The 115343-nt window shown below is 37.2% G+C and carries 97 protein-coding genes, 1 pseudogene and 1 riboswitch (1 of these 99 running past the window's edge); of the genes and pseudogenes, 74 read left to right on the forward strand and 24 right to left on the reverse strand.

Annotated features, from left to right (window positions below; genetic code table 11):
* Positions 1–399: 399 nt before the first annotated feature.
* On the reverse strand, positions 400–819 hold the full coding sequence (locus TY13_RS17525) for a VOC family protein (RefSeq protein ID WP_042478722.1): 420 nt from the start codon (positions 817–819) through the stop codon (positions 400–402).
* 161 nt (positions 820–980) lie between these two features.
* On the opposite strand from TY13_RS17525, the pseudogene TY13_RS21385 reads away from it, so the two are divergent.
* Both TY13_RS21385 and TY13_RS21390 read left to right on the forward strand, forming a co-directional pair.
* Positions 981–1106, forward strand: a pseudogene (locus tag TY13_RS21385) (GrpB family protein); the annotation flags it as partial.
* Between the two features lie 74 nt (positions 1107–1180).
* Positions 1181–1315, forward strand: a complete 135-nt coding sequence (locus tag TY13_RS21390) for a GrpB family protein (RefSeq protein WP_407637746.1) — start codon at positions 1181–1183, stop codon at positions 1313–1315.
* Positions 1316–1351: 36 nt separating this feature from the next.
* Here TY13_RS21390 and TY13_RS17535 read toward each other — a convergent pair whose 3' ends face one another.
* Complete coding sequence (locus TY13_RS17535) at positions 1352–2284, reverse strand: LCP family glycopolymer transferase (protein WP_042478724.1); 933 nt, start codon at positions 2282–2284, stop codon at positions 1352–1354.
* A 266-nt stretch (positions 2285–2550) separates the two neighbouring features.
* Here TY13_RS17535 and TY13_RS17540 point away from each other — a divergent pair, with 266 nt between their 5' ends.
* The 14 genes from TY13_RS17540 to purD all read left to right on the forward strand — a co-directional run bounded on the left by TY13_RS17540 (position 2551) and on the right by purD (position 17013).
* Positions 2551–2961, forward strand: coding sequence for a hypothetical protein (locus TY13_RS17540; protein WP_042478727.1), 411 nt, complete (start codon positions 2551–2553; stop codon positions 2959–2961).
* A gap of 66 nt (positions 2962–3027) precedes the next feature.
* Positions 3028–3216, forward strand: coding sequence for an NETI motif-containing protein (locus tag TY13_RS17545; protein WP_042478729.1), 189 nt, complete (start codon positions 3028–3030; stop codon positions 3214–3216).
* 88 nt (positions 3217–3304) lie between these two features.
* Positions 3305–3404, forward strand: a riboswitch (purine riboswitch).
* A 138-nt stretch (positions 3405–3542) separates the two neighbouring features.
* Complete coding sequence (purE, locus tag TY13_RS17550; RefSeq protein WP_042478738.1) at positions 3543–4031, forward strand: 5-(carboxyamino)imidazole ribonucleotide mutase; 489 nt, start codon at positions 3543–3545, stop codon at positions 4029–4031.
* On the forward strand, positions 4028–5152 hold the full coding sequence (purK, locus tag TY13_RS17555) for a 5-(carboxyamino)imidazole ribonucleotide synthase (protein ID WP_042478739.1): 1125 nt from the start codon (positions 4028–4030) through the stop codon (positions 5150–5152). Before purE ends, purK begins: the two co-directional genes overlap by 4 nt.
* A 15-nt stretch (positions 5153–5167) precedes the next feature.
* Positions 5168–6463, forward strand: coding sequence for an adenylosuccinate lyase (purB, locus tag TY13_RS17560; RefSeq protein WP_042478740.1), 1296 nt, complete (start codon positions 5168–5170; stop codon positions 6461–6463).
* Between the two features lie 18 nt (positions 6464–6481).
* The gene (gene purC / locus TY13_RS17565; protein WP_042478741.1) at positions 6482–7192 is read left to right on the forward strand and encodes a phosphoribosylaminoimidazolesuccinocarboxamide synthase; all 711 of its coding nucleotides are present in this window, start codon (positions 6482–6484) and stop codon (positions 7190–7192) included.
* A 2-nt stretch (positions 7193–7194) separates the two neighbouring features.
* Positions 7195–7440, forward strand: coding sequence for a phosphoribosylformylglycinamidine synthase subunit PurS (purS, locus tag TY13_RS17570; RefSeq protein ID WP_042478742.1), 246 nt, complete (start codon positions 7195–7197; stop codon positions 7438–7440).
* Between the two features lie 3 nt (positions 7441–7443).
* Positions 7444–8127, forward strand: a complete 684-nt coding sequence (gene purQ / locus TY13_RS17575) for a phosphoribosylformylglycinamidine synthase subunit PurQ (RefSeq protein ID WP_042478743.1) — start codon at positions 7444–7446, stop codon at positions 8125–8127.
* Positions 8114–10348 carry a phosphoribosylformylglycinamidine synthase subunit PurL gene (purL, locus tag TY13_RS17580; protein WP_042478744.1) on the forward strand — a complete coding sequence of 745 codons (2235 nt, stop codon included), beginning with the start codon at positions 8114–8116 and terminating at the stop codon, positions 10346–10348. Before purQ ends, purL begins: the two co-directional genes overlap by 14 nt.
* Positions 10324–11748: an amidophosphoribosyltransferase gene (purF, locus tag TY13_RS17585; RefSeq protein WP_042478746.1), complete on the forward strand. Its 1425-nt coding sequence runs from the start codon at positions 10324–10326 to the stop codon at positions 11746–11748. The genes purL and purF overlap by 25 nt, the downstream gene beginning before the upstream one ends.
* 238 nt (positions 11749–11986) lie before the next feature.
* The gene (gene purM / locus TY13_RS17590; RefSeq protein WP_042478748.1) at positions 11987–13042 is read left to right on the forward strand and encodes a phosphoribosylformylglycinamidine cyclo-ligase; all 1056 of its coding nucleotides are present in this window, start codon (positions 11987–11989) and stop codon (positions 13040–13042) included.
* Positions 13042–13599, forward strand: coding sequence for a phosphoribosylglycinamide formyltransferase (gene purN / locus TY13_RS17595; RefSeq protein WP_042478750.1), 558 nt, complete (start codon positions 13042–13044; stop codon positions 13597–13599). Before purM ends, purN begins: the two co-directional genes overlap by 1 nt.
* A 67-nt stretch (positions 13600–13666) precedes the next feature.
* Positions 13667–15193 carry a bifunctional phosphoribosylaminoimidazolecarboxamide formyltransferase/IMP cyclohydrolase gene (purH, locus tag TY13_RS17600; RefSeq protein ID WP_042478752.1) on the forward strand — a complete coding sequence of 509 codons (1527 nt, stop codon included), beginning with the start codon at positions 13667–13669 and terminating at the stop codon, positions 15191–15193.
* A 563-nt stretch (positions 15194–15756) separates the two neighbouring features.
* The gene (gene purD, locus TY13_RS17605; RefSeq protein ID WP_042478754.1) at positions 15757–17013 is read left to right on the forward strand and encodes a phosphoribosylamine--glycine ligase; all 1257 of its coding nucleotides are present in this window, start codon (positions 15757–15759) and stop codon (positions 17011–17013) included.
* Between the two features lie 29 nt (positions 17014–17042).
* On the opposite strand, the gene TY13_RS17610 is transcribed toward purD, so the two are convergent.
* Positions 17043–17258, reverse strand: a complete 216-nt coding sequence (locus TY13_RS17610) for a YgaP family membrane protein (protein ID WP_042478756.1) — start codon at positions 17256–17258, stop codon at positions 17043–17045.
* Between the two features lie 339 nt (positions 17259–17597).
* Here TY13_RS17610 and TY13_RS17615 point away from each other — a divergent pair, with 339 nt between their 5' ends.
* The 17 genes from TY13_RS17615 to TY13_RS17695 all read left to right on the forward strand — a co-directional run bounded on the left by TY13_RS17615 (position 17598) and on the right by TY13_RS17695 (position 37198).
* Positions 17598–19325, forward strand: a complete 1728-nt coding sequence (locus TY13_RS17615; RefSeq protein WP_042478757.1) for an adenine deaminase C-terminal domain-containing protein — start codon at positions 17598–17600, stop codon at positions 19323–19325.
* A gap of 14 nt (positions 19326–19339) precedes the next feature.
* The gene (locus TY13_RS17620) at positions 19340–20398 is read left to right on the forward strand and encodes a DUF3048 domain-containing protein (RefSeq protein ID WP_042478759.1); all 1059 of its coding nucleotides are present in this window, start codon (positions 19340–19342) and stop codon (positions 20396–20398) included.
* Between the two features lie 18 nt (positions 20399–20416).
* Entirely contained in the window at positions 20417–20731 is a 315-nt protein-coding gene (locus TY13_RS17625) for a YerC/YecD family TrpR-related protein (RefSeq protein WP_042478762.1), read from the forward strand.
* Positions 20732–21139: 408 nt separating this feature from the next.
* Positions 21140–21823 (forward strand): polysaccharide deacetylase family protein, encoded by a 684-nt coding sequence (locus TY13_RS17630; RefSeq protein WP_042478764.1) that lies wholly within the window; start codon positions 21140–21142, stop codon positions 21821–21823.
* 5 nt (positions 21824–21828) lie between these two features.
* Complete coding sequence (locus tag TY13_RS17635) at positions 21829–22416, forward strand: DedA family protein (protein ID WP_081797042.1); 588 nt, start codon at positions 21829–21831, stop codon at positions 22414–22416.
* Positions 22417–22429: 13 nt separating this feature from the next.
* A complete protein-coding gene (locus tag TY13_RS17640; RefSeq protein ID WP_042478768.1) occupies positions 22430–23560 on the forward strand; it encodes an MGDG synthase family glycosyltransferase in 1131 nt (376 codons plus the stop codon).
* Between the two features lie 195 nt (positions 23561–23755).
* Positions 23756–24448 (forward strand): heptaprenylglyceryl phosphate synthase, encoded by a 693-nt coding sequence (gene pcrB / locus TY13_RS17645; protein ID WP_042478770.1) that lies wholly within the window; start codon positions 23756–23758, stop codon positions 24446–24448.
* Between the two features lie 31 nt (positions 24449–24479).
* On the forward strand, positions 24480–26726 hold the full coding sequence (gene pcrA, locus TY13_RS17650) for a DNA helicase PcrA (RefSeq protein WP_042478772.1): 2247 nt from the start codon (positions 24480–24482) through the stop codon (positions 26724–26726).
* An 11-nt stretch (positions 26727–26737) separates the two neighbouring features.
* On the forward strand, positions 26738–28735 hold the full coding sequence (gene ligA, locus TY13_RS17655) for an NAD-dependent DNA ligase LigA (protein ID WP_042478774.1): 1998 nt from the start codon (positions 26738–26740) through the stop codon (positions 28733–28735).
* Between the two features lie 16 nt (positions 28736–28751).
* A complete protein-coding gene (locus tag TY13_RS17660) occupies positions 28752–29927 on the forward strand; it encodes a CamS family sex pheromone protein (protein WP_042478776.1) in 1176 nt (391 codons plus the stop codon).
* A 296-nt stretch (positions 29928–30223) separates the two neighbouring features.
* Positions 30224–30514, forward strand: a complete 291-nt coding sequence (gatC, locus tag TY13_RS17665; RefSeq protein WP_042478778.1) for an Asp-tRNA(Asn)/Glu-tRNA(Gln) amidotransferase subunit GatC — start codon at positions 30224–30226, stop codon at positions 30512–30514.
* Between the two features lie 38 nt (positions 30515–30552).
* Positions 30553–32016 carry an Asp-tRNA(Asn)/Glu-tRNA(Gln) amidotransferase subunit GatA gene (gatA, locus tag TY13_RS17670; protein ID WP_042478780.1) on the forward strand — a complete coding sequence of 488 codons (1464 nt, stop codon included), beginning with the start codon at positions 30553–30555 and terminating at the stop codon, positions 32014–32016.
* A 1-nt stretch (position 32017) separates the two neighbouring features.
* On the forward strand, positions 32018–33445 hold the full coding sequence (gene gatB, locus TY13_RS17675; protein ID WP_042478782.1) for an Asp-tRNA(Asn)/Glu-tRNA(Gln) amidotransferase subunit GatB: 1428 nt from the start codon (positions 32018–32020) through the stop codon (positions 33443–33445).
* 293 nt (positions 33446–33738) lie between these two features.
* Positions 33739–34293: a thioredoxin family protein gene (locus tag TY13_RS17680; RefSeq protein ID WP_042478784.1), complete on the forward strand. Its 555-nt coding sequence runs from the start codon at positions 33739–33741 to the stop codon at positions 34291–34293.
* 70 nt (positions 34294–34363) lie between these two features.
* Entirely contained in the window at positions 34364–35278 is a 915-nt protein-coding gene (locus TY13_RS17685; protein ID WP_042478786.1) for a diacylglycerol kinase, read from the forward strand.
* 127 nt (positions 35279–35405) lie between these two features.
* Entirely contained in the window at positions 35406–36434 is a 1029-nt protein-coding gene (locus tag TY13_RS17690) for a hypothetical protein (protein WP_042478788.1), read from the forward strand.
* A gap of 2 nt (positions 36435–36436) precedes the next feature.
* The gene (locus TY13_RS17695; RefSeq protein WP_042478990.1) at positions 36437–37198 is read left to right on the forward strand and encodes a TPM domain-containing protein; all 762 of its coding nucleotides are present in this window, start codon (positions 36437–36439) and stop codon (positions 37196–37198) included.
* 120 nt (positions 37199–37318) lie between these two features.
* On the opposite strand, the gene TY13_RS17700 is transcribed toward TY13_RS17695, so the two are convergent.
* Genes TY13_RS17700 through TY13_RS17715 form a run of 4 tightly spaced genes read right to left on the reverse strand, consistent with a single transcriptional unit; the run spans position 37319 to position 40990 of the window.
* On the reverse strand, positions 37319–37705 hold the full coding sequence (locus TY13_RS17700; protein ID WP_042478789.1) for an STAS domain-containing protein: 387 nt from the start codon (positions 37703–37705) through the stop codon (positions 37319–37321).
* Between the two features lie 17 nt (positions 37706–37722).
* Positions 37723–39417 (reverse strand): methyl-accepting chemotaxis protein, encoded by a 1695-nt coding sequence (locus tag TY13_RS17705; RefSeq protein WP_042478791.1) that lies wholly within the window; start codon positions 39415–39417, stop codon positions 37723–37725.
* Positions 39418–39439: 22 nt separating this feature from the next.
* Complete coding sequence (locus TY13_RS17710) at positions 39440–39853, reverse strand: ATP-binding protein (RefSeq protein ID WP_042478793.1); 414 nt, start codon at positions 39851–39853, stop codon at positions 39440–39442.
* Positions 39854–39868: 15 nt separating this feature from the next.
* The gene (locus tag TY13_RS17715) at positions 39869–40990 is read right to left on the reverse strand and encodes a SpoIIE family protein phosphatase (protein ID WP_042478794.1); all 1122 of its coding nucleotides are present in this window, start codon (positions 40988–40990) and stop codon (positions 39869–39871) included.
* 196 nt (positions 40991–41186) lie between these two features.
* On the opposite strand from TY13_RS17715, the gene rlmD reads away from it, so the two are divergent.
* The 3 genes from rlmD to TY13_RS17735 all read left to right on the forward strand — a co-directional run bounded on the left by rlmD (position 41187) and on the right by TY13_RS17735 (position 44452).
* A complete protein-coding gene (gene rlmD / locus TY13_RS17720; protein WP_042478796.1) occupies positions 41187–42548 on the forward strand; it encodes a 23S rRNA (uracil(1939)-C(5))-methyltransferase RlmD in 1362 nt (453 codons plus the stop codon).
* Between the two features lie 89 nt (positions 42549–42637).
* The gene (locus tag TY13_RS17725; RefSeq protein ID WP_042478798.1) at positions 42638–43051 is read left to right on the forward strand and encodes a DUF6508 domain-containing protein; all 414 of its coding nucleotides are present in this window, start codon (positions 42638–42640) and stop codon (positions 43049–43051) included.
* Positions 43052–43444: 393 nt separating this feature from the next.
* Complete coding sequence (locus TY13_RS17735; RefSeq protein WP_042478801.1) at positions 43445–44452, forward strand: hypothetical protein; 1008 nt, start codon at positions 43445–43447, stop codon at positions 44450–44452.
* Between the two features lie 226 nt (positions 44453–44678).
* On the opposite strand, the gene TY13_RS17740 is transcribed toward TY13_RS17735, so the two are convergent.
* From TY13_RS17740 to TY13_RS17750, 3 genes are all read right to left on the reverse strand, one after another.
* Positions 44679–45698, reverse strand: a complete 1020-nt coding sequence (locus tag TY13_RS17740; RefSeq protein ID WP_042478803.1) for a serine hydrolase domain-containing protein — start codon at positions 45696–45698, stop codon at positions 44679–44681.
* Between the two features lie 83 nt (positions 45699–45781).
* On the reverse strand, positions 45782–46225 hold the full coding sequence (locus TY13_RS17745) for a MarR family winged helix-turn-helix transcriptional regulator (protein WP_042478805.1): 444 nt from the start codon (positions 46223–46225) through the stop codon (positions 45782–45784).
* A gap of 114 nt (positions 46226–46339) precedes the next feature.
* Positions 46340–46633: a MazG-like family protein gene (locus TY13_RS17750; protein ID WP_042478808.1), complete on the reverse strand. Its 294-nt coding sequence runs from the start codon at positions 46631–46633 to the stop codon at positions 46340–46342.
* 192 nt (positions 46634–46825) lie between these two features.
* On the opposite strand from TY13_RS17750, the gene TY13_RS17755 reads away from it, so the two are divergent.
* Complete coding sequence (locus tag TY13_RS17755; protein WP_042478810.1) at positions 46826–47893, forward strand: DUF4085 family protein; 1068 nt, start codon at positions 46826–46828, stop codon at positions 47891–47893.
* A 227-nt stretch (positions 47894–48120) separates the two neighbouring features.
* Here TY13_RS17755 and TY13_RS17760 read toward each other — a convergent pair whose 3' ends face one another.
* Entirely contained in the window at positions 48121–49455 is a 1335-nt protein-coding gene (locus TY13_RS17760; RefSeq protein WP_042478812.1) for an amidohydrolase family protein, read from the reverse strand.
* 168 nt (positions 49456–49623) lie between these two features.
* On the opposite strand from TY13_RS17760, the gene TY13_RS17765 reads away from it, so the two are divergent.
* The 3 genes from TY13_RS17765 (at position 49624) to TY13_RS17775 (ending at position 51736) form a co-directional block, all read left to right on the forward strand.
* Entirely contained in the window at positions 49624–49920 is a 297-nt protein-coding gene (locus TY13_RS17765) for a hypothetical protein (protein WP_042478814.1), read from the forward strand.
* Between the two features lie 571 nt (positions 49921–50491).
* On the forward strand, positions 50492–51175 hold the full coding sequence (locus TY13_RS17770) for an MOSC domain-containing protein (RefSeq protein WP_042478816.1): 684 nt from the start codon (positions 50492–50494) through the stop codon (positions 51173–51175).
* A 324-nt stretch (positions 51176–51499) separates the two neighbouring features.
* Positions 51500–51736, forward strand: a complete 237-nt coding sequence (locus tag TY13_RS17775; RefSeq protein ID WP_042478819.1) for a thioredoxin family protein — start codon at positions 51500–51502, stop codon at positions 51734–51736.
* Positions 51737–51971: 235 nt separating this feature from the next.
* On the opposite strand, the gene TY13_RS17780 is transcribed toward TY13_RS17775, so the two are convergent.
* A complete protein-coding gene (locus TY13_RS17780) occupies positions 51972–52865 on the reverse strand; it encodes a LysR family transcriptional regulator (RefSeq protein ID WP_042478821.1) in 894 nt (297 codons plus the stop codon).
* 507 nt (positions 52866–53372) lie between these two features.
* Between TY13_RS17780 and TY13_RS17785 the strand changes: the two genes are divergently transcribed.
* The 9 genes from TY13_RS17785 to TY13_RS17825 all read left to right on the forward strand — a co-directional run bounded on the left by TY13_RS17785 (position 53373) and on the right by TY13_RS17825 (position 63500).
* Positions 53373–54818, forward strand: a complete 1446-nt coding sequence (locus TY13_RS17785; RefSeq protein WP_042478822.1) for a DHA2 family efflux MFS transporter permease subunit — start codon at positions 53373–53375, stop codon at positions 54816–54818.
* Between the two features lie 141 nt (positions 54819–54959).
* Positions 54960–56069, forward strand: a complete 1110-nt coding sequence (locus TY13_RS17790; protein ID WP_042478823.1) for a serine hydrolase — start codon at positions 54960–54962, stop codon at positions 56067–56069.
* Between the two features lie 40 nt (positions 56070–56109).
* Positions 56110–56664, forward strand: coding sequence for a TVP38/TMEM64 family protein (locus TY13_RS17795; RefSeq protein ID WP_042478824.1), 555 nt, complete (start codon positions 56110–56112; stop codon positions 56662–56664).
* A gap of 314 nt (positions 56665–56978) precedes the next feature.
* On the forward strand, positions 56979–58223 hold the full coding sequence (locus tag TY13_RS17800) for an Nramp family divalent metal transporter (RefSeq protein ID WP_154661638.1): 1245 nt from the start codon (positions 56979–56981) through the stop codon (positions 58221–58223).
* Positions 58224–58239: 16 nt separating this feature from the next.
* Complete coding sequence (locus tag TY13_RS17805; RefSeq protein ID WP_042478825.1) at positions 58240–59259, forward strand: NAD-dependent epimerase/dehydratase family protein; 1020 nt, start codon at positions 58240–58242, stop codon at positions 59257–59259.
* Complete coding sequence (locus TY13_RS17810; protein ID WP_195891719.1) at positions 59260–60315, forward strand: dihydrodipicolinate synthase family protein; 1056 nt, start codon at positions 59260–59262, stop codon at positions 60313–60315. It abuts the gene before it with no gap.
* Positions 60316–60482: 167 nt separating this feature from the next.
* Positions 60483–61748 (forward strand): helix-turn-helix domain-containing protein, encoded by a 1266-nt coding sequence (locus TY13_RS17815; RefSeq protein WP_042478827.1) that lies wholly within the window; start codon positions 60483–60485, stop codon positions 61746–61748.
* Complete coding sequence (locus tag TY13_RS17820; RefSeq protein WP_042478829.1) at positions 61745–62596, forward strand: Gfo/Idh/MocA family oxidoreductase; 852 nt, start codon at positions 61745–61747, stop codon at positions 62594–62596. Before TY13_RS17815 ends, TY13_RS17820 begins: the two co-directional genes overlap by 4 nt.
* Before the next feature lie 406 nt (positions 62597–63002).
* Positions 63003–63500, forward strand: coding sequence for a YehS family protein (locus TY13_RS17825; RefSeq protein WP_042478831.1), 498 nt, complete (start codon positions 63003–63005; stop codon positions 63498–63500).
* Positions 63501–63530: 30 nt separating this feature from the next.
* Here TY13_RS17825 and TY13_RS17830 read toward each other — a convergent pair whose 3' ends face one another.
* Positions 63531–63914, reverse strand: coding sequence for a helix-turn-helix domain-containing protein (locus tag TY13_RS17830; protein WP_042478833.1), 384 nt, complete (start codon positions 63912–63914; stop codon positions 63531–63533).
* A gap of 142 nt (positions 63915–64056) precedes the next feature.
* Between TY13_RS17830 and TY13_RS17835 the strand changes: the two genes are divergently transcribed.
* From TY13_RS17835 to TY13_RS17845, 3 genes are all read left to right on the forward strand, one after another.
* The gene (locus TY13_RS17835; protein WP_042478834.1) at positions 64057–64665 is read left to right on the forward strand and encodes a restriction endonuclease subunit S domain-containing protein; all 609 of its coding nucleotides are present in this window, start codon (positions 64057–64059) and stop codon (positions 64663–64665) included.
* Between the two features lie 35 nt (positions 64666–64700).
* On the forward strand, positions 64701–65801 hold the full coding sequence (locus tag TY13_RS17840; RefSeq protein WP_195891720.1) for a GGDEF domain-containing protein: 1101 nt from the start codon (positions 64701–64703) through the stop codon (positions 65799–65801).
* A gap of 68 nt (positions 65802–65869) precedes the next feature.
* Complete coding sequence (locus TY13_RS17845; RefSeq protein WP_042478993.1) at positions 65870–67765, forward strand: PrkA family serine protein kinase; 1896 nt, start codon at positions 65870–65872, stop codon at positions 67763–67765.
* Positions 67766–67926: 161 nt separating this feature from the next.
* Here TY13_RS17845 and TY13_RS17850 read toward each other — a convergent pair whose 3' ends face one another.
* Positions 67927–68763, reverse strand: coding sequence for an alpha/beta fold hydrolase (locus TY13_RS17850; RefSeq protein WP_042478838.1), 837 nt, complete (start codon positions 68761–68763; stop codon positions 67927–67929).
* A 126-nt stretch (positions 68764–68889) separates the two neighbouring features.
* Here TY13_RS17850 and yhbH point away from each other — a divergent pair, with 126 nt between their 5' ends.
* The 3 genes from yhbH (at position 68890) to TY13_RS17865 (ending at position 71801) form a co-directional block, all read left to right on the forward strand.
* On the forward strand, positions 68890–70041 hold the full coding sequence (yhbH, locus tag TY13_RS17855) for a sporulation protein YhbH (RefSeq protein WP_042478840.1): 1152 nt from the start codon (positions 68890–68892) through the stop codon (positions 70039–70041).
* Complete coding sequence (locus TY13_RS17860) at positions 70041–71396, forward strand: SpoVR family protein (RefSeq protein ID WP_042478842.1); 1356 nt, start codon at positions 70041–70043, stop codon at positions 71394–71396. The genes yhbH and TY13_RS17860 overlap by 1 nt, the downstream gene beginning before the upstream one ends.
* Positions 71397–71498: 102 nt before the next feature.
* Positions 71499–71801, forward strand: a complete 303-nt coding sequence (locus TY13_RS17865; RefSeq protein ID WP_042478994.1) for a YunC family protein — start codon at positions 71499–71501, stop codon at positions 71799–71801.
* Between the two features lie 318 nt (positions 71802–72119).
* Here TY13_RS17865 and TY13_RS17870 read toward each other — a convergent pair whose 3' ends face one another.
* Positions 72120–73784, reverse strand: coding sequence for a ribonuclease J (locus tag TY13_RS17870; RefSeq protein ID WP_074432981.1), 1665 nt, complete (start codon positions 73782–73784; stop codon positions 72120–72122).
* Between the two features lie 150 nt (positions 73785–73934).
* Here TY13_RS17870 and TY13_RS17875 point away from each other — a divergent pair, with 150 nt between their 5' ends.
* The gene (locus TY13_RS17875; RefSeq protein ID WP_042478843.1) at positions 73935–74807 is read left to right on the forward strand and encodes a radical SAM/SPASM domain-containing protein; all 873 of its coding nucleotides are present in this window, start codon (positions 73935–73937) and stop codon (positions 74805–74807) included.
* Positions 74808–74849: 42 nt separating this feature from the next.
* Positions 74850–76601: a protoglobin domain-containing protein gene (locus TY13_RS17880; protein WP_042478845.1), complete on the forward strand. Its 1752-nt coding sequence runs from the start codon at positions 74850–74852 to the stop codon at positions 76599–76601.
* Between the two features lie 61 nt (positions 76602–76662).
* Here the strand turns inward: TY13_RS17880 and TY13_RS17885 are convergent, their stop codons facing one another.
* On the reverse strand, positions 76663–77238 hold the full coding sequence (locus TY13_RS17885; protein ID WP_042478846.1) for a metallophosphoesterase family protein: 576 nt from the start codon (positions 77236–77238) through the stop codon (positions 76663–76665).
* Positions 77239–77501: 263 nt separating this feature from the next.
* Here TY13_RS17885 and TY13_RS20465 point away from each other — a divergent pair, with 263 nt between their 5' ends.
* From TY13_RS20465 to tnpB, 3 genes are all read left to right on the forward strand, one after another.
* Entirely contained in the window at positions 77502–81863 is a 4362-nt protein-coding gene (locus TY13_RS20465; RefSeq protein WP_052344379.1) for an S-layer homology domain-containing protein, read from the forward strand.
* 124 nt (positions 81864–81987) lie between these two features.
* Positions 81988–82284, forward strand: a complete 297-nt coding sequence (locus TY13_RS17895) for a late competence development ComFB family protein (RefSeq protein WP_042478848.1) — start codon at positions 81988–81990, stop codon at positions 82282–82284.
* Positions 82285–82510: 226 nt separating this feature from the next.
* Entirely contained in the window at positions 82511–83632 is a 1122-nt protein-coding gene (gene tnpB, locus TY13_RS17900; protein ID WP_042478849.1) for an IS200/IS605 family element RNA-guided endonuclease TnpB, read from the forward strand.
* A 281-nt stretch (positions 83633–83913) separates the two neighbouring features.
* Here tnpB and TY13_RS17905 read toward each other — a convergent pair whose 3' ends face one another.
* Complete coding sequence (locus TY13_RS17905) at positions 83914–86985, reverse strand: hybrid sensor histidine kinase/response regulator (RefSeq protein WP_042478851.1); 3072 nt, start codon at positions 86983–86985, stop codon at positions 83914–83916.
* A gap of 354 nt (positions 86986–87339) precedes the next feature.
* Between TY13_RS17905 and TY13_RS17910 the strand changes: the two genes are divergently transcribed.
* Positions 87340–88497 carry a response regulator gene (locus TY13_RS17910; RefSeq protein ID WP_230199477.1) on the forward strand — a complete coding sequence of 386 codons (1158 nt, stop codon included), beginning with the start codon at positions 87340–87342 and terminating at the stop codon, positions 88495–88497.
* Between the two features lie 46 nt (positions 88498–88543).
* Here TY13_RS17910 and TY13_RS17915 read toward each other — a convergent pair whose 3' ends face one another.
* Entirely contained in the window at positions 88544–91597 is a 3054-nt protein-coding gene (locus tag TY13_RS17915) for a hybrid sensor histidine kinase/response regulator (protein ID WP_042478855.1), read from the reverse strand.
* Positions 91598–92070: 473 nt separating this feature from the next.
* Here TY13_RS17915 and TY13_RS17920 point away from each other — a divergent pair, with 473 nt between their 5' ends.
* Entirely contained in the window at positions 92071–93210 is a 1140-nt protein-coding gene (locus TY13_RS17920) for a response regulator (RefSeq protein WP_042478857.1), read from the forward strand.
* Positions 93211–93276: 66 nt separating this feature from the next.
* Here the strand turns inward: TY13_RS17920 and TY13_RS17925 are convergent, their stop codons facing one another.
* On the reverse strand, positions 93277–93621 hold the full coding sequence (locus TY13_RS17925; protein WP_042478858.1) for a hypothetical protein: 345 nt from the start codon (positions 93619–93621) through the stop codon (positions 93277–93279).
* 401 nt (positions 93622–94022) lie between these two features.
* Between TY13_RS17925 and TY13_RS17930 the strand changes: the two genes are divergently transcribed.
* From TY13_RS17930 to TY13_RS17950, 5 genes are all read left to right on the forward strand, one after another.
* Complete coding sequence (locus TY13_RS17930; RefSeq protein WP_042478860.1) at positions 94023–95243, forward strand: carboxylate--amine ligase; 1221 nt, start codon at positions 94023–94025, stop codon at positions 95241–95243.
* Positions 95244–95942: a cysteate racemase gene (gene cuyB / locus TY13_RS17935; protein WP_042478862.1), complete on the forward strand. Its 699-nt coding sequence runs from the start codon at positions 95244–95246 to the stop codon at positions 95940–95942. It abuts the gene before it with no gap.
* Positions 95943–96109: 167 nt separating this feature from the next.
* Entirely contained in the window at positions 96110–97297 is a 1188-nt protein-coding gene (locus tag TY13_RS17940; protein WP_042478864.1) for a DEAD/DEAH box helicase, read from the forward strand.
* A 14-nt stretch (positions 97298–97311) separates the two neighbouring features.
* The gene (locus TY13_RS17945; RefSeq protein ID WP_042478866.1) at positions 97312–98541 is read left to right on the forward strand and encodes an aminopeptidase; all 1230 of its coding nucleotides are present in this window, start codon (positions 97312–97314) and stop codon (positions 98539–98541) included.
* A 12-nt stretch (positions 98542–98553) separates the two neighbouring features.
* Positions 98554–99369: an SGNH/GDSL hydrolase family protein gene (locus TY13_RS17950; protein WP_042478868.1), complete on the forward strand. Its 816-nt coding sequence runs from the start codon at positions 98554–98556 to the stop codon at positions 99367–99369.
* Between the two features lie 83 nt (positions 99370–99452).
* On the opposite strand, the gene TY13_RS17955 is transcribed toward TY13_RS17950, so the two are convergent.
* Positions 99453–101087 carry a glutathione ABC transporter substrate-binding protein gene (locus TY13_RS17955; protein ID WP_042478870.1) on the reverse strand — a complete coding sequence of 545 codons (1635 nt, stop codon included), beginning with the start codon at positions 101085–101087 and terminating at the stop codon, positions 99453–99455.
* Between the two features lie 582 nt (positions 101088–101669).
* Here TY13_RS17955 and nikC point away from each other — a divergent pair.
* The 6 genes from nikC (at position 101670) to TY13_RS17985 (ending at position 110112) form a co-directional block, all read left to right on the forward strand.
* Complete coding sequence (nikC, locus tag TY13_RS17960) at positions 101670–102560, forward strand: nickel transporter permease (RefSeq protein ID WP_042478872.1); 891 nt, start codon at positions 101670–101672, stop codon at positions 102558–102560.
* 13 nt (positions 102561–102573) lie between these two features.
* A complete protein-coding gene (locus TY13_RS17965) occupies positions 102574–103539 on the forward strand; it encodes an ABC transporter permease (RefSeq protein WP_042478875.1) in 966 nt (321 codons plus the stop codon).
* A 26-nt stretch (positions 103540–103565) separates the two neighbouring features.
* The gene (locus TY13_RS17970; RefSeq protein ID WP_042478878.1) at positions 103566–104600 is read left to right on the forward strand and encodes an ABC transporter ATP-binding protein; all 1035 of its coding nucleotides are present in this window, start codon (positions 103566–103568) and stop codon (positions 104598–104600) included.
* The gene (locus tag TY13_RS17975) at positions 104572–105585 is read left to right on the forward strand and encodes an ABC transporter ATP-binding protein (RefSeq protein ID WP_042478879.1); all 1014 of its coding nucleotides are present in this window, start codon (positions 104572–104574) and stop codon (positions 105583–105585) included. The genes TY13_RS17970 and TY13_RS17975 overlap by 29 nt, the downstream gene beginning before the upstream one ends.
* A 286-nt stretch (positions 105586–105871) precedes the next feature.
* Positions 105872–107032 (forward strand): exonuclease SbcCD subunit D, encoded by a 1161-nt coding sequence (locus tag TY13_RS17980; RefSeq protein ID WP_042478881.1) that lies wholly within the window; start codon positions 105872–105874, stop codon positions 107030–107032.
* Positions 107029–110112: an AAA family ATPase gene (locus TY13_RS17985; protein ID WP_042478883.1), complete on the forward strand. Its 3084-nt coding sequence runs from the start codon at positions 107029–107031 to the stop codon at positions 110110–110112. Before TY13_RS17980 ends, TY13_RS17985 begins: the two co-directional genes overlap by 4 nt.
* A 200-nt stretch (positions 110113–110312) precedes the next feature.
* On the opposite strand, the gene TY13_RS17990 is transcribed toward TY13_RS17985, so the two are convergent.
* The 3 genes from TY13_RS17990 to TY13_RS18000 all read right to left on the reverse strand — a co-directional run bounded on the left by TY13_RS17990 (position 110313) and on the right by TY13_RS18000 (position 113972).
* The gene (locus TY13_RS17990) at positions 110313–110639 is read right to left on the reverse strand and encodes a DUF4870 domain-containing protein (protein ID WP_042478884.1); all 327 of its coding nucleotides are present in this window, start codon (positions 110637–110639) and stop codon (positions 110313–110315) included.
* Positions 110640–110816: 177 nt separating this feature from the next.
* Positions 110817–112373 carry a sensor domain-containing diguanylate cyclase gene (locus TY13_RS17995; protein WP_042478885.1) on the reverse strand — a complete coding sequence of 519 codons (1557 nt, stop codon included), beginning with the start codon at positions 112371–112373 and terminating at the stop codon, positions 110817–110819.
* 45 nt (positions 112374–112418) lie between these two features.
* Positions 112419–113972 (reverse strand): GGDEF domain-containing protein, encoded by a 1554-nt coding sequence (locus TY13_RS18000; protein WP_042478886.1) that lies wholly within the window; start codon positions 113970–113972, stop codon positions 112419–112421.
* A 147-nt stretch (positions 113973–114119) separates the two neighbouring features.
* On the opposite strand from TY13_RS18000, the gene map reads away from it, so the two are divergent.
* Positions 114120–114872 carry a type I methionyl aminopeptidase gene (map, locus tag TY13_RS18005; RefSeq protein WP_042478888.1) on the forward strand — a complete coding sequence of 251 codons (753 nt, stop codon included), beginning with the start codon at positions 114120–114122 and terminating at the stop codon, positions 114870–114872.
* A 64-nt stretch (positions 114873–114936) separates the two neighbouring features.
* Here map and TY13_RS18010 read toward each other — a convergent pair whose 3' ends face one another.
* Positions 114937–115343, reverse strand: the 3' portion of a protein-coding gene (locus TY13_RS18010; protein ID WP_052344380.1) for a hypothetical protein. Its footprint extends 307 nt past the window's final position; only the last 407 of its 714 coding nucleotides appear in the window; the start codon falls outside the window, past its right edge; its stop codon occupies positions 114937–114939.

Below are 115343 nucleotides of genomic sequence, written 5' to 3' on the forward strand. Positions count from 1 at the left end.
TCGCTATCACTTTCAAGCGAACATGACATGAAGCAGTGCAGATGAGCAATTTTTTGTATGCAAATAGGATTTTCTATGGCGTTCCTGATAGAAGTGCAAAAGTTACTGATAAAACCTCAAAACTTACTGATAGAAGTGCGAAAGTTACTGATAGAACCCTAAAACTTGCTGATAGAAAGTAAAAATCTCCTGATAGGAACATCAAGCCTATTGATTAAACATCTAGGTATGGTCACAGATTTAGAAGAGAGACTAGTACGACATAAATCAATTAATCGTTATCACAGGATGTGATAACTTCCACTCAACCCGAAAAAATCAAGATTAGAGTTAGCCCTAGTGTAATGGATATAAAAAAACTCAATAAGTATTGAGTTTTTTTTCCAATATCTCGATTGCCTAATCGGAAATTAAATATTTTTCTTTAAATATTGAACTCAATTCGCTCCAAACATCAAATTTATTTCCGTTTAAATCATAGAAAACAAAATTTCTTCCAGAGTGTCCTCTGTTTTCTATTTCCCCAACTCTAATTTGTTTTTCTATAAAATCCTTATGTATAGCTTCTAAAGCACTCAGCCCGTTGACTTCGAATGTTAATGAAAAACGTTCTTCGCCATAAATATCGTAAAAATTTGCGCTTTGATTTTCATTAGACTTTACAAGAAATATACTTTGATTAGCAAAGTTAAGTATCGCTTTATCTTCATCTTTATAACTCAATTCAGCCTCTAATTTGTTCACATACCAATCTGAAGAAAGTTCTACATTTAAAACAGGAATATAAGTTGTACCAACTCTCAATAATTTTTCCTTCACTCATTTCCCCCCTTATAAGTTTGTCATTTAGAGAATTCTGATAATATAAGTTTATCATAGGTATGAGCTAATAATGAATTAACACAATAAAACAAAAGGAGTTTCAAATGTTGAGAAAAACAGAAATTGTCCCTTGGTCAAAAGAATGGAATAAATTATATATGAAAGAAGCTGAAATACTCAAGGGTATATTTGCAGATGAAATGATAAATATCTTTCATATAGGAAGTACATCTGTCCAATCAATAGACTATGCAAAACCAATAATTGATATTTTGATTGTAGTAAGAGATATAGAGCATATCGATTTATTCAATAACAAAATGAGCACCTTTAAATATGAAGCAAGGGGGAAAATGGAATACCTGAAAGAAGATATTTTGTCAAAGGGAAGGAGAAGCGAACGCATCATGTTCATATTTTTCAAACAGGTAACCAGAATATTAACAAACATTTAAAATTTAAAAGAACCAATCTATTAAAAAATAAAACCTGAGCGATTAATATTTTGTTAATCGTTCAGGTTTTTTGGCTATTGTTCAATCTCTAAATGCAGTTGCAAATTGTTACTAATATCCATTAACTCTTGCTCGTCAAATATATAGTACCAAAGTGTATCGATGCGCTGGCCATCACCTTTTTCAAATTGGAGCTGGTCAATATTTTTGTCTAAATTAGAGTACAGCTTTTGCAATTGGTATAAATTATTCATTGGGAAGTTCATTTGGACATTATCACCTAGCACATCGAAAATATCGTTTAGCTTTAATAAAGTAGATGGGCTTGTTGCTTTTGTTGCGATAGCTTCAATTAATTGCTTTTGGCGTAACTGTCTGCCAAAATCACCTCGCGGGTCTTCGTAGCGAATACGTGTGAAGACAAGTGCCTCTTCTCCGTTTAGGGAAACCTCTCCTTTAGGGAAAGTATATTGTCTATGCGATAAATCTATGTCATTGTTAACTGTTACGTTACCTAGTACATCAATAATTTGTAAAAAGCCCTCCATATTAACGGCCACATAATAATCAATCGGGATATTTAAAATATTTTCTACTGTGGCAATTGTCATAGGTATACCGCCACGTGCATAAGCATGATTAATTTTTTCAACAGTGTTATTGCCAACGATTTCAACACGAGCATCTCGGGGGATGCTTAACATTTTTACGCTTTTTAGGTCTGGATTTACTGTTACTACAATCATTGTATCTGTTCGTCCACTATCATGCTCACGCTCATCAATTCCTAATAAAAGAACTGAGAATGGCTCAATATGCGGAAGTTTTTCAGAAACGATTTCTTCGTTGTGACCTAGATGCTCCTGTGATTGCATTTTTTCAACAGCTTTTTGGAAGGAGTAATATGTATATCCCCCGTAACTAGCTATACTGATTAATAATAAACTAATTAAAAACAATACGACCTTTTTCCAAGTTCGCATTTTAGGTTTTGTTCGCTTTTTCATATTTAATCTCCGTTTTCTTTAATGAATTCATATAGACGTCATTATTTATAATAAAGTTGCGGAAAATAACTAGCTTGTTTTAGTATAAATTAACCTAGTTTGTTTGTCACTTCCTGTTCATCTCAAGTTCATGATATGTATGGAAGTGTATAATTATATAAATAAATTTTCATGATTCAGCAATGTTTTCTGTAGCGATAGAAGAAAATTTCCTCCTGAAACGAAAATTAATATTGCTCGTCAAATAGGGAAAGGGGGCGCTAAAAGTGAAAAGGAAAATAGTAGCTAGCTGTATAATAATTTTATGTGTGATTACTGTTATTATTGGGGTTTCTTATATTCCACAAAAATTAATCAAAGTGAATTCAAAGGAAGTCGTGAAAATTGAAATCACAAATGGCCAGACAGGTGAAAAAACAGAAATTATGAATCATGAACAAATTTCGCAAATACTTTTCAATTTAGCTGATATTACAATTCAAAAAGAGCAATCTGAGAAGGACTTCAAAGGGTATCATTATTGGATAAAAATTTATACAGAAAAAGGCATAGCTCAGCAATTAACGATTCATGAGGCAGACACGATTATTTATAAGGACGTGCTCTATAAAACTAAAGGAAAGTCGATTGATAAAGCGTATATTGATCGCTTATTTACAGAAGTGACAAACATTTGACGAAATTTAATTCTCTTTCATGCTATAGTAGTGATAACAGATATAGGCTTGGAAGGATGAAGAGTATTGTCAAAAAAACAAGTTTGGTATGAGGTGCAAGATGATGAAACAATTGAGCAATGCCTAGAAAGAATGGAGCGAGATGGCTACTCAGTATGTGGAAGGAAGGAGGAGCCAGTATTCCATTTAGTAGATGGGGAACCAACGTATTTGCGCCAAAAAATTCAATTTAAAGGTATACTACGAAAAGAATAGTTCTAAAAACCGAACATTAATGTTTTCTGAAAATTTATCGTTCGCATTTTTGCATTGCTTTTATAGAAAAGGCTTGATAAAATGTGAACAGGAAAACATTTTACCCACACATATATGCTAGAGGATATGGCTTTAGTGTTTCTACCCGGTACCGTAAATTCCGGACTATGTTGGGAAGCAACTATTCAATTTTGGAATGATATAAAAAGAAAGCAAATTCTTTTATTTATTCAGTCCTTGGGTAGTTTGCTTTCTAGTACATAGAAAGCGAACTATTCAAGGATTTTTTGATTTAAAGTAAATATTTATTTAAGGAGTGCGAGATGATGAACCCAAAAATTGGCGTTATTATGGGAAGCTCTAGCGATTGGGAGACAATGAAACATGCATGCGAAATATTGGATGAGCTAAAAGTATCTTATGAAAAGCAGGTGGTGTCAGCACATCGCACACCAGATTTAATGTTTGAATATGCAGAGACAGCGCGTGGACGCGGCATTCAAGTAATTATTGCAGGTGCTGGTGGTGCAGCGCATTTACCAGGGATGGTAGCAGCAAAAACAACATTACCGGTTATCGGTGTTCCAGTGCAATCGAAGGCATTAAACGGTCTAGATTCTTTATTATCAATTGTACAAATGCCAGGTGGCGTACCTGTTGCAACAGTTGCAATTGGAAAAGCAGGTGCAACGAATGCAGGCTTACTTGCAGCACAAATTTTATCTACAACAGATGTAGAAATTGCAGAGCGTTTGGAAAAGCGTCGTGAAGCAATTAAGCAACAAGTGTTAGAAAGCACAGGTGAACTACAGTGACAAAAGTTATTTATCCAGGGCAAACAATCGGAATTATTGGCGGTGGTCAATTAGGACGTATGATGGCTTTAGCAGCAAAGGAAGCAGGCTTTAAAATTGCTGTATTGGAGCCTGCAATGGATTCACCATGCGGACAAGTTGCCGATGTTAGAATTGTAGCTGCATATGATGATGAAGCAGCATTGGAAGAGTTAGCAGAAGTTAGTGATGTTATCACATACGAATTTGAAAATATTGATTACGAAGGTTTAAAGCGATTAACACAGATTGCATATGTGCCACAAGGTGCGGAGCTTGTTCGTATTACACAAAATCGTGTGACAGAAAAGGCTGCAATTGTAGAGGCAGGCTGTCCAGTAGCGCCTTACGTTGTAGCAGAAAGCTATGTAGAGCTTGTGGCTCAAATCCATGAAGTAGGTTTCCCTTGTATCGTTAAGACTGCTCGTGGTGGCTATGATGGGAAAGGTCAGCAGCTATTAAAATCAGCAGATGATTTACCTTTAGTGGAAGAGTTGTTTAAACATTCTGTTTGCATTGCTGAAGGATTTGTACCTTTTGAAAAAGAAATATCTGTTATCGTACAACGCAATGGACAAGGTCAAACATGCTGCTTACCTGTTGGAGAAAATATTCATGTGAATCATATTTTACATGAAACAATTGTACCAGCGCGTATTGCAAAAACGACTTATGAAAAAGCGACAGAGGCTGCAACAAAAATTGCAGATTCTTTAGATTTAGTAGGTACTTTAGCTGTTGAAATGTTCGTTTTAGAGAATGGGGAACTTGTAATTAATGAATTAGCACCAAGACCACATAATTCTGGGCATTATTCAATTGAAGCATGCAATATTTCTCAATTTGGACAGCATATTAGAGCAGTATGTGGCTGGCCATTACGTCAGCCTAAATTATGGGCACCAACAGTTTCAATTAATATTTTAGGTCAACATGTAATTCCCTTAACCAATTCAATAGCAAAATACCCAGACTGGTCAGTTCATCTTTATGGAAAAGCTGAGGCAAAGGTGAACCGTAAAATGGGGCATGTTACAATAATGGCAGATGATATGGACATAATACTACAACAAATAAATCAATCTGGCATTTGGTCAGAATAAGGGGAGTAAATACAGATGATCGAACGTTACACACGACCAGAAATGGGTGCAATCTGGACAGAGCAAAATAAATATCAAGCATGGCTAGAAGTTGAAATTTTAGCATGCGAGGCATGGGCTGAAATTGGAGATATTCCACATGAGGATGTAGCAAAAATTCGCGCTAACGCTTCATTTGATGTGAACCGGATTTTGGAAATCGAAGAAGAAACACGCCATGATGTAGTAGCGTTCACACGTGCTGTATCAGAAACGCTTGGCGAAGAGCGCAAATGGGTGCATTATGGATTAACTTCAACAGATGTTGTAGATACAGCATTATCTTATTTAATCAAACAGGCAAATGATATTTTACGTAAGGATTTACACAATTTTATTGAAATTATTGCAGAAAAGGCAAAAGAGCATAAATATACAGTTATGATGGGACGAACACATGGTGTACATGCGGAGCCAACAACGTTTGGTTTAAAGCTAGCATTGTGGCATGAGGAAATGAAACGTAACTTGGAGCGTTTTGAAGCTGCTGCGAAAATTATCGAAACAGGTAAAATGAGCGGTGCGGTTGGGACGTATGCCAATATAGACCCTCGCGTAGAGCAATATGTGTGTGAAAAGTTAGGACTAGCCGCAGCGCCGATTTCAACACAAACATTACAGCGTGACCGTCATGCGCAGTATTTTTCAACACTTGCTTTAATTGCCACATCTATTGAAAAATTTGCGACAGAAATACGAGGTCTGCAAAAATCAGAGCAACGCGAAGTGGAGGAGGCGTTTGGTAAAGGGCAAAAGGGCTCGTCTGCTATGCCACATAAACGCAACCCAATCGGCTCTGAGAACATGACAGGGATGGCAAGGTTGATTCGAGGATATATGCTTACTGCCTATGAAAATGTAGCGCTTTGGCATGAGCGTGATATTTCACATTCATCTGCAGAGCGTGTCATTATTCCTGATGCAACAATCGCACTTAACTATATGTTAAATCGCTTTGGAAACATCGTTAAAAACTTAACTGTATTCCCTGAAAATATGAAGCGCAATATGGATCGTACATTCGGTTTGATTTATTCACAACGTATTTTATTAGCTTTGATTGATAAAGGCTTAGTTCGTGAAGAAGCCTATGATACAGTACAGCCACTTACAGCACGCGCATGGGATGAACAAATTGGATTCCGTTCATTAGTAGAAGCAAACGAAAAAATTATGACTTACTTATCACCAGAAGAAATTGATGATTGCTTCGATTATAACTATCACATTCAACATGTTGATATGATTTTTGAACGATTAGGCTTAAATTAATCGCAGGGGGAATCCGCAATGAATAAAGGTCAGCTATTATACGAAGGCAAGGCAAAACGTCTGTATGCTACAGAAGATACTAATATTTTATTTGTAGAGTACAAAGACAGTGCGACAGCATTTAATGGCGAGAAAAAAGAAGAAATTGCTGGTAAAGGCATTTTAAATAACCGCATAACAACGTTGATTTTTGAAAAATTGCAAGAGCATGGTATTGCATCGCATTTTATTAAACGTTTGTCAGACAATGAGCAACTTGTAAAAAAAGTAGACATTATTCCAATTGAAGTTGTTGTTCGCAATATTGCAGCGGGTAGCCTAGCGAAGCGCTTGGGCTTTGAAGAAGGCAGACCACTGACACGCCCAATTGTAGAATTTTATTATAAAGATGATGCACTGGGGGACCCGTTTATTACAACGGAGCATATCGATGTGTTAGGTATAGCGACAGCACAGCAAGTACAAGCCTTGTATGATAATGCGCTACAGGTGAATAAAGTATTGCAGCCATTGTTTGAAGAGGTAGGCGTCCAACTAATTGATTTTAAATTGGAGTTTGGGCTTGATGAAGCGGGAGAAGTGTTACTAGCAGATGAAATTTCGCCAGATACATGTCGTTTATGGGATGCCAAGACAAAACGTAAGCTTGACAAAGACGTATTCCGACGTGATTTAGGTAATTTAACAGAAGTTTATGAAATTATTTTAAAAAAACTTGGAGGCAAATAATCATGAAAAAAGTGAAAATTTACGTAACATTAAAAGAAAGCATTTTAGACCCACAAGGCTCAGCAGTACAAGGTTCTTTAAAGAAAATCGGCTACGAGGAAGTAGCAGACTTACGTATCGGTAAATACCTAGAATTAACAATCGGTGACACAACTCGTGATATCGATACAATCGTTAAAGAAATGTGCGAAAAAGTGTTAACAAACACTGTAATCGAAAACTACCGCTATGAAGTCGAGGAGGCTTAATCCATGAAATTTGCAGTGCTCGTTTTTCCAGGATCGAACTGTGATATCGATATGTATCATGCGATCAAGGATGAATTAGGTGAAGAAGTAGAATACGTTTGGCATACAGAAACATCTTTAGAAGGCTTTGATGGTGCATTAGTTCCTGGGGGCTTCTCTTACGGTGACTACTTACGCTGTGGAGCTATGGCGAACCAATCAAATATTATGAAGGCTTTAAAGGAATTTGCAGCGCAAGGTAAGCCAGTATTAGGGGTTTGTAATGGGTTCCAAATCTTAACAGAAGCAGGTCTTTTACCAGGTGCATTATTACGTAACAAAAACTTAAAATTCATGTGCCGTACAGTTCAACTTAAAGTTGAAAATAATAATACATTATTTACGAATCAGTACGAAGCTAATGAAATTATCGATATTCCAATCGCTCACGGTGAAGGAAACTACTACTGTGACGAGGAAACATTAGAATCATTAAAAGCAAACAATCAAATTGCTTTCACATATTCAGGTGACAATCCCAACGGTTCTTTAGCTGATATTGCGGGAATCATCAATGAGCAAGGAAATGTACTTGGTATGATGCCACACCCTGAGCGTGCGGCTAATGAAATCGTAGGCGGCGCAGACGGTTTAAAATTATTCAAATCAATTTTGAAGCAGTGGGGGGAACAACATGTCAACAAATAATTTCGAGCCAACAGCGGAGCAAATTAAAGAGCAACGTCTTTATGCAGACATGGGGATGACAGATGCAGAATACGATTTAGCTGTCGAAAAATTGGGAGGACGTAAGCCTAATTGGACAGAAATTGGTTTATTCTCTGTAATGTGGTCAGAGCACTGCTCTTATAAAAAATCAAAGCCCGTATTGCGTAAATTCCCAACAAAAGGTCCTCAAGTATTACAAGGTCCTGGTGAAGGTGCTGGTATCGTTGATATCGGTGATGAGCAAGCTGTTGTATTCAAAATGGAATCACATAACCACCCATCTGCTATAGAGCCTTACCAAGGAGCTGCAACAGGCGTTGGCGGTATTATTCGTGACGTATTCTCAATGGGGGCACGCCCAATCGCAATGTTAAACTCTTTACGCTTTGGTGAGTTAAAATCAGCGCGTGGTAAATATTTATTTGAAGAAGTTGTAGCTGGTATTGCAGGCTATGGTAACTGTATCGGTATCCCAACAGTTGGTGGCGAAATCCAATTCGATCCTTGTTATGAAGGTAATCCACTTGTAAACGCAATGTGTGTAGGCTTAATCGACCATAAGGATATTCAAAAAGGTGTAGCTGCTGGTGTAGGTAATACGGTAATGTACGTAGGTGCTAAAACAGGTCGTGATGGTATTCACGGTGCAACATTCTCTTCTGAGGAGCTATCAGAAGAAGCTGATGAAAAGCGTTCAGCAGTACAAGTTGGTGACCCTTTCATGGAGAAATTGCTTCTTGAAGCTTGCTTAGAGGTTGTAAAATCGGATGCATTAGTTGGTATTCAAGATATGGGTGCTGCTGGATTAACTTCATCTTCAGCAGAAATGGCTTCAAAAGCTGGTACTGGTGTTGAAATGAACTTAGACTTAGTACCACAGCGTGAAACAAATATGACAGCGTATGAAATGATGTTATCTGAATCACAAGAACGTATGTTAATCGTTGTTAAGGCAGGTCGCGAGGAAGAAATTAAAGCGATTTTTGAAAAATATGATTTAGATGCCGTAGCAGTAGGTCGTGTAACAGATGACAAAATGCTTCGCTTACTACACAAAGGTGAAGTAGTTGCTGAGGTATTGGCAGATGCTTTAGCAGAGGATGCACCTGTTTACAATATGCCAGATGCAGAGCCAGCATACTTCGCTGAATTCCAAGCGATGGAAAATGCAGAGCCTGCTGTAACTGATTATAAAGAAACATTAACAGCACTTTTAAAAGCACCAACAGTTGCTTCAAAGGAGTGGGTTTATGATCAATATGACCACCAAGTTCGTACAAATACAGTAGTAAAACCGGGTTCTGATGCAGCGGTATTACGTGTACGCGGTACTAATAAAGGCTTAGCGATGACAACAGACTGTAACTCTCGTTATATTTACCTAGACCCAGAAACAGGCGGTAAAATTGCGGTAGCAGAGGCAGCGCGTAACGTAGTATGTTCTGGTGGTGAGCCACTTGCAATTACTGACTGCTTAAACTTCGGTAACCCTGAAAAGCCAGAAATCTTCTGGCAAATTCAAAAATCTGCTGACGGTATTGCAGCAGCATGCTTAGCATTAAATGCGCCTGTAATCGGTGGTAACGTATCAATGTATAATGAGCGTTCTGGTGAAGCTGTTTATCCAACACCAACAATTGGTATGGTTGGCTTAATAAAGGATTTATCGCATGTAACAACACAAGAAGTGAAGGCAGCAGGCGATTATGTGTATTTAATCGGTGAAACACAAACAGAATTTGGTGGCTCAGAGCTTCAAAAATTAGTAGAAGGCGCGATTTCAGGAAAAGCACCAGCAATTGATTTAGAAGTGGAAGCAGCGCGTCAAGCAGCTTTATTAACGGCGATTCGCGATGGACTTGTACAATCTGCACATGACGTTTCTGAAGGTGGCGTAGCTGTAGCTTTAGCAGAAAAAACATTTGCAGCACAAGAACTTGGCGTGAACGTAACATTACAAGGTTCTGCAACAACAGCATTATTCGCTGAATCACAATCACGTTTTATCGTGACAGTGAAAGCAGAAAATGCAGCAAGCTTTGAAGCAGTAGTAGCAGATGCAAAGAAAATTGGTACAGTAACAGATGATGCGAAAATCACAATTAATGGAGAAAAAGGCACTCTTGTAGAAGGAACTGTTGAAGAATTCCGTTCTGCTTGGAAAGGAGCAATTCCATGCTTGCTGAAATCAGAGGCTTAAATGAGGAATGTGGTGTATTTGGGATTTGGGGTAACTCAAATCCCGCACACCTTAGCTATTATGGTTTACACGCTTTACAACACCGAGGGCAAGAAGGTGCTGGTATCGTTGTAACAGATGGTGAAGGGCTACGTGCAGTAAAAGGTGAAGGCTTAGTAAACGAAGTATTTAATGAAGAAAAATTAAAAAAAATCAATGGTAAAGCAGCGATTGCCCATGCACGCTACGCAACAGCAGGCGGTCATGGTATGGAAAATGTACAGCCATTATTATTCCACTCATCAACAGGTAGCTTAGCGATTGCGCATAACGGAAACTTAGTAAATGCTAATCATTTAAAGCAATACCTAGAGAGACAGGGGAGTATTTTCCACTCAAGCTCTGATACAGAGGTAGTAGCACACTTAATTAAGAAAAGTAAACTATCACCCTTCCATGCTAAAGTAAAAGAAGCTTTGAATTTATTAAAAGGGGCATATTCGTTATTAGTTATGACGAAGGAGGAAATGCTTGTAGCGCGAGATCCACATGGTTTGCGCCCATTATCTTTAGGTAAGCTTGGCGATAGCTGGGTTGTAGCTTCAGAAACATGTGCTTTTGATTTAATTGGCGCAGAATTTGTACGTTCAGTTGAGCCAGGAGAGTTATTAATTATTAATGATAAAGGTATAACATCTGATCGTTTTGTTGAGATGCAAAATCGCGCCATGTGTGCTATGGAATATGTATATTTAGCTCGTCCAGATTCAGATATTGATGGCATCAATGTTCATATGGCACGTAAACGTATGGGCAAACAATTAGCGCGTGAATGTGCTCATATTGAAGGTGATGTAGTTACTGGTGTACCAGATTCAAGTATTTCTGCAGCGATTGGCTTTGCAGAGGAAAGTGGTATTCCATATGAGCTTGGTTTAATTAAAAATCGCTATGTTGGGCGTACATTTATTCAACCAACACAAGAATTGCGTGAACGTGGTGTAAAAATGAAATTATCACCAGTTATTCAAGTTGTTAAGGGGAAACGTGTCATCATGGTAGATGACTCAATTGTTCGTGGTACTACTTCACGTCGTATTGTTCGAATGTTGAAAGAAGCGGGAGCAGCAGAAGTGCATGTTGTCATTTCATCTCCACCAATGACAGACCCTTGCTTCTATGGTATCGACACTTCAACACACGAAGAATTAATTGCAGCAAGCCATAATGTTGAAGAAATTAGACAAGCTATAGAGGCAGATTCATTAACATTTTTATCAGCACAGGGCATGATTGATTCTATCGCTCGTCCATTTGATGATGAGAATCGTGGTTTATGTTTAGCGTGTTTCACAGGAAAATACCCAACTGAAATTTTCCCTGATACACTTTTACCACATGAAAAAGAATTATTAAGCTAAGAATACAGTTTTAAACTTTCTTATAAAGGTAGCTATGGGGCTGTAAAATAAGTCCGTTTAGTTCTTGAATAATTCAAAAAATTGCGCTTACTTATTTCTTTTTCAAATTTGGGCTAAGGGCTTTAAAAGAAAGTCAGTCCTTGTTTGAATGGGAAATACTTCAATAAAGTGCATACGGCTGGCGGGACTTTCTCGCTAGCTTATCATCGGTTAATCCAACAAAGGAGGCGCTTTTCGCATGTCGAAAGCATATGAACAAGCAGGCGTAAATATAGAGGCTGGCTATGAAGCTGTAAAGCGTATGAAATCTCACGTTGAACGTACAAACCGTTTAGGTGTAATGGGGACGTTTGGTGGCTTTGGCGGCATGTTTGATTTATCTACATTAAACCTAAAGGAACCTGTATTAATTTCAGGTACGGATGGTGTTGGTACAAAGCTAAAGCTAGCTTTCATGGTTGATAAACATGACACAATTGGTGTTGACTGTGTTGCGATGTGTGTCAATGATATCGTTGCACAAGGTGCGGAGCCATTATATTTCCTAGACTATGTGGCTGTCGGCAAAGCGGAGCCAGCAAAAATTGAGCAAATCGTAAAAGGTGTTGCGGATGGCTGTGTTCAATCAGGTGCAGCATTAATCGGTGGCGAAACGGCAGAAATGCCAGGTCTTTATGAGGAAGATGAGTACGATTTAGCAGGCTTTGCAGTAGGGGCTTGTGAAAAGAGCGCTATTATTACAGGTGAAAAAATCGCGGATGGCGATGTGCTTATAGGAATCGCTTCTAGCGGTGTTCACTCTAACGGTTATTCATTAGTACGTAAAATTGTTTTCGCAGATAATGGTTATGCGGTAGATCAAGTTGTAGAAAGCTACGAGGCACTAGGTCCGATTGGTGAAGCATTGTTAGTACCAACAAAGCTTTATGCGAAGCCAGTGTTAGCGGCGATTAAAGTTGCTGATGTACATGGCTGTGCACACGTCACGGGCGGTGGCTTCTATGAAAACTTACCACGCATGATGCCAGAGGGGCTTGCAACAGAAATCGATTTAGGCTCTTGGCCTGTACTTCCTATTTTTGAATTTTTGAAGGAGAAAGGTCAGTTAGCTGATAAAGATTTATACAATGTATTCAACATGGGGATTGGCTTTGTAATCGCTGTTCCAGCAGCAGATGCAGGCAAGGTACTTGAAGCTGTTGAAGCAAACGGTGAAAAAGCGTATGAAATCGGTCGCGTTGTAAAAGGCGAAGGTGTTATTTTCAAAGGTGAGCATGACGGGAGTTTAGTGTAATGACAAAAATAGCAGTATTTGCGTCAGGTAGCGGTAGCAATTTTCAAGCTATTGCGGAAAGCATCCTGCGTGGCGAGCTAAATGCTAAAATTGAGCTAGTAATAACAGATAAGCCAGGGGCATTTGTTGTAACACGTGCCAAAGAGCTGGGTATCCCAGTACTAGAGATAGCACCAAAGACATTCGCTTCAAAGGCAGATTATGAGCAAGCGATTATTGATGCTTTACAAGAAAAAAATATTGAGTGGATTGTTTTAGCAGGCTATATGCGCTTAATTGGGGAAACGTTGTTATCGGCATTCCCAAATCGCATTGTCAATATCCACCCATCTTTACTGCCATCTTTCCCAGGCAAAGATGCCATTGGACAAGCATATGAGCATGGTGTAAAAGTGACAGGTGTAACAGTCCATTTTGTAGACGCTGGTATGGATACAGGCCCAATTATTGCACAGGTTGCGGTAGAGGTAGCGGAATCACGTGAAGAAACTGAAGAGCGTATCCATCAAGCAGAACACAAGTTATATACAGCTACACTCAAACAATTATTTCAATAAAAATTAAAGGCTGTCGGTATTTTCACGACAGCCCCAACATTTTCAACATACATTGGAGGATTTTATCGTGGGTAAACGTGCACTTATTAGTGTTTCGAATAAAGAAGGTATTTTAGAATTTGCAAAAGAATTAGTGGCATTAGGTTATGAAATTTTATCAACTGGTGGTACGAAAAGCATGCTACAGGACAATAATGTACCAGTAACAGCTGTCGATGAAGTAACAAAGTTTCCAGAAATTTTAGATGGACGTGTAAAAACATTAAACCCAATGATTCACGGTGGTCTTTTAGGGAAGTTTGATGATGCTTCACACCAAGCACAAATGAATGAGCATGGCATTGAGCCAATCGAGATAGTTTGTGTAAATTTATATCCTTTTGTTGAAACAATTTCAAAGCCTAATGTGACATTAGACGACGCAATTGAAAATATCGATATCGGTGGACCAACAATGTTACGCTCTGCTGCGAAAAACCATCAATACGTAACAGTAATTGTAGATGCAACAGATTATACGCAAGTACTGGAAGAGTTAAAGACGAATGGGGCAACGACAATTGAAACGCGCCGCAAGTTAGCAGCAAAGGTATTCCGTCATACAGCTGCATACGACTCTTACATTTCAAATTACTTAACAGAAGAAGATTTCCCAGAAAGCTTAACTTTAACTTATGAATTAAAGCAAAATTTACGATATGGTGAAAACCCACATCAAAAAGCGGCATTCTATCAAAAACGTTTAGGCTCTGACTTCTCGATCGCATTTGCGGAGCAGCTTCACGGTAAAGAGCTTTCTTACAATAATATTCAAGACGCTAATGCTGCATTGCAAATTGTTAAAGAATTCGATATGCCTGCTGCTGTAGCAGTTAAGCATATGAACCCATGTGGTGTTGGTACAGGTGCTACGATTGAAGAAGCATTCAACAAGGCATATGAGGCTGATCCAACATCTATTTTCGGCGGTATTATCGCGTTAAACAAAGAGGTGGATAAAGCAACGGCTGAAAAGCTTGGGGGCATTTTCTTAGAAATTATTATTGCGCCTTCATTTACAGAAGATGCATTAGAAATTTTAACAGCGAAGAAAAACATCCGCTTAATGACAATCGATTTCTCACAAGCGAAACAAGATCAATTCAATGTTGTATCAGTAGAAGGTGGCTTACTTGTACAGGAGCCAGATCGTTACGGCTTCAACGATGCAACAATAAATGTTGTAACAGATCGCGAGCCAACTGAAGAAGAGTGGAACGCATTAAAATTAGGCTGGGCAGTAGTGAAGCATGTAAAATCGAATGCCATCGTTGTTACTGATAGCCAAATGACATTAGGTGTAGGTGCAGGACAAATGAATCGAGTTGGCGCAGCGAAGATTGCCTTTGAACAAGCTGGCGAAAAAGCACAAGGTGCAGCATTAGCATCTGATGCATTCTTCCCAATGAGCGATTCAGTTGAAGCAGCACACGCAGCCGGCATTACAGCAATTATTCAGCCAGGTGGTTCAATTAAAGACCAAGAATCAATTGATAAGGCAAACGAATATGGCATCGCAATGGTATTTACAGGTGTACGTCACTTCAAACATTAAAAAACAATAGCATAAGTAAAATAGAGCGGTTATAATAGAATAATGTTTCGTTGCTACTTTTGGTCGGGGAGCAACAGAAGCGTTATGAAAAATGCCTTAGCTGAAGCCTTTCAGCAGGCGTAATGAAGCAGCGTGGCTTTGGCCGGACATGCTGTTGAAAAAGTCGCGATTGAATTATCCACTTTGGCCGGGGGAAATAAATCGCAAATTATCATATTTGAGCAACAGCACTATTTTGGTCGGGTACGTTTGTTGTTCAAATAATGATAAAACGCTCGCTGTAATAGCGAGCGTTTTTTTATTAGGGTTTTTAGGCGAGGGAAATTCGTAGATAACTTGGGCAATTCGCAGATATGTCATGAGAAAATGCAGATAACTTGGGGGATTCGCAGATAAGTCATGAAAAAACGCAGATAAATCGAGAAAAGCGCAGATAATCCATGAAAAAACGCAGATAACTCAGGAAAATCGCTTCTTACCTGAGAAGTTCGTAAATACCCCAGTAAACTGTCATTTTAAAAGTGAAAGTTCTTACTATATTTTATATCAGGAGGTTTTGAAAGATGAAAGTTCTTGTAATTGGTAGCGGTGGACGTGAGCATGCAATTGCTAAACAGTTTAGCTTTGCGCCATCAGTAGAGAAAGTATTCGTGGCACCTGGTAATGATGGGATGCGTGCAGATGCAGAGCTAGTAGCAATTGATGCAATGGATTTTGCTGCATTAGTGGCATTTGCAAAGGAACAAGGCATTGATTTAACATTTGTTGGACCTGAGCAACCATTAGCAGCAGGGATTGTAGACTATTTCCAACAAGAAGGTTTAACTATTTTTGGACCGACAAAAGCTGCTGCACAAATTGAAGGCTCTAAATCGTATGCTAAGGAGCTTATGCAAAAATACAATATTCCGACTGCCGCATATGCAACATTTACAGAGGCTGTGCCAGCAATTGCTTACATTAAAGAACAAGGCGCCCCAATTGTTGTAAAGGCAGATGGCTTGGCTGCTGGTAAAGGTGTTATTGTTGCAATGACAGAGCAAGAGGCAATTGATGCAGTTAATGATATGATTGGCAATCAACGTTTTGGTGACTCTTCTTCACGTGTTGTAATTGAAGAGTTTTTAGATGGCGAAGAGTTTTCATTTATGTCTTTCGTACATAAAGGGCAAATTTATCCAATGGTCATCGCGCAAGATCATAAGCGTGCTTATGATGGGGATAAAGGCCCGAACACAGGTGGTATGGGCGCTTATTCACCAGTACCACAAATTCCACAGGAGGTTGTCTCAAAAGCATACATTGAAATTGTAGAGCCGACTGTCAAAGCAATGGAGGAGGAAGGCGTATCCTTCACTGGTATTCTTTATGCTGGACTTATTTTAACTGCAAAAGGTCCAAAAGTAATTGAGTTCAATGCACGTTTTGGAGATCCTGAAACGCAAGTTGTGTTACCTCGTATGGCATCTGATTTTGGTTTATTTATGCAAGCACTAATGGCTGAGAAATATTTTGATTTACAATGGTCAAACGAAGCGATGCTAGGGGTAGTAGTTGCAGCAGAAGGCTATCCAGGCGATGTTGAAAAAGGAAATCCACTGCCAAATATGCAAGCAATTAGCGAGCAATATGCAGTGTACCATGCTGGAACAAAACTAGTAGATAGCACATTCGTAGGTAATGGTGGCCGTGTATTACTTGTAGCAGCAAAAGCAGATACACTGTTAGAAGCTCAGCAAAAAGTATACGAAGCACTTGAAACTGAAAGCTGGGATAAATTCTTCTTCCGCAAAGATATCGGTTGGCGCACATTCCAATAAAAGTAGGACGGGGCCTCCCGTCCTATTTTTTATTGCGAGTGCTCATGATTACATGTGAACATAGCTTTCATAGGGCAGTAGTGGAAAATACCTTCCGCAATTTTCATAGCACCTGCTGCAATCATTAGATGGCCTGTCCAGCAATTAGGACGATGAGCAATGCGACCTACGCCACAGGCTGTTAATGACACACCACAAATAAGGCGGACGAAGGCGTTGCGCTCTGAAATGTTTTCTTCTAACAAAAATAGTCAACTCCTTATAAAAATGTTATTACATGCTTGTTCGCACTTTGCTTTATGAAAGCGCTGTGATACGATAAAGGCGATGCATTATATCAATTACGCCTTGTCTAACTCAAGTATAGATTTTTTGTCGAGCTAGCTTAAAAAAATCTGTGATATCCGCGGAGGCGCTTGGGGCAACACGATTTTAGCCACTTAGTCACTTAGTCGTTGCGTGCGTGAATCGCGTTCTTAGACTGGTTGCCTCTAATTCAGTGTTTGTACACCAACTGAATCATGATAAATAGTATGCTTAATTTTCTTAAAAAAATGTATCAATGAAAAAGGGGGCGTTTTACCATGCCAGAAATCAATTGGAAAATTAAAGACATTCGAGAGCAAGTTGCTGTTATTGATGGCAAGGTTGCACCGACCATTGTATTAAAAAATGCGCGTTATTTGCATAGCATATTCAAAAAATGGATGGAAGGTAACATTTGGATTTTGAATGACCGTATTGTGTATGTAGGAGAACGCATGCCAGTATTTGTAGAAGGAACTGAAATTATAGATGTTGCAGGAAAAACGATCGTTCCTGGTTATATTGAGCCACATGTTCACCCATTTCAACTATATAATCCACAATCCTTTGCTGATTTTGCAGCGCAAACAGGAACAACAACATTTATATCAGATAATATGACATTTGCCGCTTTAATGGATAATGAGAAAGCGTTTACAATTTTAGAGCAGCTACGTCAATTACCATTTTCATTTTATTGGTGGGCACGTTTCGATTCGCAAACTGAAACTGAGCTAGAGGATGAAATGTATTCAACAGCATCTGTATTAGAATGGCTTGATCAAGATTTTGTATTACTTGGTGGTGAATTAACAGCTTGGCCAAAGCTTTTGCGTGGCGATGACCAAATGCTTCATTGGATTCAAGTAGCAAAGTTAAAAGGAAAGAAAATCGAAGGTCATTTTCCTGGAGCGTCTGAAAGAACGTTAGCACGCATGAAGCTATTAGGAGCAGATGGTGACCATGAGGCAATGACGATTGAAGAAGTGGAGAGTCGCTTATTACACGGTTATGCTGTAACGCTGCGTTATTCTTCGATTCGTCCTGATTTGCCCCAGTTATTAAAGGATGCTGTAGCAAAGCAATTAGATGTATTTGATCATTTAATGATGACGACTGATGGTTCAACACCAAGCTTTTACCAAGATGGTATTATGGATAAATGTATTCGAGCAGCGCTTGCAGCAGGTGTAGCACCAATCGATGCTTATAATATGGCAACGTATAATATTGCACGCTATTACAATATGATTGGGCTACATGGATTAATTGCAACAGGACGCTATGCATCTCTTAATATTTTAAAGGATGAATTTTCACCTACTCCAGAGGCAGTACTATCAAAAGGTGTATGGTTAAAGCGTGACAACAACAAAGCATTTGCATTGCCAACAATTGATTGGTCTGCATTTGGTGAGCTTAATATGGATTTTGAATTATGTGATGAAGACTTTCAGTTTTCGATGCCAGTCGGAATTGAAATGGTTAATGACGTAATTACAAAGCCATACAGCGTTCAGCATCTCAATCATAGTGTGCTAGATTCAACAACTGATGAAAGTTATTTAATGCTTATAGACCGCCAAGGTAAATGGCGTATTAATACAATGATTAAAGGCTTTGCATCAAGTGTACAAGGCTTTGCATCATCATATTCTACAACTGGTGATATCATTTTAATAGGAAAAAGCATTGAAGAAATGAAATTTGCCTTTAAGAAATTAAAAGAGATGAATGGTGGAATTTTATTAACAGAAAATAACAAAATTGTTGCATCTATTGACCTACCGATTTCAGGTAGCTTATACGGTGGAGATGTTGAAACATTAATTGCCAAAGAAGTTGCATTAAAGACTGCACTCCGTGAGCGTGGCTATCGTCATACTGATGCAATTTATACATTATTATTTTTACAGTCAACACATTTGCCATACATTCGCATTACGCGTAAAGGGCTGTTTGATGTATTAAAAAATAGAGTGCTACTATCAGCAGTTATGCGTTAATAAGGAGAAAAATAATGGATATAAAATTAAAGCTACTCGCAAGCTTATGCGCGGTATTTATAGTAGCCGGTTGTGGTAATAAGCCTGAGGAAAAACAGCCAGAGGAAGAAGTTGTTGAAGAAGTAGAGGTTGAAGAGGAGCCTGAAGAGGAAGTTGTTGAATTACCTTTTACGATGCCATTTACAGGTGAGGCAATTGCAGAGGAGATAGAGCAACGTCCAATTTTAGCAACAATTAATAATCACCCTGCTGCTAGACCACAATCAGGTTTAGCATCGGCGGATGTTGTTTATGAAATGCTAGCAGAAGGAGATGTTACTCGCCTTTTAGCACTTTATCAGTCGACAATACCTGAGCAAATCGGTCCTATCCGAAGTGCTCGTTCTTACTTTATTGATATTGCTAAAGGTCTAGATGCTTTTTATATAGCACATGGTTATAGCCCAGAAGCAAAATCAATGTTAGCAAATGGCGTCGTCTCGAATATTAATGGAATGCATTATGATGGTACATATTTCAAGCGTTCTTCTGAGCGGCAAGCACCTCATAACTCATATATTTCTGGAGAAAATGTACTAGCAGGGGCAGAAAAAGTGGGCGCTTCAATGAATTACAGCAAAAAAGTGTTTTATACTTTTTATCGCAATGAAGATAGTGTTAAAATAGGTGTTAGAGCAAATGAAGCGATGGTTCGTTATAGCCAAAATAGCTCTTTCAATAGCACATACGTCTATGATGAGGGAACAGAGCAGTATAAAAGATTTTCTGCTAATACTGTTACGACAGATTACTTAACAGGTGAAGAAATTCAACTATCAAATATACTATTTTTTGAAATGCCACATCGCGTAATTGACAGTGTTGGACGTCGTGATATTGATATATCGGCAGAAGGAAATGCGTATATATTCCAGCAAGGCATGATGCGAGAAATTAAATGGAAAAATAGTGATGGCTTATTAGTGCCAATTGAGGAAGATGGTAGTGAAGTTAAATTAGTGCAAGGGAGATCTTGGATTCACTTTGTTCCAACAACACCAGGACTAGCGTCTGCTGTAACGTATTCGGAATGAAGAGAGGGGGATAATTAGATGCAAATCGAAAAGATTCGTGGACATCAAACAGATCAGTTGTTTAAAGCTGTATTAGAGCTAAAAGATATTGAAGAATGCTATAAATTTTTCGACGACCTATGCACAATTAGCGAAATTCAATCATTAGCGCAGCGCTTTGAGGTAGCACATTTACTACGATTGAAAAAAACGTATGAAACAATAAAAAAAGAAACTGGAGCTTCAACTGCTACAATTTCACGTGTGCGCCGCTGCTTTGATTACGGTAACGATATGTATGATGAAATGCTAGGTCGTCTTTACCCTGATGAAAAACCATTTATGCATAAATAACAATTTGATTAGTAAGATAATTTTTTCTATTAAAGGCTATAGGAAAACAGGTATAACTATCTGTTTTTCTATAGCCTTTATCTATTAAAAAACTATTCATAATTAAAGTAGGAAAAATATTATTTTATTTTTTCAATAATAAATATGGAAAATTGTTTGAATAAATGCAACAAAATTTCAATTCTATACGTATAAATAAGAGTAGAAAAAGTTGGGATATTTAAAATGAATCCTATATAAGAATAATATGATGTAAAAATCTTCATTTAGTAGCTTTCAGATGAGGGAAGCTTTTCTACTTTAATTTAGTAATGAGAGGAGGTGCGGTGCGATGAACAAAAGCACCTAGTAGATGATGGCACACATAAAGCAGGTCATTTACTAGAGATTGAGATAGGGAGAGACACTATGAAAAAAGCAATTCTAAAAGGAGCATTATATGTTACAGGTGGTTTATTGTCTTACTCGGTAATATCCACAGCCATTTATAAAAAAATGGCTTTTGTACAAACCGACTGTGACGAAGGTGTGGCATTAACATTTGATGATGGACCGCATCCAATCTATACACCACAACTATTGGATTTACTAAAAGAGTTTGACATCAAAGCAACATTTTTTGTGGTTGGTAAAAATGCACAGGCTTATCCAACACTTATTCAAAGAATGTATAAGGAAGGACATACAATCGGTGTTCACCATTATCAACATACATCAAATTGGTTGTTGTTACCCTTTCAAGTTAAAAAAGAGATTGAGCAATGTGCACGGGTAATTGAACAGATTACAGGTGAGCGCCCGACTTTATATCGTCCGCCGTGGGGACATTTGAATGCTTTTGTACCAGCGTTGACAAAGAATTATCGTATTGTGCTGTGGACAAAACATTTTTCTGATTGGCGGATTGCCCATATCGAGCATTCATTAGAGGATAAGCTAGTGAAGGCAACAAAAGTGGGAGGAATTTTTTTATTGCATGATAATGGACAAACAATAGGCGCAGATGAGGAGGCACCTAAATATATGCTGAGGCATTTAGAAGGGTATTTACGAAAGCATGCCAGCACAACAAAGTTTGTCGCGTTAAGGTAGGTACTATGATGGATGAAGTTTTAAATTTGCTTGAGAATTATGGTTATGCACTAATTATTTTATCTTTATTTATAGGCGTTATTGGAATTCCAGCGCCTGAGGAATCATTAATTTTTTTAGTCGGATTATTGGTAGGCTACGGGCGCCTTGCTTTGGGCCTATCTGTTATTAGCGCAATTTGCAGCGTTTATGCAGCATTGTTAGTAGCCTATGCGATTGGTCGTTGGCTTGGCTATCCTTTTATGAAGCGCTTTGGTAAATTTATTGGACTAACGGAGCGCAATTTAGAAATTGTTAGTAAAGGATTTCAACGTAACGCATTAAGGACAGTTGTTTTTGGAATTTTTATACCGGGTCTCAGGCAGCTGAGCCCATATGTTGCAGGTGTAAGTCGAGTACCCTTTAAACGTTACTTGTTATATGCACTAATTGCAACACTTGTATGGGTGATTCCTTTTTTAATAGCAGGACGTATTTTAGGATCAGTCTTTCATGTTGGCCCAGAGGTCGCACCATATATGGGACTTGGAATTGGCGTTTTGTTTGTTTTTTATTGGCTATGGAAAAAGCGCAAAAAGCTACGTTTTAAGTAGAGGAGGAGACAATATGAAAAAGGCACTTTTTTTACCATTTTTAACGATGCAAACAGGGCATCATCAAGTAGCTGATGCCTTGATGGATTTTATAGCACTGCATAATGAGGATGTTGAGGTAAAAAAGGTAGATTTGCTCAACTATACAAGTCCTATCGTGGAAAAAGTAATTTCACACGGCTATATATCTTGGATTCAATACGCACCTACAATGTATACGAAGTTTTACAGCAAAATGTTTGATAAACAAAAAGAAGAGAAATCAAATTTTAAATTATATGAGATGCTTTTGAAGCACTTAATTCGTTTATTAGAAGAAGAGAAGCCTGATATTATTTTTTGTACGCAAAGCATACCTTCTTATTTACTAAATAAGCTAAAGCAAAGCGGACATTGCAACATTCCTGTTGTAAATGTTTACACTGATTTTTTTATGAATCAAGTATGGGGACTTGGTGCAATTGATTACCATTTTGTACCGATGCAAGAGATGAAGGATGCATTATGTCAGAAGGGCATAGCTGAATCCAATATATTTGTGACGGGCATTCCAGTTCATGAGGATATGCTTCGAACAACAGCATTACATAATTTTGCCCGAAATATTTTAATCGCAGGTGGTAATCTAGGCTTGATGAGTTGTGCAAATTTATATGAGCAGCTCAAACAGAATAAATCTTTTCATTACTATATTTTGTGTGGTACAAATAAGAAATTATATCAACAAGTTTTAGCATGGAAATTGCCAAATGTGATACCAATTAGTTATATAAAATCGCGCTCAGAAATGAACCACTTGTATGATCAAATGGATGCAATTGTAACAAAGCCTGGAGGAGTAACAGTTAGTGAAGTATTGCATAAAAAGCTACCCATTTTTGTGCATTCTGCCTTGCCAGGTCAAGAGGAGCGTAATTTAAAATATTTAACGGAGCGAGGGCTTGCTTATACGCTTGATAAAAGTGAATGCTTACATCACCAGCTTGAGCGAGTGCTGTTAAATGAAGAAATGATGTCTGATTATAGAAAGCAAGTTGCTACATATTTAAATAATTTGCAGTTAAAAACAGCAGAAGATTGGGTAATTTTTATGCAAAATATGCTGAGGAAGAAAGCTTGTTCAAGCGCAATTCTTCCTGCATGACATATTTAACTTCATAAAATAAATGCAAGTGCCGTTATGTTGTCTTGTATCTATACTTGCTAGTGGTGTATAAAAATGCGTAGGGAATCTCGGGAAAGCAGATATATTGTTGCTTTTCCGAAACTCCCTTTTTTGTTTTTATAGTAATTGCGTTATACTTGTAACGATAAGGTTTTGTAGAAAGGATGACGTAGTGTGGAATTGAAAACTTGGCGACATGTGTTTAAGGTCGATCCAGCAAAAACTATTTCTGATGAAGATTTAGAAAAAGTATGTGAATCTGGCACCGATGTAATTTTAGTAGGTGGTACAGATGGTATCACATTAGATAATGTGCTTGATTTATTAGTACGTGTACGTAGATATACAGTGCCAATCGCACTTGAAATTTCAAATATTGAATCAGTTACACCAGGCTTTGATTATTATTTTATTCCGTCCGTGTTAAATAGTAGGAATACAAAATGGGTAAAGGATTTACACCATATGGCAATAAAAGAATACGGAGATATTATGGTTTGGGAGGAGCTTGTTGCAGAAGGCTACTGTGTACTTAACCCTGATTGTAAAGTAGCGCATGCAACAGAGGCGCAAACAGATTTATCAATAGATGATGTAGTCGCATATGCACGCATGGCAGAAAATTACTTTAAGCTGCCAATTTTTTATTTGGAGTATAGCGGTACGTATGGGGATGTAGAAGTTGTAAAGGCTGCTAAAGATGTATTAGCAAACACATCTTTATTTTACGGTGGTGGTATTACAACAGTGGAGCAAGCTACAGAAATGGCAGCAATTGCGAATACAGTGGTTGTAGGAAATATTATTTATGATGATTTACAGGCAGCATTGAAAACGGTTGATGCTGTAAAAAGTGTTATGATATAATGAGAACGAATGTTCTTTTAGGTGGTGCGAAATGGAGCAAATTACGAAAAATTTACTCGTTGGAATGAATCCGCAACAACAGGAGGCGGTAAAAGCGACAGAGGGACCTTTGCTTATTATGGCAGGGGCAGGATCTGGGAAGACGCGTGTGTTAACACATCGAATCGCCTATTTAGTAGTGGAGAAGGAAGTATATCCATCTAAAATTTTAGCGATTACCTTTACTAATAAGGCCGCGCGTGAAATGCGTGAGCGTATTGACAATTTGCTTGGTAACGGTACAGGTGAACGCATGTGGGTATCGACCTTCCACTCGATGTGTGTAAGAATATTGCGCCGCGATATTGATAAATTAGGTTATGCAAAAAGCTTTTCTATTTTAGATAGTGCAGATCAATTAACAGTTGTCAAAAATGTCTTAAAGGAGCTTAATATTGATCCAAAGCAATACGATCCTCGAGCAGTACTAAATGCAATTAGTTCAGCGAAAAATGCCTGCATTACAGCAAGCGATTTCCAAGCAAATATGAATCCACATAATCCTTTTGAAAAGGTTGCTGCGCAAGTGTACGTAGGCTATGAAAAGAGATTGCGAATTAATCAATCTCTCGATTTTGATGACTTAATAATGACAACAATTAAACTCTTTGAAAAAGTGCCAGAGGTATTGGAGTTTTATCAAAATAAATTCCAATATATACACGTTGATGAGTATCAGGATACTAATAATTCCCAATATATATTAGTTCAACTATTAGCGAAAAAGTTCCGCAATATTTGTGTTGTTGGTGACTCTGATCAGTCGATCTATCGCTGGCGTGGTGCGGATATTACGAATATTTTATCCTTTGAAAAGGACTATCCAGATGCAAAAGTCATTATGCTTGAGCAAAATTATCGTTCAACAAAGCGTATTTTACAGGCGGCAAATGAAATAATTGAAAACAATGAAAGCCGTTATAAAAAAACTTTGCGTACGGATAATGATGAAGGCGATAAAATCGTTATATATAAAGCATACAATGAAACAGATGAAGCACAATATGTCGTGCAAACGATTCAGCAGCTTATCCGCAAAGAAGGTCGTAAGCTAGACGATTTCGCTATTTTATATCGGACAAATGCACAGTCGCGTGCGATGGAGGATGTGCTGAAAAAGTCTAGCATGAACTATCAAATCGTTGGCGGGACAAAATATTATGATCGTAAGGAAATTAAAGATTTACTTGCTTATTTAAGGTTAATTGCCAATAATGATGACGATATTTCGCTTGCGCGTATTATTAATGAGCCAAAGCGTAATATTGGTGCAACTTCATTTGAAAAGATGGCGTTTTATGCATTGGAGCAGGATCGCTCTATTTTCGATGCAATGCAGGAACTTGTCTTTATGGGTTTAACAGGGCGCGCTGCAGCATCGGCAGAGAAATTTTATGAGATGATTCGAGATTTATCAAATAAGCAGGAGATACTTACAGTAACAGAGCTTGTAGAAGAAGTTATTGAGAGCTCAGGCTATCGTCAAATGCTGCAAGGTGAAAAAACGATTGAAGCGCAAAGTAGATTAGAAAACATTGAAGAATTTTTAACTGTTACAAAGGCATTTGAAGAGCGTAGTGAAGACAAATCACTTATTTCTTTCTTAACGGATTTAGCGCTTGTTGCAGATATCGATTCATTAGATGAGGAAGAAAAGGCGAAAGGCACGATTATTTTAATGACGATGCATGCTGCCAAAGGTTTAGAATTCCCGGTTGTCTTTATTATTGGTATGGAGGAAAATATTTTCCCTCATTCGCGTGCGTTAGATAATATTGAAGAGATGGAAGAAGAGCGTCGCCTTGCCTATGTGGGCATAACAAGAGCAGAGGAAAAGCTATATTTAACAAGCGCTAGCTCACGCACAATTTTCGGTCGTTCTAGTTATAATCCTGTATCGCGTTTTATTAACGAAATTTCAGACGGAATATTGGAGCATATGAGTAAATCGGGAGGCTATGCACAGACAGGCGATTTACCATTTAGAGCAAATCGCTATGACAGAGCACCGCAGTATCGAGCTGCCCAAAAGTCAACTTCACGCATTACTCATCAGCAGGCGACAGGTGGCGACCAGCATGGCTGGAAGGCAGGCGATAAAGCAGTTCACGGTAAATGGGGAACAGGTACAGTTGTTAGTGTAAAAGGAGAAGGAGAAAATACCGAGCTCGATATTGCCTTCCCACAAATAGGGATCAAACGTTTGCTTGCAAAGTTTGCCCCTATTATAAAAGCGTAGGAGGGAACGAAATGACGGATATTGAAAAACGAATTGCTGAGTTGAATACATTATTACATGATTACAATTATGCCTATCATGTGTTAGATAAACCAGCTGTACCAGATGCTGTATATGACCAGCTATTACATGAGCTGATTGCCTTAGAGGAAGTAAACCCTTCCCTTATTTATCCTGATTCCCCTACACAAAGGGTTGGAGGAGCTGTGCTCGAAGGATTTCGAAAGGTGACACACAATTATGCGATGCTTAGTCTTTCGAACGCGTTTAATGAAGAAGATTTACGCGATTTTGACCGCAAAGTAAGGCAAGCGATTGGGGATAATTTTTCTTATATTTGTGAATTGAAAATAGATGGCTTGGCAATCGCTTTGCGCTATGAAAATGGCGTGTTTGTACAAGGGGCAACACGTGGGGATGGCACAGTTGGTGAAGATATTACAGCGAATTTAAAAACAATCCGTGCTATTCCTTTACGCTTAAAGGAGCCTGTGACGATTGAAGTGCGCGGTGAGGCATATATGCCGAAAAAGTCCTTTGAGGCTTTAAATAAAGCACGAGCAGAAAAGGGTGAAGAGTTATTTGCCAATCCTAGAAATGCGGCAGCAGGCTCATTACGCCAACTTGACCCAAAAATTGCAGCAAGTCGTCAATTGTCTACATTTATTTATTCAGTTGGTGGTGATGGTGAAGTATATGGCTTAGATAGTCATGGTGAAATGCTTGATTATTTACAGCAATTAGGCTTCCCATCAAATCGTGAGCGTCAAGCATGCGCAACAATTGATGAAGTTTTATCGTTTATACAAATATGGACAGAAAAGCGTGCTGAGCTACCGTATGAAATAGACGGTATTGTAATAAAAGTAAACCGTTTTGCACAGCAGGATGAGCTAGGCTTTACAGCAAAAAGTCCACGTTGGGCAATTGCCTATAAATTCCCTGCCGAAGAAGTTGTGACGACGTTACTTGATATCGATTTAACAGTAGGGCGTACAGGTGTAATTACGCCTACTGCAATATTAGAACCAGTACAAGTAGCAGGGACTACAGTGGGGAGGGCATCACTTCATAATGAAGATCTAATTCGTGAAAAGGATATTCGCATTGGTGACACAGTTATTATTCGCAAAGCGGGTGACATTATTCCAGAGGTAGTAGGTGTACTGTTAGAGCAACGTCCAGAGCATGCGGTGCCCTACGTTATGCCAACAAATTGTATCGCTTGCGATAGTGAGCTAATTCGTATTGAGGGCGAGGTTGCTCTACGCTGTGTGAACCCAACATGTCCAGCACAAATTGCAGAAGGAATTAAACATTTCGTTTCCCGTAATGCAATGAATGTAGATGGCTTAGGTGAAAAGGTCGTTGAGCAATTGCTAAGAGAAGGCTATATTCAAAATGTGGCTGACTTGTATTTATTACAAGTTGAACAGTTAATTGAATTGGAGCGTATGGGGCAAAAATCAGCTAGCAATTTAGTAGAGGCGTTAGAGCGTTCAAAGGAAAATTCTTTAGAGCGTCTATTGTTTGGACTAGGGATTCGCCATGTTGGTGAAAAAGCAGCTAAAATTTTAGCAGAGCAGTATGAAACGATGGAAGCATTGATGGCTGCAACGCCAGAAGAATTAACAGCAATTCATGAAATTGGCGACAAAATGGCAGATTCCATTGTCACTTATTTTTCAAACGAAGATGTCCAGCTACTGATTGCACGTTTAAAAGATGTTGGCGTGAATATGAGCTACAAAGGCAAAAAAGTTCAGATTGAAGCTGGTGCAAATCCATTTGCGGGGAAAACGATTGTTTTAACAGGGAAATTATCACAATTGACACGAAACGAAGCAAAGGCGAAAATAGAAGAGTTAGGTGGCATTGTCTCAGGAAGTGTTAGTAAAAAAACAGATCTTGTAATCGTTGGGGAAGACGCGGGCTCTAAGCTGGAAAAAGCGCAAAACCTAGGGATTGAGATTTGGGATGAACAGCGCCTAATCGAACAATTTCAATAGTAAAGGAGCTTGACTGATGACTCGATTTCGCTGGGTATCGGTGCTCGTAGTAGCAACTATGTTAGCTGGCTGTACACCGCCTTCCTTCAAAAATAATACGGAAGTTGTACAGCAGTCAGAGGATACAGAAGAAGTAGAAACAGCACATATTGCAAGTAGGCAATTAAGTGAAAACTATTATAGAACGCTAAACCCTTATAAAGAAAGCGCAAGCCGTGGCTTAATTGTTTCTAATATTTATACAAAATATGATGTAAAAGAAGTTGAAAATGGTCTAATGCGCATTTCACAAAATGCTTTTGATACAGACAAATACTTTTTCCAAGAGGGGCAATATTTATCGGCTGAAACGGTAAGCAATTGGCTTGCACGTGAAAATCAAACGACAGATAAGCGTGAGGATTTACAAGGTTTAAATCCTTCTAGCTTAGATGCCAATGGTAAAGAGCTTGACCCAGTTATTAAAGCAGAAAAGGCACCTGTTTATTTAGCTCATATTATAGAGCAAAACTATTTAACGTTGACAGATGATAATAAAGTGAAACTCGGCGGTGTGTCAATTGGCCTTGCGTTGAATTCTATTTATTATTATCAAAAAGAGAAGTACGGGGAATATTATGAAGAACCTATTCCAGAAGATAAGCTTGAAAAAGCTGCAATAGAAATTGCAGATGAAGTCATATCTAGATTAAGAGCACGTTCAGAGCTCGCTGGTGTACCGATTGTTATCGGTTTATTTAAGCAACAGCCTCGAAACTCCATTGTACCAGGCACATATTTTGCTTATGGTGTTGTAGACAGCGGAAAAAGTGCTATAGATGAATGGCAAAAAATTAATGAGAGATATGTTACATTCCCAATGAATTCACCAGACGAAGTTTATCGTGAGATGAATACAAAATTCCTAAATTTCAAGCAAGCTATCGATAAGTACTTTTCTAATTTTACAAGTGTTATTGGAACAGGGTTTTATCAAAATAATCAACTGCAAAATTTAGAAGTTGAAATTCCAATACAATTTTATGGAACAACAGAAATTATTGGTTTTACACAACATTTAACCGATGTTATGTTAAAGCAATTGCCTAGTGATATAGCGGTGACAGTAAGTGTAACATCAATCAATGGACCTGAAGTGTTGATAAAAAAAGAACGTAACAGTGATAAGCCATTTGTTCATATTTATGAATAATGTTAGTAGAGGGGGATACGTAACTCCCTTACCTAGATTGTTTAGCTCGTGTAAGAAATTCACTCTAAAAAATCTTCCAGAAGCACTACCCTGATTCTCTCCATCAAGATAAGTATGTGCTGTAATGTAGCGCTTTCGCATTATAAATACAATTTTTGTGAGGGCGTGTCTCAAAATTATTTTTTAGACACGCCTTTTTTCACTAGAAGTTTTGTTATTTTGCTTCAAATTGTGATTTTTAAAATGAAAAATGATATGATAACACGTATGGTTAACTTTATTCGGAGGTGTAAAAAATGGCTAAACTAACAAAAGAGGAAGTAAAGCACGTAGCTCATTTAGCGCGACTTGCCATTACAGAAGAAGAAGCGGAAAAATTTGCAGAGCAATTAGGTAAAATTACTGATTTTGCAGAGCAATTAAATGAATTAGATACAACAAACGTTGAGCCAACAACGCATGTTTTACCATTGGTCAATGTACTGCGTGAAGATGTAGCAGGACAAGGCTTAGCGCGTGAAAAAATGATGCTAAATGTGAAGGAACAAGAAGCGGGACAAGTAAAAGTGCCGTCCATTTTAGACTAAGAGACATCATTTAAACTAAAACGTAGGAGGATTTATAGATGACGTTATTTGAGCGTTCAGCACATGAGCTACAAGAAAGCTTACATAAAGGCGAAGTAACAATCGCTGATTTAACAAATGAAGCATTCGCACGTATTGAAGCATTAGATGGGAATGTACAATCATTTTTAGCATTAAATAAAGAGCAAGCAACTGCACAAGCAGCAGAGCTAGACATAGTACCGTTTGAAGAGCGCGGTCCATTATTTGGTATGCCAATTGGTGTAAAGGATAACATCGTAACAGAAGGATTAGAAACGACATGTGCTTCTAAAATTTTAGAAGGCTTTATTCCGATTTATGATGCGACAGTTGTGAAAAAGCTACGCGAAGCTGGCATGGTAACAGTAGGAAAGTTAAATATGGATGAGTTTGCAATGGGCTCTTCTAACGAAAACTCTTATTATAAGGTGACAAAAAACCCTTGGAACCTTGAGCATGTACCAGGTGGTTCTTCAGGGGCATCAGCAGCATCTGTTGCAGCAGGAGAAGTTCCTTTCTCACTAGGTTCTGATACAGGTGGTTCAATTCGTCAGCCAGCAGCCTACTGTGGTGTTGTTGGCATGAAGCCAACATACGGTCGTGTATCGCGTTCTGGCTTAGTAGCCTTTGCATCTTCACTTGACCAAATCGGTCCAATTACACGCAACGTACGTGATAATGCATTATTGTTAGAAGCAATTTCAGGTGTAGACGAAAATGACTCGACATCTGCAAACGTGCCTGTCCCGAATTATGCAGCAGCTTTAAATGGCGACATTAAAGGATTACGTATCGCTGTACCGAAAGAGTTTTTAGGTGAAGGTGTAGGCGAGGCAGCACGTCAATCTGTATTAGATGCGCTAGAAGTTTTAAAAGGCTTAGGTGCAACAGTTGAAGAGGTATCACTACCACATTCAAAATACGCATTAGCTGCTTACTATATTTTATCTTCATCAGAGGCTTCATCAAACCTATCTCGCTTTGATGGTATTCGCTATGGCTTCCGTGCTGAAGGCGTAAAAAACTTGATGGAGCTATATAAAGAAACACGTGCGCAAGGCTTCGGTGATGAGGTAAAACGCCGCATTATGCTTGGCACCTATTCATTATCTGCAGGCACATATGATGCTTACTATAAAAAGGCGCAACAAGTGCGTACATTAATTAAAGAGGATTACGACAAAGTGTTCGAAGACTTTGATGTAATTATCGGGCCTACAACGCCAACACCAGCATTTAAAATTGGTGAAAACGTCAATGATCCATTAACGATGTATGCAAATGATATTTTAACAATTCCAATCAACTTAGCTGGTGTACCAGCGATTTCGATTCCATGTGGGTTTGAAAATGACCTACCATTAGGCTTGCAAATCATTGGAAAACACTTCGATGAGGAAACAATTTATCGCACAGCTTATGCATATGAGCAAGCGACAGATTTCCATAAGAAAACACCTCAAATTTGGGAGGTAAAATAAGATGAACTTTGAAACAATTATCGGTCTAGAAGTACACGTTGAATTAAAAACAGAATCAAAAATTTTCTCAAGCTCACCAAACCATTTTGGTGCTGAGCCAAATACTAACACATCTGTTATCGACTTAGGTTACCCAGGTGTCTTGCCAGTGTTAAATAAAAATGTTGTTGACTTTGCAATGCGAGCAGCACTTGCATTAAACATGGAAATTGAGCAAGAAACAAAATTTGACCGTAAAAACTATTTTTATCCAGATAACCCGAAAGCATATCAAATTTCTCAATTCGATAAGCCGATTGGTAAAAATGGTTGGATTGAAATTGAAGTGGATGGTTATAAAAAACGCATCGGTATTACACGCCTTCATATGGAGGAGGACGCTGGTAAATTAACGCATGGCGACGGTTATTCTCTAGTAGACTTTAACCGTCAAGGTACGCCACTAGTTGAGATTGTATCAGAGCCAGATATTCGCACACCGAATGAAGCATATGCTTATTTAGAAAAATTGAAATCAATTATTCAATATTCAGGTGTATCAGATGTGCGTATGGAGGAAGGTTCATTGCGTTGTGATGCGAACATTTCACTGCGCCCATATGGCCAAGAAAAATTTGGTACAAAAGCAGAGTTGAAAAACTTAAACTCATTCAACTTCGTGCGTAAAGGTTTAGAGCATGAGGAAGTACGCCAAGCTGAAGTATTACGTGCTGGTGGAGAAATCGAGCAAGAAACACGTCGCTTTGACGAGAAAACGGGTAAAACGATTTTAATGCGCGTAAAAGAAGGTGCAGACGATTACCGTTACTTCCCAGAACCAGACTTAGTGCGTTTATCGATTGATGATGAATGGCTAGAGCGTGTAAAAGCTTCTATCCCAGAGCTACCAGATGCGCGTAAAGTACGCTATGAGTCTGAGCTAGGTTTAACGGCTTATGATGCAGCAGTGCTTGTTATCAATAAAGAGATTTCGGATTTCTTTGATGCAACAGTATCGGCTGGTGCTGATGCGAAACTAGCTGCAAACTGGTTAATGGGTGACGTCTCTGCTTACTTAAATGCTGAGCAAAAAGAATTAAAGGATACAGCCTTAACACCGGAAAATTTAGCAGGCATGATTAAGCTGATTTCTGATGGGACAATCTCATCTAAAATTGCGAAGAAAGTATTTACAGAGCTTGTTGTAAACGGCGGCGAAGCTGGTAAAATCGTAAAAGAAAAAGGCTTAGTGCAAATTTCTGATCCTGCTGTAATTTTAGGCTTCGTAACAGAGGTTTTAGACAATGATCCGAAATCTGTGGAAGACTATAAAGCAGGTAAAGACCGTGCAATTAAAGCGATGCTAGGTCAAATTATGAAGGCATCAAAAGGCCAAGCAAACCCTCAACTAACAAATCAAATTTTATTAGAAGAGATTGCTAAGCGTTAATTATTAAATGAGAGAGCTATCTCAAAAGTTATGAAAGTAACTTTTAGAGATAGCTTTTTTGAATTGTTATGATTGAATTAGTTCATCACTAAAAACTGTGGATGACAAAGCTATGGTGAACTTTTGTTAACTAAAACCTATCCAAGCTCAAAAAGAAGAAAACTTTTTGGGCATTTTTGTTTTCGATATAGTAAAATATTAAAGCAATATTGCTTCGGGTAGAAACCAATTAGTTGTGAAAAATTAGTAAAAGAGGCAAAATAGAATATAAAAGCATTAGGGAGGAATCTACAATGAAAACAGAGCAACAATATTTTGAAGAAGCTATTTCTATTCAGCAATATATGGATAATATGTCGACGTTGAGAGAAGAAAGCTTTGCTATTTATAATAAGTTTCATGTGCCGAATGATGAATTTATTGAGCAATTAAAAAATAGCAATCTGCATATTTTAGCAATTACAGAGGATTGGTGTGGAGATGCTATGCTTAACAATCCAATCGTGCGTAAAGTTGCTGAGGCTGCAGGCTTAGATATGCGTACGTCATTACGTGATGCAGATACAGATTTAATCGATAAATATTTAACAAATGGTGGACGAGCTATTCCGATTTATTTATTGCTAAATGAAGCAGGTGATGTTGTAGGTAAATGGGGACCGCGTGCACCAGAGCTACAGCAATTTGTAATGGACGCACGTTCACAATTGCCTGATAAGGAAGACCCAGCATTTGAAGAAGCGCAAAAAGCAATGTATACAAATATGCGCAAACAGTATATGGAAGATAGCACATATTGGACATATGTTTATGAGGACTTTAAAAAAGTGATTTCTACAATCCTATAGGAAACATTTACGTTAAAAAAACGTTACAATGTTGTAGAAGAAAATTTGAATTTGTAGGATGGTTAAAGAGATGAAGCGAGCTCGAATCATTTATAATCCTACTTCTGGTCGTGAGGCATTTAAAAAGCATTTACCAGAGGTATTAGAAAAATTAGAAATAGCAGGCTATGAAACTTCCTGCCATGCAACAACTTGTGAAGGAGATGCTACAGCGGCAGCCAAAGAGGCGGTTGAACGTGAATTTGATATTGTCATTGCAGTTGGTGGCGATGGGACGCTCAATGAAGTTGTAGCAGGAATTAGCCGATTTGAAAAACGTCCGAAACTAGGCCTAATTCCTATGGGCACTACAAATGATTTTGCACGTGCTGTTCATATTCCGCGCAAAATTGACGAGGCGTTGGATATTATTATAAAAGGCGATACACTACCTGTAGATGTAGGCATATTAAATGATGAGCGCTATTTTATTAATATTGCAGCAGGTGGTCGTATTACTGAGCTGACATATGAAGTGCCAAGTAAAATGAAAACAATTCTGGGGCAGTTAGCCTATTACTTAAAAGGTATCGAAATGATTCCATCGATTAAGGCAACGCATATGAGAATCGAAATTGATGATGAAGTGTTCGATGGCAATGCGATGATGTTTTTATGTGGCTTAACCAATTCTGTTGGTGGCTTTGAAAAAATTGCACCGGATGCCTCTATTAATGACGGACTTTTTACTGTAATGGTGCTCAAGGAATGCTCAATTACCGACTTTATTAAAATTGCTTCACTTGCGTTGCGCGGGGAGCATTTAAATGATGAACGTGTTATTTATCGAAAAGCGAACAAGGTAACAGTTACATCGGATGAAGAGGTGCATTTAAATTTAGATGGTGAGTATGGTGGGGATGCACCAGCTACATTCCAAAATTTAAAGCGACATATTGAAATCTTTGTTCCAATCGAAGAAATTCGAGAGGAAGACCGAGTTTAATTAAGTGTCGGGAAAGTAGGCTAGAGTCTATATTTCCCGACACTTTTTTCATTTGGTCCTCTATGTTTTTCTATGTATTGTAGATTATAATGGCTAAAACAAGTAATTTAAAAAAGGGGGGATAGCGATGATTTTACACTATACATGCCCTAGCTGCGCGGGAGATATGAATTTCGATGCAGATACGGGGAAGCTGACATGTCGAAGCTGTGGTAGAAAGGATACGATTGAAAACTATCCAGAAGAAATGATTAAAGCAACCTTTGCGGAGGACGAGACAAATGAATATCATTGTAATAACTGTGGGGCAGTACTGATTACACTAGCAGAAACAACAGCAACGAACTGTAGCTTTTGTCAATCTGCTGTAGTCATTGCGGATCGGTTATCAGGAAGCCTAGCACCATCAAAAGTAATTCCTTTTACGATAAGTGAAAAAGAAGCGGTGAAGGCCTTTAAAAAATGGTGCGGTAGAGGGCTACTTATGCCAAAGGATTTCATGATGTCTGAACGAGTCAAAACGATTACAGGTATGTATGTACCATTTTGGCTTTATGATATAAATAGTAATTCGAAGGTCCAAGCAGTCGGCACGGTAGTACGTACATACACAAAAGGTGATTATATTTATACTGAAACGAGCTATTTTGATGTGATGCGTGAAATAAATTTAAACTATACGAAAATCCCAGCAGATGCCTCAGAAAAAATGAATGATGATTTAATGGACAAGCTAGAGCCATTTCCTTTTAACGAGCTAAAAGATTTTAAAACACCTTATTTAGCAGGTTATATTGCTGAAAAATATAATTACACAGATAAAGAAATGATGCCACGTATAGAAAAGCGTGTAAAAGAATATGTAGATACGTTTATTGCAGGGGAATTAAGCAATTATAGTACGGTCAGTTATAAAACAAAAGATATTGATATAAAGCAGAAAAATAGCGCCTATGTGTTGTTGCCTGTATGGATGATTTATCATGATTACAACAATTCAGAGTATATATTTGCAATGAATGGTCATACGGGAAAAGTAGTAGGGAGACCACCGCTTAGTAAAGGCAAGGCAGCAGCTTGGTTCGGTGGCATTGCAGCAGGAGCATTCCTTATTATGAAAGGAATTGCGGTGTTGATAGGAGGTGGCTATTTGTGAGCATGCTAAAAAAGCTTTTACCATTATTCCTTTTAATAGTTGCTCTTTGGCATCAATCTGCATACGCTGAATCAGCCAATCAAAAGCAATATATTTTTGACTATGCCAACCTTTTAACAGCAAATGAAAAGAAAGAATTAGAGGAGTTTGCGAAGGAGCTAAGTGCGGATTATAAAACAGCCTTTATCATTCTAACTGTCAACGGGACAAATGGTAATGGTATTGAAAAATATATGGGCGATTTTTATGATAATGAGGCACTAGGCTATAATAAGCCACATGGCAACACAGCTATCCTCTCCATTGATATACAGGAACGTGATGTTTACTTAGCTGGCTTTAAAAAAGCAAAGGTATATTTAGATTCTGGTCGTTTAACGGTTATTCGCGAAAGATTGACACCGAGCCTGTCTAAGGGTGATTACTATGATGCATTTCGTTATTTTATAAAAGCTTCGCATGAATATATGGGCTATGAGCCAAATAGCATCCTTTTTCGCTGGTGGTTTCAGCTAGGTGTAGGGATTTTAGTAGCGGCAATTATTGTAGGTTGGATGGCATATAGTTCAGGTGGAAAGATGACGACAACAGAGCGTGATTATTTTGACCCTAATGGCTCTGGTATTACAAAAAAGCAAGACCGCTATTTACGTACAACTGTAACAAAAGTGAAGAAGCCCTCTAATAAATCAGGAGGCGGTAGTAGCGGCGGTGGAACGACCAGTGGTGGTCACTCTTATAGCGGAAGTGGCGGGAAGTTTTAATAATTGAAGGAAATCGATGTTTTAACTATTTAAAGAATGCTTTCATTTTCTGATGGGCTAAAATAATAAAAAGTTGCCTGAAAGCGGCGCGCTAGCCTGCTTTCGGGCAACTTTCTTCTGTTAGTATTCGTTTATGGATAGCTCTGTATGGCTAGAGCCTTGAATAACTTTTAATGCATTAGTTTCATTTTCAACAATCGGGAATATTTTATCGCATTGTGAAATGGCAAAAAGCTTACGAACAAAGCTATCTACAACGATAATAACGATCTTTTTATTTTGCATAGAAACTTTTTTAGCAAAATTGACAATCATGCCAAAGCCCGTACTGTCGATGTTTTTCACGCGGCTCATATCTAAAATAAAGCCGAGCTCCGTTTCAAAGCTTTGCGATTGTAATTGTTTTTTTATATCTTCAATTAAGCCGTATTCTAGACTTCCTGAAAATGAAATGGAAATATAATTAGGTTTATTTATAAACTGAATTGTGGCTGTTTTTTGTTCCATCGTATTTTATGCCTCCATTAAATTTGGAATTTATTCACTTCTTCACGTAAACGATCTGCAATTGTAGCTAAGTTCGCTGTATTTTCAGCCATTTCAGCTACTGTAGCATATTGTTCTTCAGAAGCAGCGGCGATTTCCTCTGAAGCAGCGGCAGATTCTTCAATAATCCCAGAAATATTATGAATTGCATCTTGGACATTGTGAGAAGTTTTGTTGACATTAGCAAAGGCATTTTTCATTTGTGCTACACCAGCCTCGGTCGTATTTGCCTTGTCAACAATTTCCTTCAATGCTTCTCCGCCTTTATTAATAATAACAACTTGCTCCTCAACAGCAGATAAATTACTTTCCATTGTGCGAACTGTTACAGCAGTTTCAGCCTGAATATCTTTAATAAGCTCTGTAATTTGCTGCGCAGCCTCTTTAGACTGTTCAGCCAAAATACGCACTTCTGATGCAACGACAGCAAAGCCTTTACCATGTTCACCTGCTCTAGCAGCCTCAATCGCTGCATTTAATGCTAATAAGTTTGTTTGCTCTGAAATATCAGTAATGACAGTAATAATGCCTCCAATTTCCTCAGAGCGCATACCAAGCTTTTGAATAGAATCAGTTGCATAGCTTACTGTTTCTGTTACAGTGCTTAAATGTTGAATGGCTTTGCTAATAGCAGCCTCACCTTCATTAGCAATTTCTGTTGATTCTTGAGCATTAATAAGGCTTTGCTCTGCATTCGTTAAGCTATTTTCTACTAAGTTAATTGTATCATGCATCATGCTTACAATTTGCTCCGCTTGCTCTGCTTGTGTTGTAATTCCTACTGAGACATCATTCATCGTTGTCGCAATTTGGCTAGCAGCCTCATTCGTTTGCTGTGAAGATTCTGCTAAAGCAAGGGAAGAGCTTGCAATTTCGTTTGCATTTTGTGCTACATTTGTGACCGTTTCTGTTAATCGTTCCTTCATATTGCCAAATGCAAGAGCTAAATCTGCAATTTCATCATTGCCCTTTGCTTTTAATAAATTAACCTTCAAATTTAGATTTGCTAATTCGTTTGCATTATTGCGTAAAATATTAATTGGTGTCACAATAAGGCGCTGCATAATGAAGCCGATAACTACTGTAATAATTATGGCTACAACTAAAGAAATAACAATATTTTCAATAGCAGATGTTGCTGCAATTTTCGTATAAGGGGCAGTTGGAACTGCCACAGCCCAAATACCAATTACTTCCCCGTTTTTATTAAAAATTGGGTCATATGCTGCTTGGAATGGCTCACCTAAAACAGTGGCTGTGCCAAGGAAGCGCTCTTTTTTATCTAGTACAACTGCCGCAACTGCGTCGGAAACTTTTGTGCCAAGTGCACGTTCGCCATTTTCTATAATAGTTGTTGAAATGCGTGTATCATGCTGGAAAATAGACATCACATTACCGTTTGTAAGCTCGCTAATTTGATCGGGGATAGGATAGTTTTCCACCATGCTCACAGAACCTTTATAAAGACTTCCATTTACAATATCCCAATCACCTGGAATGCTAGAATCTAAAGCATAGTAGCTTAATTGAACATCGGATACTAGCTTTTCATTGGCACTTTCTAATAAATTTTTCTTCGTTACATAATAATTGACTCCACCTAAAATGCCAGCTAATAATAAAATACATGTGAAAATAACAATATTAACTTTGTTGCGAATTGACCATTTCATTATGTATAGCCTCCATTAATATTTAATCTATTAAATTTTTCTTAACGCCAACTAAAAATTGTGAAGTAGGTAATTGCTCAAACCACAGCTTGTCGACCATATGTACAATAAAGAAGAAGCCACGCCCACGCTCAGAAAAGCTCATATTTTCTAAATCGGGCTCAAGAATAGATTGCCACTCTTCCTGAGGTATTCCTTCGGCAAAATCAGCTACTGTAATTTGGACTTGCTCGTCATCCCATGTAACGCATACTTGAATTTCCTCTTGTCTATTCGCATTGTTCATCGCTTCGACGGCATTAATAAAGAGTTCATGCGTGACGAAACAAATATCCTGTGCGCTTGGAATGTTATAAAGCTGCGTATAGTTTTCCATTACTTGATCGATAAAAAAAATCGATTGCTGATTCGGTGTTACATTAAGCATAAATTCCATCTATAATCACCACACCTATAATGTAATTGTAATTGAAACAATTGTTACATCATCCTCGAGTTGTTGGTCTGTTAATTCATATTTTTGGGCAAATTTTTGCAGTGCATAGCTATTATTTTGAGATGCATAGGAATGGAAGAAGCTCAAATCTATTTCTTGGTCATCCTGTAATGTAAGTAGCCCATCTGTATATAAAATAATTCGATGCCAGCCAGTTAGTCGAACGCGCTTCGCCTTTACTTGAATAGCAGGAAACAGTCCAAGGATTGGAGAGTTTGCGGCTAAAGTAACGGTTTCTCCATATTTGCCAAATAGCACGCCTGCTGGATGAGAGGCATTAACATATTGCAATGTGCGATTTTTTTTATCAATTAACATATAAATCGCCGTTACTAAAAAACTATCTAAATCATCTGTAGAAAATAATTCAAAAATTTGCTTGTTGAGCTCCTTCATCACAGATACGGGATCTATAAGCCTTACTATAATGCCTTTAAGTAACGATCGGATGGACATTGTAATAAGTGAGGCTGCAACGCCATGCCCCATAACATCAAATAACATAACTGCTGTTAAATCTTCATCAAGCTCAAACCAACAATACATATCGCCACCAAGTGTTTGAGAGGTAACATATATACCATCCAGCTCAATATGAGGCAATGTGAGTGCAGGAGTTAAAGCGTTTTTTTGTACATTCTTTGCAATGGCTAAATCTTTTGCTAATTTATATTGATGTTGTTTACGCAGCTTTGTCTCAACACGATATTTCAATGCTACATGAACACGCGTTTTAAAGTGAGTAAAATCAAACGGCTTTAGAATGAAATCAAATATCCCTACTTCAAATAATCTATCAAGAATAATTGGCTTCTCGTAGGAGGTGGAAAGTAGAATAGGTGCGTCACTCCAATTCTTTAAAGCCTCAATTTTCTGACAATGTTCCTCGCAATTGTTTAAATTTAGCTTGGCATCATAAACGATTATCTTGATATCTTCTTTTAGAAACAAATTATCGAATTGGATAGCAGCTTCAACTGTTGTAAAGCAATGGATATTCAGTAGTTCTATACGCTTGAAATATTTTTGTAATCTAAGGACATCGTTACTAACAGAGCCGATAATTAATACAGCCATTTTGTTCTATACTCCTCAAAAAGGTAATCTAAAGGTGCTATTTCTATTATACTATAGATTGATGTTAGACATACAAACAAATCTGAATATTTTCAGAGCTGAGCACACAAACGGTTTTGGGGTTTCGCTTTATCTATTTTCTTTTGTCAAGGTAGGTTGCGTGCTACAATAAAGGCATTGAAATGGAGGATTTACAATGACAGCACCAGTAAAGAAAAATGATCAATTAACGGTTACGATAGAGGATTTAACGCATGATGGGAACGGGGTCGCAAAGGTTGATGGCTATCCATTATTTATCGCAGGTGCTTTGCCAGAGGAGCTTGTGCAAGTACATGTCTTGAAAGTACTAAAAAATTATGGCTTTGCGAAAGTAGTTGATATACTAAAGCCTTCTGCGGAACGTGTAGAAGCACCTTGTGTTTATTTTTCACAGTGTGGCGGCTGTCAGCTTCAGCATTTGTCTTATGAAGGTCAGTTAAAATGGAAGCAGCGCATGGTTGAAAACGTTATGAAGCGCCTTGGTAAAATTGACGCTCCAGTATTACCTGTCAAAGGGATGGATGAGCCTTGGCAATATCGCAATAAATCACAAATTCCGTTCGCACAAGGAGAAACAGCACCAATCGCCGGCTTTTACAAAACGAAGTCACATACAATTGTCGATATGGAGCGTTGCTTAATTCAAACGGGCGAGGCAGATGTAATAATGGCAGACTTCAAGCAAGCACTAACTGCGTTAGGAATCCGCCCGTACAATGAGGAAACACATAAGGGAATGCTGCGTCATATTGTTATTCGCAAAGGACGGGCAACAAATGAAGTGATGGTTGTGCTTGTAACAACAGCACGTAAATTCCCACAAGCAGAGGCGGCAGTCGCAAAAATCCGCGAGCTATTACCAAACATCACATCAATTGTGCAAAACATTAATCCAAATAAAACGAATGTTATTTTCGGCGATGAAACCATCACATTATGGGGCAAGGATGTAATTAAAGATACAATTGGTGACGTGCGCTTTGAAATTTCAGCACGCTCATTTTATCAAGTCAACCCAATCCAAACAGAAGTGCTCTACAAGCAAGCACTTGACTATGCGCAACTAACAGGTACTGAGCGTGTAATCGATGCCTATTGTGGTATCGGAACAATCTCATTATTTTTAGCTAAAAATGCCAAACAAGTCATGGGTGTAGAAATTGTGCCACAAGCCATCGAGGATGCCAAACGCAATGCGGAGCTAAACGGCTTCACAAACACCTATTTCGAAGCAGGCCCAGCCGAGGAAATCATCCCACGCTGGTATAAGGAAGGCAAAGAGGCAGACGTACTCGTTGTTGATCCACCACGCAAAGGCTGTGATGAAGCGCTATTAAATACGATTATCGAACAGAAGCCAAAGCGCGTTGTTTACGTTTCGTGTAACCCAGCGACATTGGCACGCGACTTACGCATTTTAGAGGATGGCGGTTATAAAACACAGGAGATTCAGCCTGTTGATATGTTTCCGCATTCGACACATTGTGAAGCAGTTGCATGGTTGGAATTAGTATAATAATTAAAAAACCAAATTCTAATTAAAGGGATTTGGTTTTTTTTATAGAAAGTATTTGTTATTTGGCATTAACGAAATTGAGGAGGACAATGGTGGATAAATTCAATATCTTGGTAAAATACATACCTATGATTCAGACGGCGAGCATTGGTGAATGGATTATTGATAAAGAAAATGATGGAATGCCAGAGTATCCGATACATATGCCATTTGTGGGCTATTCCGAAATGGTGCACAATTTCATCAACGATGTTTACATCTTTGAAAAAAATAATAAAAATATGGAACTTACCCGCTATGGAGAAATTCTCAAAGATAACGGGCTTGAATGGGGTACGGATTCTATGAAGAATGCGGACGTTTCAAATTTGAATGCACAGTGTGTGCTTGCGCTTATAATGGGTGCTGTTAGAGCTGAGCGCTTTTGCGATGGTGCATTATTAGACTTTTTTAAGAGTGGTTGCATTTTGAATTGGCTAGAAAGATTAAACAGTATTAGGTAAAGGAGAATCGGCTCTGGTTATTGACGCGAGACTTAAGACTGGTGATATTACCCTAGTTGGAGATATCCAGTATGTAACTATTGGTGATACAGAGAAGAATTTTTATTCCTTTGCTTCAAAGTATTGTAGCCATCACAATTCACTCGATTATCTGATTTATGATAGCTATGTTGATGAGGTACTTCGCTATTTTAGAAATTGTGATAGCTTCTCAGATTTCCAAGATGGCGATTTGAGGGACTATGTTAAATTCAAAGGTATATTCATTGATTTCCGTACCTTTTATGGCTTAGATAAATATAACTTAAAGCAAATCGACCAATATGTTTGGCTACTTGGGAAGGATTACTTCCCAAAGAATTATAAAAAGAAAACGAAGGGTGACAAGTAGTTATGAAAATTCATTATTTCCAGAGATACTATGAGAAAGAGAATGTTGCTACAGCAAATACGATGTTACTATTGTCTCGGCTTTATTCATATTCTTCAGATAAGTTCTTTCGCTTTTTGAAATCTGAATTCTTTTTTGACTCCTTTGAACCAGAGATAGTTTTTAATTTGCAGGAAAAAAGTGTCGAAAGTATTCCAGATGCTACTATCACACAGGAGAGTTTCAAAATTGTTGTTGAAACTAAAATGACTGACTGGTTTTATTTGGATCAGTTACAGCGCCATTTGAAGTCTTTTGGTGATGAAAAATATAAAGTGATGATTACTTTAGCACCAGAGATGATGAAATCAGAGAAGAAAAAAGAATTTGAAAACTATTTAAAGGAATATAACGCCACACAAACATATCCGGTAATGCACGTTAATACCACATTCGAAAAGCTTGTCGATGCTATAAAGGATTTTATTGATGATAGAGATTATGAAATGCAGGAAGTTCTGGAAGATTACCTAAATTACTGCTATAGGGACAAGCTAATCATTGTTTCAGATTCATGGAAACGTATGAGGGTTCAACTTGCTGGTACAACATTTAATTTTAATGTAAGCGAAAACCTTTATTATGATAGCATTGATCGGGGCTTTAGCGCCCATGACTACCTAGGGTTATACAAAGAAAAAAGCGTGAGAGCGATTGGGAAAATCAATGCTATTATTACAGCTATAACTTCAGAAGCTGGAATTGAGTATAAAGTTGAACTTGGAGAATTAACTGATTTTAGAAAACAACAAATATGTAAGGCAATTGAAGATGGAAGAAAATACGGATATGTACTGTCTGCAAATAGATATTTTTTTGTAGAAGAATTCTATGAAACAGACTTTAAGAAAATAACTCCAAGAGCACCTATGGGTACACGGGTTTTTGATTTATCACAGATTCTTGAGACAGAGCAATTACCAGAGACAAAGGAAATCGCTGAATTTCTTAAGACTAAGACATGGAGTTAATAAACAACATATGAAAAAAGGAGCATGTTTGCAGTTAGTTTAATAATAAAGAAATGTTAAAAGAACGGATTTCCAGTAGTGGAATTCGTTCTTTTTCGCTACATATAGGATTAAAGATATTTTCGAAGAAATTATATAATGAAGCATTTGTTAAAATTTTTTATGGAAGTAAACTATGGCGACAGAAATTATTATAACTGTAGTTATTATTTTAGGAATTGCATTATTAATAGACAAAATCTAATGATGTTTTTCGTAATAGCTTAAGTATATCTGTTCCCATCTGATCAGGGTTAGTGGCAAATAATCGAGAGCGATAATTTGATAAGACAACTACACCTATTTGTTTCGCTGGATCGAAACCTAAAAAGCTTGAAAATCCTTGGGTTGAACCATTATGCCAAATAATCTCATCTTCTAGAAACCACCCTAAACCAACATTTATATTTTTAGCAATTTCCATTGTGGATTTCTGTGTTAATTGATAGCCCTCATTTTCACTGCTTATATGCGCTTTTATAAATTCCAACATATCATTAACAGTCGATCGTAAAGCGCCTGCTCCCATAAAGTCCCTCATATGCAGCGGAGACTGCTTTCTCCCTTTTACATCATGCCCTTTCAGCATACGATATTGTTTTTCTGTAGGAACCGATATGGATGTATCTTCCAAGTGTAAGGGATCCATTATGTTTTTTTTAAGAGCTGTTTCATAGTCGGTGTTTAGTTCCGTGGCTAAAATATGTCCTAACAAACCCATGCCAGCATTAGAATAACGAAACTTTAATTTAGGTTCTTTACGATGTTTATAAAAATAATCAATGACTTCACTTAGTGAAAATAAACAATAAGGATCGCGAGGTGTTCTTGAATCAAAAAGATTGATAATTGATTTCCACATACCTATCCCTGGTAACCCCGAAGTATGATTCGCTAAATGACTTAACGTAACAGGATGATTATCGGATAATTTTAGGATATACCTACCAATGGAATCACTCTCGGAGAGTAGACCCTTGTGTATCATTTCCCCTAAAAGCGTAGTTGTAAAAACCTTAGAAATAGAACCAATTTCATAAATAAATGGTTTATCTTCCTTTTTCAAACTTACTGAAGAGCCAGTATATATATAAGTAGCAGATTGATTCTTGTACATAATTCCTATGGACAATAATAAATGTTTACGAGGTTTAACGTATGGCTGTACAATCCTAGATATTTCATGTTGTAAAGCATTAATATTCATAACAATACCCTCCAATTAGTTTATTAATATAAATATTTAATTTGTATTAACTATTTACCAAAACAAAATGGAATAAGCTCTATTCATTTTTTTCCTTGCACAACTACTTTTTTGAACTTCGTGAATATATCTTTTAACTGAATTAGGTCCTCCATTTCTAATTTTGAATAATATTTGTCGATGATTGCCAATTCAATCTCCTCGTGCTTTTGAAAATAAGAATGACCCCGATTATCAAGTTCAATAAGAACTTCCCTTCTATCCTTTAGATTAATGGTTCTTTTTATATAACCATCCTTTTCTAATCTATTTACCAATTGGCTTATAGCACTTGCAGAGGTCCCCATTAATTTAGATAGTTCGTAAGTTTGAAGGGCTCCTTTTTGATGTAGGAAATTTAAAAATATAGCCTGTTTATCAGTAATTTTATCGTCTAATAGTGACGAAAATTCTTCCGCCAATAAAAGATTAGTTTCATATTCAATCTGATTAATTTCTTTTACTAGCTGAACTAATTGCTGAAACACTTTATAATCACCTCAATTGTTAATATACATTAATTATTAATAAAGTTAAACAAAAATGTAACCTATCCTTTCTAATTATATTTCCAAGGTATCATTAAAACTTTAATTTATTCGTTAGCTGATTTTACTTTCCCATTTATCTAATTTTTTACTAATTAACTCATGTAATTCCTTATCGTTCTCGGACAATTTATAAAACATAGCCAGGGCTACCAAAATTACATCAATGCATTCTTCTTTTACATCTTCAATGCCCAATTGTTTATACTCACTTCCGCTCGCTTTTACGTATGATAGTACAGCTTGTGAGGTTTCTCCAACTTCCTCTGATAGTTTTAACGCCATTTGCACTAACGTTTTTGGCTCTTTTTCACTGAGTAATTTTATTTCTTTTAGCAGCTGTTCCAAGATTTTTTCCCCATTTCTCGAATTATTTCTAAAGCTATTTAAATTTTATTAGTGTAATTTATGTGTATAGAAACTTTTGAAATCCTTAAGTTCCTTTACTAACCCTTTTGAATTATATTAATTTAATAAGATTGTAAATACTACTCAAAAACAACTACAATTTTACTTATATCATTGTAAAGGAGTGGGCAGATGTTTTTCTTAACAAGTGAACAACAAGCAATTTTCGATGTAGCAAATACATATCCATTTGGAGAAGACATTGATGTCGAATTTGAAGAATATTTATACGGGAATTTAGCAAGGTATATAGCTGTTGTCCCGCAAAATTTTCAGGCAGGAATAATTAAGCAAACTTTATTTAAAAACGAAGCTTTAATGGATCAATTTGAAGAATGGTGTAATAATACGATTGAGCAATTTACGACTAATAGAAATGCTATTTTTGCAAAGCGTGAAACCATTGTTGAACGCTTTAATTCAACTGCGCAAACTATTTTTTCACAGTCGTTACATGATGGTGAAATATTAAATGCTGAGCAGCAAGGAACTAAATTTACACTACTATTAAATATGAGTGGTGGGTTTACAGCGCAATCAATTGTGCAGTTAGTTTTTCATGATGTACAAATAGAAGGGGAGCTTGATGGCTATTATGTGTATGACGAACTAGTAGAAACAGAAGATGGATTTGCATTACGTGTTTTATCTAGTTTTGGTAGTCCTTATATGGAATGGACGGTTTATTTCAAAGATATCACAGCGAACTACTTGTATCGTCCGGCAGTATATAGTGAATTAGGAGAAATCGCTACGTGGGAGGACTATGTTGCTGCGCTAAACCTAAATGATAAATACTATATTGTACAAAATATGAACTTTGTAGAGATTGATTTATCTAGTCTTTCGCAAACAGCCGATGGGATTTTTGCAGGAGAGGTATTACTGGGTGGCACTTTTGAGGAAGCAAGAGAGCAAATTTATTGCGCTACCTACGAAGACCCATATGCTCATTTTAGTGAACCGATTCCAATGAACGAGTTACAGGATGCTATGTTTGATCTAGATCAAACGATGCGTGTACGTGCTTTCAACACCGCTTTTGCATTAGGAGAAGAAGTGGCAAGCATAGTGAATGAAGTACTTCGCAAAGCCAATGTACATAGTGAGGAAAATATGTATTTTAGTATTATGGCAACTCATTTTGAAAAGCTCGGTTGTTTAGCAGATGATGTGAAAAAGAAATGGATAGAGGAGTGAGGGTTAGTTAGAGATTTTTTAGGGGACAGCGGCTGCAAAACGCTAGTTGATAGGTTTCTACATTCGGCGAATTGTGAAGCGGTTGCTTGCTTAGAGTTAGTTTAATGAAAAAAGAACGAATCTCTGATAATGGAATTCGTTCTTTTTTGTAATCAAGTTAATGAGCATTTTTCAAATAAGAGAACTTGTTCAAGTTTCTTCTTTAAGGATAATCTCATTTAATTTCTTTATTCCTGTAATTCTTCCCATTGTTCTATGAATGTAGCCATTGATTTTTCTACTTCAACGTCACTCGGGACATGGCTCAGTATTTCCTCTTGTGTATAAGGTTTACCACCTTTTACAATGATAGCGATATCCTTTGTATGTTTAATGTTCTCTAAGGGATTGTTGTTTAAAATAACTAAGTCAGCAATAGATCCTTCTTTAATTACACCAATACCATCATGATTGATCGATTTAGCCGCATTTACTGTCGCTGCTTGTAAAGCTTCCATTTCAGTAAAGCCAATCTCCACAAATATTTCGAGTTCACGGTGTAAGGCCATTCCAGGATATGTATATAATAGGGCAGGTGTATCCGTTCCAGCAACGACTGTTCCACCCATGTCATAGTAAGTTTTAGCAATAGCTTTCGTTAAGTTATGTGTTTTGGCATTATATTTTCTTATCGCGTCTACATGTTGCGCTTGTTGTTTCCAATAATCCATCAGGTAATTAATTTTTGTCGCGGATTCTATGACAATATCTTTAGGAGACCATACTTCAGGGTATTTAATAGATTGATTGTAAACGACCAGTGTTGGGCATAGTTTTACATTGTATGCCAACATTTTCTCACAAATTTCTTTTATTTTTTCTTGGTCAGGGTTTTCCCAATCAATGTGACTCCATTCCTCTTGGTCAATTACAAATAGATTCCACCCTTTATACATCGCATGTGCAAAACCAGATGCATGCTCAAACCAAGTAACCCCACCCCCAGCTGCGTCTAAAGCTGTTAAGTCTTTTGAATTTTCTAAATCGATGGCAACTTCCAAGTTATATTTCTTCGCCTCATCTACAGCAGCTGCCATAACATCTCTTTTGATCCATCCATACAATTTAACAAACTTTGCCCCTACTTCTACTTGTCTACGAACTTCTTTCCTCGCTTCTTCTGGATCGTCTGTTACGAGATTACCATAGCTAGTTGGACCCCATTGACCAGGTGTTCCATCAATCATTCTATCAGATGCGTATACTCGTGGCGTTGGTGCATCATCAGGTTTCTCAATTAAGTTTTTTAGTAAGAGGACATTACCGGCAGCATTTCGCACTGTCGTTACCCCTGATGCAACGAAATGGGGAGCAAAACGATCATTAATATGGCAATGCATATCGATTAAACCTGGGATAATATATTTACCTTCAGCATCAACTATATCTACACCTTGTGGTAACACGTCGTCACTTTTAAATATTCTTTTCACTGTATTTCTCTCTACTTCGATTGAACCTACATAAGAACCTCCATTTTCCACATCAATGATTGTTCCATTTTTAATAATTAAATTACTCATTTTTTACCTCCTTGAATTTTCTGTTTAATATATTATGCATTGGTTTTATTTACATAAATTTCTGTATTTATTATTTCATTAAACGTAATAATACTCAAGGAATTACTAGGAAATAATGATCTGAGATACTAATGAAGCATTTGTTATAATTCTTTAAGGAGGTGAACTATGACGACAGAAATTATTATAACCGTAATTATAATTTTAGGAATTGTATTCTTAATAGATAAAATTTACGGAAAAATTAATTTAGAAAATTATTCTCCTATGTGGGAGTATTTTTCTAAAGCCCTTCTCTATGGGTTTATTGCTAGCATTACATTATTCTATGGCAAGGAATCGCTAAGAGATGTTAATGCACTAGAATGGGCCATCGTTTCAGTTTCAGTAATAGAAGGAATAGGAAACTATATTAATTATGTAAAAGAATCAAAAAGGAGAAAAGAAGAAAAAAGAAAGACTTGAGGTAATCAAACTTAGCTACATAATGAAATAATTCTTTAATTTAATAGAGTCGGTAATCAAAAGGGATTGATACTATTTTGGTAAGTGAAAGAAAGTAGAAGATAAGGTAAGTCGGCATTTCGTGTTTGTAGGAAAAGGTGAAAACCTAGAAATAATGTACTGAAAAACCACATTACCGTTTCAGTGGTAATTAATTTGAGGGGGAACACAAGAAAATAAAAATTTTTAGGACGTTCAAATAAAATGGGCGTCTTTTTTACGTCTAAAACGAAGAGTATAGGTGAAATATTACAGGACTAACTTTAGGAAGGTTATTTGATATAAGATAATTTCTCTTTCATAGGTTTACTGACAATATATATGATTGCTTTTACAAGTTTTCTATTTGCCAATCGTGCCGTCAAGCCATTAGAAAAGGTTTGGAAACAAGTTTGTAACTGATACATCTTATGAATTAAAAAAACCTTTTTTAATTTACTAAGGTTTGGTTCATCATTGATAGAAACAAGAACATGGTATATAGTCGCATTATTAATCTTGTTGATTAAAATCTTTGAGTGGGGTGATTCAAATGGCATCTATTGAAATTATTTCATTGAATGTGGGTATGCCTAAACAGGTCCAATTCCAGCAGAAGGAAATTTCCACAGGAATATTCAAAACGCCTACAAATGAAGCGCTGTATCTATCTTCTCTAAACTTTGAAGGAGATGGGCAAGGGGATCTTATTCATCATGGAGGTAGGGAGAAAGCAGTATGTGTTTATCCTTACGAACATTATCCATTTTGGGAAAATGAATTAAAAAGACCGTTAGAGTACGGGGCTTTAGGGGAAAATTTAACGATTAAAGGTTTGTTGGAAACTGATGTCTGCATTGGGGACGTTTTTAAGCTTGGTAAAGCAATTGTTCAAGTTAGTCAGCCAAGACAACCTTGTTATAAGTTGACGGTTAGGTATGGTTTGCCTGATATGCTTTTGAAAGTACAACAAACGGGTTATACCGGATTTTATTTCCGCGTTTTGGAGGAGGGAGTCGTTTCTAAAGATGACGAACTATCGCTTCTTCAGCGTCAACCTAAGGAAGTGACAATTTCATTTGCTAATAGAATTATGCACCGAGAGAAGGATAATATTGAAGGCATCAAACAAATCCTTGAAGTGGAGGAGTTGTCCTCGAATTGGAGAAAGACGTTTTTAAAACGTTTGGCGGGAACAGAGAAAGATTCTAGTGAAAGATTAACAGGTAATATGTAAGGCTAAAGTATAAAGGACATTTTGAAAAAAGCTAGGCAACTCGTTGAGGCTACTGTCTGTATTTTGCAGGCAGCAGCTTTTTTTAATTTCATGGCCCATGATAGTGGCTGTAGTACGTCATGTAACTTTTAATTCGCTATACTATCATGAAAATTAGTGTTATTTCAACGTTTTGCAGAAAAGGAGATATCTCTAAAATTATCAGGGTAATCATCATATTTACCTATGATAACGATAGGTAATTTGAAATTGATGATGCCGAAATTCAACCCTATACTTAAATTAAGTAGCAGCGCTACATAAAAAATGAAGGAGTGAATGTTAATGACTCAAGCAATTTTTTATCATGCAGGTTGTCCAGTTTGTGTAGAAGCAGAGCAAGTGGTTGTTGATTATCTAGACAAGTCAAAAGTTAATACGGAGATTGTGCATCTTGGTACGGCGCAAAACCGAATCGAGGAAGCTGAGAAGGCGGGGGTTAAATCCGTTCCAGCTCTAGTGCTTAACGGAATTGCCTATCATATCAATTTCGGTGCAAGCCTTGAGGATGTAAAAGGTTAAAAGACACAAAGAAGGTACCTAAAACGGTGCCTTCTTTTATAATCCTTACCCACAAAGCGCCCTCCAAGAATGCCCCAGAGATACTTTCTCATTCAAAGTCTCGGGTAGTGATTGATAATCGCTTTGTGTGCATCGGACTTTGTTTCCTGGAAAACATTAATTCCTTTGGAGTTCCCGCCTAGAGAAGTGATTGCAAAGCACCTAAAATTTGTTACGTTTTAGAGAGTAGAATCGTTTAAAATTTTTTGCTGTTAACAGTTGATACTAATTGCTCCATAAATACACGACTGGCTGCACATAAATGTTTATTTTTACGATACACGATACCAATTTGTGTAGTGAGCATCGGATTTTTAAGCGGGATTGTGCGAATATGTGGATTATCAATATAATCCAAGTAACCTTTTGGTAGGATAGTGACACCCATTCCTTTGGCAACCATTGTAATGATTGATTCCATTGTTGTCATTTCGAGTACTGGTTGGGGTGTGAATGCTAGTGATTGGCACTGTTCGTTGATTACTTGTCGTAAGAAATAAGTATTCGGTAATAGAACAGAAGGTGTTTCCTTTAAAATATCAAGCGTTACAAACGCTGCTTGGGCGATGGGATGGTCTACAGCTACCGCTAGTGCTAGATTTTCCTGATAAAGCGGGATGGTTTCAAGATCTTCGTGCTCCATTGGCAAGAAAACAATTCCCAGATCAAGCTCATTTTGCAGCAATCCGTTATAAATATCACCAGTTCGCAGCCCAAGCAAAGAAAGCTCTACATTTGGGTAACTATTATGGAATCCCATCACCGTTGGAGGAAGTAAGTAATTGACAACGGTTAGAAGTGCACCAATTTTTAATGTACCCCTCTCTAAACCTTGCAATTCGCTAATTGCTGCGCGTGCCTGTGAGAGTTCATGAAACACATTATAACTATGATGTAGCAATGCTCGACCTGCTTCGGTAAGTAGCGTTTTCTTGCCAACACGATCAAAGAGAGGCATACCAATTTCATGCTCAAGCAAACGAATTTGCTGACTAAGTGAGGGCTGGGTGATGCCAAGTTTTTCAGCAGCACGAGTAAAATGCAATTCTTGACTTAATGTCAGAAAGTATTCCAATTGCTTCAGTTCCACTTGATTTCCCCCTTTAATGCTCCTTTTATAATGATAGGAATTTTTTATTATTATACGTTAAACGATATTGAATTACTAATGGGTTATTTGCGGGAAATGTATGTGGAGAGAGGGCGATTATAGAATCATCAGCCATAATTGATTATTTATAATAATGGATTATTTTAACTATCCTATTATATCGAAAAAGTATGCATAATTAAATTTTTTAATATTTTTCATATAATGATTTCCGTGTTAGTATGGTCCTGTAAATGAACTGAGGAAGCCTAAAATAAATAGCTACATACTTATAATCTCCAGTTCTTTTTTATAGGATTAATAGGCTGTCTTGAAAGTTAAAGCACCCTTGAATAATGAAAAATCTAGTTTTACTTCTTCGCTTTAAAAATGAATGTAAAGAAGTTAAATCTAGTGCTTTCAACATATTCAAAAGAAATATTCACTTTTCTAAAGGGAAAATATTTCAGACAACCCCACTGATAAAGGAGTCGTTAATGACATATTATGCATATTAATCAATTAAATAATAAGCAAGTGAAAGTAGTGCCATTAATGATAGCACTGCTCATTTGTGGGTTTATGGGGATGTTTAGTGAAACAGCCCTTAATATTGCTTTACATCATTTAATGATAGAATTTGATGTTTCTGCTGCAACTGTGCAGTGGTTAACAACTAGTTATCTACTTGTATTAGGTACCCTTATCCCTATTTCAAGCTTGCTAATTAGACGTTTTAAAACGAAAAAAATATTTATTACGGCTTTAATTTTTTCTATTACTGGTTTAGTGCTTGCAGCCAATTCTCCAAGCTTTTCTATGTTATTACTTGGTCGAATTATTCAAGCGTGTGGAACAGGTTTAGCCACACCAATTTTATTTAATACGATTTTGGTTATTTTTCCACCACATAGGCGTGGAGTTGCTATGGGGATGGTTAGTTTAGTGATGATGTTTGCTCCAGCAACTGGTCCAGCCATTTCTGGATTTATTGTGGAGTATTTAAACTGGCATTGGATATTTTTGATACCTATTCCGTTTTTATTACTGTCATTATGCTTAGGTCTAATTCATATAATTGACCTTTCTGTTGAAAAGAAACCAGCAATTGATTTTATCTCTATAGTTTTATCAACTTTAGGATTTAGCGGACTCGTTATGGGATTCAGTCTAGCTGGGGAAGAACAATTAGGATGGTCTAGTTTACCAGTTACTCTTGCTCTTATCATCGGAGGAATTTCCTTAGCTTTATTTGGGTGGCGTCAATTAAAGCTTGAAGAGCCTATTCTTAATGTTCGTGTTTTTAAACATCCGATGTTTATGATGGGGATAGGATTAACGGTTTTGAGTAACTTCATCATTTTCTCAAGTAATTTACTATTACCTATGTACATACAAGGTGGTTTAGGCTTATCGTCCGCTGATGCGGGCTTGTTGCTATTACCTGGAGGAATCATCAATGGAATTATGGCGCTCATTACTGGACATTTATTTGATAAATTTGGTCCAAGATGGGTAGTGATACCAGGCTTCATCTTTGGCACCATTTCGGTATTAGTCTTTTCGCAAATAACTACCACTACCAACGGGTTAACAATTATTATCTTTTATACTTTGTTAATGGTAGGGATGTCTATGATTACAACACCATCACAGACCAACGGATTAAATCAATTACAACGAAGTAACTATCCTGATGGAACAGCGATTGTCAATACTACTATTCAAACTTCTGGTGCAATTGGCACAGCAATCGCTGTTAGCATACTAAACAGAAATCAAAATGCTATTTTATCTCAAGTAAGTAATCCTGAGAGCCCAGTTGCAAAGGTTGAGGCCATAGTTTACGGTATTCAGCATTCCTATACCTTTGCTGTTATCATAGCTATTATTGGTCTGATTTGCTCCTTATTTATTAAGCGTGTGCTAGTTACGCAGCCAACATTAAAATAAATAACTGCTTGGCATAATTACGCTCAGCTGACTTTTGTTCAGTTGAGCTTTTGTGCTCTATAGGCTCCTAATTTTTTCGTGAAACTTTCAAAGAAATTAAACGTAAATACAGTAAACGAGAATAAAGGGAGGGGCATCCAATTGAAAATTGTAATATGGATTGCTGGAGGTATAGCACTCGCACTTGTTTTACTGTTTGGCATTGGGGTTTATATGTTTAATAAGGAAGCAAAAGCAGCAGATTCTGACTATATCATTGATTTTATTAAAGAAAATGCTGCAAAGGAAAATGTGGCACTATCGATTACATATAATGACGAAAACTGGGCTAGTGTGAATAAAGAGAAAATGTTGCCTTTAGCAAGTACAGTGAAAATTATTGTAGCGATTGAATACGCGCAACAGGCAGCACAGGGGAAAATTGATCCGAATCAGCAAGTGAGTATACAGGAATTGGAGAAGTTTTACATAGCAAAAACAGATGGTGGCGCACATGAGGCTTGGCTAGCCCAGCTGCAAGGAGATAGTGCCTCATTACAGGAGATTGCTAAAGGAATGATTGGTTATAGCTCGAATGCCAATACAGACTATTTGATTAATGTGTTAGGTCTTGAAAATATTAATCAAACACTTAGTAGCTTAGGTCTTTTAAAGCATGACCCTTTATATCCAATTGTTAGTGCACAATATGTACCTGCACAGTTAATGCGTGAACAAAACTTAACAAAGAAGGAATTACTGAAGGCGATGCAAGAAATGGATATGGAGGAATATCGCAGACGGACGGTAGAACTTCATAATAGCTGGTTAACTAAGCCGTTGTCAGAGCAGGATAAAAAGCAATTAGGGAAAGTGATGGACCTAGGCATGCAAAAAATTTGGTCAGATCGCTTACCACGCTCAACAACAGAGGACTATGTAACGCTAATGAATAGACTCAACAACAAAACTTACTTTAGCAAGGAGGTTTATCAATATCTCGACCCTGTAATGGAGCAATTAATGGAGAGCGAGGGCAATCGTAAGCTGTTCACTCATGCGGGACAAAAGGGTGGCTCCACTGTATTTGTTTTAACCGTTGCTATGTACGCAACAGATAAGAAACAAAACAAGACGGAATTAGCGTTTTTCTCCAATGATTTATCCATTGTAGAACAGAAAAAACTCTCTCAAAATTTAAATAGCTTTCAACTGAAATTTTTAACAGATGCAGCGTTTCGGGATAGGGTGAAAAGTGAGTTAGCAAATTAATTACAAAACGAAGCAAATAACATAAACTAGAGGTTATTCAATGGACACTATATTTATCGATTGGCTTCAAACACCAAGTTTTGCAAAAGGCGCTGCTAGCTTTTTGTTATTATTGGCATTATCATTTGTTCCATTTATGCCGATTGCTATTGTTTATAGTACGATTGGTTTGGCATATCCGTTATGGATTGCCCTCGCTATAAACATTAGTGGCAGTGTACTAGGTGCTATTTTAATGTTTGTGCTGTGTAAAAATTTTTTGAAAAATTACTATGAGAAAAAGCTAAATAAGCTGAACCAATCGTCAAAGTTCTTCACTTTACTTCAAAAAAATGGCTTTTTAGCGATTTTGATTGCAAGGTTGATTCCTTTTCTACCAACAGCCTTAGTAAATATTATTTGTGGTGCTTTTCAAGTGCCCTTAAAAACGTATGCCTTAGCAACATTGCTTGGCAAACTACCATCCATTGTTATTTATTCGTTCGTTGGGAACCAACTGCTGGAAAAGAATTATTTTGTATTTAGTATTGCGGCAATCTATTTAGTTATTTTGCTTGTTTTGTCTCGTAAATTGAAGAAGAGCTGGGATGTATAGCTTTGAAATGGTTGCAAGCAAATATTGCATTTTAGCTCGAGTGTAGGCCTAAAGTAACGATTCGCTCAATGAGCAGGTGAATTCGCCCGTTAAACGGATAGATTCGCCCGAAAGCTTAATGGTCTATAAAATAAAAACTTATCATTTCAAGGGAGGTTGGGCTTATCCAACATTCCCTTTTTGTTTTGTTTTGAATTTGCTGAACAGTAATTGCTAGAAGGAATTAAAGACGAAAAAAGGACGTGTCTTTATTTTAGTTCTTTCTATAAAATCAGTAGTAAGAAAATTCAGTGATTTGAAAAGGGGGAATTGGGATGTCAATGAAGGTTAATCAGCATGAAGTTAGCAAGGGGAGTCAAGGAGCGGTTTCAAGATTTCTAAAAATGTTAGGGCCAGGGTTGATTACATCAGCTTTAGTATTAGGACCAGGGTCAATAACGCTCTCTTCAAAGATTGGCGCAATTTATGGGACGCAGCTAGTGTGGATTTTAGTGTTAGCCGTTATATTAATGGCTAGCTATACGGAGATGAGCGCTCGTATTGGATTAGCTGGGAAAGCAACATTTATAGGGATTGTAAGAGAGCGTTGGGGGAAAATAGCCGCAATCTTTATAGGTATAGGTGCATTTTTAGTATGTGCCTCCTTCCAAGCTGGTAATGCAATTGGTACAGGGATTGCAGTTGAAGCAATTACAGGAGTCAACTCAAAAGTGTGGATAATTGTTGGCACTGTGCTGGCTGTTGGACTATTGTTTTTTACACATTTTTATAAAATTTTAGAAAAACTTATGCTTGTACTAGTTATTATTATGCTTTTGGCATTTTTAATCACAACAATTGTAGTTAGACCTTCACTTTCAGACATATTTAGTGGATTAATTCCTGCATTGCCTGAAGGAAGTGTCGGATTAATCATTGCATTGTTCGCAACTTCTTTTTCAATCGTAGGGGCACTGTATCAATCCTATCTTGTGCGTGAAAAAGGTGCAAAAATTTCACAAGCAAAAGAAACAGTAGCTGAAGCATTTTTCGGGATATTTTTACTTGGCTTCATTTCGTTTTTAATTATGATAACAGCTGCAGCAGTTTTAAAGCCAATGGGCATCGTAGTAAATAATGCAATTGAGATGGCTGATATTTTGAAGCCATCATTTGGTGGATTTGCAGTATTTGTTTTTGTATTAGGCTTGTTTGGTGCCTCATTCTCTTCATTAGTTGGTAATGCCACAATTGGAGGAGGGCTATTTGCAGATGGGGTTGGCTTAGGGCATTCACTTTCAAATATAAAAGTTAAAATCGCGATTATTGGGGTTATGTTAATTGGCTCTATTATAGCGCTTGTATTTAATGGAGCTCCGGTAAATTTAATTATCTTTGCACAAGGTGTAACTATTTTTGTTGTTCCATTTATCGCAGTAGCAATCTTAGTTATTGCCAATACGAAATCCATTATGGGTGATTTAAAAAATGGGCTTGTAAGCAATATTTTTGCCATTGTAGGTTTACTTGTCTTAGTTTATTTAGCGTTTAATAATTTTAAAAATATATTTTTAGGGTAGAGTAGGGGGCTTTCAAATGTTAAACAATGTAGAACAGCTAGAGCAGTATATGGCAAGACCATCGACTGCATTAATAGAGGATGTAAAGAAAATCAAAGGGGATATTACAATCCTAGGTATTGGCGGGAAAATGGGACCGACATTAGCGTATTTATTAAAAAATGCGATTGATGCTGCAGGAACAAACCAGCAAGTGATAGGGGTTTCGCGATTTTCGCAAGGGACACTTCAAGAGGAATTAAACGATAAAGGAATTGCTACAATCGCATGTGATTTATTAAGTGATGAGGAATTAAAAAAATTACCAAAAACAGAGAATGTTATATATATGGCAGGTAATAAGTTTGGCACACAAGGAAATGAGCATTTTACTTGGGCAATGAATAGCTATTTACCAGGGCGTGTCGCTGAGCACTATAAAGGCTCTAAAATTGTTGTATTTTCAACAGGAAATGTCTATCCGTTATCTGCTGTAAAAAATGGTGGATGTGATGAATCGCAAGCACCTAATCCAGTTGGAGAATATGGGCAATCCTCATTAGGACGTGAGCGTGTATTCACATATTTTTCGCATCGAGATCAAACACCTATGTCAATTTTTAGGCTGAATTACGCAATAGATTTAAGATATGGTGTGTTAGTTGAAATTGCTCGCTCTGTATATAGTGAGCAACCAATTGATGTAACGATGGGGCATGTGAATGTAATTTGGCAAGGAAGTGCAAATGAATATGCAATTCGCTCATTATTACATGCCACGACCCCGCCAAATATTTTTAATGCGACGGGGCCAGAAACATTATCTGTTCGTTGGCTAGCAGAGCAATTTGGCAAACGCTTTAATAAAAATCCGCAAATTATAGGTCAAGAAAGTGATACAGCATTGCTAAGTAACTCTTCAAAAGCTCATAGAGCATTTGGCTACCCTTCCGTTTCAATTGAAGAGCTACTAGATTTAATTGCATATTGGATTGATAACGATGGTGAATATATAAATAAACCGACACATTTCCAAGAAAGAAAGGGGCGCTACTAAGTGATAAATGAGCAAATTAAAAAGAAAATTATAGAAGGCTCCTTTCTTCCAGCGCACCCATTAGCGTTAAACGAAGATAAAACGCTAGATGAGGTTTCTCAAAGACGTTTAACAAGATATTATATTGCTGCTGGTGTAGATGGGATAGCTGTAGGAGTGCATACAACACAATTTGAAATTCATGATGACTTTGAATTGTACAAAAAAGTACTTGCGCTTGCTAATGAGGAAATTAATAACCATGCCCAACCGGATTTTATTAAAATAGCAGGTGTTAGTGGTGAAATAGAGCAAGCTAAAAAAGAGGCACAGTATGCTAAAGAGATAGGTTACCATCTTGTACTATTAAGCAATAATGGCTTAGCGCATCTTTCAGAGGAGCAACTGTTAGAAAGGGCAAAAGCTGTCGCTAGCATTATCCCTATTATTGGATTTTATTTGCAACCAGCAGTAGGAGGAAGAATTTTCAGTGAGGGCTATTGGCGAGAGTTTTGTGAAATACCAACAGTATATGCAATTAAAATAGCACCATTTAATCGCTATTTAACGATTGATGTTGCAAGGGCTGTAATGCATTCTTCGCGCGAACAGGAAATCGCGTTATATACAGGAAACGATGACACAATTGTGCATGATTTATTTACAGTTTTTGAAGAGGAAATAAATAATAAGCGAGTACAAAAACGCATTGTAGGCGGTTTATTAGGGCATTGGGCTGTATGGACTTCGACAGCAGTAAAATTATTTAAAGAAATTAAGGTCGAGCGAGAACAAGAGCAGCTACCATTAAAGTGGATGACAACTGCCCAACAAATCACACATGCTAATGCCGCTTTCTTTGATTCGAAAAATCAGTTTAAAGGTAGCATTGCTGGCATAAATGAAGTGCTAACACGACAAGGGCTAATGATGCAAAATATTTGTATTAGTGAGCGTGAAGTACTGAGTGAAGGGCAAGCGCAATTAATTGAGCAAGTATATGAACTGTATCCTCATTTACATGATGATGATTTTGTAGCGGATTTTTTACAAAAGGACAATGAAAATCTATTTTAATTCTAATGGAAAAAAATACAATTATTAAAAATCGTTAATATAAGAATTTTGCTAATTATTAGTTTATAATAGACGGCAACAGGTATCTGCTTCTTTGTTGCAATTGTGAATATTTCTAAGGGGCTTGTCTGGACTAATCCAGCAGCCCCTTGTTTGGGGGAATGGCTTTGTTGAAAGTAGCCTTTATAGGACCGTTTTGGATTAAGGATATGATAAAGGAATGCTTTTCTATGTTTCCGTCACTCACTGTGGAATATCGATTTTCAGATAATATTTTTGATGCGATTACGTTTACTGAGGAATTAGAAGGTAGCGTTGATTGTATTTTATTTTCAAGCAGAGCGACATATTTATTAGTAAAAGATTGCCTCTCACTTACGGTCGATTGTTATTTCATCCCATTAAAAGGAAATGGCTTATATAAAGCCCTTTTTGAGCTAACGACGAAAGCTTCGATTCAGCATATAAGTATTGATGGAGTAGCGGAAGAATATATCAATCCTATTGTTGAAAATATTGAGGATTTGAGCATTATATACGTAAATATATCAAGCCATGTTCAACAGGTGGAAGAGCTATGTCAAGAGCATGAAAAAAATTATCAAGCATATAAAAAGTTAGGTGTTATTACCTCATTAAAGCTAATTGCTGACAATTTGTTGATGGCAGGTGTTCCGGTAGTTTGGCTGCAACCGACAAAGGAAGATGTGATAGTATGTCTTGAAAGAATGCTCCTGTCCATGACAAAAAGAAGAGAGAAAGATCATCAAATTGTGTTTGGGAAAATTGCTCTACAAAGCTTTTCGGATAACCCACCGACGAATCAAGAAAATCTTCTGCAAAAATATAAAATTGAAAAATTAATTTCAAGATTTGTTGATGAAATGAATGGTCTTCTATTACCTAATAATGGTGATGAATACTTGTTTATAACACATAGAGGTGAATTCGAAAGGGCTACTGAAGGCTATAAAAATATTACATTATACAGTGATATGAAAAATTTGCAAAATTTCACGCTACAAATAGGTATTGGATTTGGTTGGACAACTTTTTTAGCATACTATCATGCAGAATTGGCTTTAGCTCAAGCTAAGCAAAGAAAGGGCAATCATTCCTTTATTGTGAATGAAGAGCGCGCTGTGATTGGCCCTGTTGAAATCGCCACACCGTTAATTTATAAATTAGAAGGCGAACCTCACTTAGCAGGTGTAAGAAAGAATGAAGTGATGAAGGCGTATCTTAAAAAGAATCGTTTAACACATTTTACAGCACAGGAAGTAGCAGCTACTTTTAATGTAACGAATCGAACGGCTAATCGGCTAATTGCTAGCTGGTTAGATACAGGCTTGATTGAAGTAAAAGGAACAGAAAAAGTGGAAAAGCGCGGTAGACCGAGACAACGATATGTTTTTAAGGAGGTAGCTGAATGAGAATAGGCTTAATTGGTAATGATACGTCGCATGTAGAAATATTTACGAGAATTTTGCAGGATGAATCACACCCATTCTACCTAGAGCATGGAACGATTTCCGGTTATATAGAAGCGAGCTCCTTTGATTTAGAAATTAGCGCTAATCGAGCTGCTAAGTATAAGGAAATATTAAAACAGTGGCAAGTGAAAAAATATGAAACAGTTGAAGAACTTGCGCCCCATATTGATGGCTGGATAATTGTAACAGTTGATGGAAGAAACCATGCAGCATGGTTTGAAAAGCTTGCACCATATGGAAAGCCTGTCTTTATCGATAAGCCAATTACCATTGGAATAGAATCCTTTAGCAAAATTGAGCAACTGGCTTTAAATTATGGGACACCAGTGTTCACTGCATCTAGCTTACGATTTAGTGAAGTGTTAAATGATTTTATTGATAAGCCAGTTGATTTTTTATATGCTTACGGACCATTGCCTAGCCAACCTGCGATGCCTGGCTATTATTGGTACGGAATCCACTCACTCGAATGGATTGATCAATTATTTAATTGTGATGTTGAGAAATTCGACAAGCTGCTTCTAGATAATGCGGAGCTTGTAACCTTGCATTTCCAAAATGGAAGAAAAGCAATATTTCGAGGGGAATATGAGTGGCATGATAAATTTGGGGGCGTAGTTCATTATGGCAATATTCCACATAGCCTAGAATTTTGGAAGATGAAAAAACCATATTATGTTTCCTTATTAGAGCAGATAATAAGCTTCTTTCAAACAGGCAAGCCACCAATTACATTAGATCAATCAAAACGAGTTATACAATGGATTGAAGAAATTAACCAATTGTAATCTTTCAAGGTTGAAGAAATAAGCTGTTAGAGAAATAGGCGAATGCGCATAGTTCCTAACGGCTTTTTGCACTTCAATAGAAAATTGAAGAAGAGTTGGAATGTATAGCTTTGGATTAGGCCTAAAGTAACGATTCGCCCGATTGGCTGGTGAATTCGCCCGTTAAACGGATATATTCGCCCGATTCCAAGCGAATTTCGCCCGTAAACTTAATGATTTGTAAAATAAAAATCAATTACGCCGAGATGGAATTGATTAAGCCACTTTGTAATATTGTGCGTAGCAGTGGTTATATGGAGCAATAAGCTGAGGCATTAATTTATACTCCAATTTTGCTTAAAACTAACAGGCAAGAGCGTTATTTGGTACAATAACAAGCAGTGGATAAAAGTAAAGGAGATATGTAATGACAAATAATGATATTTTAATTCGCTTGCGCTACGCATTCGATATTAAAAACATAGATATGATGGAGATTTTTAAGCTTGGTGGTATTGAAGTGACAAAAGAAGATGTGATGGATATGCTGATCAAGGTGAAGGAAGATGAGGAGGCACCTGAAAACTTTAAAAAATGTAATAATAAAATGCTTGAGGCATTTCTCAATGGCTTTATTACATTTAAGCGTGGTCCACAGCTATCTGACACTGGAGAGCCAGTTGCGCCACCAAAGGCTACAGGTCAGGAAAGCCCAAATAATATGCTACTAAAAAAAGTAAAAATCGCCTTAGCTTTAACGAGTGAGGATGTTATTGATTTAATAGATGAGGGCGGCGGTATTAAAGTATCGAAAGGTGAGCTTGGTGCGATTTTACGCAATCCGAGCCATAAAAACTATAAAGAATGCGGCGATAGCTTTGCTCGCTATTTTTTGAGAGGACTTACAAATAAATATCGTGCATAATTCTGCACAAAAAAGGACAGCTCTTAACGATTACTTAGAGCTGTTCTTTTTTATTTGGGCGTCCATTGTATTTAAAAAATCTTTCGTGATACGAACGACATATTTCACCTCGTCTAAATCACGCTCTCTTAATAGAGAATGATGGATGCTCAACATTAAATTTTTCTCTTCGATATCTGCAACATTCGTTAAGGTTTGAAAATTAAAAAGCTCATCTGGTGCAATATCTAATGCGTGCATTAAACATTCTAACGTGCTTAATGTAATATTTGATTGCCCGTTTTCTATATTAGAAATACGCCCTTTACTAAAGCTAATTTTTCCTGTTCTCTCTGCTAATTCATCTTGGCTTAAACCTTTTGCAATGCGAATTGCACGGAGTTGTTCCCCTACCAGCTTTAAAAAATCCGACATGTCATTTCACCTCTATGTTAAAAGCTAGTGAAAAACATTTTAAATGAAGATACCTTTAAAATAGTACATTTAATAAAAGTTGTATTATAATGGTACAAATGAAATAGGATATATTATATATGTATATAGGGGGAATATTTTGATGCAACAATATAAATTGGACCATTTAGCTAAAATTGTAAAAGATGCAACTGTACCACCCTCAAATTATTTTGCAAACGAAGGTATACCATTTGTTAATAGCGAGCATTGGGGACTATTGAAAAACATACAATACTTACCGAAAATTCAGCATCCCATAGAGCAGGATATATATCTAACTAAAGTACCAGCAGGAACAGTTTTAATACACTCAATTGAAAAGGCATATCATATTTGTCAGCAAGAGCTTTACATTGGAAAAAATATTATTGCCATTATCCCATGTCAATCAATGATCTTAAGTGAATATTTATTTTATTATTTACAAGCACAGCCATTAGTAATCGAAGAAATTGAGCAGCAAATTGTTCAGCTACCTAGTATTGAAACTCAGCAGAAGCTTATTGCCCGTTTTGCACAATGGCAAGCTATTTTAGAGCAGATTCAAAAGATATTAACAACATTGCCACAATTAGAGCAATATATGCTAACAGAAAATATCTATTTATTACGACTTCAAAAAGAGCAAAAGGAATTAATTGAAAAATTTAAATGGATAGGTGATATACATAAGGTACTGCTATATAACATGACAAAAAAGGTAAATTAAATATTTAGGATTGGGGATACGAAATGGAGGTAGCTATGCAACAAATTAATAACAAATTTATTAGACAAAACATGTATCGAGCTAAATATTTTGTTTGGATAGTAGTTACGCTTGAATTGTTATTAATCATGATAAACATTATACAGAATGGGGATATTTGGGACAGTTACTTATTACTACATTTACTGTTGCTTGTATTTTCTGTTTTATTTCTTTTTTTAACGAGTGTAATGGATAGAAAATCTTTTGATTATCAATTAGTCAAAATGATTATATGGAATTATTATTGGTTTACATTAATGTGGGCAGCAACAATTACATTATTAGACCAAGATTCTTACGGGCATGTGACAGCATATTTAATCAATTTACTAGGTGTCGCAATTATGTACCATATACGTCTAAAATCCTTTATTTTGCTACAAAGCATCCCAACACTCTACTTATTAGGTGGCTTAATAATAGTACAACCTAATACAGAAATCGTATTGGCGCATTTGGTTAATATCGCATTCTTTATTGTAATTAGTTTAGCAGGCTCGTATTTTATTTACCAAGGACACTACAGGATGTTTGAGCACGAGCAGTTATTGTTACAAAAAAATAATCAATTAGCATATACCAATGGTAGTTTACAGCTTTTAGCAACGCGTGACGAGTTAACAGCAATGCCGAATCGTCGCGGGCTATATGATTATGTGGAAGCAACAATGGGAAATAAAGCGCGCCATGTAACAGTGATGCTATTAGATATTGATGCCTTTAAGCATTTTAATGACTACTATGGTCATTTAGCTGGAGATAAAGCGTTACAGGAAGTTGCTGCAATTTTGAAGAAGCTAGCAGGAGAGCACCACTTTGTTGGGCGTTTTGGTGGCGAAGAGTTTATTTATTTAATGTTTGATGTAGAGCGTAAAGAAGCGCTACATTTTGCTAACAAAATATGTAGAATGGTCGAACTTCGGCGTATAAAACATGAAGCCTCGCCTTTTTTTCCATATGTGACCGTTAGTGTAGGTCTTGCTTCAAATCCTTTTTGTATAAAGGATGACCTGCATCAATTATTTCAGGATGCTGATGCAGCGTTATATCGCGCTAAAAAAGCTGGACGTAATTGTGCACAGTTATCTGTATAGAATAATTGGAATCAACATTCACCTCCATTCATACGATGTAAAATAAAGGCTTGAATGGAGGAAAAACTATTAGCATTTTAAATAAAATTAAAAATTACAGAGAAGAAGAAAATCGTCTGAAATGGGAAGGTAGCTTCGCGGATTATTTGGAGATTATTAAACGACGACCTGAAGTCGCACAAACTGCACATTCTCGTGTTTACAATATGCTGAAAAGTGCAGGTGTTGAAGAGAAAGATGGTCAGAAAATGTATCGCTTTTTCGGTGAGGAAATATTCGGATTAGAAACAGCTCTTGAGCGATTGGTAGAGGAATATTTTCATCCTGCTGCTAAAAGACTTGATGTGCGCAAGCGAATTTTATTGTTAATGGGACCTGTGAGTGGTGGGAAATCAACGATTGTGACAATGCTAAAGCGCGGTTTGGAGCAATTTTCACGTACAGAGCGTGGGGCGGTTTACGCAATTAAAGGCTGTCCAATGCATGAAGATCCATTACATTTAATTCCGCATCATTTGCGAGATGATTTTTATGAGGAGTACGGGATTCGTATCGAAGGAAGCTTGTCACCATTAAATACGATGCGCCTTGAGCAGGAGTATGGTGGACGTATTGAAGAAGTGCGAATAGAGCGTATTTTCTTTTCTGAGGATCGCCGAGTAGGTATAGGCACATTCACACCATCTGACCCGAAATCACAGGATATTGCCGATTTAACTGGGAGCATTGACTTTTCGACAATTGCACAGTACGGCTCGGAGTCTGATCCTCGTGCCTATCGCTTTGATGGCGAGCTGAATAAGGCAAACCGAGGAATGATGGAGTTTCAAGAAATGCTAAAGCTCGATGAAAAGTTTTTATGGCATTTACTATCATTAACACAGGAAGGCAATTTTAAAGCAGGGCGCTTTGCTTTAATTAGTGCAGACGAATTAATTGTCGCTCATACGAATGAAACAGAATATCGTACATTTATTGCTAATAAAAAGAATGAGGCATTGCATTCGCGTATTATCGTTATGCCAATTCCGTATAATTTAAAGGTTAGTCAGGAAGAGCGTATTTACGAAAAAATGATACATGATAGCGATATGGCACATGTACATATCGCACCGCATGCACTTAAAGTAGCTGCTATTTTTTCTGTTTTAACTAGGCTAGAAATTCCGAAAAAACAAGGTGTCGATGTTGTCAAAAAGATGCGCCTTTACAACGGGGAAAGCATCGAAGGCTATAACGAGGTTGATATTGAGGAATTGAAAAAGGAATATCCAAATGAAGGGATGCAGGGCATTGATCCGCGCTATGTCATTAACCGCATTTCCTCGGCAATTATTCGCAAGGAAGTGCCATCGATTAATGCGTTAGATGTGTTGCGTGCCTTGAAGGATGGCTTAGATCAGCACGCTTCTATTTCAGAGGATGACCGCAAAAAATTTATGAATTATATTGCGGTTGCTCGTCGCGAATACGATGAAATTGCGAAAAAGGAAGTGCAAAAGGCCTTTGTTTATTCGTATGAGGAATCGGCAAAAACATTATTGAACAATTACCTTGATAATGTAGAGGCATTTTGCAATAAAAATAAGCTGCGCGATCCATTAACAGGTGAGGAAATGAATCCTGATGAAAAGCTAATGCGCTCAATTGAAGAGCAAATCGGCGTATCTGAAAATGCGAAAAAGGCATTTCGTGAGGAAATATTAATTCGTTTATCGGCCTTTGCGAGAAAGGGCAAACGCTTCGATTACCATTCGCACGATCGTCTACGTGAGGCGATTCAGAAGAAGCTATTCGCCGATTTGAAGGATGTCGTAAAAATTACTACATCATCGCAAACACCAGATGAAGCACAGCTGAAAAAAATAAACGAAGTTGTCGCAACGCTTGTAGATGAGCACGGCTACAATACAACATCGGCGAACGAATTGCTTCGCTATGTGGGAAGTTTATTGAATCGATAAGGCGAATTTATGGAGAACATGGAATAAACCTTTGAAAACGTGGAATAAACTCTGAGAAACATGGAATAAACTTTTGAAAATGTGGAATAAACTCTGAAAAACATGGAATAAACCTCGCAAAGGGCAGTGTAGGAATGCAATTTTCCCCTACACTGCCCATTTTAACTAAAAGTCGCCATCACAAACTGACGAAATGTCTCCTCTTCCTCAATAAAAGGAAAATGATTGCTCTGCTCAAAAGTTTGCAGTGTTGCATTAGGCATAAGCGTAGCAGTTTCAGCAGAAAACTCATATGGGCATTGCGCATCATGTAAGCCACAGTATATATAGGCTGTTGTAGCAACATGAGGTAATTCAGGTCGTAAATCGTATGTAGGTAGCTCCTCGTAAGAGAAATAATCAAGTCGCTTTGAAACAGTTTTGCCGCTATTAGGACGACTAATCATCGTGTCATAAAGCTTTTCATCATACAATGACATAAGCGACCATTCTTTGCTTCCAGCGCGTCTCTCTTCAAGTGTCGATTCTGGGTTACGTAGCATTACTAAAATTTCCTTAATGCGTAGATTATTCGGGTTAGCTGAACAATAAATGCTACTAGGATGTCGCATATAATCAGAAGAAGCGCATAAGCCACCTGCGACGATATACACAAGGCTATCTGGATGCATAATAGCGTATTTTAATGCCAACATTCCACCTGTCGAATGTCCTGCAAATATCCACTGTTCAAATCCTAGTGCTAGACGGACTGCTTCTAAATCTTCTACAGTATGCGTCATGCTGTAATTAAATTTGGAAAGGTCATCTGTTGAATTGCCACAGCCTCTTAAATTAACTAAATAGACAGTTGCATGTGCTGTGAATAAATCTGCAAATATATTACCTCGGGAATCGTATTCGCTGTATAAATGTGTTACGCAGATAGGTTGACCATTCCCCTTTTTAAACACTTCAAAAGTCCCTCGCGTTGTTTCAATTAAAATTTTCTCCCACATTCCCAAACCCACTTTCTGAAATTTTATTATATTCATTATACTGAAATTATTTCGCGAATACAGTTCAAAAATTCAGTAGGATTGCATAGTATAAAAAAAGCGAATTTGCAGATGGGTGTGGATAAAATGAGTGACAAGCAGCAACAGCAGTTCATTATCTCAAAGGAAAATTGGTCCCTCCATCGTAAAGGATATCAGGACCAAGAACGTCATCGACAGAAAATTGACGAGGCGATTAAAAATAATTTACCAGAGTTAATTAGTGAGGAAAGTATTATTTTATCAAAAGGTCGAGAGGTCATTAAAATTCCGATTCGTTCTTTAGATGAATATAAAATTCGTTACAATACAGATAAATCAAAGCATGTTGGGCAAGGGCAGGGGGATAGCCAAGTAGGCGATGTCATTGCGCGAGATGGTAAAGCACAGCAAGGACAAGGAAGAGAGGCTGGCAAGGAAGCTGGAAAAGATTATTATGAGGCTGAGGTACGGCTAGAGGACGTTGAGGAAATGCTGTTTCAACAGCTAGCTCTCCCCAATTTACAGCAAAAAGAAGTGGCGAATATAGCGACCAATAAAATAGAATTTAATGATATTCGTAAAAAGGGCTTAATGGGCAACATTGATAAAAAGCGTACCATTTTAACAGCGATTAAACGCAATGCAATAGATGGGAAGGCAGCAATTAATCCGATTCATCAAGACGATTTACGTTTTAAAACGTGGGATGAGGTTGTGAAGCCTGAGTCGCGCGCAGTTGTACTAGCGATGATGGATACGAGTGGTTCGATGGGGATTTTTGAAAAGACTTGCGCTCGCAATTTTTTCTTTTGGATGACGCGTTTTTTACGCTCAAAATATAGCGCTGTAGATATTGAATTTATTGCTCATCATACCGAGGCAAAAGTAGTAACAGAGGAGGAGTTTTTCAATAAAGGAGAGAGCGGTGGGACAATTTGCTCCTCAGCTTATGCAAAGGCATTACAATTAATAAACGAAAAATATTCTCCATCACGCTACAATATTTACCCTGTTCATTTTTCGGATGGAGAAAATTTATCCTCTGATAATGACCGTTGCCTACAGTTAATCGAGCAATTAATGGAAGTTTCTAGTATGTTTGGCTATGGGGAAGTGAACGCCTACAGCAGAACATCCGCGTTGATGTCCGCTTATAGTAAAATCGAACATCCGAAATTTCGTCATTATATTATTAAAAGAAAATCTGATGTTTACGATGCACTAAAAAGCATTTTTAAAAAAGAAGGAGTGCAGTAATGGAAAAGGCGCTGCAAAAAGCGATTGATGAAATTACTGAGGTGGCAACTGGTTTCGGCTTAGATTTTTTCCCTATGCGCTATGAAATTTGCCCAGCGGAAATAATATATACATTTGGCGCTTATGGGATGCCTACACGCTTTACACATTGGAGCTTTGGCAAACAGTTTCATCGAATGAAGCTACAATATGATCTAGGCTTAAGTCAAATTTACGAGCTCGTTATTAATTCAAATCCATGCTATGCGTTTTTGCTTGATACGAATACATTAACGCAAAATAAATTAATTATTGCTCATGTGCTTGCGCATTGCGATTTTTTCAAAAATAATGTCCGCTTTTCTAATACGCGTCGCGATATGGTGGAAAGTATGACAGCAACGGCTGAGCGCATTGCTAAATATGAGCTCTTGTACGGCAAAGATGAGGTAGAAGAGTTTTTGGATGCGGTGCTTGCCATTCAAGAGCATATTGATCCAGCAATTATCCGTCCACAAATAGTTGAAGAAGAGGAAGAAGCACCAAAAGTACGCTCCACACCATACGATGATTTATGGGGGATTGACGAGCCACGAAAAGAGCCTATCGAAAAAAAGAAAACCTTCCCACCAGAGCCAGAGAAGGATTTACTTATTTTTATTGAGCAGCATAGTCGCGAGCTTGAAGAGTGGCAACGCGATATTTTAACGATGATGCGTGAGGAAATGCTCTATTTTTGGCCACAGCTTGAAACGAAAATTATGAATGAGGGCTGGGCATCCTATTGGCATCAACGTATTATGCGAGAGCTCAATTTAACGACAGCAGAAACGATAGATTATGCCAAACTAAATGCAGGTGTTGTTCAGCCATCAAAAACATCAATTAATCCGTATTACCTTGGCTTGAAAGTTTTTGAGGATATTGAGCAGCGCTATAATCAGCCGACAGAGGAAATGAAAAAGCGAGGAATTCAGCCTAATTCAGGACGAGAAAAAATCTTTGAAGTGCGAGAAATTGAATCGGATACTTCCTTTTTACGCAATTATTTAACAAAGCAGCTTGTGGAGCGAGAGGATTTATATGTATTCGCAAAAGTAGGCAATGAGTATCGAATTACGGATAAGGAATATGAGGCTGTAACCAATCAATTAGTATCAATGCGTGTTAATGGCGGGTTTCCATATATTGTTGTAGTGGATGGAGATTTTAAACGTAACGGTGAACTCTATTTAAAGCATTGCTATGAAGGAATGGAGCTAGACCAACAATATTTAGAGCAAGTGCTGCATTATATTTATAAACTATGGGGGCGCCCTGTGCATTTAGAAACGTATGTTGATAATGAGATTGTTGTGTTTTCATGTAGAAAATAATGAGGCGCGCTGAAAAATTAGATTTTAGATAGCGAAGGCGCAGTAATAGGCACATCTTTTCACTTGTTGCCATATGTATACAACAAGAGAGGAGAGGTGCATATCGTCGCAATTGAAGCTTTGCATATTAAAGGGCATTCGTTCACAGCAGTCACGGTGTATTTGCCAAATACAACGTTATTAACCGTATCAAATGATCTCGGCTATATAATGTGTGGCGCTCTTGATATTGCTTTATTAAATGAGCGATTAGCTGAACGCAAAATCATTGCTGGGCGTGCGGTTGGGGTAAAGACGATTGATCAATTGTTAAAGGCGCCACTCGAATCCGTCACGAATGAAGCAGAAAAACAAGGGATTGTAGCAGGGATGACGGGAGAGGAAGCGCTATTAAAAATGATTTGACTTAGGGTTATTAGGGAGTGTTGGAAAAGTAGATATTTGTCTGCTTTCCCAACACTCCCTTCCCCATGTGTATGAAAAGCAAGGAAAAGCTTAGTAGTGAAGCACTCAATTAAGGAGAAAAGCTCAATTAAGGAATAGAACCGCTCAATTAGGGAGACAAAGCGTCCGAATAGGGAGAAAGGATCAATTAAGGAAGAGAAGCGCTCAAATAGCAAAGAAAAACGCTCAAATAGTAAGAAATAACATTTAATTAGCAAAGAAAATCAACAAAAAGCAGATTCCCTCCCAATTAGGAAGGGAATTACCTAAAAACAGTAATTAAATTGCGATAATAATTGGCAAAATCATTGGTTTTTTTCGTGTAATATTGAAAAGATATTGTCCGACGGATTTTTTAATTGCACGCTGCATGCCTCTAATATTTGCATCTTTAAAAGGTTGAACTGAGGCAAGGACAAGGTCGTTTATTTCGACAAGTAAGCCTTCCGCATTTTTAGCGTAAACAAAGCCTCTGGAAATTGTGTCTGGAGGAGCAAGCGGTTGTCCATTTTCTTGTTTGACAGTTAAGACGATAACGAGCATGCCATCTTCCGCTAACTGTTGACGATCGCGCAGGACGATGTTTTCTACTTCGCCAGTCCCTATCCCATCTACATAAGTTTCCCCTGCTTGTACATTGCGCGTTTGCCGTGCGGTAGATTGAATAAAATCGACTACTTCTCCATTTTTTAAAATAAAAATATTTTCATCCTTTACACCAACAGCTTGTGCAAGCTGACGGTGCTTGTATAACATGCGGTATTCTCCGTGTATCGGTATTAAATACTTCGGTTTCATCAATGTCAGCATCAGCTTTAAATCCTCTTGATAGCCATGCCCTGAAACATGCATACCTGTTGCACTACCTGAGCCGTAAATAACATTTGCCCCAAGATAAAATAAATCATCGATAATTTTAGAAACATTTTTTTCATTACCTGGGATAGGTGAAGTTGCAAAAATAACTGTGTCATTCGAATGAACTTGCAAGTCGCGCTGTCGTCCATTTGCCAAACGAGCAAGCGCAGCTAGTGGCTCCCCTTGGCTGCCTGTACACAAAACGACAACTTGCTCAGGTGCAAGATGCTGAACCTCACGTGCATCGACTAATAAGCGATGCGGCATGCGCAAATAGCCTCGTTCAACTGCAACAGATACTACGTTTACCATACTACGACCAAGCAAGACAAGCCTGCGATTTGTTTCAATAGTTGCTTCTACTATTTGCTGAATGCGATTGACATTAGAAGCGAAGGTTGTTACGAAAATTTTATTTGTTGCCCTTGCGAAGGCATCCCTTAAGTTTTCGCCTACAAGCTGCTCAGAAGGTGTCATGCCAGGTCGTTCCGCATTTGTACTTTCAGAAATAAGCGCTAGTACGCCCTGCTCCCCAATAGCCGCCATTTTATGAATATCGGAAGCTTTATCATTAACGGGAGTGAAATCAAATTTAAAATCCCCAGTATGCACGATTTTTCCTTGCGCCGTGTGAAAAACAACACCTAAGCAATCAGGTATACTATGATTTATTTTGAAAAAGCTAACGGATGATGTAGTAAATTGTAGGCTTGAATTTTCATCAATTTCGATTAGCTGTGTATCGCGCAGCAGCTTGTGCTCCTTTAGCTTCAATTCAATTAAACCAAGTGTAAAACGACTTGCATAAATAGGCACATTCAATCTTTGCAAAACATATGGAATTCCACCGATATGATCTTCGTGTCCATGTGTTACAATTAGTGCACGAATGCGAGCATGGTGTTCCTGCAAATAAGTGATGTCTGGCACAATTAAATCCACACCTAACAAGTTATTACTGGCGAATTTAGCACCGCAATCAATAATAAAAATATCTTCCTCACATTCAATTACATACATATTTTTTCCTATTTCATTCATGCCGCCCAAAGCATAAATGGATATTGTATTTTCGGATGTCGTCAAGATACATTCCCTCCTCTTATTAATAAATATGGCTATGAAAGAGGTTAAATATACAGGAAGTTGTGCTTGGAAGTGACAGATTTCACACGCAAAGGAATGAAAGTTTGATAAAATGAAATGGATTAATAATTTTGGAATGGTGATTTTACTGTGAAAACATTTAAAAAGGTATACATTGAAATAACGAGTGTTTGTAACTTAGCTTGTAGCTTTTGTCCTCCAACAGCAAGGGCAAAAGGCTTAATTAAAGTTGAACAATTTAATAAAATTTTAGATGAAATTAGACCGCATACTAAATATATTTATTTACATGTAAAGGGAGAGCCACTGCTTCACCCACGCATTGATCAATTGCTTGATGCCGCACATGAAAAAGGTTTCAAAGTTAATATTACAACGAATGGCACACTCATTAAGAAAAACTTCCATAAGCTATTAGGGAAGCCTGCACTTCGCCAAATTAACTTTTCTCTTCATAGCTTTGATGGTCATGAGGGCTCTGAAAATCGGGAAAAATATTTGGGCGATATTTTGCATTTTGTACGTGAAGTACAGCAGCATAATGTCATTGTTTCTTATCGATTATGGAATATACAGAAAGAGGAAATCTCTGATATTGTGGCAAGGAGAAACCGCGAAACACTAGAAATGCTTGAACGAGAATATAATTTAGATTACTTAATTGAAGAGCGTGTAGAGCCTGGAAAGGGCATAAAAATTGGCCGCAATATTTACTTGAATCAAGATCATGAATTTAGATGGCCAAGTCTTTTAGAGCCTGAGGATACGGGCAAAGGCTTTTGTCATGCACTGCGCAGCCATGCTGCAATTTTAGTAGATGGTACGGTTGTTCCTTGCTGCTTAGATGGTGAAGGGGTTATTAATTTAGGCAATGTTCACGAAACATCGTTTAACGATATTGTAGAAAGTGAACGAGCAAATAATATTATTGATGGCTTCTCGCGTCGTGAAGCTGTCGAAGAACTATGCAGAAAATGTGGCTTCCGTCAAAAATTCGGCTGATATTAAAGGTCTGTAAAATATAAGAAAGAGGATGGGCGATTTATGTTCGGGTTTAAGAAAAGCTTTGACCAATATGATTACTTTCATCAACAGCAAAATTCAGATATAAAGACGAATGAGCGCTTTCAAGAAAAATTAGATTTTTTAGCGATATCACATATTCGACGAGAATCTGTAAGAAAAATCGCTGAAATTTACAGAAAAGAAAATGAATATATTTTAGATAATTTTTATAGTCGTTTATTAGAAATTGAGGAATTTAGTCAAATTATCCATCAGCATTCATCAATAGATCGACTAAAAAAGACATTTGACCGCCATTTCACAAGCTTATTTGAGGACGAGCTAGATATTGACTATGTATTTAAACGTAGGCGCATTGCCTATACACATGCGAGAATCGGCGTATTACCGAACTGGATGATTTCGGCTTATACGCTAGTAAATCAATTAATTATCCCATTAATCGTGAAAAAGTACCGTAAAAATCCTGTAGAAATGTTAGATATCATTTTGGCATATGATAGCTTGGTGACGATTGACCAGCAAATAATAGTCGAAACGTATATTGAGATTCAAGGTGGCTCTGTTGTAAATGGCTTAGGGGACATTATTAAATACAATACACAGCTTGAACAAATTAAAGAATTGATGGATTTCCAAGGTGTACAGCAAAATGATGCCATAACAGCGAGCGATTTAATGAATGAGCTGGATGCAAGCATCGAGGAAGTCTCAACATCAATTGGAGATATTGCGGAAGGGACGAGTGGCTCTTTAAAGGAGCTTAGTGTGGGAATATCTTCACTTGAAGCGATTACGAAAATGCTCCAGCAAACAGATGAAGGACAGCAGCGAGTACAGCAGGATGTTGTGAGCTTAGTGCAAGGTGTTACGCGCGTAACCGAGCTAATGACACTTATAAAGGGTATCGCAGATCAAACGAATTTATTAGCATTAAATGCTTCGATTGAGGCTGCCAGAGCAGGGGAAGCTGGTAAAGGCTTTGCGGTTGTAGCAGACGAAATTAGAAAACTAGCTGATGATACGAAAAGCTCCGTTGAAACAATTCAGGCTGATATTCAAAAGCTATTACAAATTACAAATAATATCGATAAACTGACGAAGCAATCGACATATGATTTGCATGAAAGCGCATCGAACGCATTACATATTTCGCAAACTTTATCAGAGCTAAACAGCGCATTGCAGCAGCAAGGTGCACGCTTTGATGAAATTGCTACGACAACGCATCATCAAGCAACGGTTGCTTCAGATATTTCAGCACGCAACCAAAATATTCGTCATAGTACTGTGCAAAGTAAAGAAATTACTTTTGATACAGGCTCCGCTATATACAAGCTAAGTAAAATGATTGAAGATTACCGGTCTTCTACAATTTCTAAAAACTTTATTTTAAGCCAAGAAGATATCATTGAGCTTAATATTACAGACCATTTATTATGGCGTTGGCGTATATATAATTTAATACTTGGCTTTGAGCAGATGACAGAGAACGATATTGAATTGCCAAAAGAGTCTCGTTTAGGTGTATGGTATTACGGAATTGCAAAAGAATTATTAGGCAATGAACAGGCCTATAAAGAACTTGAGCAGCCACACATACAAGTGCACGAAATTGCAAAAAAGGCAGTACGAGCATACCATCAAGGTGACAAAGACGCTGCTGTAGCATATTTAGAAAGCCTTACTGAAGTATCAGCAATAGTAATTGACAAACTGCAGCAGTTAAAAGCGATATTTGTTAATACTAAAATGAAGTATATAAAATGAAAAATAGGGCTGTTGAAAAATGCGGGTGAATATCTGCTTTCCAACAGCCATTTTTGTATTCTTATTTCGCCTGCATAAATGTTACCGTCATTTCCTCACTATCATATAAACACCAATCGAGTGTTTCCACAACAGCCCCAACATTAATAATATATGGCTTGTCCCCAACGTATATAGGAGAGTTATAGCAAATAGCTGTACGAATACCATCGATATAAATAGCTGCGCGGTGACTATGTCCAAAAAATACTAATGGCGTATGAAATTCAGGGAATGTCGGTTCAAATTGCTCGTTCCACTCAAATTGATGCCCATGAATAAGCATGGCATTTTCTATATATAGTTTCTCCTCATATTGCAAAAAGCGCTGCGAGCCTGTTACAAGTGCAATACGCTCCTCTTGATTGCCAATAACAGAAGGGAATGTAAGCAACTCCTCAAACTTTTTTTTCATAATCGCGGCTTCCTTCAGTGGGATATTGCGCGCAGTTACTGCCCTACGTTTACCTATTGTGCATTCATATAAATCTCCTAAAGCAAATAATGCTGCATCAGGCGCAACCACTTGAATATGCGCAAGCACCCGCTTAGTATGCTTTTTATGTGAATGTAAATCCCCAAAAATAGCGTATTTCATAAATCACCTCGTTATATCATCAACCTCTCCATTTTAGTGTTTTTAATTCGTTAGCAGCAAGTAAAAATTTTCTAATAAAGTGAAACTTCAATCATGATTTGTAGAGTTTTTGTAGAGGTGAATTTATTAAAATGATGGCGAAAGAAATTTGATAAAAATTCGAGTTTCTTAGAGTTTATCCAAACAACAATTGAAATGAAGGAAGGGGTGGATTAATTACATATACACTTTAACAACTAAATAGAAAAAATGGAGGGATAAACATGCAAAACAAGAAGCAACAAAAATGGTGGAAACGCTCACTCAATGCATTTCTTGCTACGGCATTAGTTGCAAGTAGTATATCTTTTGTGGGTCCACAGCAAGCAAAGGCAGCTTCTGCTGAATATGTAGGACCAGGTGGAGTAGATATTAGTGACCCTGAATTTGTATCTTATATAGATATTGAGAAAAGTCCAGAAGTGATAGCTGGTAAATTTGTATTAAAGGATCTTGCTGGTAAATTCAACTGGAATAATACTTTGGGAGCAATCTCTGAGCAACATGTCAATGGAGGAGAGATTAACTTCCATCAAGCAACTGATGCGAAGGAGACTGGTATGCTCTTTTCAACTACTTCAATAACAGACATACCTTTTGGAACCAGTCAGGAAAGAGAAGTATTCTCCGTACAAAAATCAGGTGAAACGGGATTCCCATGGGAGCTTAGTAAAGCTGGAAAGAATGATGTCTTATATAGTGATAGTAAAATTATTACTAACTTTGCTACGAATGAAGTAAAAACGATTGAGTCACCAACTGAGAAAGTGACAGCTCCTAATATACTGCGTGTAGTAAGTACATCTAATATGTGGGCCTTATCTATTAATGGTCATATCCAAGCACATACACCACAAACCCATAACCCCAATTGGGCAAAAGGGGTAGCGCAAAATGGTTTTGAGTATTTTGGATATGGTGACTATGCTCCATTTAAAAATGGTAATATTGCAGAAATGCTTGTGTTTAACAAAACGTTGGATGATGACGAACGTTCAAAGGTAAACAGCTATCTTGCGTTAAAATATGGGATTACCTTGAAAAATGATGCTGGCCAACCGACTGATTATATTGCAAGTGACGGTGTAACAAGGATGTGGACTGCAAGTAAAAATAGCGGTTACGGACACCGTATTACTGGTATTGGTCTTGATGGTGCCGGTGGTATTAATCAAAAGCAATCAAAATCACAAGCAGATAGTGCGATGGTAACGATTGCACTTGGCGACACAGTAGAAGCATTGAATAAAGATAATGCGGAGACAATTGAGAATGATTTATCATTCTTCACATTTAGTGATAACGAACAAGCTGCAACATTTGCTCGTCCATTAACTAAGGAAAATGAGCAGTTACAACATACTGAACGTATTTACAAAGTAGAAAAAACAAATTGGACTGATGCAGATATTACGTTGCAAGTAGACAAAGTAGTAGGAGCATCAGAATGGCCGCTATATTTAGTTATTAGTGCAGATGAGCAATTTGACAAGAACGATTCATTCTATCCACTTACAGATGGAAAAGTAACACTAAATAGTAGTGATTTCGCGAATGGTGCATACTTTACGATTGCAGCACCTGTGCCAAAGCTTGAAAATGCGGCACTTGAGCAAGCACAAGCAGGAGACAACCAAATTACCCTGACGTTTGACCGAGACATCGAATTGACAAATGGAACAGGCTTTACGATTACAGTTGATGGTAATGATATTGCCAATGCAACTTTTACAGTTGACCCAACTGATGCGAAAAAAGTCATCATTACATTACCAGATGGAACAGAAGTAACAGGCAAAGAAGTAAAAGTTTCTTATGATGCCACTCAAGGTAACTTAAAAGGGCAGAATGGTGTGTCTGTAAGTAACTTTGACGTATCAATCGTTAATAAAGAGCTACTTCAAGCTAAAGTAGATGAAGCAGCAGGTTTAATCGCAACAGAGTATACGCCAGAAACATGGGCAAACTACCAAAATCAATTAATAGCAGCCAAAAATGTCTTAGATGATCTAAATGCAACGCAAGAAGAAGTAAATCAAGCGTTAGCTGCATTAACTGATGCACAAGATAAATTGGTGCTTGTAGGTCCAAAACCAGAAACAGCTAAACTGGAACAAACAACAAACGGTAACAAAATAACAGTAGCGTTTGACAAAGACATTACATTGACAGATTTAACAGGTTTTGCGATTGATGTTGATGGTGTAGAAGTAGTACCTACTGGCTTTGAAGTAGTAGATGGCAAGCTAGTACTCACATTCCCGAAAACACCAGATGTAACAGGGAAATCAGTCACAGTGAAATATGATGGAACAGGCACATTGGAAGGTACAAATGGTGCGAAGGTAGCTGAATTTAATAAAGCAGCAGAAAACCCATATAGCGCTGCATTCCAAATTACACAGCCTGACGCAGTGACAACAAATCCACATCCGACATTTGGAGGGAAAGTTGCTGTAACAACAACGCCTTCAACGGTAACAATTGAACTGAAAAATAGTAACAACGATACGATATTAGTAGATGGTATTGCAACAGTTGACCCATTAACAGGGGAGTGGACATTTACACCACCAACAGATTTACCAGATGGTATGTATACAATTGTGGCCACAGCTACGGATGGACAACAAGTTGTCACTAAAACTAAAACATTTACAATCTCTACAACACCAGCAGTAAATAAAATACCGCTACAAAACAAAGTAGATGAAAGTAATAACCTAGTTCCAACTAACTACACACCAGAAAGTTGGACATTATACAATGAAGCGTTACAAAAAGCTAAGGAAGTATTAGCTAATCCAAATGCAACACAAACTGAGGTTAATAATGCATTAGTAGAGTTAACAGCAGCGCAAAATAAACTTGTACCAATAACACCAGTGGGACAAGGCTTAAATAGCTTAACACCTTCAACTGGTACGTTAAGCCCAAGCTTCCAAACAGGTGTCACAGACTACACAATGAATGTAGGCTATCCAACATCTACGATTAACTTCAATGCTATCCCAATGGATGTGGGCGCAAAAGTAACAACAACTGTCAATGGACAACCAGGTACATTAGGACAAATTCCATTACGTGTAGGCGAAAATATCATTTTGATTACAGTGACAGATGCTAATGGTAATGTGAAGCAGTATACAATCAAAGTATATCGACAAGCAAATACATCTTCGCCAGGCAGTGGTGACAATGGCAATACAGATGGCGGTACAACAACGCCAACTCCAGAACAACCACAAGAAAATAAAACAATTATCCGTGTTGATTTAGAAGTTGATGGGGACAACCCACTTGAAAAAACAACAGTGGAAATTGAGCGTACGACGCATGCGGATGGTCAAGTAACAGACTTGGTGAACTTAACACCAGCGCAAGCATTAGAAGCTGTAGAAAAAGCGAAGAAAATTGGCAATACAATTGCACGTATTGTTATTCCAGATGTAAAAGATGAAGTAGACAAGGTAACTGTAGAAGTACCAAAAGAATCACTGAAAATCTTACGCGACAATGGCTTAACTTTAGAAATTGCAACAGATAATGCACATATCGCGATTCCAAACAGCTCAATGGAAGGTGTAGAGGATAACTTCTACTTCCGTCTAGTACCTGTGAAAAAGGAAAGCGAGCGTCAAGCAATTGAAGAACGTGCACGTGCAGAGCGTGTTGTACGTGAAACATTACAAAGCAACAATGTCCATGTGGTAGCACGTCCAATGACGATTGAAACAAACTTACCATCTCGTCCAGTAGTGATTACATTACCATTACGTGGGGTAACACTACCAACTGAAGCAGCAGAGCGCCAAGCATTTTTAGAGAGCTTAGCCGTGTTCATTGAGCATTCAGATGGTGAGAAAAAAGTGGTTCAACCTGAAGTAGTGACAATGCAAGATGGCAAGCCAGGATTGCGTTTCACAGTAGAAAAATTCAGTACATTTACAATTATTCAAGTGACGAAAGAAGTACAGACACACACAGCTTATATTCGTGGCTTTGAGGATGGCACATTCCGTCCAGAGGAAAATATTACACGTGCACAAGCAGCACGTATGATTGCACGTATTTTAGGCTATGAAGAAGGTACAACAGTAGACACAGCACCATTCAAGGATATTCCGAGCACGCATTTTGCGGCAGGTGAAATTGCCTACGTGAAAGAGATGGGCATTATGGATGGCGATGAAAAAGGCAACTTTAATGCCTCAAACAATATTACACGCGCACAAATGGCGAAAGTAGTAGCAAACTTTAAAAAGTTAACAGTGGAAGAAAATATCACATTAACATTTAATGATACAAAAGGTCACTGGGCACAGTGGATTATCGAGGCAAACCGCGATGCAGGTATTATTAGTGGGTATCCAGATGGACGCTTTGCGCCAAATGAAGCCATTACACGTGTACAAGCAGTTCGCATGATAAACCGTATGTTAGAGCGCGGACCATTAAATGAACTACCAACTGCAAGCTTTACAGACGTTTCCAAGACACACCGTGCATTTGGTGATATCGAAGAAGCAGCTCGCACACATTCATACACAGTGGATGCCAATGGCGTAGAGCAGTTTGTGAAATAATAAATAAAAAAGAAGAAGCTGTAGGGAACGTAGGCTAGTGCCTACATTTCTCTACGGCTTTGTATTTTGATAAGGGCTACCATCCATAGCTTGTACTAAATAGATAGCGAGGATAGAAAAATAAATGACACAAGCTATTTTAATAAATGTAACAGAAGAAATTGTCCGAGGGCTTGTTCGTTTTTTGCTGAATGGGGTGGAATATCAAACATTTTGCAATTGCGAACTATGTGAAATGAACATTATCGCGACAGCACTAAATAACTTACCTCCGAAATATGTTACATCTGACATAACACGAGCAGAAGCTTTCAAAATATTAAAAACACCTCATAATATCGAAGCTGTCAACAAAGAAATTATCCATGCGATTTATCATTTCCCGACAGAAGACTCCCACCTCAAGGAACGTAAAGGGTGATAAAGCCCAGTAAGTAAGTGGGAGATGAATGTCGGTAGGCGGGAGCCTAGACCTGCTTTTTAAGAGAACCCTCCAGTTGTTTTCAAGGGTATTCTCTTCTCTAACGGCTTGAATTTGAAGTTGTTCATCTACTAACACAATGCATTTCTTACTATTCATTTGGACTCCTTACTCCTTGTGAGAACGTATGTTTGTGTATATAATCATAAATAGGAGGTGAAAAACGATGCTAGTCAATAAAGCGTATAAGTTTCGTCTCTATCCAAACAAAGAACAAGCCATTCTCATCGCGAAAACAATTGGTTGTTCACGTTTTGTCTTCAATCATTTTCTAGCTCAATGGCAGGAGACCTACAAAGAAACAGGGATAGGATTGACTTATCACACTTGTTCTTCTCAATTAACCCAACTGAAGAAAGAGTTCGTTTGGTTAAAAGAAGTGGACAGCATTGCGCTCCAATCTTCCCTTAAAAACCTTGCAGATTCGTATGTACGCTTTTTCAAGAAACAGAATAACGCCCCACGTTTCAAGTCTAAAAAGAATAAAGTACAGTCTTATACAACCAAGCACACGAACGGCAATATTGCGATTGCAGGAAACCAAATCAAGTTGCCCAAACTTGGATTCGTCAAGTTTGCCAAAAGTCGTGAAGTAGAAGGGCGTATTCTTAATGCTACCATCAGACGGAATTCAAGTGGAAAATACTTTGTGTCCATTCTTGCTGAAACAGAAGTGCAACCAGTAGAAAAGACAGGTTCTTCTGTTGGTGTTGACGTTGGACTAAAAGACTTTGCCATTTTGAGTACGGGAGAAGTCTTCTCCAATCCAAAATGGTTCCGTAAAATGGAAGAAAAACTAGCGAATGCACAACGCATCCTTTCTAGACGGGCGAAAGGTTCTTCCAATTGGCACAAGCAACGTATCAAGGTGGCAAAAATCCACGAACGGATGACCAATGCCAGAACAGACTATTTGCAAAAAATCTCCACCGAAATCATTAAAAACCACGATGTAATCGGTATTGAAGATTTGCAAGTATCTAACATGTTAAAAAACCACAAGTTAGCTAAAGCAATCAGCGAGGTATCATGGTCACAATTCAGAACCATGCTTGAGTACAAAGCCAAATGGTATGGCAAACAAGTAGTGGCTGTCTCCAAAACATTTGCAAGTTCTCAGCTCTGTTCGTGTTGTGGCTATCAAAACAAAGACGTGAAGAATCTCAACCTTCGTAAATGGGACTGCCCTTCTTGTGGCACACATCACGACAGGGATCTAAACGCAGGACAAAATCTTAAAAATGAAGCGATACGACTTCTAACCGTAGGAGCTACGGGGCTAGCCTAATCAATAACTGGCGGTTACGCTGGTGTTCTTAGGAATCTCCCACTTCAAGCGGCTCGTCAAGGAGTTAAGTGGGAGTAGTTCAAAAAGTAGGAAAAAGTATAAATCACAGCAAATGATAAAGTAACAAAAAATCGCGTTTATTTACTTTTTTTAAATCGAATATATAGGCTTTTAATAAAAAGAGAGTAGGAAATACTGCAATAAAAGTACAAAAGGCTGTCGGAAAGTATAGGAATTAACCTATTTTCTCCGAAGCCTTTTTGTGTACTAAGAATGTATTATCAAATACGTTTTTGACTATAAGATTTTGGAACTGTAAATGCAACTGTCGTGCCATGCCCAATTGCACTTTCTACTAATAACTCTGCGCCAAAAATTTGTTTAAGGCGTTGTTCTGTATTGACTAATCCGACACTTGCCTGTTTACGTGGGCGAGTCATATCAAAACCTACCCCGTTATCAATAATTAGCACCATATAAGTCTCTTTAGATTCTGCAATGCGAATAGTAATAGTGCCGCCTTTTCTTTGTGGTAAAATGCCATGTCGGATTGCATTTTCCACTAAAGTTTGGATTGATAGTGGCGGTACGTTTAACATTAGGTTTTCGGGAATATCCCAAATAACTTGAATTCTGTCACCAAAGCGAATTTTTTCGATGTCTAGATAAGATTGAACAAGCTTTAATTCATAATCAATCGGCACAACGACATCAACATTTTGGAAATCGAAGCTCATTTGTAAATAATTAGTGAAAGCGAGCAGCAATTCTTTCATTTTTTCATCATCAATACCATGCAAGGAGATAATGGCATTTAATGTGTTGAATAAAAAGTGTGGCTGAATTTGCGCTTGCAGCCATGCAGCTTCAAAGCGTAAACGCTCTTCACTGGACTGCTTCACTTGAATAAGTGCATCGACACGTGATTTAAGCTCAACGTATTCAATTGGCTTTTTCACATAGTCATTTGCACCATTTAAAAAGGCAAGACGAATATCCTCACTTTGCTGACGTGCTGTTAAGAACAAAATAGGAAGCTCTGAGATTGAGTATTGTTCTCGAATCTGCTTTGCTAGATCGTAGCCTGACATATGTGGCAGCATAATATCTGAAATAATTAAATCAAAATTATTTTCGCGAATTTTCTCAAGTGCTTCTGCACCATTTAAAGCTGTGTCAATTTTATAAGATTCGCTAGATAACACCTTTAATAACACTTGTAAGCTTAATGTGTCTGCATCAACAATTAAAATATGTGCCAAGCTAGTTGAGGCTGTATTTTTATTTATTGTCACAGCCAACTCCTGCTCCATATTGGACAAATCATTTTGTAAAAAAATATATTTTGATAATATGCTACTGCTTTCGGTAGTATCCTCGCTATGTCCCACTGTTAAGCCGTTTGCTATTGGCAATAAAAATGTAAAGGTAGAGCCTTCGCCAATCGCAGAAGCTACGGAAATTGAGCCATCATGCAATTCAATAATTTCCTTACAAATGCTTAATCCAAGCCCTAAACCTATATGACGAGAAGACTTAATGGTATCATCAGCTTGTTCATAGGGCTCAAAAATAACAGCTTGCTTGCTCTTTTCAATTCCAATACCTGTATCTTTAATAGAAATATAAAGCTGATTGCCTATTACTTTCGCATGAATTGTAATAGAGCCTTTATCTGTAAATTTAATTGCATTATGAATTAAATTAATGAAAACTTGAATGAGTCGGTTTTCATCTGCAAGTACAGGTGGTAAATCTGGTGCTAAATCAACAATTAGCTCGATTGGCTTACCTTTAATTGTGAGCTGGAACATATCACTAACACTTGCTGCGATATGCTGAACATTAATCGGTTTAATTTGCAATTCTATTGTTCGTTCCTTTAGATGAATTAAATCTAATAATCCATCTAGCATAAACGACATATGATGACCAATTGTAACTAATAGCCTTAAATCTGGCTGCTCTTTTTTTGCTAAGAGCGATTGTGCGATGCTTAGCATATGCTGAAGTGGCGTATGCAGCTCATGAGATGTATTGGCAAGAAAATCATCTTTTCTATACATTTCCTGTTGAAGCTTAGCGAAGAGTTGTTTTGATTGGACAGATACATGAAAATAGCGCATAAACCAAAAAGCAGATAAAGCAGTAATTGCAATAAGCAAATCAAATGGATAGTGACTATAAGGTGTTGATAAAAAACGATTAGCTATTATAAATACTGAATTATTAATCATTGCTGTAGCTGTTAAAAGCAGCATAATAGCGCCTTTCTGTCGACGTACTGCCACTTTATAAGTAGTAATAGCTAGAATGATTGGCGAAATAGTAAATAGTGCATAGAATATTATTTGTGTAGAGAAAATATAACGAATTGGTGCCGCAGTGATAAATAATAAATAAACAAAGCAAAAGGTTGCCAATATATTAAGTAATTTTGTGTTCACATAGTTTTTTATTAGTTCATTTAAAAATAAAATAAACCAGAGCATAGTCATGATAAAGGAAAAGAAGAATAGCTTCGTTGATACTATCCAATCAAGTTGAACATACCATAAAAGTAGCTTGTTGCTTGACACCATAATTGTAATAAATGTTGAAAATACGAGTAGTGCAAAGTACAATAGCGAATTTCCTCTTATACCGACAATAAAAAGTAAAATGGTATAAAGTAAATAAAAGAGGAAAACGGCACATACAATAATTTGTGTAATAGCAGAAAACCACTTTAAATTTTCGATAGACTGTAAATCACCAAAAATAAGTGATTTCGTTAAACCACCAGGTGTATGTTCATTCCGATGAAAGCCAGAAATGATAATTTCATTGTCCCCAGGTTGTAGCGGAAAGTAGTAAGTAACCGGCCTAGGGTCTAAGACAGGTGTTCTTAAATTAAGTGGCTCACTACCATATTTACCGATGCGCTTATCGTTTACAGAGAGTGTGTAAGGTGACAGGCTAGCAGGTATCGTAAGGCCATAAAGCCTCTCTGAATCAGGTGCATTGATAATTTTTAAATAATATGAACCATGGGCTGTAGTACCCGGTTTACGTTTTATATAAGTATCCCATGATTCGGGTAAATTTGAGTAGATGAGAGAAGTAGAATTTTTATTTTCCCTTGTGGTAAGTATAGTGTTCGGGAAAAACTCCCACTCACCATCAAGAAATGTTTTGAAGCTTTTGCTGTTTTCAATTTGCCCAAAATCCATAACACCACGTTGAATCTCGACTTCATTTGAGAATGAAAGAAAGTTGACCCAACTAAAGCGCATGAAAAAGAGCAATGAAAAAAACAATAAAATAAGTATAATAATTTTAAATTCATAGTAATAATTGCGTGTTTTTATCATAATAAATAAAACTCCACTCTTCTTTAATTGCCAGTTAAATGTTTATTAATTAAGTACGATATATAAATATGTTACACTAAATAGAGAACATAACCAATAGCTGATATTTTGATAACTTAGTAGGAATATAAAGTGTAATTAATATGTCTGTTGATTATACAAATATGGGGTATATTTACGTGCCTTTTTTAGCTGTATCCTTTATTTTGAAGGAACTTTATTAGCTAGTTTTATCTTTTGCTAATTATGACTGGTATATAGGCAACTTGGCGCCCACTTCAACACTTAAGTGGGCGTCTTGTAACTGTTAGTATGTGATGAAAATTTGAGAGAGGAGGACACTTTTTGAGAGTAGTGCTTATCGACGACGAGTTGTTACCGATGACTCGTTTGAAAAATTTATTATTAGAAAATGAATTACATAAAATTGAAATTGTAGGGGAATTTGATGATCCGATAGAGGCATATGAAAATATAAAAAGCTTAAAGCCTGATGTTATATTTTCAGATATTGAAATGCCAGATTTAAATGGTTTGGAGCTCGCTGAAAAAATTCAAGAAATTCAGCCATCAGTGGAAATCGTATTTATTACAGGATTCGATCGCTATGCAATAGATGCATTTAATATCCATGCCATTGATTATATGTTAAAGCCTATACAAAAAGAGCGATTACATAAAACATTGGCAAGACTTCAGCTATTGCTTAGTGATAAGCCAATTCAAAAGAGCAATAGTACTTGCCTCCAACTTTTGGGGGGGCTTAAGGTTGTATCAGCAGATGGTCAAGTGCATTCTATGAAATGGCGTACAACAAAAGCAAAGGAGATTTTTTCATATATACTGTCTCGTCATGAAAAAACCATATCAAAAGATGCACTGCTCGAATTGTTTTGGTCAGGGGTAGATATGGAGAGGTCCGTAAAGCAATTATATACAACTATTTATACAATTAGAAAAACATTAAAGCAATATGATTTACATGATGTGCAAATTTCTAGCCTTCAGCTTGATTCAGGTTATCGATTGCAGCTAGGTAACGTGCTTGTTGATGTAGATGAATGGACAAAGCAACTTAAAGATTTACCAGATTTGACAAAGGATACATATAAAAAGCATGAGCAAGTATTTCAGGCGTATCAAAATCATTTTTTAAAGGATTGTGACTATATTTGGGCTGAAAGTGAACGTGAGCGTTTGAAACGAATGTGGCGTCAGCATGCTTTACAGCTTAGTAAATTTTATATAAAGGAACAAATGTATGAGCAAGCAATTGAAGTTGAAAAAAAGCTACAATTACTTGATGCAGATGAGGAATTACAATATTTTACGTTAATGAAACTATACGATATATTAAATGATGCTCAAGCAGTTGAAGAGCAATATGCATTATTAAAGCAAACATTGGAAGAACAATTAGCGTTAGAGCCAAGCGAGGAAGTAAAAAGCTGGTTCCAGCATTGGCAAAATAATCGAAAACAAGAAATAGAAAAATTAAATGCAGGGCTGTAGGGAGGAGTCACATCTTTTCCTACAGCCCTATGTGCTATTTTAGCCCTTAAATATTTTCTTTCGGTACAGGGAAGGAAACTGTTGTACCTTTCCCAACAATACTATCAATTGTTAGTGTTACGCCAAATAATTGCTTTAAACGTTGTTCGGTATTAAAAAGCCCGACACTGGCGGTTGTATCAACCGATTCTTTAACGAAGCCAACGCCATCATCAATAATTTCTACTAAATAATGCTTGCTATGCTCTGTAATTCGTAGCGTAATCGTACCACCTTCAGGGCGATTTAATATGCCATGACGTACTGCGTTTTCGACAAGTGTTTGCAGTACTAATGGTGGTACAGTAAACGCGATATCTTTTGGAATATCCCATATCATTTGAATTCGATTATCAAAGCGAATTTGTTCAATTGCCATATAAGAGCGCACAAGCTTTAGCTCATAATCGAGAGGTACAAGCAAGTCGATATTTTCGAAATTAAAGCTCATTTGTAAATAGTCATTGAAAGCGAGTAAAAGCTCCTCCATTTTTTCGTCATCCTCACCATGCAATGTAATAATTGCATTTAGTGTGTTAAAGAAAAAGTGTGGTTGAATTTGTGCTTGCAACCAAGCAGCTTCAAAACGCAATCGCTCCTCACTTGACTGCTTTACTTGAATAAGCGCATCTACACGCGATTTCAGCTCAATATATTCAATCGGCTTTTTTACATAGTCATTTGCTCCATTTAAAAAGGCTAGTCGAATATCTTCACTTTGCTGGCGTGTAGTTAAAAATAAAATAGGCAGCTCAGAAATAGAGAATTGCTGGCGAATTTGCATAGCTAATTCATAGCCTGACATTTGTGGCAATACGGTATCTGAAATAACTAAATCAAAGCTCTTCGCCTTAATTTTTGCAAGTGCATCTACACCGTTTGTAGCCGTTTCAATGTTATAAAACTCTGTTGTTAAAGCTTTTAATAATACTTGTATGCTTAGAGGGTCCGCATCGACAAGTAAAATTTGTGCCGAGTTAACTGACGAGATGTGTTCGTTAGTTGAAGCGGCAAGCTCCTTTTCTATTTCAGACAAATCATTTTGTAAAAAGATATATTTCGATAGTGCGTTACTATGTTCAATAATAGGCTCGTCATGTCCAATGGTTAATCCCTTCGCTATTGGTAAAGAGAATGTAAAAGTAGAGCCTTTGCCAAATATTGATGTAACATTGAGAGAGCCACCGTGTAAATCGATAATTTCTTTACTAATACTTAACCCAAGCCCTAGACCAATATGAGCCGGGTTAGCATCAATTTGTTCATACGGTTCAAAAATGAGCACCTGCTTACTCTGTTCAATTCCTATACCAGTATCTGTAATCGAAACATAAAGCTGATTGCTTATTATTTGTGCTTGAATAGTGATAGAGCCTCTGTCTGTAAATTTAATTGCATTGTGAACTAAGTTAATGAAAACTTGTATGAGTCGATTTTCATCGGCTAGTGCAGGTGGTAAATCTTTAGGCAAATCAACAACTAGCTCAATTGGCTTATTTTTAATTGTAGGCTTGAACATACTGCTGACACTTGTTGCAATCTGATTTACATTAACGGGTTTAATTTGAAGCTTGATTGTTTGTTCTTTTAGATGAATCAAATCTAGTAAACCATCTAGCATAAAGGACATATGCTGACCAATTGTCACTAATAGCCTTAAATCATGATGTTCCTTTTTCGCTAATAAAGACTGTGCGACACTTAGCATATGCTGTAAAGGTGTGCGTAGCTCATTGGATGTATTCACAAGGAAATCATCCTTTCTGTAAATTTCCCGTTGGAGCTTAATAGCGAGCTGTTCCGATTTTGCCGATTTATAGAAAAAGTTCATAAACCAAAAAGCTAATAATGCTGTAATGGCAATTAATAAATCAAACGGATAGTAATTGTAAGGTGATGTCACAAAGCAATTGATAATTAGAAATACGCAATGATTAATAATTGCTGTAGCTGCTAAAAATAGCATTATATAGCCTTTGTGCTTACGTAAAGCAATTTTAAATATAAATACTGTTAGTACAATCGATACAACAATCAAAAGTGCATAAAAGACAAATTTCGTATTGTAAATAAAGTCAATTGGCATGGCCGCAATTAATAATAGATAAACAAAACAAAAGACAGCGAGAATGTTTAATATTTTTGTGCGGATATATTTTTTTGTTAATTCATTAAAAAACAACATTAGCCAAAGTATCGTCATTACATAGGAAAATTGCAATATTTTCGTTGCTGTTATCCAATCAATTTTTACGTACCAAAGAAGAAGCTTATTGCTCGAAAGAATAACCGTAGTAAACATGGAAGCTAGTAAAAGCGCAAAATAAATTAATGCACTTCTTCTAATTCCTACAGTAAATAGTAAAATAGCGCATAGAAGATAGAAAAGAATAAATGCACAAACGATTATTTGAGTAATGACAGAGTACCATCTTATTTTTTCAATAGAATGTGAATCACCGAAAATTAGTGATGTTGTTAACCCACCAGGTACATAGCTATTCATATTAAAGCCTGAAATAATAATTTCATTATCCCCAGGCTGTAATGGAAAGTGATAAGTAACAGGTCTGGGATCCTCATCAGGTGTTCTTGGGGTAGGTATATGTTTTCCGTAGTTGCCGATATATTGTCTGTTCACATAAAGTGTATACGGTGAAAGACTCGCTGGAATGGTTAGACCATAAACAATCTTCATGTCAGGCACATTGACGATTTTCAAATAGTACGAACCGCTTGGTGAATGCCCTGGTTTATATTCAAGATACGGATCCCATGTTTCTGGTAAGCTTGAGTAAATGGGGGTGTCGGATTGTATCGCATCTGTTGTAATAAGCAAAACATTAGGATATAAAGCCCATTTTCCATCCAAATGTGTTTTAAAGCTCCGTAAATCTTGAATTTGTTCAAAATCTAATACTCCTTGCTTAATTTCAACTTCATTAGCAAAAGAAAAGTAATGAAGCCAGCTTAGACGCAATAAAAAGAGTAACGTAAAAAATATTGAAATTATTATTATATATTGTAAAATTTTACTGTAATTTTGTTTTCTATTAATCATACATTGTATCTCCATTTTTTCTTCTTGAAATACTTTGATTTGCTAATAAAATATATATAAATAGTCCGATATATAAGTATGTTACATCAAATATTAGACTTTACAAGAGGGGATTATCTACGTATTTAAATGCCATAATTTTACTGTATATAGATATTTTGGTCCTCCAAAATAAAAACGCTAGTTGATTCAAAAATAGCGCAGTGTTTCAGTTTTTTTTATAGAACAGGAAAAAATCCATCGAATTCCATTATGGGTGACCCTTTCTGCAGGCTCAGCTTCAACTAATTTATTTCAGCTCCTGCTGGTAATAATTAGTTGGAGCCATGCCCCGTGGAAAGTGAGCCAATCGTCACGGAAATTAACTGGGTTCATAGCTTTTTAAATCAAATTATATTTTACTTTGTCACCCACAGCTTTTAGTGATGAACGAATACTCTAGGGATAATTATTGAAAGGAGAGGGAATCTTTTTTGAAAGTAATAATTATAGATGATGAAATTTTACCTATAAAGCGATTAAAGAAATTACTGTTAAATTGTGAAATACAGCCAATTGAAATTGTTGGTGAATTTACTAACCCGTTAGAGGCATTAAAAAATATAAAAACTTTACAGCCTGATATCGTATTTGCAGATATTGTCATGCCTACTTTAAATGGCTTAGAGTTTGCTGAAAAAGCACGCGGAATTTTACCAGATGCAGAAGTTGTTTTTATTACAGGATATGATCGCTATGCAATAGATGCATTTAATGTACATGCGATTGATTATCTGTTAAAGCCTATACGAAAAGAGCGACTATATAAAACAATGGCTAGACTACAATCTCTTTATAGTAATAAGCTTATTCCAAAAAGTAATAGTACCTTACTTCAACTTTTGGGAGGTCTCAAAGTTGTATTAGCAGATGGGCAGGTACAGTCTATGAAGTGGCGCACAGCGAAAGCAAAGGAAGTTTTTGCTTATTTGCTATTAAATCATGAAAAAACAATTTTAAAAGATACTTTACTTGAAATGTTTTGGGAAGGGATAGATATTAAAAAATCAGTAAATCATTTATATACAACCATTTCTACTATTCGTCAAACATTAAAAAAATATGATTTGCATGATATTCGTATTTCCAGCCCATTATTTGATTCAGGCTACCAATTGCAATTAGGAAATGTACTTGTTGATGTACATGAATGGATGAAGCAGCTTAAAGTACTACCAGCTCTTTCAATTGATACATATGAACAACATGAGCAGATAATGAATTTGTATAAAGAGCATTTATTAAATGATTGTGATTATATTTGGGTAGAAAGTGAGCGAGAGCATTTAAAACGATTGTGGCTTCAACATGCTATGCAGCTGAGTGAATTCTATATTAATGAGCAGAAATATGAACAAGCAATTGCAGTTGAAAAGAAGCTACTAAAGCTAAATGGAGAGGAAGAATCACATTATTTTACGTTAATGAAGCTATACGATGCTAAAGGTGACGAAAAATCTGTTGAAGAACAATACAAATTGTTAAGGCAAGCACTAGAAGAGCTAGAGCCTGACGAAAAAATAACACGCTGGTTTCAGCAATGGAAAAATAATCAGCAAAAGTTCAAAAATTAAAGGGCTGATAGGAAGGAGGAGGGTTCATCTGCCTTGTCCATCAGCCCTATGCATTCAGACGAAAGCTTAAAACATTTGTGGCAAAAACTCTTTCCTGAATAGCTGGTTTTTTCGTAGCCATATTTTCAGTATCATACGGTGCGTTAGGAGCTTGTGTCTTTTGCGCGGCTTTGATTTTGCCTCCTGTAAGCTTTGCAGTAAAAGGCATGTTTCAGTTTCACAGGCCTGGGGCTCAACAAGCACATTAAATTGATAGTCAATTAAACCAGTAGTCTGTACTTTTGCTAACAATTTCGCAAAGGCAGCATTCATTTCAACATGATTTTCCTCGAGTGCTAAATGAATTAGTATGTCTAATGTTTGGACAATTTCCACTTCTAGTGCTTGTAACTGCTCAGTTGATTGTTGCATAGAATCACCTTTATATTTTTAATATAAATATAATAGCTCGTTTTCACGTTTTTGTCTTTTTATCTTGATTCAGCAGTGATTTTCTGCGACTGGTAACCACAGGAGCAAGTGTCTTTTTGTACCGAAGGCGTAGCGACAGATACAGAAAACCCCACCTTTACAGGTAGTAAGATGAATGCAATATTTTGTTTTCTATGATTTAATGGATGTACAAATGCTGAATCAAAATAAATGCCCCGGCGGATGTCACAGATTTTTGAAGAGGTTTCCCTCACGAGCTCGAAAAAAATCTGGACGCAATTACGCCAAGGCGTAATTGATTAAGGTTTTTTGCATAATGAATTGCTAAAATGTGATAAACTAAAGCTCATACTACAAATTAAAAGAGAGTTGAAAAAACAATGGAACAACCATTTTTACCAATATTATTAGGATCAGATATGAATGCTTATGGTATGGCCCGTTCATTTTTTGAGGCATACGGCATTCGCCCACTAGTATTAGGGCGCTCGCATTTAACTGCTACGCAAGATAGCCAAATTTTGAAATTCCAGGCAATTGACCGTCTAAACGAAGATGATGTTTTTTTACCTGCATTAGAAAAAGTCGCGCAGCAATATGAAGGCAAAAAGCTATTATTATTAGCATGCGGTGATGATTATGCAAAACTAATTATTAAAAATAAACCCGCCCTACAACAATACTTCACAGTGCCGTACATCGATGAAGAGCTAATGGATCAGATTTTATTGAAGGAAAACTTCTATAAAATGTGTGATAAATACGGCTTTAAATATCCTGGCACAACAACTGTCACAGTGGAAGACTATGAGCAATTCGAGCCTCCTTTTAGCTACCCAATTATTATTAAAGCTTCTAACTCAGTGGCATATTGGGCATGTTCATTCCCAGGTAAAAAGAAAGTGTTCGTAGCACATGATGAAGCTGAGAAAACGGCGATTTTAAAAGCGATTTATCAGTCGAGCTATCAGGACACATTAATTATCCAAGAATTTATTCCTGGTGATGATTCTTATATGCGCGTGCTAAATGCATATGTAGGAAAGGATGGCAAGGTGAAACTGATGTGCTTAGGTAATCCAATATTAGAGGAGCACTCACCAGAAGGAATTGGTAGCTATGCGGCAATTATTACGACGCATGATAAGGAGTTAATGGACCAAGTACGCTCATTTTTAGAGGACATTGGTTATACTGGCTTTGCTAACTTTGATATGAAGTACGATACGCGAGATGGACAGTATAAGCTATTCGAAATCAACTTACGTAATGGTCGCTCAAGCTACTATGTAACAGCAGCAGGCTATAATTTAATGAAATATGTTGCAGATGATCACATGTTGAATATTAAACAGCAGGTAACATATGCGGACAATCCTCATTTATGGATGATTATTCCGAAGGGTGTCTTGTTTAAATATGCTTCAAATGAAAAAATGAAAATGGAAGCGAAGAGCTTAATTCGACAAGGTAAATTTACAAACTCGTTATTTTATAATAAGGATATGAATATAAAGCGTTGGATAAAGCTAACGCTTAACAGCTTAAATTATTATAGAAAATACAAGAAATACTTTAACAACAAAGGTTTGACTGAATAAATGAAAAAAACACTTGGAATTATTGGTGGTGTAGGCCCACTTGCGACAATGTTTATCGGCGAAATGATTGTGCGATGTACGAAGGCAACGAAAGATCAGGAGCATCTACATACAATTATTGATAATGATACGACGATTCCTGATCGCACTGCCTATATTTTAGACCAAACAAAGCCTAATCCTATACCGTACTTGCAGCGTGATGCACAAAAGCTTGCTTCATATGGTGCAGATATTATTTGCATTCCATGTAATACTGCGCATACATTTTATAATGATATGCAAGGGTCTTGCCCTGTACCAATATTGCACATGATCCGAGAAACTGCAAAGCGTGCAAGTGCAATGGGAGCAAAACGCGTAGGTATTTTAGCGACAGATGGCACTCTGACAGCGCAGGTTTATCAACAAGCGCTGCTAGAGGTGAATATTGAGCCAATTATACCTAAAAATGAAATTCAACAGCAGGTGATGTCTGTTATTTACGATTATGTAAAGGCAGGTAAAACAGTGAGTAGGGAGCTATGGCAACCAATTGAAGATGAGATGCTACAGCAACAATGTGATCTTATTGTTTTAGGCTGTACAGAGCTATCTATCATAAATAAGGAACTACATTTAGGGGAGCGTTACATCGATTCACTACTTGTACTTGCTGAAGCAGCAATTATTGCTTGTGGCTATGAAGTGAATGAGTAGCCTTCTTGGTGAGGATAGTATTAATTCAAGTGAAGTGTCAAATATTAATAAGAATGATGAGGCTAAAGAAAAGTCAAATGAAAAGTGGCTTTTTTACTAGCCTCTTTTTTACGAAGAAATATGATACACTAACTAATACAGTAAGCAGGATAAAGGTGGGTATAATCATGTCGGCGATTCAATTATTGAATGAAGCGTTACAAAAAAAGTGGACATTTGAACATGAAATGAAAATTCAGCAGGAAATGATTCCAGCGATGTTAGATGGGAAAGACATTGTAGCAGAATCACCAACTGGCTCGGGAAAAACGTTAGCATATGTACTACCGATTTTAAACAAAGTAAATGGTAGCAAAAAGCAAACGCAGGCACTTATCGTTGCACCATCACAAGAGCTTGCCATGCAAATTGTCAATGTTATTCGTGAGTGGACAGAAGGAACGGATATTACAGTGCAACAATTAATCGGTGGGGCAAACTCAGCTCGTCAAATTGAAAAGCTGAAAAAGAAGCCAACAATCGTTGTAGGTACACCAGGACGTCTAAATGAGCTAGCGCGTGCAGGTAAGCTAAAATTAAAAGAAATAGAAACGGTTGTACTTGATGAATGTGATCAGCTTTTAAGCCGTGAGTACCGCGTTGTTGTTAAATCATTTATTGATGGTGCGGCATACGGGCGTCAAGTAGTTGTAGTATCAGCGACGATTACAGAGGAAATTGAAATTGTAGCGGAGCGATTAATGTTTGAGCCGATACATATTAAAATTAAACCTGAAGATATGGTGAAGGTAGGTAAAATTGTTCATTCATTTGTCAAAGTAGATGAGCGCGATAAAACAGATTTACTGCGCCGTTTAGCAAATATTTCAGGTGTGCGTGCATTAGCGTTTGCCAACAATATTGATCAAGTGCTAATGAAGCAAAGTAAATTAACCTACAAAGAGGCGCCAATCGTTGCACTCCATTCTGATATGAAGAAGGAAGAGCGTAAAAAAACGTTAGATACTTTCCGCAAGGGTGATGCTCGCATTTTAATCGCAACAGATATTGCTGCTAGAGGATTAGATATTACAGGTTTAACACATGTTATACACGTAGACGTTCCTCGTACAATCGAGCAATATACGCATCGTTCAGGTCGAACAGGGCGTGCTGGAGCTGACGGTGAGGTATTGACGCTATTATCATACCGAGATGAAAAAACGTATAAAAAATGGCTGCGTGAATTAGGGCTTAAAGCAGTGCAAAAGGTATGGCATAAAGGTGAGTTAATTGAAGGAAATTCAAAAACAATTAATGAGCCAACAACTAATGCTAAAAAACCTTCTAAGCAAGGGGAAAAATTCAATAAATAAAAGGGGAATCTATTATGACATTTGAGGAGAAATTGGCTGAATATGCTGAGCTGGCTGTACGTGTTGGGGTAAACATCCAACAAGGTCAGTATTTACTAATTAATACATCAACAGATACGCTAGATTTTACACGTTTAGTCGTGCAAAAGGCATATGAGGCTGGTGCAGGGCGTGTGCATGTTAATTTAACAGATGCTAAATTTGAGCGCGCATTTTTTGAAAACGCGACAACTGAGGAAATTGCGAATTTCCCAAAGTGGATTGTCGCACAGCGTGAGGAATTAATCGCGCGTCAAGGGGCGCTATTATGGATTGATGCAGAGGACCCAGATTTATTAGCTGGTATTGATGTAGCAAAGCTTGCTGCGCAACAAAAAGCATCAGGAAGTGCCTTAGTTAATTATCGAAAAGCAGTGATGAACGATGATATTGCTTGGTCTATTATTGCTGTGCCATCTGCAAAATGGGCTGCAAAAGTATTTCCGAGCTTGCCAGCTAATGAGCAAGTAAATGCTTTATGGCAAGCGATTTTTGCAACGGTGCATATTGGGCAAGGAAATGCCGTTGAGCAATGGCAAAACCATGTAGCAAGCTTAGAAGCAAGAGCAACTAAATTAAATAGTAAAAAATATAAAAAGCTACATTACAAAGCACCTGGTACAAATTTAACAATCGAATTGCCTGAGAAGCATATTTGGCAATGTGGTAGCAGTAAAACACCACAAGGTACAACATTTATTGCGAATATGCCAACAGAGGAAGTATACACACTACCAGCAAAGTATGGTGTGAATGGTACAGTATCAAATACGAAGCCACTTGTTTATAAAGGTAATATTATTGATAAATTTACGTTGACATTTGAAGCGGGTAAAATTGTTACGGCGAAAGCTGAGATTGGCGAAGAGCTATTGCAGGAATTAATTAATGCAGATCAAGGATCAAGCTATTTAGGTGAAGTTGCTTTAGTACCACATGAATCGCCAATTTCAGCATCAAATATTTTGTATTACAATACATTATTCGATGAGAATGCATCGAACCATTTAGCAATTGGTGAAGCATATCCAACATGCTACGAAGGTGGTCGTGAACTTGAGCAAGGACAGCTTGAAACATTAGGCATTAATACATCCATTACTCACGAAGATTTTATGATTGGCAGCGGTGAGATGGATATTGATGGTGAATTAGAGGACGGCACATATGAGCCGATTTTCCGTCAAGGAAGCTGGGCATTTTAAGTAGGTGGAGCAATGAAAAAGTGGGTAATAGTCATATTGCTATTAGTCGGTGCTACAAAAGTGCAAGCACAGGAAGTATATATTGCACTAGGCGATTCCCTTGCAGCAGGGCAAACGCCTTATCGACAAATTGACACAGGCTACACAGATTTAATTGCTATGCAGTTAACGCTAAATAACGAACTGCAATTTTACTCAAAGGAATTAACATTTCCCGGCTACAAAGTAGCAGATGTCCTACAGCGCATAGAGCAGCCAGATGCGAAAGCCTTGTTGTCGAAGGCGACATTAATTACGATATCTGCTGGTGCGAATGATTTATTGCAAATCGTGCAGCATCGGTCACAGGCAGGTACACTGACCTTTTCGCAATTAGCAGCTGATTTTTCCTTAAATCAAGCACGACAGAATTTTTCTGCGCTTTTAGAGAAGCTGGAGTACTATGCCCCCAATGCAACAATTTATGTAATGGGTTATTATTTTCCGTACCCTAATGTGCTTAGCACACAAAAGGTTGGTACAGCGAAACAATTGGATTTACTAAACTTAATTTTACAGCAAGAGGCAGAGCAACATGGCGCATATTTTATCGCAGTTGATCAAAGCTTTGCCCCAAATGCTAAAAAATATTTGCCAAATTATGCTGATGTCCATCCTACAATGGAGGGCTATTTAGTTATGGCGAATGCATTTTTATCGCAGTTTAATGGCACAGCCCTAACTAAAAATGAATTACCAAAGCCAAATCCATTAAGCTTTGAACAGCTTCTGCAATTGAATGACAGAAAAGCTGATTTGGTAAAAGATTTGCGAATGAGTCCTTATTAGGTGTGGAATCTATAATTCGGGACATAAATATCAAAAAAAGTAAAACCGCCAGAAAAACATTTGTTTTTCTAGCGGTTTCTTTATTATTCGCTAATTTTAACGTCTTTTAAGTGATACATGCTGTCAGCAGTTACGCGGAAGCCTGTAACTTTGTCAGATACACCTGTTAAAATTGATGGGTGTAAAACGAATGCCATCGGTGCATCGTCAGAAATAATCTTGATTGCATCTTTATAAATGTTTAAACGAGCATCTTGATCCGCTTCACGACGACCTGCATCTAATAGCTTATCAACTTCTGGGTTTGTGTAGAATGCACGGTTACCTGGGTCGCCATGTTGTGATGAATGGAATAATGCATATAAACCATAGTCAGCATCACCTGTACTGTTTGACCAACCTAAGATGAACATATCATGCTCACCAGCAGCCGTTTTCTCTAAATATGCGCCCCACTCTAATACTTCAATATTTACCTCAATATTTAGCTCTTTTAAAGCTTGTTGTAATACGATTGCTACGTTTTGACGAGCAGGGTTATCATTCGTCCAAATTGTAGTTTTGAAGCCATCAGCATAGCCTGCTTCAGCAAGTAAAGCTTTAGCTTCTTCGATATTATATTCTGTAGGAGTTACATCTTCAGTATAACCGAAAACTCCTGGTGAAATCGGGCTAATAGCTGGAATACCAAAGCCTTCATAAATACCATCGATTAAAGTTTGACGGTCGATTGCTTTTGAGATTGCTTGACGAACCAACTTATTGTCAAATGGTGCTTTTTGTGTGTTGAAACCAACATAAGTTAAAGATGTTGATGGAGTATCATCAACTTTTGCAACACCTGAAGCGTTTACATTCGCTACTTGGCTAGGCTCAACTAAACCGATAATATGAGCATTGCCTGATTGTATCTCAGCAACACGTGTAGCACCTTCAGGAACTACCTTAATTGTTACAGTGTCAACATTTGCTGGAGTACCCCAATAGTCAGCATTTTTTTCTAATTTAATTTCATTACCTGGCTCCCAAGAAACGAACTTGAATGGACCAGTACCAATAGGCTTTTCGTTAATAACAGAACCAGCAGCTGTGTCACCTGTCATTGCAGCATAGTCTTCATCAATTGCTTTTGGAGAGATAATGCTACCACCAGTATGAGTTAAGTGTGCAAGTAATGGTGAGAATGGATATTCTGTAACGAATTGTACCGTTGTATCATCAATTACTTTAATTTCTGTAACCATCTCATATAAATGAGCACGTGGAGAAGCAACTTTTGGATCTAAAAGACGATCAAAGTTTTTCTTAACTGCTTCAGCATTAAATACTTCGCCATCGTGGAAAGTTATACCAGTTTTTAATTTGAACTCCCAAGTTAAATCATCAACTTGTGTCCAAGACTCCGCTAAACCAGATGCTAATTCATCATTAGCATCACGAACGATTAAAGTTTCAAAAATATTACCTTGAACGTTTGAAGATTGTACATCATTTGAGCCTTGTGGGTCTAAAGATTGAGCATCAGAGTTTTCAGCAATAATTAAATCGCCACCACCCCCAGCAGCTGTTTCAGTCCCCTCTGTTTGTGTGCCTTCATTTTCATTTGAAGTACCACCTTTGTTTGGCTCTTCTTTTTTATCGCTACCACAAGCTGCTAAAACAAGTGTTAGCGTTAAAGTTAAGAAGAGTAACCATAGTGACTTTTTTGAAAATGTCATGTGAAAAATCCCCCTTTAAAAAATTATTCTAGAATATCACAAGATTGTAACATCTGGTTAGAATATACCATACCTGTTTATTATCAGGCAATAAATTGTTTAAAAATAAAGATTTTTCCTTTAATTCAGTTACTAAGGAAAATTTTTATTTTTCTAATAATTTTTTTATAAAGACCCTTTAGAAACGTTAATTTACTTAGATTCTCGTAATAATATTGTCGAATTTTGTTATAGTAAATATGCAAAAAAAAGTGATTTTATATTTAGAAGAATCAAAAAACTATTGAAAATGCTCTATATTCATATATATACTGTTATTCATACTGATTAATCTTTATCTTGATTCAGAATTCATGTCTGCGACGAGTAATCACAGGAGCAAATATTTTTCTGTTACACAAGAGAAGCCTAAGCAATTAGGTGCGACAAATATAGTGTATATGAATTACTGCTGAATCAAGAAAAGCCTTTAACGGATGTTACAGATTCTTCTATATAAAATAGGAGAGATTTGGATAATAGTTAAGGCGCAATAGTAAATGGAATTATCTGAAGAGTTTGATTAATGAAAGGGTGGTCACAATGAGCGTGCAAACTGAAAAAGTTACAAACGCAACAAGAAGTAATCCGCGAGTAGAGGCTTTTAAAACCTTCTCAAAGAGATTGCTGAAAAATAAAGCCGCAGTTGTCGGGGGCTTAGTTATTTTATTCATAATTATAGTTGGTTTAGTCGGGCCGTTTATTTTGAAAACGGATCCTAATGCACAAAATTTAGTGAATAAACTCCAGCCACCATCAAAAGAGCATTGGTTTGGAACAGATAATTTTGGTCGAGATATTTTTACTCGTATTATTTTTGGTACCCAGCTTACATTGAAGGTTGGATTTTTATCAGTATTTATCGGTGGAATTATTGGAGTAGTAGTAGGTATCGTCGCAGGTTATTACGGCGGTATGATTGATACAATTACGATGCGTATAATGGATATCTTACTTGCTTTCCCAGGTATTTTATTAGCATTAGCAATCGTATCTGTACTTGGTGGTAGTTTAATAAATGTGATTATTGCGGTAGGGATTTTCTCCGTACCAGCGTTCGCTCGAATTGTTCGGGGTTCTACGCTACAAGTGAGAAAGTTGGAATATATAGATGCTGTAAAAGCACTCGGTGCAAGTGATGGGCGTATTATTTTCCTACATATTTTACCAAATATTATGTCGCCAATTATTGTCCAAGCGACAATGCGTATTGCAACAGCTATTTTAACTGCCTCTGGTTTAGCTTTCTTAGGTCTAGGTGCACAACCACCAGCGCCTGAATGGGGTGCGATGCTAAACGAAGGACGTACTTATATGCACAATGCAAGCCATATGGTAATGTTCCCAGGAATGATGATTATTATTGTCGTGTTAGCATTTAATATATTCGGAGATGGTCTACGTGATGCACTAGATCCAAAAATGAAGCAATAAAGGAGGGGCAGCTATGACAAAATATATTATTCGTCGTTTGTTACAAACGATTCCAGTATTAATAGGGGTATCGATTTTAGTATTCTCATTGATGTTCCTTATTCCTGGAGACCCTGCACGCGTAATGGCTGGTGAGGGAGCTTCAGAGCAAACAATTGAAAATCTACGCGAAAAATTAGGGCTAAATGACCCTGCATATGTGCAGTATGGGCGCTTTATTACAAGTGCTGTAAAAGGGGATTTAGGAAATTCAGTTCGTAGCGGTCGTCCTGTAATGGACGAAATTTCAGCCCGTTTTTGGATTACGGTTGAATTATCAATCTATGCAACGATTTTATCAGTATTTATAGGCTTAATCGCAGGTATTGTTTCTGCAGTACGCCATTACACACTAACAGATATTTTCATAATGATTATTGCTTTATTCGGCTTATCGATGCCGAACTTCTGGTTAGGTCTAGTGTTGATTCAATGGTTCGCATTAGGTAATTTACCATTCGGTATGGATATGCCAGCATGGCTGTTTGATATTGTTCAAATGAGACCGTCCGGCTGGGGAGAATCATGGCGTCAAATGGTGCTACCAGTTATTACGCTAGGTACTGGTGGAGCGGCAATCATCGCTCGTATGACACGTTCTTCCATGCTTGAGGTTATCGGACAAGATTATATTAGAACTGCCCGTGCAAAAGGGGTTTCAGAACGTCTTGTTATTTACCGTCACGCACTTAAAAATGCATTAATTCCTGTAGTAACAGTAATCGGACTTGAGTTCGGTGGATTCTTAGGTGGAGCGGTACTAACAGAAACTATTTTTGCGATTAATGGAATGGGACGATTAACAATCGATGCAATTAGGCAGCGGGATTTCCCGATTGTACAAGGGACTGTTCTCGTCATATCTATTATTTTCGTACTGGTAAACTTACTTGTAGATATTTCATACAAATTCTTAAATAAACGAATCGACTTGAATTAGTTTAAGGCGAAATGAGGTGAATCATTGTGACACAACAATTAGAAAATATTTTAGAAGTTAATAACTTGCAAACGGTTTTTGCAACTGAGGGTGGAGAAGTACGCGCTGTTGATGGCGTTAGCTTTGTTGTACCAAAAGGAAAGACAATCGGTATCGTAGGTGAATCTGGTTCAGGTAAAAGTATTACATCTTTATCTATTCTGCGCCTTCTTGCAAAAAATGGGAAGGTAAATGATGGAGAAATCCTTTTTAAAGGAAAGGATTTACTAAAGCTAACAGATAAACAAATGCGCGATATTCGTGGGAATCAAATTTCAATGATTTTCCAAGAGCCAATGACTTCATTAAACCCTGTTTATACAGTAGGACAACAAATAAGTGAAACCTTAATTATTCATAAAAAGATTTCAAAGCAGGAGGCAATGAAGCAATCTGTAGATATGTTAAAGCTTGTAGGAATTCCATCTCCTGAGAAGCGTGTCAAGCAGTATCCACATGAACTTTCAGGGGGGATGCGTCAGCGCGTTATGATTGCAATGGCGTTAGCATGTGACCCAGAAATTTTAATTGCAGACGAACCAACAACTGCCCTTGATGTAACGATTCAAGCACAAATTTTAGAGCTTATTCGCGATTTACAAAATCGTTTAGACATGTCTGTTATTATGATTACACATGATTTAGGCGTTGTAGCAGAAACATGTGATTATGTAGCAGTTATGTATGCAGGGCAAGTAGTAGAATATTCAGATGTGCGTACGTTATTTAAAAATCCGAAGCATCCATACACATTAGGGTTATTAAACTCTTTACCACGTCATGATGTTGATCAAGAAAAGCTAATTCCGATTAAAGGGATGGTGCCAAGTCCGCATGATATGCCTGTAGGCTGTCGCTTTGCACCACGATGTCCAGTAGCTACGCAAGCTTGTCATACTAAGCCACCAATGCTTGAAAGCATAGGGAATAACGAACAAATTCGTTGCTGGATGTATTCAGAAGAATGGGATGGCGATTCGGAGGTGACGCTATATGGCGAAAAAAGAACTGTTAAAGGTTGAGGGGTTAAAGCAGTATTTCCCTATTAAAGGCGGCTTTCTCGGTCGTACAGTGAACCATGTAAAAGCGCTAGATGGCGTTTCATTTACAATCTATGAAGGCGAAACGGTAAGTATCGTAGGGGAGTCAGGCTGCGGTAAATCAACGACTGGACGTGCTATTTTAAGATTAGAGGAGCCGACAGAAGGAACTGTAGAGTTTCAAGGAACTGACTTAACAAAAATTTCAAAGAAAGAAATGCGCAAGTTCCGTAAAGATTTACAAATTATTTTCCAAGACCCTTATGCATCGATAAATCCGCGTCAAACAGTAGCTTCTGTTTTAAACGAAGCGATGCATATTCAAAATGTGTTGCCGCCAAACCAACGTCGTGCACGCATTGAGGAGCTTTTAGAAACTGTAGGCTTACGTCCATATCAAGCAGATCGTTATCCTCATGAATTCTCAGGTGGTCAACGTCAGCGTATCGGTATTGCGCGTGCACTTTCTGTAGATCCAAAGTTAATCATTTGTGACGAGGCTGTTTCAGCACTAGACGTATCGATTCAAGCGCAAGTTTTAAACTTATTGGAAGAGTTGCAAGAGGAGTATGGCTTAACGTATTTATTTATCTCACACGATTTAGGGGTAGTACGCCATATTTCAGATCGCATTATCGTAATGTATTTAGGAAAAATTGTTGAGATTGCAGATAAGACTAGCTTATTTGAAAATCCACAGCATCCATATACAAAAGCGTTATTATCTGCTATACCTGTTCCAGATCCAGATGCTAAAAAAGAGCGCATCATTTTAAAAGGTGATGTACCATCGCCAATCGATCCACCAAACGGCTGCCGCTTCCATACACGCTGCCCATTTGCGACAGACAAATGCCGTACAGAGGAGCCACAGCTGCGCACATCCGACTTGATGAAAGAAGGACATCAAGCTGCATGTCATTATATGGAAGATATTACAAACGGTAAAATGCAACCGAATTACTAATAAGACAAGCTGTAGGGAACTTAATTCCTTACAGTTTTTCTTTTTGCCTTACTGAAAAACCATTTTTTTCGAATACTCTCGCATTTCTTCAGCATGTTGTTCTTTTGTTTTTTTATTTGTCATTACTTTTATTTTGATTACATATTAACCATTTATAAACATGCAAGCATCCTTTAAATGGCTGTTATTACACTGAGGCGTAATTTGATGGTACTATTATTTTGAGACAACTAATAATTTCAACATAATTAAAGCAAAAGAATTAACTATAAAGAAGGTGGCAATCATGAAAATTTTCCATACAGCAGATTGGCATTTAGGAAAGCTAGTGCAAGGTGTTTATATGACAGACGATCAGCGCTTTATATTGGAGCAGTTTATTGCTGCAATCGATGAAGAACAGCCCGATGTTATTATTATCGCTGGTGATTTGTATGACCGTGCAATTCCTCCAGTAGATGCAGTCGATTTATTAGATGATATATTAAGTAAAATCGCATTACAGCGAAAGATTCCTGTCCTAGCAATCGCAGGCAACCACGATAGTCCTACTCGTTTGCAGTTTGGGCGTCAATTAATGGAACAGGCAGGCTTACATATAGTAGGGGATTTTAGTGCTTTCTCGCAGCCAGTAGTATTACATGATGAGCATGGAGAAGTGCATTTTCATTTTATTCCATTTGCGGAGCCTGCGACTGTAAAGTTTACATTGCAGGATGAAACAATTATCACATATGATGATGCAATGAAAAAAACAATTGAGCAAATCACACCTACTTTAGATTCAAAGGCACGTCATATAGCGATTGCCCATGCTTTCGTAACACCAAATGGCGACAAACAAGATAATACAAGCGATTCAGAACGCCCACTGGCAATTGGAGGTTCAGAATGTATAAATGCACATTATTTTGCGCCATTTCACTATACAGCACTTGGTCATTTGCATCGTGCTCATTATGTTTTGAATGAAACGGTACGCTATGCAGGTTCACCACTTAAGTATTCCGCATCTGAAGCGAATCATGAAAAAGGTTTCTTAATTGTAGATATAGCGGCCGATGGTACAGTAACAGTGACGAAACGCCCATTGATTCCACATCGTGACTTACGCATTGTGGAGGGGACTTTACAGGAAATTTTGCACCACAAAGAGAGCGAAGATTATGTTTTTGTTCGTTTAATTGATACGACACCCGTAATAGGGGCGATGGAACAAATACGCACAGTTTATAAAAATGCTTTGCATATTGAGCGAAGAATGATGTTTGTTGAGCGTGATGAGGAGCAAGTTATTATGCGTGATCAATTAGATGAACGCACATTATTTCAAGGTTTTATGAAAGAAATGACAGGAGCAGAGCCATCAGATATTGCACTTCAGCTCTTTGATGAAGCCTTGCAGGATTTGCTAAAGGAAGAGCGTGAGGAGGAAAGTGTGAAATGAAACCGATTCGTCTAACGCTTCAAGCATTTGGTCCATTTAAACAAAAAGAGGTAATCGATTTTACTGAATTGCAGCAACATCGATTATTCGTTATTTCTGGTCAAACAGGTGCAGGTAAGACAACGATTTTTGATGGTATCACTTTTGCATTATACGGTGCAGCAAGTGGGCAAGATCGAAAAGAAAATAAATCAATGCGCAGTGATTTTGCTGAGGATGATGTGCATACAGCGGTAGAACTTGTTTTTGAAGTGCGCGATACTATTTATCGTGTAAAACGGCAATTAGCACACGTTAAAAAAGGACGTAAGGCAGCGACTGGGGAAGCTTACGAATTTATGCGCTTGCAAGCTGATGGAACAGAGGAACCTGTTGTTGAGCGACAAAAAGTAACCGATATAAATAAAAAAATCGAGGAACTAATTGGCTTATCTTATGATCAATTTAGTCAAATTATTATGTTACCGCAAGGTGAATTTCGTAAGCTGTTAACATCACAATCAGATAATAAAGAGGCAATTTTACGTAAAATTTTTAAGACAGAGCGTTACGGAGAAATTGCTAAAAAGCTGGAAGTAAAAAAGCAAGAGGCTGAGCAGCAGCAAAAAATGGCGATTGCCCGTAGTGAGAGCTATGTTGAACAGCTTGCGGGGGCATTGCCTGAGCGTGATTCATTGCTCTTTGAACGCTTAAATGATAATGCTAATTTATATCAAATTGATGAGGCCTTGGAGCAGGAGCTACAATATTATGAATTGAAGGCAGATGCAGATGCTAAGTACTATAAGCAAGCATTTGCAAAGCACGAAGAACAGCAAAAGGTTGTTTTAGAATGGCAACGTTTAAATGCAAGAATCGAGCTATTTGAACAAAAGCAGCAGGAGTTAGTAGCTAAAAAATCGGAGCAAGAGTTTTTTGAAAATAAGAAAAGGCAGTATGAAGCAGCTATTAAAGCACAGCAGCTTATTCCAGTTGCCGAGCAATGTACGCAACTGAAACAGGAATTAGCTGATAAAGCAGCTTTATTAACAGCATTACTTGCAAAAAAGGAGCAATTACAGCAAGAGCAACAGCAGGCATCTATAACATTAAAGGTGGAAAAAGAACGTGATAATGAGCGTTTAGCATATCAGCAGGAGCTAGCAGAATTAGAGAAAACGAAGCCGCTTTATGAGGAAATAGCATTGCTAACTAACGCTATTGAAAAGCTTCAGCAAGAGCTTGATTTACAACTACAAAATATAAATAACGATAATAAGCAGATTGAAAATTTAAAGCTGCGAATGAATGAGCAACAGAATACTATTGAACAGCAAGAAGAACGAGTGGCTAAGCTGCCAAAAATGTTAGAGCAACAACAATACTTAAAAGAGATAGTAGCTTTATTCCGAAGCTTGGAAGATGTAAATGTAGTAGAGCGGCAGTTGGCTGAACAGCTTTCACATGTACAGCAAAAACATGAAGAAGCACAGAAGCGCTACGATCAAGTAATGGAGAATTGGTTAGCAAATCAAGCGCATATGTTAGCACTTTCATTAGTGCCTGGTGCGCCTTGCCCTGTTTGTGGCAGTGTAGAGCATCCAGCGATTAATCAAAATGCTACAGAGCAAATAGACCAACAACTGCTCCTGCAATTTAAAGAACACGCTAATAAACTTCATCAGCAATTGATGCAGCTTACAACTGAGCGCAACGTGGTATTGCAAAGGCAAAGTCAATTGAATGAACAGCTTAATCAGCTAAATGTGGAAAGTAATGAGGAGCTTTCATATATAGAGCGCTATCAACGAAGCAAAGAAGAAATTGTTCAATTACAAAATTTAGCGGAAAATTTGGTAGTTGGTCGACAACAGTTGAAGAATTTGCAGCTTAACATTTTACAGCTTGAGCAAAATCAAAAATATAACGAACAACAGTTACAACAAGTTAGGAATATGTTTATTCAGCAGCAAACTGTTTTAGAGCAAAAGCGTTTAAGCATGCCACCAGCGATTAGTAGTCTTGAGCAGCTAGAGGAAATATTAAAGCAGAAGGAGCAGCAGCTACATGTATTGCAACAGGCGTTAAGTACAGCACAGAAAAATTATGATGAATCGAACACGAACTATTTAAAAATAACAGAAACGTATACTTTATCAGTTGCACATCATAAGGAATTGCAGCAAAAATTCATATTAGTAACAGAACAATTTAAAAAGAAAAGAGAAGAATACCATTTTGCGACAGAAGAAGAATTTATTAATTCTTGTCGTACAGAGCTGCAAATCCAAGTGTTACAGCAGGAATACATGACGTATACAAATGAACTTCATGCTTTAACAACATTTGTTGAGCAAGAGACACAGCAATTAGCAAATGCTGAAAAGGTAGATATAACATTTGCTAAGGAGCAATTGCAAGTATATAAAGAAGCTTATGAAGAAGCTTTACAAACAGCTAATGCATCAAGAAATTGCCAGAAACTTTGCTTGGAATATAAAGAAAAGCTATTGCAAATAGCAGACGAAATTCATTCGTTAACGCAAACAGCGAACGAAGTAATCATGCTATATAATGTCTTACGAGGGCAGAACCAAAGGAAAATTTCCTTTGAACGTTATGTACAAATTGGTTATTTGGAGCAAATCACAGAGGCAGCTAACCGTCGTCTAAAGCATTTATCTAACGGACAGTATCAATTAGTGTGCTCTGATCGACAAGAATCGCATGGTCGACAAAGTGGACTAAGTTTAGATGTATACGATAGCTACACAGGGCAAACACGCGATGTTAAATCGTTGTCTGGTGGGGAGAAATTTAATGCTTCCCTATGTTTAGCATTAGGTATGGCAGACATTATTCAAAGTTTTCAAGGAAATGTGCAAATTGATACGATGTTTATTGATGAAGGATTTGGTTCTCTTGATGAAGAATCTTTAATGCGTGCAATTGATACTTTAATCGATTTACAAAAATCAGGACGCATGGTTAGTGTTATTTCGCATGTAGCGGAGCTAAAAGCAATAATACCAGCTGTTTTACATGTGGAAAAATTAAAAGAAGGCTTTAGTCGTACAGCGATTAAAGTACCAGGGGTATAAAGAAAAGAGCAGCAATAAGGCTGCTCTTTAACTTTATTTACGACGAGCTGTTGGTTGTTGTTTTCGCTCATTTAGTATTTTTTTTATTATTGGATAAGCAACAGGTGCCCATTTTATAGCTGTTTTTACAATTTTGCCGAGTTTCATATATGATCGCTCCTTTAATTGATGCTTTAAATATACCCAATTGATGTTTTATTTTAAACATTACGATATACTAGCACCGCTTGTACGATATTCCAAATGATGAATACTAAATACAATAAACCATAAAGTAACATGCCACCAAAGCCTGCAAAAAATAAAGTTGCGTCTTCTTGAACGCCGCCAAATATCGTAGTAAAGATAAAGAAAACGCCAACAGCTATACCTAGTATAATAGGTATAATATGTGAAATGAGCGCTCGCTTTGAATGGTAGCGGACTTCTTCATCTTTCGATACTAACCAAATAATAATCGGTGCTATAAATGGTGCAAAGAAAATGCTTAAATAGCTAAGCATACTTAAAATTTTACGATCCTCCATTAAAATCATCTCCTTTAAAGTTTTTGCTTTCTTTTAATTTTATATACGTATTAGACCATATAGAAGTTTCAGCAATAATTTAGTGAACTTCCTCTCAATCGCTTTAAAACCATTGAAAAAAGGGGTGCCAGAAATGCAGGCATAGCCTTGCATTCTGACACCCATTATTTAATAGCTTTATATCTTTTCTTTCAAAGTTTCCTTGATAAGCCTTTTATCCGCATACATGCTGAGATCCGCAATATGGAATAGTTCTTCAAATGTTTGTCCATCACGAGGTGCTATACTGTACCCGATACTTGGAGAAATCTCGAATGTAATATTACCTTCATGCGTAAAGAGCTGTTTCGTAAAAGCTTGCCGAATGGTATGAACGAAATGCAACAATTCCTCCTCATTGCTAATCTCTTGTAGAAAGACTGTAAACTCATCGCCGCCAAGGCGTGCAATTTTATGAGGAGCTGGAATACATGCTGTTAAAACTTTAGCTACATGCTGTAAAACATAATCACCAACTTGATGACCATATGTATCATTTATATGCTTAAAATAATTTAAATCTAAGAGGATTATGGCATTTTGTTGATGAGTGGCCTTGCTTAAGCATTGTGTAACAAACTCAACAAAATAAGCGCGGTTGTATAATCCTGTTAGTGAGTCATGATAAGCTAAATGCTCAATAAGTTGTTCACGCTCAAATTCCTCAGTAATTTCCCGCCACATAATGTAATAGTACTTTTCAATACCAAGTGTCATATAAGAAGCATCGACTGAAACTTTTAAAACACTATCCTCATTGTTGCGCTTTAAATCAATAATATAACCATGAATTTGCTGTTTATCTTTAATTGCAGCAATCATATTATGAATTTGCTGTTGGTTAAACTCTGATTGAGCTGCATGAAGTAGATTCTCTTCGCTTCTTCCTCGAGCTTGTAAAAAATGTCGTGCATTATTATTAATTTCGATAATATTTAATCTTCTATCGACAACTGTAATTGCAACTGGCATAAGTTCGAAAACGAGACGATAACGCTGGCTTATAGTTGGCATTAAATCAAATTTTCGGATACCAATCATAAGTAGGGCAACTGTAAGAAAGTTTAATAATAAAATAGGGAGTGGTATAAGTTTATTCATCCCTAAGCTTAATGCTGCGATATAACCCAAGAGTATTAATGAATAGCTAGTTAATAGAAATAGTAATAGCTGTTTGCCGATTGAAATAGATGTTTTGAAAAACCCATAAATAAACATAAACAAGGTTATACAAATGGTAAATGTTGTTAAGCTATGTGCCCAAATATTATAAAAATTGGCTATTCGATATGTCCAAATGCCAACGCGTTCATAGCTTTGTTCAATAGGTGCTATAGGCGAAAAGCTAATATATATTTGAGCAACTAGCGGTATATAAAGTGCATAATATAATGCTTTACGAAAGCGAATTTTGGCATTTTTAACAATAAGAATATAAATTAAATGCAGTGTTGCGACCATTCCAAGAACGATGAAGGGACCGACAATTATTTTAGAAACAAAAGGGTTATGTTCAAGTGTAATGAGCTGACGTGCAAACTCACCTGAAAAAGCAAAAATTAATGCAATTGATATAACGCTCAATAAACGGTTTTCTAGCAACGCCATATTTTTTGAAAATAAAATAATAAGCATTATAAACAAAATAAATATTGGTATACCGTACACAAGCATGTATACATGAATTGGTTGCATTGAAAACACCTCGTTTGAAAATATGAACTGCATTAGCGATGTATTTTACTTGAGTGGAGCTTGTTGCTGTTTAATAACAGCTTTATTTATATACATATTGATATCACTAACATGTAGTAATTGCTCTAATGTATTACCATCTACAGCATATAAGCTATAGCCTATACTAGGGGAAATCGTAAGCTGCACCTTTTCAAATTGAAAAATATCTTTCTCACAACGCTGGCGAATTGCTGCTACATTGGTTTCTACTTCTTCCTTATTTTTTAAATTCCTTAAAAATATTACGAATTCATCACCTCCGAGCCTAGCAATAATATGTGGACTCGTAATAATGGATTTTAAAATGGAAGCCATATGCTGTAGTACTAAATCACCAACAGCATGCCCATAATTATCGTTGATTTGTTTAAAGAAATTTAAATCAATTAAAACTACCGCATGAATATCTGTTGCTAATGATTTATTAATATATGCTTCAACATACTGTACAAAATAGGCGCGATTATGAAGACCTGTTAATGCGTCATGATAGGCCAAATAATGCGCAAGTGACTCTTTCTCTGTATCATCGGTAATATCACGCCACATAATGTAGTAGCATTCTTCAGAACCGAATGGAATGATGGATGCTTCAAATGCTAAAATCATTTTTTGTAATGTTGAAGGATTTTCAAAATCCAACGTAAAGTTACTAAGCTGTCTAGAGCTTTGTAATGCTTTAATTAACAACATACCCTGCTTTTGATTATGTACAGTGTGTAAAAGGGCAGATAAGCTCTGGTCTGAAGTGGCATAGAAAGTATTGCGTGCATGTATGTTATATTCAAGCACTTTTAGCTCACTAGAAAGTAAAATAATAGCAGCTGGTGTCACTTCAAAAACCATTTGATAGCGAGATTCCATACTTGGAATAAGCTCGAATTTTGTAATGCCTACAATAAAAATGACACTTGCAACTGTCATAAATAAAATAATAGATATAGGTAGTAGATATTCCTTCAAATATAAAGCAAATGTTAATAAAAATAATATAAAAAACAGGCTATTTGTAATGATAAAGAATCGAAATAAGCTTTTGCCATGTACCGATTTTGCCCGGATTACCCCAAATGCTGATAATAAAATTGTGATAAATATGTCTGTGCTAATGGCACCAAAAAGCCATATATTATAATGATGAGATGTTGGATAAAGACAAAGAGCTTGTAAATAAAAAATTTCAATTGATAAACTATAGCTTAAAAAAATAGCAATTATATGCAAAAATACAGGCGTGTAAAAAAGAATAACTATAAACTGACGCGCATGTAAATGACAATACTTCACTAACAATACATACATTAAATGCAGAAGTGTAGAAATAAAGATTAAAATACATATTCCCATTACTACAGAAGAGAAGAATGGGACATATTGAAGTGGCAATGTATGGAGTAAAAAACCTCCTAACAATAAGAAACAAAAGCTAATTAATGCAATACTTAATAACCTTGTTTCTGTCATTTTAAAATTGTTAAGTAATAATTTAACAATGAAAAATGTTAAAATAAAAATAGGGATGATAAATAAGAATAAATAAACAGTTAAACTTGTCATTTCATCACCTCATGCACCTATGCAAATAATTAATTGTTAAAACTTTTAGAAAAGTTATAATTTAGTTATTGGAAGTCCATTATACAATTTATTTGTACTTTTGTGTTATAGTTATTAAAGATTTTCTTTAAAGGAAGGGCGTTTAAGATGATTGTAACTACTCAAGAAGAATTGGATGCGTTTAAAAAAATTGGTCGTATTGTTGCAGAAATTCGTGAGGCGATGAAAGCAGCTACAAAGCCAGGTGTTACAACAAAAGAACTAGATGAAATAGCTGGTCGTATGTTTGAGGAAGCTGGTGCTTTATCTGGGCCTAAAGGAGAGTATGATTTCCCAGGTTATACTTGTATTAGTGTCAATCATGAGGTTGCACATGGTATTCCAAGTGATAAAGTAATTCAAGAGGGTGATTTAGTCAACATCGATGTATCAGGCTCATACAATGGATATTTTGCAGATACTGGAATTTCTTTTGTTGTGGGTGAAGGCTACGACGATAAAGAAAAGCTGTGTGCTATAGCAAAATCTGCTTTTGACCGTGCGATGACGAAAGTAAAAGCTGGTTCAAAATTGAATCAAATCGGAAAAGCTGTAGAGCGTGAAGCGAACGCAAATGGCTTGACGGTAATTATGAATTTAACAGGACATGGCTTAGGGCGCTCATTACATGAAGCACCTGACCATATTTTAAATTACTATGATGCATGGGATTCCACAATTATGAAAGAGGGAATGGTTCTAGCTGTAGAGCCATTTATTTCAGCGAAGGCTGAGCATATCATTGAAGCCGGGGATGGTTGGACGTTTATTACGCCAGATAAATCACTTGTGGCACAAATCGAGCATTCCGTTATTGTTACAAAAGATAAGCCAATTATTTTAACAGAGCTAGAAAATTAAAAAGGCTGCTTGGAAAATCAGATAGTAATCTGCTTTTCCAGCAGCCTTTTTGTTGATAGCTAACCTACTTGATGTTTTTTATTTTTGAAAAAAGACAGACGATAAGCACAGCGCTCAAAAAAAGCGCGACTGCTGTAACGAATAGCTCCTCAAATCCATTATACCAAGCGATACCTAGATAGCCCCAGATAAATATGGAAGGCAACACTCTATCAATATAACGATAGCGAAAATAAAGTGCCATCGTAGCGCCAAGTGTTAATAAAATAACCGTCCACAAGGTATTGCTCAAGCCTAAGCCATGCCAATTGTAATAAACCATTGTATGTGAAAAAAAGATATACGTTAAAAATAGCATCCAACCTAAATACAATGAGATAGGTACACGCTCTTTAATCTGAACATTTGTTAAAAAATATGTCCGATATAGCATAAATAATGAAAGAAGCTGTGCAATTAATAGTAACAGTG

It is taken from the genome of Bacillus ndiopicus (assembly GCF_000612805.1).
Lineage (GTDB): Bacteria > Bacillota > Bacilli > Bacillales_A > Planococcaceae > Metasolibacillus > Metasolibacillus ndiopicus.

Excerpts from the sequence above, each read along its gene's own strand:
- TY13_RS17535 (WP_042478724.1), bottom strand. The coding sequence starts at position 2,284 with ATGAAAAAGCGAACAAAACCTAAAATGCGAACTTGGAAAAAGGTCGTA.
- purE (WP_042478738.1), top strand. The coding sequence starts at position 3,543 with ATGAACCCAAAAATTGGCGTTATTATGGGAAGCTCTAGCGATTGGGAG.
- purB (WP_042478740.1), top strand. The coding sequence starts at position 5,168 with ATGATCGAACGTTACACACGACCAGAAATGGGTGCAATCTGGACAGAG.
- purC (WP_042478741.1), top strand. The coding sequence starts at position 6,482 with ATGAATAAAGGTCAGCTATTATACGAAGGCAAGGCAAAACGTCTGTAT.
- purS (WP_042478742.1), top strand. The coding sequence starts at position 7,195 with ATGAAAAAAGTGAAAATTTACGTAACATTAAAAGAAAGCATTTTAGAC.
- purQ (WP_042478743.1), top strand. The coding sequence starts at position 7,444 with ATGAAATTTGCAGTGCTCGTTTTTCCAGGATCGAACTGTGATATCGAT.
- purL (WP_042478744.1), top strand. The coding sequence starts at position 8,114 with ATGTCAACAAATAATTTCGAGCCAACAGCGGAGCAAATTAAAGAGCAA.
- purF (WP_042478746.1), top strand. The coding sequence starts at position 10,324 with ATGCTTGCTGAAATCAGAGGCTTAAATGAGGAATGTGGTGTATTTGGG.
- purM (WP_042478748.1), top strand. The coding sequence starts at position 11,987 with ATGTCGAAAGCATATGAACAAGCAGGCGTAAATATAGAGGCTGGCTAT.
- purN (WP_042478750.1), top strand. The coding sequence starts at position 13,042 with ATGACAAAAATAGCAGTATTTGCGTCAGGTAGCGGTAGCAATTTTCAA.
- purD (WP_042478754.1), top strand. The coding sequence starts at position 15,757 with ATGAAAGTTCTTGTAATTGGTAGCGGTGGACGTGAGCATGCAATTGCT.
- TY13_RS17615 (WP_042478757.1), top strand. The coding sequence starts at position 17,598 with ATGCCAGAAATCAATTGGAAAATTAAAGACATTCGAGAGCAAGTTGCT.
- TY13_RS17620 (WP_042478759.1), top strand. The coding sequence starts at position 19,340 with ATGGATATAAAATTAAAGCTACTCGCAAGCTTATGCGCGGTATTTATA.
- TY13_RS17625 (WP_042478762.1), top strand. The coding sequence starts at position 20,417 with ATGCAAATCGAAAAGATTCGTGGACATCAAACAGATCAGTTGTTTAAA.
- TY13_RS17630 (WP_042478764.1), top strand. The coding sequence starts at position 21,140 with ATGAAAAAAGCAATTCTAAAAGGAGCATTATATGTTACAGGTGGTTTA.
- TY13_RS17635 (WP_081797042.1), top strand. The coding sequence starts at position 21,829 with ATGATGGATGAAGTTTTAAATTTGCTTGAGAATTATGGTTATGCACTA.
- TY13_RS17640 (WP_042478768.1), top strand. The coding sequence starts at position 22,430 with ATGAAAAAGGCACTTTTTTTACCATTTTTAACGATGCAAACAGGGCAT.
- pcrA (WP_042478772.1), top strand. The coding sequence starts at position 24,480 with ATGGAGCAAATTACGAAAAATTTACTCGTTGGAATGAATCCGCAACAA.
- ligA (WP_042478774.1), top strand. The coding sequence starts at position 26,738 with ATGACGGATATTGAAAAACGAATTGCTGAGTTGAATACATTATTACAT.
- TY13_RS17660 (WP_042478776.1), top strand. The coding sequence starts at position 28,752 with ATGACTCGATTTCGCTGGGTATCGGTGCTCGTAGTAGCAACTATGTTA.
- gatC (WP_042478778.1), top strand. The coding sequence starts at position 30,224 with ATGGCTAAACTAACAAAAGAGGAAGTAAAGCACGTAGCTCATTTAGCG.
- gatA (WP_042478780.1), top strand. The coding sequence starts at position 30,553 with ATGACGTTATTTGAGCGTTCAGCACATGAGCTACAAGAAAGCTTACAT.
- gatB (WP_042478782.1), top strand. The coding sequence starts at position 32,018 with ATGAACTTTGAAACAATTATCGGTCTAGAAGTACACGTTGAATTAAAA.
- TY13_RS17680 (WP_042478784.1), top strand. The coding sequence starts at position 33,739 with ATGAAAACAGAGCAACAATATTTTGAAGAAGCTATTTCTATTCAGCAA.
- TY13_RS17685 (WP_042478786.1), top strand. The coding sequence starts at position 34,364 with ATGAAGCGAGCTCGAATCATTTATAATCCTACTTCTGGTCGTGAGGCA.
- TY13_RS17690 (WP_042478788.1), top strand. The coding sequence starts at position 35,406 with ATGATTTTACACTATACATGCCCTAGCTGCGCGGGAGATATGAATTTC.
- TY13_RS17695 (WP_042478990.1), top strand. The coding sequence starts at position 36,437 with ATGCTAAAAAAGCTTTTACCATTATTCCTTTTAATAGTTGCTCTTTGG.
- TY13_RS17700 (WP_042478789.1), bottom strand. The coding sequence starts at position 37,705 with ATGGAACAAAAAACAGCCACAATTCAGTTTATAAATAAACCTAATTAT.
- TY13_RS17705 (WP_042478791.1), bottom strand. The coding sequence starts at position 39,417 with ATGAAATGGTCAATTCGCAACAAAGTTAATATTGTTATTTTCACATGT.
- TY13_RS17710 (WP_042478793.1), bottom strand. The coding sequence starts at position 39,853 with ATGGAATTTATGCTTAATGTAACACCGAATCAGCAATCGATTTTTTTT.
- TY13_RS17715 (WP_042478794.1), bottom strand. The coding sequence starts at position 40,990 with ATGGCTGTATTAATTATCGGCTCTGTTAGTAACGATGTCCTTAGATTA.
- rlmD (WP_042478796.1), top strand. The coding sequence starts at position 41,187 with ATGACAGCACCAGTAAAGAAAAATGATCAATTAACGGTTACGATAGAG.
- TY13_RS17725 (WP_042478798.1), top strand. The coding sequence starts at position 42,638 with ATGGTGGATAAATTCAATATCTTGGTAAAATACATACCTATGATTCAG.
- TY13_RS17735 (WP_042478801.1), top strand. The coding sequence starts at position 43,445 with ATGAAAATTCATTATTTCCAGAGATACTATGAGAAAGAGAATGTTGCT.
- TY13_RS17740 (WP_042478803.1), bottom strand. The coding sequence starts at position 45,698 with ATGAATATTAATGCTTTACAACATGAAATATCTAGGATTGTACAGCCA.
- TY13_RS17755 (WP_042478810.1), top strand. The coding sequence starts at position 46,826 with ATGTTTTTCTTAACAAGTGAACAACAAGCAATTTTCGATGTAGCAAAT.
- TY13_RS17760 (WP_042478812.1), bottom strand. The coding sequence starts at position 49,455 with ATGAGTAATTTAATTATTAAAAATGGAACAATCATTGATGTGGAAAAT.
- TY13_RS17765 (WP_042478814.1), top strand. The coding sequence starts at position 49,624 with ATGACGACAGAAATTATTATAACCGTAATTATAATTTTAGGAATTGTA.
- TY13_RS17770 (WP_042478816.1), top strand. The coding sequence starts at position 50,492 with ATGGCATCTATTGAAATTATTTCATTGAATGTGGGTATGCCTAAACAG.
- TY13_RS17775 (WP_042478819.1), top strand. The coding sequence starts at position 51,500 with ATGACTCAAGCAATTTTTTATCATGCAGGTTGTCCAGTTTGTGTAGAA.
- TY13_RS17785 (WP_042478822.1), top strand. The coding sequence starts at position 53,373 with ATGCATATTAATCAATTAAATAATAAGCAAGTGAAAGTAGTGCCATTA.
- TY13_RS17795 (WP_042478824.1), top strand. The coding sequence starts at position 56,110 with ATGGACACTATATTTATCGATTGGCTTCAAACACCAAGTTTTGCAAAA.
- TY13_RS17800 (WP_154661638.1), top strand. The coding sequence starts at position 56,979 with ATGTCAATGAAGGTTAATCAGCATGAAGTTAGCAAGGGGAGTCAAGGA.
- TY13_RS17805 (WP_042478825.1), top strand. The coding sequence starts at position 58,240 with ATGTTAAACAATGTAGAACAGCTAGAGCAGTATATGGCAAGACCATCG.
- TY13_RS17820 (WP_042478829.1), top strand. The coding sequence starts at position 61,745 with ATGAGAATAGGCTTAATTGGTAATGATACGTCGCATGTAGAAATATTT.
- TY13_RS17825 (WP_042478831.1), top strand. The coding sequence starts at position 63,003 with ATGACAAATAATGATATTTTAATTCGCTTGCGCTACGCATTCGATATT.
- TY13_RS17830 (WP_042478833.1), bottom strand. The coding sequence starts at position 63,914 with ATGTCGGATTTTTTAAAGCTGGTAGGGGAACAACTCCGTGCAATTCGC.
- TY13_RS17835 (WP_042478834.1), top strand. The coding sequence starts at position 64,057 with ATGCAACAATATAAATTGGACCATTTAGCTAAAATTGTAAAAGATGCA.
- TY13_RS17840 (WP_195891720.1), top strand. The coding sequence starts at position 64,701 with ATGCAACAAATTAATAACAAATTTATTAGACAAAACATGTATCGAGCT.
- TY13_RS17850 (WP_042478838.1), bottom strand. The coding sequence starts at position 68,763 with ATGTGGGAGAAAATTTTAATTGAAACAACGCGAGGGACTTTTGAAGTG.
- yhbH (WP_042478840.1), top strand. The coding sequence starts at position 68,890 with ATGAGTGACAAGCAGCAACAGCAGTTCATTATCTCAAAGGAAAATTGG.
- TY13_RS17860 (WP_042478842.1), top strand. The coding sequence starts at position 70,041 with ATGGAAAAGGCGCTGCAAAAAGCGATTGATGAAATTACTGAGGTGGCA.
- TY13_RS17880 (WP_042478845.1), top strand. The coding sequence starts at position 74,850 with ATGTTCGGGTTTAAGAAAAGCTTTGACCAATATGATTACTTTCATCAA.
- TY13_RS17885 (WP_042478846.1), bottom strand. The coding sequence starts at position 77,238 with ATGAAATACGCTATTTTTGGGGATTTACATTCACATAAAAAGCATACT.
- TY13_RS20465 (WP_052344379.1), top strand. The coding sequence starts at position 77,502 with ATGCAAAACAAGAAGCAACAAAAATGGTGGAAACGCTCACTCAATGCA.
- TY13_RS17895 (WP_042478848.1), top strand. The coding sequence starts at position 81,988 with ATGACACAAGCTATTTTAATAAATGTAACAGAAGAAATTGTCCGAGGG.
- tnpB (WP_042478849.1), top strand. The coding sequence starts at position 82,511 with ATGCTAGTCAATAAAGCGTATAAGTTTCGTCTCTATCCAAACAAAGAA.
- TY13_RS17905 (WP_042478851.1), bottom strand. The coding sequence starts at position 86,985 with ATGATAAAAACACGCAATTATTACTATGAATTTAAAATTATTATACTT.
- TY13_RS17915 (WP_042478855.1), bottom strand. The coding sequence starts at position 91,597 with ATGATTAATAGAAAACAAAATTACAGTAAAATTTTACAATATATAATA.
- TY13_RS17925 (WP_042478858.1), bottom strand. The coding sequence starts at position 93,621 with ATGCAACAATCAACTGAGCAGTTACAAGCACTAGAAGTGGAAATTGTC.
- TY13_RS17930 (WP_042478860.1), top strand. The coding sequence starts at position 94,023 with ATGGAACAACCATTTTTACCAATATTATTAGGATCAGATATGAATGCT.
- cuyB (WP_042478862.1), top strand. The coding sequence starts at position 95,244 with ATGAAAAAAACACTTGGAATTATTGGTGGTGTAGGCCCACTTGCGACA.
- TY13_RS17940 (WP_042478864.1), top strand. The coding sequence starts at position 96,110 with ATGTCGGCGATTCAATTATTGAATGAAGCGTTACAAAAAAAGTGGACA.
- TY13_RS17945 (WP_042478866.1), top strand. The coding sequence starts at position 97,312 with ATGACATTTGAGGAGAAATTGGCTGAATATGCTGAGCTGGCTGTACGT.
- TY13_RS17950 (WP_042478868.1), top strand. The coding sequence starts at position 98,554 with ATGAAAAAGTGGGTAATAGTCATATTGCTATTAGTCGGTGCTACAAAA.
- TY13_RS17955 (WP_042478870.1), bottom strand. The coding sequence starts at position 101,087 with ATGACATTTTCAAAAAAGTCACTATGGTTACTCTTCTTAACTTTAACG.
- nikC (WP_042478872.1), top strand. The coding sequence starts at position 101,670 with ATGAGCGTGCAAACTGAAAAAGTTACAAACGCAACAAGAAGTAATCCG.
- TY13_RS17965 (WP_042478875.1), top strand. The coding sequence starts at position 102,574 with ATGACAAAATATATTATTCGTCGTTTGTTACAAACGATTCCAGTATTA.
- TY13_RS17975 (WP_042478879.1), top strand. The coding sequence starts at position 104,572 with ATGGCGAAAAAAGAACTGTTAAAGGTTGAGGGGTTAAAGCAGTATTTC.
- TY13_RS17980 (WP_042478881.1), top strand. The coding sequence starts at position 105,872 with ATGAAAATTTTCCATACAGCAGATTGGCATTTAGGAAAGCTAGTGCAA.
- TY13_RS17985 (WP_042478883.1), top strand. The coding sequence starts at position 107,029 with ATGAAACCGATTCGTCTAACGCTTCAAGCATTTGGTCCATTTAAACAA.
- TY13_RS17990 (WP_042478884.1), bottom strand. The coding sequence starts at position 110,639 with ATGGAGGATCGTAAAATTTTAAGTATGCTTAGCTATTTAAGCATTTTC.
- TY13_RS17995 (WP_042478885.1), bottom strand. The coding sequence starts at position 112,373 with ATGCAACCAATTCATGTATACATGCTTGTGTACGGTATACCAATATTT.
- TY13_RS18000 (WP_042478886.1), bottom strand. The coding sequence starts at position 113,972 with ATGACAAGTTTAACTGTTTATTTATTCTTATTTATCATCCCTATTTTT.
- map (WP_042478888.1), top strand. The coding sequence starts at position 114,120 with ATGATTGTAACTACTCAAGAAGAATTGGATGCGTTTAAAAAAATTGGT.